Source organism: Brevefilum fermentans, from assembly GCF_900184705.1.
Taxonomy (GTDB): Bacteria; Chloroflexota; Anaerolineae; order Anaerolineales; family Anaerolineaceae; genus Brevifilum; species Brevifilum fermentans.
In genome coordinates, this window is record NZ_LT859958.1 from 115343 (window position 1) to 230685 (window position 115343).

Genomic DNA, 115343 nt, shown 5'->3' on the forward strand with positions numbered 1-115343 from the left:
TGACTTTCATCTTTTCAGACATGATTCTCTGCTCCTTGATCAGGTAAGTGTGTACATGGGAAGTCTATTGATTCCACTTTGGGTTTAACGGGAAAGAAGTGAAAGAAAAACGAACCTATGAGTGAAATTAGACCACAGACAATGAGTACCATCCGAATGTTGTCGGTGTAAGAAAGCGCAAAGACACCTAATAACGAAAAAGAAAAAATGCCAAGCTGATTGATTGTCGAATACACGCCCATTGCCAGGTGCTCCTGACCTGGAGGAAAGGCTTTTAACAAGCAATTGTTATGGCTCAAGCTGTATACCGGAGAAACAAGGCCAAAGATCAGGTTAATGAAGAGAATAGGCGTGAGGGAGGTAGAAAGCCCAATCAATAACGGATGTAATGGTGGAATATGAGCTGACCATTTCAAGGTTTGTGGTTCTCCAAAGCGTTTAACAATGATGCGTGCGACAATCCATCCAGCCAATAATCCCCAGAACATCAGCGAATTATACAGGCCAAACCAGGCATCTGAAGCATTCAGATGGTTGATGATGTAAATTATGGTGACGGGTGTTGCTGCCCATATTCCAAAATATTGCATAAACTGGTTTAAAACCACCCGGCCAAAATCTGACCGAAAATTTATCATCTTTAAAAAATTTTGTTTACCAATAAATTGCTGCTGTGTTTTTTTACTGGTAATGACACGTTCTCCTGTTTCAGGATCTCTGACATTATAAAAACAGATCAAACTGGCGAGGGAGATTAAAACCCCGATTGTAAAAACAAGCTGGTAATTGTTAGGAAATGGAAGGCGGTCGAGGACCAAGCCCGCTAAAGCAACAACAAGACCGGTAACCAAATTGCTAGAGAAATTTTTGGTCGAGAAAAATGAGGCTCTTTTGTCTTCAGAGATCACTTTCATGTAGAAAGGAAAGATTGTCAAGCTGTTGAGCAACTGAGGTATGGATGTTATAACAATTATTACCACGATCGCTGTCCCGATATGGCCCGTGTTTTTAAAGACAAAAGGCACCAGAACAATGGATAGGAACAACGCTCTTTGAGCGATAAGGCTGATGGGTATCCAGCGCTGGGGTCTGTGCGATTTTTGGAGAAAGTCACCAAAGGGAATTGCTAATAAAGCTACCAACAATGCAGGAAAGGATGATAAATAGCCGATTTCACTGTCCGAAGCACCCATACGAATTGCATAGACTGCTCCAAAACTGAAAACTGACGTATAAAAACCACTCCAAACGTGTTCAGAAACGAGGAAGAGCAGATTCCTGTGTCCTGTGTCTAATTGTTTGAATTTGAGCTTCATCTTCATGTTGAACGGTCTCGAAAACCTTATCCGCAAATAATTATTTTTTGTATTTGAGACGTATATCAGTATTCAAAAAAAATAGGAACGTAGAAAAAGTCAGCTATTCATATTTCCTCGGCGTAAAATTCACGGCATTGATTTGTAAAGCATTGACCGTCCAACTAAGGCTTGTCAACAATTGACTGGATGGAATCACATAATTCTTGGCTGAGAGTTATGGCTGCTACGTGTGCATTTTCTTCCAGTTGTTCAATACTGGTTACCCCGGGAATGACGGGTCCCATGCCTTCAAGCGTAAGCATATAAGCGAGAGCTAACTGGTTTACGGATAAACCCGCTCTTTCTGCAAGATGGAATAATTGTTTGGTTTTCTCTAAATTGTCCTTGAATGTTTTGTTTTCTAAAGAGTCTTCATCAAAAAGACGGTCACCAGGCCCAATGGAAGCAATGTCGAGATAGCGATTAGTTAACAATCCCCGAGCCAATGGGCTCCACGCAACATAGGATATTCCAGTTTGTTTTGCAAAATCCAACACACCGGTGTATTTCGGATCTTCTTTGTTTAAAATGTCATACTGATTTTGAACTGCTATTAATTGGCAACGGTTTGACAATGATTTGCTAACATTGAGATATTCTTTTAATTGATCCACAGTAAAATTCGAGACAGCAAAATAGCGAACGAGGTCTTGCCGGACAAGGTCTTCAATTGCGTTGAGCGACTCCTCGATTGGGGTTTCGGGATCGTGAGAGTGAAAATACATTAAATCGACATAATCAATCTCCATACGTTCTAATGAAGCATAAGTCGATTCAAGAATGTTCATCCGGGACAATCGGCAGTGGTTTGGTGTTCGCCCATCCATCGTACCGTAGAGCTTTGTTGCGATAACAATATTGCGCCGTTGATCGGGATTTAATCTGAGCCAATCCCCAATAACTCTTTCTGAGTTTCCAGAACTCGCATTATAACGATTTGCAGTATCCCAAAAGGTAACGCCTAATTCAACGGACCTATCAAATACTTTGAAAGCTGTATTTTGTGTCAAACGTGCGCCATCACCTGTTTCTGGATAACCAAATTTCCATGTGCCAAGGCCGACACGGGACACCTTGAGCCCTGACGTGCCCAATCTTTGATAGGGCATTCCGTTAAATTCATCCGTTGTGAACGGCAGATTGTACAAGGATGTATCTGGTGTCTTACGCATAGTTAAGCCTCCTTTGTGCCAAATGTATCAACAAACTCTTTGTTGGTAAAATCTCATAATCGCATCAGCCCGTCTGATTGGATCGTTGACTGCATAGTAAATAAAACATTCTCATATTGAATCTTTAAAAACGAGTTATGCCATAATAATTTTTGATTGGAAAAGGTATCTACTGAGCCAGTGTTGATTTCTGAAGTCTCGTGATTAATAAACATGCTGCCTCAGATAAGGTGAAAGATTTTTCAAAATCATCATCACCCAACATATTCTCAACTCTCTTTGTTTAACCGTCGCCTGCGAGAACACCAGCTTCCTGGTTGATGCGAGAACAATCTCATAGCACGGGTATTCAATGGTGTTCATCGCAGTTTTTCTTGTTTTAATCGAGTGCCAATGCAATTGATTGTTCCAGGATCTCCATTGCCAGGTCTATTTCTTCCTTTTTTATCACAAGGGGTGGAGCTATTCGGATGACATTGCCAAAAATACCAACTTTCCCAAGTAACAGACCACGTTCTGCAGCATTGAAAACGATTTTCCGGGTCAATTCTTTTGAAGGTGAAAACCCATCATCAGGTTCCACGATTTCCAGTCCTTGAACCAGTGCGCGACCGCGTACATCGCCAATACAAGGATATTTTTCTTGCAGTGAATGTAGTATTGGGGTTAGATAATTCCCCATTTCCAGGGAACGGTTACTTAAGTTTTCTTGCTCAATTGCAGTTAACACAGCCAGTGTTGCAGATGAACACAATGGGTTGCCTCCCCAAGTACTCGATAACTCGCCAGGGTCCATTGCCTCAAGAACTGGATCGGTACCTGCCAACGCGGAAACTGGCAGCCCGCTTCCTAAGCCTTTCCCCAAACATAACAAATCAGGTTTCACATCCTCCCACTCGATTGCATACATTCTCCCAGTGCGACCAAAGGATGATTGAACTTCGTCAACGATAAAAACCAGATCTCGTTCTCTTGTCCACTGCTCTAAGGCTTTCAGCCATCCATCTGGAGGAAAGATAAAACCAGCAGCGCCCTGATAAGGTTCAACCATAACAGCACCAAGGTTATTATTGGAATTACCCCTGAGGTGCTCATCCAAGACCTTTATGCAATAAAATCCGCAATCAGGACAAGTTTTTTCATATATACAGCGATAACAATAGGCATATGGTGCGCGTACACTGCCGGGCACCATCTCGCCAAATTTATTCCGAATATTTCTCATTCCACCAACACTCATCGCACCATAGGTGCGCCCATGAAATGCACCGTAAAAGGAAAGAATTTCAGTTTTTTGGGAATAGCGTCTGGCAACCCTGATTGCCGCTTCGGTCGCTTCTGAACCAGTTGTTAGATAAAAAACCCTGGTCAAGTGTGGGGGAAGGGTTTTAACCAAGCGTTCTGCAGCCTCAATTCTTTCCGGTGTTGGGAAAGAATATGTGTTCTGAAGTCGTTCAGCTTGCTTTTGTATAGCTTTTGTTAACCCTTTGTGGCTGTGCCCGAGGTTAGTTACTAATACACCAGAGGTAAAATCGATATAGGGATTTCCATCAACATCCCAAATCCATACCCCGTCTCCATGATCCCAAACAACGGGCGTCTGATCCAATGAACATGCAGGCTCAAATTTTTGCGCTTTTTGTAGAAGATCTTTAGATTTAGGCCCGGGGATATTACGAAATTTAAGTTTTTCCATGTCAGATTTCCTTTAAATACAGATTTTTATTTTCTCCAAACAATGTGCACTCGATGCCCTGCCGGATCCGTTTCTTGTAAAAATGCAATTTTTACGGCAGGCGATATCAGGGGTTCTTCAAGCTGAAATCCTTTATTGATCAGATCCTGATAAGCTTCTTCAAAATTCGCGACATTGATCGCAATATGAGCTGCAAGGTTGTATTCCACCCGAGAAATTTCAAGCCTTGAACCTTGCTTCCCCTCAAGAAAATAAGCCGTTTTCTCTTCACTGATCCTAAGATTAAAGACATCTTGATACCATTGGCTCATCGCATCTGCAGTTTGGCTGTCGGGAGGATAAAGGCAAAGGTGTTCAAAACCAAGATAATTGGATTGAGCGCGCGCTTGCCTGATCCATGTTAGGATATTGGCAGTTAGTTCAGCGATATTATTGAATTCTTTCTGTTTGACCCAATCTTTTCGAATTAAATTTGAGCCAATTCCTACTGCGGTGACTCCAGCATTAAACCAATTTTTAATGCTTTTTGCCGTTGCATCAACACCACCAGTCGGCATAAACCTGACCCAAGGCATAGGTCCCAGCACTGCTTTTACAAAATCTGGCCCACCAACCAGGTCACCTGGAAAGAGTTTAACAATTTCGACTCCGGCTTCTTCAGCAGCAGAAATTTCTGAAGCTGTGCCACAGCCCGGGCAATACGGAACTTTCAAGCGATTGCAAATTCTGGCAATTTCTGGATTAAATGTCGGCCCGACTATAAAATCGGCCCCAGCATTAATAAATAGGGACGCACTGTATGGGTCGATAATCGAACCGACACCCAATGTGATTTGCGGAGAGTTAGCCTTTAATCGCTCTGCTACTGTTGAAAAAACGCTGTATGCACGCTCGCCTCGATTAGTGAACTCCACAACCTTAGCGCCGCCTTCGAAACATGCCTGGATAATTTGCATGGATGTGTCAACATCTGGATTATAAAAAACAGGCACCAAGCCGGTATCAATAATCTTATTTAGCGTGTCCATGCGAAGTTGCTTCGGCATTTCTTATCCTTTTTTAATGGTCTGAATAATGCTCTATGAATGACTTGAAAATTTGCGCGCCCATTAGAACATCATCCAGTTTAATTTGTTCATCTCTCGCATGGGCATGGATTAATGACCCGGGACCGAAAACCACTGTAGGGATGTTTAATAAGTTATTGTAAAACCAGGCGTCGCACGAAGCGGTCATGGCTTTGATTTCAACAGATAAATCTAATCCCTTAAGCGCGCTTGTGAGAGATTGCACAACGGGAGCATCTATTGGGATCATATAGCCATCATTATTGAGCATGTTGAATTCAAGTTTAAAATTTTCACGAAGCCACTCATCACTATGAGTTGCCAGACTATTGCGAAGCCCATCTTGGATCTGTTTTTTATTCATATTTGGAAGAAAGCCCATTAAACCTTTTAATACAGCTTTATTCGGCACACTTGCCGGCCAAACGCCGGCATCAAATTGGCCTATAGTGAGTGGCATAGGGTCTTCATAAGTATCGAAGAGTGGGATTCCTCTGGATTCATTAAGTACTTTTTGGTGATATTGTTTCAGAGCTTGAATTGCTTGAAACGCTTTGTCTATGGCACTGATCCGGTTTTTTGTATTACCTGAATGCGATTCTCTGCCATAAACTTCAAGCGTAAACCAGACAGCGCCGCGAACAGCGGGATAAATAACGAAATCTGTTGCTTCAAGAACAATTGCTGCATCTGCTTCCACCCCCCTCCTCACCATGGCAAGAGTTCCATTACCACCATTTTCTTCTTCGACTACAAAATGAAAAATCAGGTTGCAATCGGGTTGGATGTTTTCTTCTTTCAAGAAGAGTGCTAACGCATATAATGACGCCAAAGGACCTTTGTCATCACAGGCTCCTCGCCCAAAGATGATCCCATCCTCGTATTTTGGTTTGAAGGGGTCGATTTGCCCCTCGTTAGGTGGAACGACATCCAGGTGCGCATTAAACACCACTGTTTTATCAGGATTCTTTCCGCGAATTACACATTCAACATTAAAACTATCCTTGTATGTAAAACCTGGAAGGGGAAAGGCATAATGCGGGTCTTCCATAATCGAATCATCGATGGGCAATAATTCTACTTGATCGACCAAGGGTTTAAAAGCTTGATAAACGTATTTTGCTGCTTCGCCTTCATTTCCGCGTGTAGAAGGAATCCTAATCAGATCCATTAAGAAGGTTCGAGTTAAATTTTCAATCGTTTCAGCGGTCATTTACAAACTGCTCCTATATATCGTGCAACAACATCATGGGATAATCAGCGTTTTGATTGCTTCCTGAGATTCGACAACTTCAAAGGCTCTTTCCCATTCGACCAATGGATATGAATGCGTGATTAAGGTTTTAACATCAATTTTTCCAGACGCAACTAAACCAATGGTGCGGTCCCAGCAGGTATAACCCGTGCTGAGATTAAAATATATGGTACAGCCCTTCCAGCCTGCCAGATCCCATGGAAAAGCTATTTCAGGTTTGCCTACAATGCCAATTTGGCAAATGCGGCCCAAGCGTCTTACCATCCCTACACTGGCTGCAATTGCGCGAGCTGATCCGCTTGCTTCAACAACAAGATCGGCACCTCTTCCATTAGTCATTTCCTCAATTGCCTTGATTCCGTCCTGTTCGTCTGCAATTATGAACCGATCAAACCCAAGTTTCTCAGCAACAGGTATGCGATATCTTTTATCAGAAGAGGTTCCCACCAATACAACTGTGCCTGCTCCACCAGCTCTTGCAGCCATTGCAGAAAGCAAGCCAATTGGGCCAGGGCCATTAACAACGACGAAGTCGTTGGGTTCAACTTTTGCTCTTTCCAAAACATCCTGAACTGCATTTGCGGCTGGTTCAATTAATGCGCCTTCTTCATAACTAATATTATCCGGTAGAGCATGAAGTAGATGCTCAGGGAAGGCCAGGTATTTTGCAAAAGCCCCATCTATTCCCCACCCAGGAGATCTTTTTTGAGCACAGATTTGGATATTTCCAGTTCGACACAACTCGCATTTTCCACAAGCCCGGGTATGCGGTTCGCCCACAACCCTGTCCCCCGGTTTGAACAGCGTAACTTCTTGTCCAATCTCGAGAATTTTTCCTGAAAATTCGTGACCCAAGATAACTGGAGGGTAGTAGGGAAAAAGGTCATGTTTGATATGAATATCCGTTCCACAAATACCAGCTGCCATTATCTCTATCAAGACCTCGTTAGGTTTAATAACAGGAATGCTTGTTTCCCGCAATTCAAGGTTGCCAACACCTTTGTGTGTCTTATACAAACCGATCATATTTTTTGACTTTGTATTCATCAGTTAACCATCCTATCGATAAATGAGGAAACTTCCTTATTGATTTGGTGAACAGGGGGTAGCCCTTGCTTGAATCGATCGACATCTTCCATAATTTTTTTGCGAATATTCCAACCCGCTTCTTCGGACAGCCAGGAAAGATGAGGCGTACAAAGTGCACGCTCATTGCTGAGTATAGGATGATCACGTGGGGGTGGTTCTTGCTCGTAAACATCAATGCCTGCCATCGCAAGCTGTCCATTTCGAAGGGCTTCATCGAGAGCAGTCAAATTAATGATTCCCCCTCGGGCAGTGTTTATCAGCACGGCAGTATTCTTCATCAACTTGAATTCGGCTTCATCAAACAAATGGTAGGTTTCTTCCCATTTTAAGGGGCAATGGATTGAGATGATATCGGATTCTCTTATTAATTGATCTAAAGGGATTGTCTGGATCCCTAATGCTGCTTTTCGTTGTGAACTGAGATAGGGATCAGTGACCAGAATATCCACATCAAACCCGCGTAACATTCTGATCAGTGTCGATCCAATTCGACCTGCACCAACGATTCCAATTGTTTTCCCGTTGATTGAATATACGGGCATTATTTCGTGAAACTTCCACTGTCCTACTTCAGAAGATTTCTTGAGGATATTAAATTGGTGCTGTATTTTTCGCTGGCAGGCGAACATCAACATCAAAGCCTGTTCAGCCACCTCAGTAACACAATAGTCCGGATAATACCCGACCATAATCTGACGTTGACTGGCCGCTTTGACATCAACATTATCATAGCCAATGCCATGACGGAGAATCAGTTTAGTGTTTGGCAGTTCGTTGATGACTTCCTCTGTGAACCGGGCCATATTGACAACAATCACTTCAGCATCTTTACAAGCGTTGACCAACTCAGAAGGACTTGCCGTTTTTAATTGATAGGCGTGAAAGTCAACACCCAGTGTTTTTGCCTGCTCTTCTTCCCATTGAAGGTCTGTTTCGATATAATCGGTGACGACCATTTTGATCGCAGTCATATTGTTACCCCTTTTTTATATTCGTCCGCCTGTCGCAAGGAGTTCTTTAACGCTGGCACCTTGGCGGATCAATTTGCGGGTCTCACTTTCTTTGTCGATCAATTCTTTTACTTTATAATATACGTCCACGACGATATCTTGAGGTATCACAACAACACCGCCAAAGTCACCCATGATGAAATCACCCGGATGAATGGTCACCTGGTTAATGGTAATGGGTTGTTGAACACTCTCGAGACGAGATCGGTTAAAATTTGCCTCTAAGGGGCAGGGAAATACAGAAAAGAGATTAAACCCACTTTTGTAGATGTAATACGGATCTCGGACGCCTCCATCGATGACTGCCCCAGAAATCCCTTTTTCTTCAGCGATAGTACACATTAATTCGCCCCAATAACCGGCATTAGGACATTTGCTGGTATCAATAACAGGCACCATGAATGGCTTCATTTCATTCACTATTCGAGAGGTTAACTCCTCATATTGATTATCATCAACGATGACCGGATCGTTAACCCAACGCATCGTCATAGCTGGGCCCGCAACCCGCATCTCTGGCGTTAACGGTCTGATATCTGGACCAAGCCATTGATTATGGAATTCAAAATCCGTGTCGAGGATATCGGTAATAGCTGCTGGATAAACTGCTTTATATCCTTCAACGAGTTCATGTAGTTCAGGGGTATTCATGTCATTATTCCTCAATTCTTTTTGTAATCTGAATGATGTTTTCTCTCAATAATCGGGTTTTCTGGTATTCAGACAATTGTGAATACAGAACCCTGCCTAAGCTATATCGGATGTCAATAAAGGGTATATCAGAGCTATAAACAACCTTATCATCACCTGCCTCATTGACCAATCTTTCGATCCAATGGCTGGTGATAAATGACCCACTGATATCAAGGTAAAGATTTGGGTATTTCTGAGCCAGGTGAATGGCACCTTCAAAACCTTCTGTAAGCGCTCCACTATGTACAATCAACACATTGACTTCCGGATGCCGTTCTGCGATTTCAGCAAACAGCTGGGGGTCATCATATGGAGAACCATGGTAGGTATGCGACAATACCATTATCTTGTGATCGGCAGCAAATTCCCACATGGGCTCATAATCTCGATCGAGAATGGACTTTAGATGTGTGTCTGGGGTGATTTTTATAGCAATGAAGCCTTCATCGAGGATATACCGTTTTAACTCGGGCTTGATATCCCGTGGATGATTGGGGTTGATGACCACGTGCCCTTTAAGCCTGGATGGATGTTTCCTAATAGCAGCCAGGGTCTCAAGGTTGCCTCGCTTCCAGTCACCTGATATCGCAAGATGTGATGAGATACAGGCAATTTCAACACCAGCAGAATCCATTGCTCGTAGCATTCCCTCCGAGTCGTTTTGAGGGATATGAAATTTAAAATATGGTCCCATGTGACCGTGGGCATCAATCACATGATAGGAATGCTTTGGCATTTGGCTTACTTCAGGAGCAACCATTTCAAAATTTCGTTGTTGATCATGCTGAGAAGTCTTGGCGTTTTGGAGCATTCTTTCCAGGTTAGAGCTGGCAATGTCTCGTTTTGCTTCTTCTGGAATGCCAGCATAAGTGAGCCTGGCGATGGCACCACCGGCTTCTACAAAAGGCATACTCGTTCCAAAGAGCAATCTCGCCGAGCCGAACCTTTGAACAATGTCTTCCACACCCTGGTGTGTTGCTAGGAAGGAAAGATCAAGGTAAAGGTTATCGCACTGTTGCATCAATTGAATCAAGCTTTGATAGGGTCTGTAACCAGTTCGGTTGATCACCAAAGAAATGTTTGGATAAGATTGGCAAATCTCTTTAATTGCAGAAAATCGGTTGGCATCGTAATCATATATGCCAACCTGCATAAAAACTTGATCTACATCTAAAAACACAATAATGCTGAGTTTGTTAAGCAAATCAAAGAAACCACCCGTCATCCATTGCTCCAAAGAGACAACATGATCCTTGGGGAATAGCCGGATTGCACGGATTTTGTTTTCGATAAGGGCTTTTTTCAGGCCTGTCAAACCACCATATACTTCAAGAGCTGGGCCCGGGGTTAATCCCCAACAGGCTTCGAGTTGCGGGTGCTCTCGAATCTCATCCATAAGCAATTTATTCCCATAATAGGGGTTGTGCTGCCAGGCTAAAGTATGATTTACCAGTGCAGCATGGATGTTTAGCTGTCCTAATTTGTTGACCAATGCATTGACATCAGAAAATGTCTCAGCACTTCCTGGCCAGGGGCCCAAGTAAACAGAGGAATCAAATAATTTCATGTTAATAATTCAAGACTTAACTTAAGTAAATCCTGGAGTTTGTCTCAACCGATTTTTGTATGGCGTCAAGAATACGGGTGACGGTAAGAGAACTTTCCAGTGTGACCAATGGCTCAAGGTTCTCATCCACACAGCGGATAAAGTGGTTTATCGACAAAGGAACGGCACCATGCACTTCGTCATTTTCAAAATGATACGCCAGAAGGTTGCGGGGATACTCATATTTGCTTGGGGTAGCAATTTCGATCTGTTCATACTTTCGATCCAAATGGATGACCTGGTTTTCGCACACAATCTGCACCCATGAATCAACCATCGTAGGAAAGGTGTTGGGATAGATCCAACAGGCTTCAAAGGTCGCCAGTGAACCGTCAGCAAATTTGACCTGCGCCTGAATGGCATCTGGAGTGTTGAATCCTCTTGCTTTTAACACTTTGAAAACTGCATTTGCGTAAACTTCTACAGGTTCAACACCAAAATACCAGCACACCAGGTCGATATCATGGGATGAGAGGAACCATGCCGGGGTAGTCTGGTTGACCCAACCGGCGATCATCTCAGTAGGAACTGAAATTATGTCGTTTTTACGTGTATAGGCCAATACAGGCCCCCCAGCTTCAGGCCGATTGATCAGGTCTTTTGCTTGCCTGTAAGCCGGAACCCAGCGATGGCTAAACTGCGCCATAACCTTGACTTCATTATCTTTTGCTGCTTTGATGATTTCCAGTGCATCCTGAACATTTGTTGCCAGGGGCTTTTCCACCAAAACATTGATTTTTTTGTTGGCTGCAGCTATTGTGGGCTGTGCGTGAGCAAAATCAGGTGTACACACCGAGACGATATCCAAATCGCATTCATCAAACATCTCATCAAATTGATCATAAGCAGATGGTATCTCAAACCTCTCAGCAAACGCCTGCGCTTTATTTTTATTAATATCCGCTACGGCAACCAATTCCGTTAGTGGGTTTAACCGATAAACTCTGGCGTGAATATCACCCATGATTCCCGCACCGATGATACCAACTCGATATTTACTCATATTAACCTCCTGCATATCATGCAATTAGATTTCTTAATGCGCAATAAAAGCATTGTAACATGGACTGTTCTTGGTGTCAACACAAAATAAACCTTAAATTTAGTCAAATTAATGCTGTTAAAAGTTAGTATACCAGCTAATTTCAAGATTTAAGTGTTACAATTGGACTGAAAAGTCATCATTCTTGGATATCCAATGAACATTAGTAAAAAAATCGATGGTATTATTTTCCTTGACAGCTATGCAATAGTATTGCATAATGGGGCTAAAATCAGGAATAATGGATTGACAAAGTGAATCAAATGAACCAAGAAAATAAACATTACAGCCGCAATGTCATCCAGTCTCTGGATCGTGGTTTGATCATCATGGAGTATCTCAGCCGTTCTCAAGATCATATGGGATTGCCTGAGTTGGCTCAGTTATTAGATGTTGACCCCAGCACGGTTTATCGTTTGTTGGGGACTTTGTTAAATCGTGGGTTCGTAGTTCAAGATCCTGTCTCGAAAAAATATACCCTTGGTCTTAAGGTTATAGAACTTAGCCGACGGGCGATAGATACCATACAAATCCGAGTGACCAGCAAATCGTATCTCCGAAAATTAGTTGATGAAACAGGGGAAAGTTCGAATTTGGCAATTTTTTCTGATAAGGCTGCAATTTGTATTGATCACAAAATGAGCCAATCGCCTTTGGCGGTCACCAATGAAATTGGCGAGTCCTTTATCTATCATGCAACGGCGATTGGGAAAGTTATATTGGCTTTTCAGCCTGAAGACATTCGGGAACAAATCCTTGCAAACTATACTTTTGAAAGATTTACACACAATACGATATCCAGTGTGGGGACGTTAAAAAACCAACTGGAATTGATAAGAAACTATTATTTTTCTGTAGATGATGAGGAGCGTTTTCTCGGAGTCCGCTGTATTGCAGCTCCGATTTTTGATTTCACGGAAAAATTGATTGCCGGTATTGGTATTACCGGTCCATCATCCCGATTATCTCTTGATCGTTTTCCCTCTCTAATTACTCAAGTTAAGAAAACGGGTTATGAGCTTTCGATAATGTCCGGATTTCCACAGCATAAAGCTTACCCAATCGTTGATTCTATCCACCAGGAGATTAGTTGATGAGCACTCTCTATTACTCTGAACAAGGGTTTGTGTCGCCTAATAATTGTGAGGAGATAAATTATTTCAGGCGGGCATTTAAATCAATCATATTACCCGAAACAAATACTCCTGCAGAGCTATTTATTCTTGCTCGGCCACATGATATGGGTGTCCCTCCTTTAAAAATATTGGTTAATGGGCAGCTGACACTTGAAATAAAGCCAGAGGGCAATGAACCGGCATTCCGCTGGTATAAGGTAACTATCCCGGAGTCAGATTTGCTTGCCGGGAGAAATTCATTTCAGATCTGGAGTGATGGTAGCGGAATGAATGCCTGGACGATAGCCTTTGATCAATCGATTGATGGATCACAAGAAAGTTATCTGAGCTTGGATGCTGGCAGCACTAAAACTTGGCGAAATAAGGGAAGAACCAATCAACAAGCGGGAGAATATGTGTTGCGGATTCGAATTGATGAAGGACAGGACCCTGAACCACCGCGATTCGCTTGGGAACCACCTGACCATCCCCGTTTAGCATATTTACGCAACCTGATTCCAGAAGAGATCAAATCTTCCGATTCTTTGATGACGAAAGTGCACCAGCTGTCTACCTGGGTAGCTTCTTCATTTGAATATCGTTCATCTGCATTAGCATCACTTTACACACCGTGGGATGCTGAAACAATTCTTGCTTGGGGTAAAACCCAAAAAGGACAGAATGGTCAGTTGCCCATAGTGATGTGTGTTCATTACGCAATCGTTTATATCACAGCTTGTCAGAGCTTAGGTATCAAATCTCGTCCCGCGGTTTTCACCGAAGATCTGGGAGGTTTTAATGGACATTTCGCTGCGGAGACCTGGATCCCTAATTTAAATAAATGGATATTTGTAGATCCCAATCTCGACGCGATATTTTACCAAAACGATGAACCAATGACTGTATCTGCGCTTAAGTCTTATGAGGACTGGAAACCATTTGTGCGGTTTGGTAAAGGATTTGATTACCAGAAAAAAAATCCGGCAATCGAAGAGTTTATGAATATTTACCTTAATGGGCGCTTTGCTAAGAAAAGGGCCATTTGGTCAAGAGCAGATTTTCTTGCTCATCCTGAATTAACACCTCCCGGTCACGGAAGCTTGGCTTATTGTGAAACAGATCTGATATGGCAGAACGATGCTTCGCTTGCAATGTTCCCTTACCATGTTGATCAATCATATTTTGATCAACCTTCTCGGGAATAAATTCTCTAACCCTTTTGTGGAATTATGTTATGAAACTTATTGTAGAAGAACCATCAGGAATTAGCAGGCACAATTGGCCTGTTACTCGCGGCATGCCTTTTAAAATGGGCAAATTGCACACCGCGGATTGTTTGGAGCTTATAAACAATTCTGGTCAGCGAATTCCTGTACAGACAAAAATACTTTCTTATTGGCCTGACAGATCAATAAAGTGGTTACAATCTTTCTTTCAAGTTGACCTACCAGCCCAAAGTGTTGATACATACACCCTGATCAATAATGATAAGCCTACTCTTCTGAACCATGATAATCCAATAAAAATAGTCGAAAATAATCGTTTATATGAAATAGATACCGGGTGTATCGTTGTTAATATTGACTTGCGATCGGGTTTTAGAGTTTTTGACCAGGTTAAGCGTGGAGACCGGACCATTGTCTCGGAAAATGGTTGTTGGGGATTTAACATAATCGATTCTCAGGGCATTCATTACAGTTCAACGCTGGGTCAGGTTAGCCACTTTATATGGGAAGAAACAGGGCCATTGCGTGCAGTTCTATTTGTGTCCGGCGATCATCGTAGTCAAGAAGGAACGCGTTTATTTACATATGAAGCAAGATTAACCTTTTACGCAGGTTTGAACTGGTGCGAGCTTGAATATACCTTTATTAATGATCATGATGATGACCATATAGCCCTTAAACAGGTGTCCTTTTCACTTTCTCCTAACTTTTCTGAAAACACCACAGGGCTTGTAGGTGCCTTTCAACAGAAATTTGAAAGTGATCAGCCATTCCTCATCCATGCGGATGAACCAGCCTCATCCTCATTTTTTACTGGAACTAAGATTTATGATTTTGATGGTACCTTGTTTGAGTTTGACCAACCAGGAGAAATGCTCAGACGTGTCGCCCATGGATGGATGGATATCAGCGATAAGACGCACGGCGTGATGATCTGTGTAAAAAACCTCACTTTGATGGCTCCTAAAGCGATCTCGTATGACACAAAAAAGATTGATGTGCAATTATGGCCATCACGCTCATCTTTGCTTAACCTGCCGCAAGGGATGGCGCGAACCCATCGCATGATGGTTTTATTTCACAATGAAACTGGCAGCAATGCGGAGGTCAACAAATTTGCAACAAGTTATGAAATTGACCTGTGTCCTTCGATAGCATTTGAAAATGACCCGATTAATTTGTTTGGCCCGGTATTTGACTATCGACCCAAAAAATTTCCGGAAATAAATATCCGATTACGTGATCAATTTAATTATTTTATATCGAGTAGCCTGGGAATGGGCTTCTTTAATTATGGTGACAGCGACCAGGATCTGGTCGGGCAAAGGGCTGGTTATCAATCAAATAATGAATATGACTTGCCGCTATCACTCGCCCTTCAATTCTTGCGCACAGGGGAGCAAGAATACTTTGACGCTTTGCATGCCACTGCTTTTCACATGATGGACATCGACTTTGTACACCATAGCTCTGGCAACCCGCTTGAAATCGGCGGTGTCCGGATTCATGGTATTAACCACATTCAACATAACTGCGAGGGAATGCCCGGTTTTACTGTCGCAACATCACACATGTGGACGGAGGGTTTGCTGGCATATTATCTGCTAACGGGGCATCCTACTGCTTTGGCTAGAGCAAAAAGCATTGGCAACTGTCTGTTGCGGATGATTGAAGCCGGATGGGCAATTCCTCCCTACAAGGTGGCATGGCATGGCGTTCGAGATAGTGCATGGCCAATTATTGCTTTTGCCGGGCTGTACGAGGTTACTGGTGAGCACTGCTGGATGGATGCGGTGATAAAGCTGGCTGATATTATTGTGGATACGCAACATGATGACGGCAGTTGGGACATGCAAATTGGTTGGTATAAAGCCACAAAAGTGCCTTTGCAAACTGGCATCGGCATGAATGGGTTGTGCAGAGCTCATGCAATCACCGGAGATGAACGTTACCTGAATTCAGCCGTCGCGGCTGGCAAAAAACTTAAAGAGAGCACTTTCCCCGAAGGAAATTTCCTTTATATTGATGCTCCAGGTTACCGGTGGAATTACACATCTACAGTTGTTTTGGAAAGTTTGGGTTATTTATGGAAACATACGGGAGATTTGACCTATTTGGAACTTGCACTCAGAAATGTGCAAGCCTGCCTTAACACCAAACAGGTGAATGGCACTGGTTTAGCTTATTCCTGGCGCTACTTGCTCCGTTACTTGTTCTGGGCAGAAGAAGCTCAGTTTTTAAAGGATGAGGTTTAATCAGTTAATAGGTTAACAGAGAAAGGAGAAGTTATATAAGCCAAAAGAAAATGCACAATAAAAAAATTGATCATAGTCATTTAGTAAGATAAAGGAGAACAAGATGTATCGGAATATGATGAAAGTTTTAGGCTTAATGATTGTTGCTGGCTTACTGCTATCAGCATGTGTGACAGCAGCCCCTGAACCTGAGAAAGTCGTGGAAAAGGTGGTTGAAACTGTTGTTGAAACTGTCGAAAAAGAGGTTATTAAAGAAGTTGAAGTTCCTGTTGAGGCAGAACCAGTCGAAAAAGCCGTTGTTGAGTTCGGTGGTTTCTATCCATCTGATTCAGCGTGGGGCAGAATGTATCGAATGCTTGGCTACCGGTTTGAAGCTGAAAATCCAGATTGCCAGTTCTTATATTCAGAATACCCCGGTGTAGCCGGTGCTGATGCGCTCAAGCTTCGTGCTCAGGAAGGGGATCCTGTTTCCATGGCCGGCGGTGGCATTGGCAGTGAAACGACCGCCGCTGAAATCAAATTACACTGGGAATCGGGCATGTTTTATGATTTAGCTGATGTGATGGCTGGACCAGCTTATGGTCAAGAGGGCGTCCCTTGGCTTGAAACCTTCACTGAAGGAGCACAAACCTTTATGGTCACCGAAGGCGGTCGTATTGGTACGATTCCTTATCAGCAAACCCAAATCGTTTTATGGATAAACCAAAACATTTATAGCGATTTAGGACTGACCGTTCCAACCACGTGGAGTGAACTCTTAGCCAATTGCGAAGTGTTAGCAAAAAATAACATTGCGTGTGTGGGTGGAGGCGGTTTCTCTGGCTACATTGGATATTGGTATGACATGATCCTCTTCCGGCTATTAGGAGCTGATAAATTCCTTGCCCTTTATCAAAATCTTGATCCTGAGATTCGCTGGGATAATACACCAGAAGTTCTTGTGGCAGCAGAAATGCTTGATGACCTGATTGTCAAAGGGTATACATCCGATGGTTTTGTTGGCGGTGATTTCACAGCAGAACAGGTTGCCTTCTTTACAGATCGATCAGCCCACTTATTTGTGGGTACATGGCTGGTCGGCGAGATGGCAGATTCAATTCCGGAAGGGTTTGAAATGTCTGTTGCGTATTTCCCGACCGTGGATGGTTATGAGGATGTTTCACCTTATGAGTCTGCTTTTGGTTTTCTGAATGGTTGGACAATCTATGGAGCACAGGATGAACATACCTTAGATTGTACTGTTCGCTACGCTAAACTGCTGACCTCAGCCGAGGTTATGGAAGAAATTACATCAGGTGATTACCTTGACTTCCAGACGACGATCATTGGTGGACAAGGCCCCAGTGGTGTCCCCGGAATTGGAGATTTACTAGCAGTTCAAAAACTCTGGTTCCCGGCAACCGGGGGCATTGGAGCGGCTGCTCCTGAAGCGCGATCAGCTTATTGGGAGAATCTTGAAACCTTTGCATCCGGCTTGATGACTGCTGAAGAATTCGCCCAACGGATGGCAGAAGATTGGGTAGAAATTTTTAGCCGAATTGAAAAATAACAATTAGTTGAATTCAGGGCGGGAATAGTTTTCATATTCCCGCCCTAACTTTTTAGAAGGTCTCATTATGCTACAAAAAGAGCTTAGAAAATTAATTTGGATATTTCTTGTTCCACCATTGATTGTTTGGGGAATAATAAATATTTACCCGATGGTTTCCTCATTTTACTGGGCATTGACTTCGTATGATGGCATTAATCCAGCCTCAGCAGTCTTCACTGGAATAGAAAATTACCAACGGATGGTTTCTGATGTTCGCTGGTTGGATTCCATTAAGAATACATTTGCCATCGCAATTGGTATGATCGTCACCATACTGCCGCTATCGTTGGTCTTCGCTTTCCTGATTACGATGACAAAAAAGGGGCAGAATGTATTAAAGGCCTTGGTTTATTTGCCATCCATCCTTCCAGTTGTGATTGTTTCCTTATTATGGGTTTTTATTTTAGACCCGACAGTCGGGATTTTTGGTTTTACACTTGATGCACTTAATTTAAGAGAATTTTTAAGAGCGACGTTCCATTTACGGACACTGCACCTTGTGGGCAACCCGAGCACTGCACGCTATGTTATCATTCTGATCACTTTATGGTCTGCATTGGGTTTTTATACATTGATATTTTTGGCTGGTTTATCGAGAATTCCTCAAGATCTTTATGACGCGGCTCGCATCGATGGCGCTGAAGGTTTATCGTTATTTCGTTATGTGACCTTCCCCCTGCTTTATCCAACAATCCAGACCGTTCTACTATTATTAATCATAAATGCACTGCAAAGTTTTACTTTCGTTTATGTGGTTACTGGCGGTTTCCCTGGACCAACCACACAAGTCATGGCTACCTATATCTACGGCAAAGGCTTTAAAGATTACCAATTTGGTTATGCGACAGCGCTGGGTACTGTCATGATGGTAATCGTACTTGCTTTTACGCTGTTATCAAGGCGTTTGACCAAACGTGAAGTGATTCAATACTAAAAAAGGTAAGCAATATGAGTCCATTAATTCCCTCAGAAAAGAAAAGCAAGTTTAATCTTAACAAGATAAAAAACTCTTTACGTAGTTTACCGGCATGGTTGGTCGTCGGACCCTTCTGCCTGTCTGCATTGTTGGCAATCTTGTGGGCATTAACCGTTTCATTAAGAACAAATCAAGATTTTTTCACACGCGGTGCCTTCGCAATTCAGATACCTCCATATATTAAAAATTATTTTTTGGCCTGGACCCAAATGAGGGTGGGGCGATATTTCTTAAACAGTGTTTTCTACAGTGTTGTGGGGACATTAGGCGCGATATTGCTTGCAGCAATGATATCTTATGTTTTATCACGTGTAGAATTCAAAATGGCTAAGCCGATCTATGTATTTTTCTTGTTTTTAATGATGTGGCCCGGTTGGGTGTCATTATTGCCTTCCTATATGTGGATGCGAGCCCTGGGATTAATCGACACTTACCTTGTGTTGTTTTTAGGATACTGGCTTGGTTCATTACCTTTCAATTGTTTCTTGTTATTTTCATTTTTCGAAACATTGCCAAAAGAGCTTGAAGAAGCCGCTTTGATAGATGGCGCCAATGCTTGGCAGATTTTCTGGAAAGTCATGTTCCCGTTGGCAAGACCTGGTGTGATCACCATTGGTATTTTCTCTTTCATCAACATCTGGAATGACTTCTTTTCACCCCTCATTTATTTGCGCAATCCCGATAAATATCCTTTAGCCCTTGGAATCCAATTGCTTTCGGTAAGCTCCACCTATGCAGCAGACCATCCCCGTTTGTTTGCAGGCATGTTAATATTCCTTGTTCCTATCCTGGTGATTTATTTCCTGATGAGAGACCGTATCACTGAGGGATTAACCGTTGGTGCAATCAAAGGGTAATTCAGGAAGCCGTTAATTAACATCAATAAATAATTGTTGACTAACACGAGGTAAAAATTAATGAAACCTATTTTTCAAGGTAGTGATCCGTATAAGCGCTGGTATGACTTGGTACCAGCAACGCTCAAGAGCCATGCACCGGAATGGGGGAAAATACCCCGGTCGGATTTTGACTCAGATGAATTGGTAAATTTATCTCGTGACGCCAGGGTTTTTGTAGATAGCTTTTATGGCACGATCAACACCCCTGATTTGGCTTTGCTTTATCCAATATTGAACCAGGTTGAAGTTAACGTCAAACAGGCTGGTGAAGGACAGGTGCAATTAAGGTTGGCTACGCATACACCTGGTTTCGATCATTTTTCCTGGAGGTTTGACAGCCTAAGTTGGCAATCAGGCTTGGATACAGCACTTTGCTGGACCCTTCATGAAGGTATTAATCGTTTTGAAGTACAAAGTGTTAATAAGGCTGGAAAGCAAGGCCGCATAACAAATTTAGAGATTCTGTTTTATGGCGCCGAAATAACTGAAATAAAACTTGACAATGGGCATGCTGATCCTCCTGGAACGCCTTTTTTATGGGAGGACTTCACTCATCCCACATTGGTCCGTTTACGTGAAAAATACAGTTTAGACGATATCATCAAATCAGGCGAGACAGACCTTGAAAGAGCGATTCTTCTACGGGATTGGGTTAAATCACTTTGGGATCACGACCAACCAATTTTCTCTCCCCCTTGGAATGCTGAATATATCCTCGATAAAGTCACTAAACACATCGAATATTTTTACTGTGTCCATTACTCTGTAGTGTATATGCAATTGTGTATGGCACTTGGCATTCCTGCACGACTGATCAATTTACATAGGGGCATATGCGATGCCCCCCTCGACGGGCGGGGCTATGGCAAAGAGACTAAAGAAGAAGCTCCTTGTGATGAACATGTATTAAATGAAGTCTGGTTGGATGACATTAGCAAATGGGCTGTGATCGATGTGGATTTCGATATCCATTATGAACAAGATGGCCAGCCATTGAATGCTTACGAAATCCATGAATTATTAATCACTGATCGGCTTGCGGATTTGCAGCCATGTGAGGGCCCCTTGGCTTACAAATTACGTAGCAGTGATGATTTCTACCAGTTAAAACTTCCGGTTTATTATACGCATTTCTGTATTTTCTGGAGGAATAACCATATAAGCGATAGTGAAGGTCCCACTCAGATTCTCCATTTCGTTGATGATAAAACGCCTCCGATGCTATGGTGGCAGGGAGAAGACCTGCGTCATCGACCTCAAATAATTGGACCAATTGGTATAAGCTGGCCATATTCACAGCAAACGCCAGTACTCAATGATATGAATGCAGCCAGCCACTGGGCATCTGCTGAGACCCCCGATCCACACTGGGTGGAGTTAGTATGGGAATCACCAAAGAAAATCAGTCATGTCCATTTGCTATGGGCAAAATGCTGGGGTAAATATTTTAATTCCAGGCATATTCTGATTCAGTCAAAACATAATGAAGAATGGCAAACTATTGCTGAGCACCATGCAGACAATGAAAGAGCGATGGATCTTATATCATTTTCACCGATCGAAACCGACTCGATACGCATTGTCCAACCTATAAACGGTGGTAGTCTGGAATATCCTCAGCGGCTCTGGTTAGCAGAGGTTGGTGTTAATTAGAGAGCACCTGTTACTCAGGCTTAGCCATGTAATCGATCTAAACGCTACATTTGCACATTCTGGAAATTAATAGGCCTGCCATCGGATAGAAAGCAGGATATATTAGGATATGAAACAACAAATCACATTTGCATTCGCTGCTGATCCTCATGTGGATTCTCTCCATACTAGGGATTGGTTAATCGAGGACCTGGGCAGGATCAGGGGTGTTGAATTTATCGTTATCGGCGGAGATCTCACCTGGTCTGGTAGCCTTCAAGAATTTAATTGGTACAAATCTGCAATAGAGACATCATTAGTGCCGGTTTATAGTGTGTTTGGCGGTCATGATGGTAATGAATTATTGTTTTCTGGTGCTGCTGATGCTATAGCAAATTACCGCAAGGCCCTTGGCAACCCATGGTATGCATTTGATGCTGGTCATGCCAGAGCAATGTGTACAATCCCACCCCTTGATTTTAATACACCTGGAGAGTTTGATTATTTAAAACCTGAACAATGGCAGATGCAAGAAAAGTGGTTAGCAGAAGAAATACAAAACCTTCCTGATGACAAACCCTTGCTTATGTTTCAGCATATGCCAACCACGCGGGATTGGCCCGCATATCTTGGTCTTAATCCATTGGCAGTATTCATGGGTCACTGGCATCTATTGAAGGTTTGGCGCCAGAATGGTACTTTATTTGCCTCAGTGCCACCTATTTCTGTTGCAGGGTATGGTGGTTTTCCGCGCGGTTATTTTCAATGCTCCTTAACTGGGCATGATTTAGAAATTCGCTTTAAAACATTGGATGAAAAACCTGCCCCTCATTTTTTTCTGGGTCAGAAGGATAATTCAGATAAAAGTGAGGTAAAAACCTCAGACTATGTGTGGGCGTTTGAAACTGGTGGGCACCACTTCTTAAACTCACCGGTATTGGTTGACAGGCGGGTTTATTTGGCTTATGTTCACGAGGATATTCAACACAGTACATTGATATGCATATCTGTTGATTCTGGTCAATGCATTTGGAAATCATTTATAAAGGGAGCCGTGTTCAGTACGCCTGTGGTGTCTTTAGACAAAGTACTGGTAATGACAGTAGATGGCACTCTGCGCGCCTTCAACCTGGAAGATGGAATACCCGTATGGACTGTGGCGGTGGACTCTAACGTTCACCGCTGGGCAATGGATGGGTTCTCAGTAAGTGATGAATTGGTTTTCCTTCGGACGACCGAGCATGTCGTGGCTATTCAGGTGAAGGATGGCGCAAATGTCTGGAAAACTTCTTTTAAACACCATGATTGGGTAGGATCGCGGGGGAAACCCCTGGCTTCAGCCACTTGTGTATTTGTACCAGCCGTACTTGGTAAAGGTGTAACCTGTTTCAACCGTATGAATGGCGAAGTGGTGTGGGAAACTGACGATCGTGATTGTCTTGAACGGTTGACCGGCGGTTTAGCGTTGGATCCATCAGAAGATAAATTATTCTGCGTAGCTTTTAATATTAAAGGAATTGAGACCCCAAAGACAACAGAAGAAGGTCGCTCTGGTTTTTCGTATGGCGGACTAATTGCGATAAACGCCAAAACAGGAGGAATCATTTGGCGTAATTTAATTAGCTCTCATAATTTTACCCACCCTGTTATCGCTGGCGAGTTAATTCTCCTGAGTGATACCGTCACTGGACGCTTAATAGCCGTTGATATTCATACAGGCGAAGAGCAATGGACGTTTAGAAGTGGCCCGCCGATTCAATGTGTGTCGGGGAATCGTCGGAATATGCCAGGGATTGCAGGTGCTCCTTCTGTTTTTGAAGACCAAGTGTATACAGGTGCTGCCGATGGAACCGTCTATGAACTGAAACTATCCGACGGCAAAGTTATTCGACAATTTTTTCTGGGTTCAGCAGTACATGCAACACCAGCAGTGAATCAACATTTGATTATTGTTCCAACAAGCAGTGGCACTGTGGTCGCGATCCATAGATAACCATCAAAGATGATTGATTCCCGATGAGACCCGAGCAAGATTTCAATGAGATGGAACAACGTAGATCTCATGTGACCTATGACGATCTATTGCAGGGTTTGTGGAAACTGGGCATTTCACCTGGCGATCATCTTGTGGTTCATTTGGCATTATCAAGTTTTGGTTATGTTGAAGGTGGGGTAAATACCCTTATTGACGTGCTTTTAAAAGTGATTGGAGAGGAAGGCACCTTATTAGCACCTTATTTTGTCAACTACAAAGATAGTGATGAACTATTTGATCTTAGTATTTTGCCTCCTCCAGTGACAGGTGCTTTGCCAGCGACATTGATCACCAGGTCTGGCGCCAGAATAAGTGCTCAGCCAAGCCATGCCGTCGTGGCGATAGGCGCGCTTTCTGAAGTTCTCACTCAAAATCAAATGTATAAAACGCCGGTTGGCATCGGCAGTCCTTTCGATAAATTAGCAAAAGCAAATGGAAAGGTGCTTTTATTGGGAGTTAACCAGAAAGCCAACACAATGATACATACCGGCGAAGCCTATGCTAATTTGCCCTTTTGGGGTAAGCCCAGGCCCGATTTGCCAGAGGGACGCTGGGTTAAACCATTGGGGGAGGAAAAGCGTTGGGTCAAATTGGTTGGTATTCCAGGTTGTAGTAGTGGTTTCGAAAAAATCACACCGTTTATTGAAGAACGCAACTTGATTCACTCAATCCGGATTGGTTCTGCCAATTGTCGGGTAATGAACGCCCAATCATTAATCCAGGCAGTGGTGGATTTCCTGAAAGAAGATCAACGGCGATTGTTTTGTGATCGCCCTTCATGTACATTTTGTAATTGGGCCTCCGAGTTTTTATAAACGGAGGCCCAAAAATATTTAAAAAGGATTAACCCCTTATGAAAATAGATGCACATGTTTTTATTGGCACAGGCAAACACCTTCAACTTTCTGTTGATGATTTATTACATCGCATGGACGATGCAGATGTTGGCATGGCAATTGTTAGCCCGGTCGACCATTACATTTCCGTAAACAATATACAAGGCAATGATTTGGTCATTAATGCGATTAAGACTCACCCCGATCGTTTGATAGGACGGGCAGTAGCGAACCCCTGGTATGGTGAAAAAGCCATCAAAGAATTAGAGCGAGCTTTTTCTGAAGGCTTAACGGGCTTAATGCTTCACGCACCTTATCAGGGGTTCAGATTATCGGATCACATCGTTGACCCCTTGCTCACTGTTGCTGAAAAATATCAGGCGCCGGTCTATGCACATACGGGAACTGCCGGCTTGGCAGAACCACTCCACGTTATCGAACTGGCAAGGCGGTTTCCAAAACTAAATTTCATTATGGGGCACTCCGGCTCAAGCGATTACAGTGAAGATGTTGTTTTCGCGAAGGAGTTCCTGGATAATGTCTGGCTGGAAACCTCTCGTAATGGCCCCGCTAATTTTAATATGTTTAAAATTCATGGGTTGACTCATCGAATCGTCTTTGGCAGCAGTGCACCTGAATATATCCCCAAAATCGAAATTGAAACCCTGTGTGATGTATTTACCGAAGCAGAAGATCAGACAAAGATATTGTCAGTGAATATTAGGGAAGCTTATCGCGGAAGGTTTATATCATGATTGTTGATGCCCACACCCATATCGGCCTTGAAATTCAAGGCTTCGTAGAAAATAAGAATATTTATGGTGTCAAGACGACATCGGAAGATCAATATTTAAAAGATTACAAAGCACTAGGTGTGCAAGCATGTTTTGTTTTTGCCTCTCATTCTTTCCGGCTTAATTCATTATGCCGGGCTGAAAATGAGGCGTTAGCGAAATTTAACCGTCAATATCCTGATCAGATTTATGCTTGGGGAACAGTCTCACCAGCCCTTGAAGAAAAGAAACTCCGTGAAGAAATTCGGTATGCAATTAAAGATTTAGGCCTGTACGGATTAAAATTTGTACCTATTTGTCAGGGGGTTTCGATAGCTAACCGGGGTTTTGACATCATCGCCGAGGAAGCGATTGACCTTGATGTCCCCGTGACGACACACGATGGTTCTCCAGAATATTGTTCTGCAATCCAGGTTGCTTATTATGCTCGAAAGTATCCTAAATTGCGAGTATTAAGTGCCCATGGTGGATTAAGAGAGTTATGGCCGGATTTCATCGATGCTGCAAAGGAGCTGCCAAACCTTTTCATCTGCCTCAGCGGTCCAACGCAATGGGGCATTCAATCACTATATGATGCCCTGGGGCCTGAGAAGTTGCTCTTTGGTAGTGATGGAGGGTGCGGACCTGCGTCAATCACTACCGCTTACTTGCGCCGGATTGATTTGATGGATGCACCTGAAGCGCATAAAAGAATGATCCTTGGCGAAAATGCTTTACGATTTATCAATAAAGAAATTTAATAACCGATGAAAACCTGTAAACTTGACGCCGATTTTAAGCAAGTCCTCGTTGACCATCTTTCTACGCCTATCGGCATTATAAGTCAAAGCAGCCCACGTGAGGGTGAAGAAGGCAATTTGCAACTATTAATTGTTGGCAGAATGACTCAAAATGGTTCGCGTGTGCATGCAACTCGGGTTCCTGGTTATTTTTCCCACCCGTTTTGCGATGATCCAGAACAAGATTATGAGAATCGACCATCTGTGATCGGTGAAATGGATATTTGTGTTGGTTTGCTGTAAGGAAATTATGACCGGGTGATTTTTACATTGATGATCTTTTTGGAAAAGAAGGGATGCAGGCTGCTCTCTTGAAAGGCATAGAACTCCAAACACCCGTTGAGCGGAAGGCTGTTCATGGTATTCTAGCTCAGGAAGTACCCGGATATATTACTATGATCGACGAGAAACTCGTTGTCTCGGAGGTGAAACGGGACCGTCAATGAGGAGGCATTGAGTCCAGTCGACAATTTGTTGATGACAAGGATTGCCATATGCTGAGAGAGGAAAAGTGAAAGAAAAGAAACAAAATCAGCGTTCTTACAGATTTTTTATCAAGGGATGGATGTTGCCTTGTTAAAATGGATGTTCTGCGCCTTTAGTACGATGTTTAAACAATTCTTAAATCACACCCGTTTCAATATTAACCAGATGTGTTAGAAGATATAAAGCATTATGTACAAAATAACAAGTAAGTGTTCTTCAATAATGCAAACTGATAACAACGGCGATTAATGACTATTGCATGGAGAGCTGAATTATTGTTTAACATCAGGAATACCATTAAAAATATGTTACGCCTTCCGCCTGAGCATAATGTCCATCCTCAGGTCAGGAAGGAATTCAAGAATAATTTTCTCTCGAATATGGTCTATATTGCCGTCTTTGATCTGGGAGAGAGCTTCATATCGACGAATACGATATTGCCAGTTTTTGTCAGCATGATCACCGAATCTGCGCTGATTGTGGGTATGGTGCCAGCTATAATCCGCTCCGGTTCTCTGATCCCGTCCTTTTTCTTGGCCCCTTATGTCAATGGTTTATCAAGAAAAATTCCTTTTGCGAAAACGACTGCTCGTATTTCTCATATATTGCCCTTCTACATATTAGCAGGAACGCCTTTTTTATTAATTTTTCTCCCGCCTGCGATTGTGGTCTGGATTTTTATGTTTGCTGTCTTGTTTCGGGGATTTTCAGTTGGTGTCTCAAATTTGCCCTGGTATGAGGCTATTGCGATCGTTATTCCTGGTCAGGTCAGAAGCCGATTCTTTGGTATCTCAGTTCTGGCTGCACAAGTTCTTGGGACAATCGGATCTGTTATCGCCGGGTTTATCCTGGCAAATCTTATTTTTCCCTTTAATTTTGGTGTTAACTTTTTGATCGGAGCCACTTTTATTAGTTTTTCGTTTTTTATGTTCAATAGAACAGTCGAACCTGAAGTGTTTGATGAACCCGACCCTCCACAACCTATCAGTAAAGAGAATAAATCCTTACTCGATTTTTCAAAAATAACCCTTGTGCTCCAGACTGATCATAATTTTCGAAAATTTATTGCAAGCAGATTATTATTCCAGCTCGGAAACATGCCAATTTATTATGTGGCAGTTTTTGGCATTAAAGAATTTAACCTGGGCAATGAATACGCTGCTGTTTTTTCCGTTATTTTAATCCTAAGCGGCATGGCTGGCAGCATATTATTATCCATGAAAGGAGACCAATTGGGTCCCCATGCAGTTCTTTTGTTAACGAGCTGGATTCGATTCTTGATGATTCTTGTGGCTTTACTGGCACCGACGATCGGATGGTATTACCTGGTGTTTGTATTTTTTGGGTTAGGTGAAGCAGCTATGAATATCAGTGAGCTGATTTTTGCAATGGAACTCGGTCCCGAGAGAGATCGGTCAATTTATATTGGGGTTTCGCGCAGTTTGCCGGGAATAAGTGTGTTGGCTTCCCCTGTCGTCGCTGGATTATTGGTCGATTCGATAGGGTATCGTATGATGTTCCTAGTCGCTTTAGTTTTATGTCTTATTGGGATTTTCATTCTGATGAGTGTTAAAGACACCAGAATAGTTTTAGGTCAATAATGTGCTTGATAAAAACGTTATCACCATTAAACGGAAAGCAAAGCAACAATGATGACAAATCGTAAACATCAGTTACCCCACGGAGACATGGATTATGAGCAAATTGTATTTTTCTGAACAGGGATACATTATTCCAACCCTGTGCGAAGAACTCACCACTTTTAGGCGGGCACGCAAAGTTCTTAACTTGCCAGCCACAAACCAAAACGCAAAATTATTCCTTCTCGCAAGGCCCTATCCTGGCACAGAATACCCCCTCAGAATTTCGGTTAACCAGGTGGAAATACAACCCTTATTATCGAAACATGCAAAGTCTTATATTTGGTTTGAAGTTCCTTTAGCCTCTAATCTTCTTAAGCAGGGTGAGAACATTTTTGAGTTTTGGAGCGACAGCACGGCTATGAATGCCTGGTCATTAGGACTTGAATCGGGCCATGCACACCCCAACAGTTTTATCAGTGATGATTGTGGCCAAAATTGGCGGGCAGAAAAAATGGGCTTCCAAAATGTTGTTTTGGGGGAATATGTTGTTCGGGTTAGGCTGGAAGAAGGTCAGGATCCCGACCCACCCCGGATGATTTGGGAAGATCTAACTTCGCCTCGAACTTTGAGCCTAAGAAAGCAATTGCCCGAACAAGCGATTCATGAGACAAATTTAATGAAACAGGTTCGTATCCTCACGGCATGGCTGAGCACATCCTGGCCGCATGTTGATACATATGTTTCCTCTTTGTATACCCCCTGGGATGCAGAGACGATCCTTGCTTGGGGAAAATATCAATTGGGGCATGACCAGAGAACACCCGTTACGATGTGCGTTCATTATGCAGTGGCATTTGTTTCATCCTGCATGGCTTTGCAGATTCCTGCCCGTTGTGTCATCGGTACGGACTCGATCAACGGTTTTGGCGGACATTTTTTGGCAGAAGTATGGTTCGAAGATTTCAATAAATGGGTTCTGGTTGATCCCAACCTTGATGTGATATTTGAAAAATCTGGCGTACCACTTTCACTCGATGAACTACGAGCCAGCGGAGATTCTGCTTTAGATCTGGCGGTTTGGGGACCTGGCACTCGTTACCAGAAGCGATTTCCTCATATTGAAGCCTTTATTAATAGTTCGCAAATACAAAGTACGCAATGGGCTGTTCACCGCAGTATTTGGCCTCGCACAGATTTTCTTACCCGCCCCGAGTTATCACCGCCCGCTCATGGGGCAACAGCATATAGTGAAATAAATCTCATTTGGGAAACGAAAGATCTGCATGAAGGTCTGGGGATGTTCCCATATTTCGCAGACAAAGAATATTTTAATAACAGGCCTGATTATTTGATGGTTTGATTGGAGCAACAAAATGAAAATTAAGCAATGCACCGCTTATAATCACAAGAATTGTGAAATAAGCCAAGAAAAATGGGCATCCTTTACTCGTCGAATGCAATCTGAAGATTGGCTTGTTGACGATACTTTAGTAAATGACTGGCATTCATTTGATTGTTTGCATTACAACAAGAATGATGGCCTGGTTTACGCAGGTCTGACCGCAATGAACGGTGATTTCTTTTACACTTTCAACCCTGAGAATGGTCATTTTGAATCGTTGAAATTCCCAAACACGGGTGATCGCTATGCCCATAAAATCCATTTTGGATTGCAGCAAGATTCTGCAGGCATTTTTTATGGAGGTGTTGCCACATTGAGCGATGTGGACATTTGGCCTAATGCACAGGGCGGACAGTTATTTCGATACAACCCGTCTAACAAGAAATATCAATTGTTAGGAATACCCATTCCCAATGACTATATTCAAGGTATAGTGCTTGATGAATGCAGAAACAGAATTTATGGGAATACATTTCCTGGTCGTAATCTTTTTTGTTTTGACATGGAAACAGGTAAAACTCGTATTCTGACAAATTTTGGTGCCACACTTTCAGAGGCTGTCATCATGGATACTTCAGGTGGGATTTGGCACAATTATCATCTGGCTCAATGGGCAAATCGGACCCCCTTATTGCGATATAGTCCTGAAACAGACTCGATAGAATTTCTTAACCTCGACCTTCCGGATGCGCAAAATCTTGGTAGAAGTACCATCGATTCATACGTCCGAACGGAAGATCAGAACGTTTATATTGGCGGAATTGATGGCTCTCTATCTATACTTTTGCCTGATGTCCCTTCGATCACTTATTTAGGAAGACCTGCGCCTGGAAAACGAATAAAAGGACTGGCAGAAGCGCCAAACGGGCTTATATTAGGCGTTGCGGGCTCGGAGTATAACACTGTTTTATTTTCATATCATCGTGATAAAAATTCTTTTGACATTCTTGGACCGGTACAAGACAGCCGGAATGGCAAACGTGCCTGGTTAGTTCACGATCTTTGTATGGTTGATGAAACCACGCTGGTCGCAGCCGAAACGGATAATCCTCACCGAGCAAGCAGTCTTTTTGTTTTGAGGTTGTCTGTTTAGGTTTGTTGGGTTGCTCATGAAAATTTTTCTCTTTTAGTCAGAGAAGGAAAACGCATAAGGAGATATGTAAATGGTTTTTGATGGCAAGATCTACTTCAACTATTCATTGGATTGTGAATTGCCACCGGAGCCCCCGTTTGGCGGACCCAAAACCTGGGAATTTGCTGAAGAATCAGTCACAGGATTCATTGAAGTTATGAATGATTGGGGTTTGCTTGATGGTGCTTCTCTATTTGTTTACCCGGATGTTGCCAGGAGGCAGTCGGCACTTTATCGGCAACTGGCAAATGAAGGTGTTGAAATTGCGTTACATCTCAATGGTATGCGTTATTCGAAAATGAAAACACCCGCCTGGTTAGGGTCTTTATCCTATGAAGATCAATATGAAGCCTTACGCATTGCCAAAGAAGATCTCGAAAATGTGATAGGAAAAGCCTGCCTGGGTTACCGCGCATGCTATACCAGTGCGAATGATGATACATTTCCTATCCTCGAAGCACTGGGGTTTTTATGGACAAGCACAACAGCCGTTGGGACTTACAAACCCGAAATATATGCCTGCTGGAAAGGAGGTTGGCCATTTCCACATTATGCTTCGCGGAAAAGCCGGCTCATTCCAGGAGATTTAAAGATCTATGAAATCCCAAAAACTCGAGGTCGCAGTGTGTTTTTCGAGAACAACCCTGACCGCCCATTAGATTTACGAGCGGAAACCAACCCAGCAATAATTGGTCCTGATGGTGAGAAATTCAGGATGGTGATTATGGAAAATCTTGAAGAAATGGAAAAATGTAACCAACCCATTCGAGTCATTATGAGCGGGAGCCATAATACCGGTCTCTTTGGCGACCGAAATAGTCTTTACTACAATAACTTACGGCTCTTTTGCCAAATCGCCAGGGATTGCTGTGAAGCATTGAGCTATGAATTTATTCCAAGTAGCTTCTTATCGGTTGCGTGTATTGCTCAAAAGCTGGATGTTTTTTAAACATATTTTTTCGAGGAAGTGAGCATGTTATTGCATCGGTTGGGAAAAGTGGACGTTGAACCTGCAGAGCCAGTTACTGTTGGATCGGTTGGTTAATGGATTTTTTCTGTTCAGTTGGAAGTTGTATGATCGATGAAAGTGGAGCGATAAAAGGCGATCAACGATGTGCCAGTGATTGGAAGGAACCCCAATTTGCAACGATGAGAGAATCGGGTAGCACAGCAGATTGGACAGGCAGCGACGCAAGACGATCCATGTATTTATTTTATATATAAGAAAAACAGGAACAATAAAACTTCACAAGAATATGAGTATGCCGCCTTCCGAAAATGGATTGCCTGTTTATAAGGCTGATGAGAAAATAACAACAGCAGAGAAATTAAGGAATCTTCCTTGGTATCTTGCGTTTGTCGCCTCAAACTCAGTGGCAATCAACTTAACATTCATTGGATCGATATTTGTTCTGTATCTTAATGAGCTGGGGTTTAACAAGACGTTATTAGGCGCCGTTCTTTCTTTGGTGCCATTTGTTAACATTTTCTCCATTTTTATTGCCGACAAAATTTCAGAAATCGGTGCTCGAAAAGCTTTTTTATCGAGTTTTGCAATTCGTTTTCTAATCTGGTTACCGATAATTCTTTCGCCCTGGGTCAGACAACAATTTGGTCAGGTAATGATGGCAATTTTGGTCATCGTCATCGTGTTTGTGTTTTCCTTTTTCCGAATGATTTCTTCAGTATCAATAATGCCTTGGAATCAGGAAATTATTCCCAAATCCATACGGGGGGTGTTCTCAGCCAAACAATTGGCGATATCCAATGCTATCAATATTCTTACAGTAGCATTGGCAGGTTTATATATCGCACGTTCAGAGGGTATTCAGCCTTTTAATATATTATTTGTCATTGGTGTGATTTTTGGCCTTATTTCAGCCTGGATTTGTACACGATTTCCTGGAGGGTCACCCAAACAAGGAATTGAAAAGCCATCCTCTATTGTTGAAAATTTTAGAATCCCTGTTAAAGATAAAAATTATATGAGGTTTGTCCATGGTATAGGATGGATAACTCTTGCGGAGTCACTGTTTTCATATGTGGCTTTATTCATGAATGAAGAAATTGGATTGAGCGCTGGGAACGTTGTGTTATTACAGACCGGAGTAATGGTAGGCGGTGTGTTAACGAGTTTTATCTGGGGTTGGGCTTCTGATCGCTATGGAAGTAAGCCAGTTTTGCAGATTAATATGGTTCTGACAGCAATTTTACCCATATTGTGGTTTATTACACCCTATCGATCAAATTTTAGTTTTATTGTCGCATTGGGGATTTCTTTAATTCAAGGAGCCTCTCAGATGGGACGTAATATTGGTGGAGCACGTCTACTCTATAATCGTTTGGTTCCGATTAAATTCAGCACTCCCTATTTTGCCCTGTACAACGCCAATTTAGGTTTGATGATGGGATTAAGTCAAGTATTTGGGGGCATACTATTGGATTCTTTGGACAATATCTCGGGGTCAATCAGACAATTCCCGATAAATTCCTATAGTATTCTATTTGGGCTGATATTAATTTTTTCGTTTATTGGAATTATGGTCATCATGACCGTAAAAAGTGAGGGTGAAGTTAGTGTGGGCGAGTTTGTCAGCTTATTCTTTAAGGGAAATCCTTTGCTTGCATTTGAATCGCTTATTGGTTACAGCCGACCTAAAAAGGAACGAGAAACTATTAACCTGACTGAGCGTTTGGGTAGAACCCAATCTTATTTGGTAATTGACGAATTGCTGTCGACATTAAAAGATCCCCGGTTTTTTGTGCGATATGAAGCAATTATCTCGATTGCCAGACATCATCCCCACCCAAAATTAACGGAAGCAATCATCGAGATTTTGAATGGCAATGATCCAGCTTTAAGTGTCATCAGCGCCTGGGCATTAGGACGCATAAAGGATCCCAAAGCTTTGGAAGCTTTGCGGCATTCCGCTGTTCATTCAGAGTATCGTTCCGTGCGTGCTCATTGTGTCAGGTCTTTAGGCGCTTTAGGAGATCGCGAATCCATACCCCTCATTTTGGCGTTATTTCAAAATGAAACAGATCGAGGATTATTACAAGCTTGCGCCTCTGCACTGGGGCATTTGGGTGAAGCCTCTGTTTTTGATGACCTCATCGATTTAATGCTCTCGAGTACCGTAAAGGAAAATCGGGATGAGTTACTATTAACACTGGCAAGGTTAATTGGAAACGAAGATGATTTTATCTTGATTCACAGACAGTTGACTGAAGATTTCTTCACCAATGCTTCTATCATCATACATGCTTTGCGGATTGGCACAGATACTGATCTTGATCCTTTATTAATTTCAACCTGTTCGTCCGAATTTGCAAAAGGAAATATGGAAAGTGCATCCCAGATGTTATTAGAAATCTCACACCGCTTATTTGAGGGAGCCGATAATGCATTATTAAATGCCTTGTTGCACAGGTTTTCAACCCATATCGAAGGAAACAATGAAAACCTGAGAAATTTATCATTGTTGATGATCTTTGCTGTTTTTAGCATTACTGAAAACAAGTAAATCTTAGCAGGTGTATTTTTTGATCGTGCTCCGTACACTTACTACAAAGGCTGTGCCTTTTTATCAATAGCCGCTGGATTTATACAGCCCATATGCGGATGGAACTTTATCAGCATGATCGGTTTGTTTTTACCACCAAAAAATATTCTATAAGCTGATTTTTCTTCGGGGGCAATTCCCCCAGGGTTATCATACCCGGGGGGATGGTTGGCATTCCATTGATTTACTGGGGTGAAAAAATGATGGGCCTGTTTCTATAAAGCGTATCCAGGACGGGTTAGCACTCACCATTCATCAACGCTCCTTGTGCCATTCTCAGCTTTTCTTCACCATTGAAATAAGTTTGACTATTTTAAATAATTAAGCAATAATATAAGTAAATCGTGTGAAGTATTGCTACTCCCATTAATGTCATATTCACAATCAAATCATTTCACTTTGGAGGACGCTATGAAAGCGTTAAAAATTGTTTTTGGTTTGTTGATCATCCTGGCGCTGATCAGCGCACCGGCGGTGATCGCCCAGGAGGGCGATTTCCCCTGGCGCGAGGCGCCACCCGAAGGCACCGTCTACGAGCCGTCTCCTGATTTTGATCCTTATCACCGGGTTGACGACAACCCGCCCATTGACGGCGACATCGAGCAGTTAATCGCTGAGAAACAGCAAGCGCTACTCGAAAGCGGCATCATGACTGAACTCCCTGAAATGGAGACCTTCACGCCTCCACCGCTTTCGCCGGAAGACATGGGTGGCATCGATGATGTTAAAGCGGACCCAGCCCTGCAGGAATCCTTATGGCCGGCAATCGAAGAGCAGAAGGAGGACGCCCCCCCCTCAGCAGACTCTCCGGAGGATGCAAGAGCGGTGAAAATGGTGGGGGCTCCCATTCCGATTGCCACAACGATTGATATCGATGAGTGGTGGCCGGCGGTGGCGCATGGCGGTGATCATTATCTGGTTGTCTACGTGAGACAGGGCAATATCTATGGAAAAGTTTATTCTAACACGGGCGAGTTAAAAAACACCATCACCATTGCTGATTGGGCAGCCGATTGTGAGTTTCCCTCCGTAGCCTATGAAGCAAAAAGCGGCCTGTTCGTGGTGGTCTATGAATATCATTTTTCATCCTCTGATTATGATGTTGTCATTCAGCTTGTCTCCCCGACGACTGGGAACATCGGGGATGCATATTGGGTCAGCAATAGTGTCTATCATGAATGGTACCCGGATGTGGCCTGCAAACACACCAACGGCACTTGCCTGATCGCCTTTCAGCATAACCAGGAGGGCCGAATCAAGGGTCGTTTCTATACCATTTCCAGCAGCGGGATAACTCACGGGAGCACCGTAAGAGACCTTTCGGATGCAACGGGCGCAAGTTTTCCTCACCTGGCCTGGGGCGTCGGGAGGGGCCTCTACATGGTCACTTATGATTGGTGGTCCGGTGTTAAGTATTCTGCCAGCTACACCAAGGTCTATGATCACCCGGTGGCCGGGGGCAACCAGTACGTTCATTTCGATTCCTACGTAGCCGCGACTTTCCCAAATGCCACGTTTAATAGCGATGTGACCTACGACCCCTGCACCGAGAAGTTTTTGGTCTCTTTCTACCACCTTTTTTCTTCTACCGATCGCGACCCGTGGGTTGTTGCCAAGCTTTCCACAACGAGTGCCGCGGGCTTTCCCCCGTTTACTATTGCCTATACGACTCAAAATGAGTATGAGGGCGGCATCAGCTTTGTGACCGACAGTCACCTGAAGCCCTTTTGTGGGTCCATGGACAATCTGGTTGTCACCTATATTAACGATTCGGTGGGAGTTAAGGCAGCAGAACTGCGCGGCAACAGCAGCACCACCAACCCGATCTATGTGCGGGACGCCACAAGCCTGCAGTTGATCGTAGATAAGAACTATGCGGTCTACAAGAATCAACGCACTGCCATATCAAGCGGATCGCAGAAGGGAGAGCTGTTCACCGCCTCTTCGGGGAAATGGGGTCCTCCATCACCTTGGACCGATCTTGATGTGGAAGGTCAAATTGTCGCAATTAGCGGGCGTGTATACATCCCGCTTTTACGGCGTTAAAAGGGCCAGGGAGTCGCGCCCAGCCGATCGTCGGCGACAGCAAATTTCGTTTGGTTAACAAGGTGTGCCCATCCCAGGGCACACCATCCATGCGGCTAACGCCCCGGCTTTCGCCCAGGAGATACGCTGACCAAAGCGGGGCAGGTTGTCGTAACCTGCCCCGGTGACCGACCGATGTTTTTAGGTTCAGCTAAAAAACGGTTGAAGCTACAGCCAGCCGCGCAGCTCCATCGCCTTAACCACTTTATCAATCGCCACCATGTAGGCGGCGTCGCGCATGTACACATCCTGCGCTTTGGACATATCGTACACCGAGGCGTAAGCCTGGGTCATTTTGTCATCCAATTTTTCCAGCACCTCGGTCTTGGTCCAGTAGAAGTTCATGTCATTCTGGACGCCCTCAAAGTACGAGGTGGTCACGCCTCCGGCGTTACACAGGAAGTCGGGGATCACAAAAATGCCGCGCGCTTTCAACACCTCATCTGCCTCAGGGGTGGTGGGACCGTTGGCGCCTTCAGCCAGGATCTTCACCCGGCTGTGGATCTTCTTGACTGATTCACCATTGACCTGTCCTTCCAGCGCCGCCGGGATGAGAACGTCCACCTCTTTGGCGATCCATTCATCGCCAGCTTCGATCGTATATCCGGCGCTTACCGCCTGGTCCTTGTTGATCGATCCATACTGATCGGTGATGCTCACTAAGAAATCCAGGTCGATGCCATCATCCTTGCAGACCGTATAAGAGGCGCGATCCTCACGATCCCAATAGCTGACACAGATCACCTTTCCGCCCAGTTGTTTGATAAAGCCTTCCGCCGCAAATTGAGCCACGTTGCCAAAGCCCTGGATCGCTGCCGTGGTCTTGGTCGGATCAATCTTGAGGTGCTTCATGGTTTCACGCACGGTGTAGATCACGCCGTAGCCTGTGGCTTCTCGCCGACCGAGGGAGCCGCCGCCGCCCACCGGCTTGCCGGTGATCACGCCCGGAGTGTACTGCCCGGTGATGGTCGAATATTCATCCATCATCCAGCCCATCATCTGCGCATTGGTGCCGACATCGGGCGCAGGAACGTCCTGCCGGGGTCCAATATTGCGCCAGATGCTGCGCACATACGCCCGGCACAGGCGCTCTTTTTCGTCCATGGACAGGGTTGCCGGGTCGACGACGATGCCGCCCTTGCCGCCGCCCAGGGGAATATCGGCAACGGCGCATTTCCAGGTCATCCACATGGCCAGGGCGCGCACGGTATCCGCGGTTTCACCCGGATGAAAGCGGATGCCGCCTTTCGCCGGTCCGCGGGCATCATTGTGCTGCACGCGATAGCCCTGAAACACGCGAATACTGCCATCGTCCATCTGCACCGGCAAGCGTAGATGATATTCTCGCAGCGGAAACCGCAGGATCTCCCTGACCTGCTGGTCGAGTCCCAAAAGGTCTGCAACCCGGTCAAATTGCTTCTGAGCCATGGTAAAAGCATTGGTATGTTCTGACATAATTTCTCCTATCAATTGATGTTTATTAAGTGTCTCTGATCAGTCTTTGCAGGCAGTCAACGCATCTGCGTGTTGGTCATGATTAATCATACATGGGCACCTCGAATGAAGACCCGCGCGAAATTTAGCTCAGTTGTCTCAGGGTTAAGAACATGCCTGCTCCGTCGAGTTCTGAATCGAATTTTACCATAACTGAGATTTGATTTTCCGTCAATATGCATGCTGTAAAGCCTTCCGGATGCCATTCATCATGGTTCCGCTATGCAGGCTTTCCGCTAAGGCGATCGCAAAGTCAAACACATCTGCCAGACCCATGATGATTCACACATTGTAGGTGGAAAATGGAACTCCAGGCGCAGAAAATGCGTCTATATGACGAAAGAAAGCAGAAGATTGATATTCAAATCGTTTTTGGAGGAAGAAATGTCTAAAAAATTAAATTTATTGTTCGTCAGCATCCTGATTTTGGGCGCACTGGCTGCCTGCTCGCCGAAAGCCCCGTTCACCAGCCCGGATAGTAGCCGCACACTTTCGGTCAACGGAATCGGTCGGGTCACCGTCGTCCCCAACATGGCAACGATCAACGTCGGCGTTCATTCCGAAGCGGAAGTCGTCACCGATGCCCTGGAGGCTAACAGCGCCCAGGCGAATGCCATTTCACAGGTTTTGCAAAAGATGGGAATTGAAGAAAAGGATATTCAAACCTCGAACTTCAATATCTATCCGAACGATCGCTGGAATCCCATGACCGGAGAGGTGGAAGGTCGCTACTTTGCGGTTGAAAACACCGTCAATGTGACCGTGCGCGATTTATCCACCCTGGGTGAGGTGCTCAACGCAGTTGTAGAGGCAGGCGCAAATTCGATCTACGGGATTAGCTTCAACGTTGACGATCGTTCAGCAGCGATTGCCGAGGCGCGCGATTTAGCGATTGCGGATGCAAAGGTTAAAGCCGAAGCGATTGCTGCCTCCGCCGGCGTCAAACTGGGCGAGATCATCAGCATCAGCGTCTATGAATCCAGCACGCCCATCGGTTTCTATGATGGTATGGGTGGGATGATGGCCGCAGAAATGGACGTCCCCATCGCTGCCGGCACGCTGAGCGTTGTAATGGAATGCAACGTCAGCTACGCCATCAAGTAAGTCGGGTTGCTAAAAACTCCACACAAATAGAGACATGCGTCTGGGCATGTCTCTTGTGGTTTAAGCGTTTTAAGTTTTCATAAAAACTGGTCCAATTTACTTCCTACTGAGTATACTACTTACCCTAATGGGATTTGTTTAAGTCGTCAACAAATTCTGGTTTAGGTTTTTTTAAAATAAAGCATTAAATTGGAGGTTTGAATGCAAATTGTAACCGACAGCGGCTATGACCTTTCACCGCAACAAGAAGAAGGCCTCCCGATTCATTCGCTGCCGCTTAAGCTCACCTTGAACAGCGTATCTTATCGCAGCGGGATTGACATCCAGCCGGAGGAGTTCTACTCGATGCTGGAAAATACCGACGATATGCCCACAACGTCAACCCCATCCCCGGGTGAATTTCTTGAACTCTACCAAAAAATTGCTGAAACCGATACGGACATCCTCTCCGTTCACATCTCATCGGGTCTGAGCGGTACACTTGGCGTGGCGCAGGTTGCAGCGAGCCAGCTACCACACCTCAATATTCAACTGGTCGATACCCGTACGCTTTCTGGTGAAATGGGCTGGCAGGTCGAAGCTGCCGGGCGGGGCGCCCTTGAAGGATGGTCGCTGGAGGCGGTATTACAGCGCCTGGCGCAGATCCGGGCAGCATCAGAGATCATCTTCACCCTGCCCAACCTCTCGTACCTGATCCACGGCGGGCGGATCAGCCACCTTAAGGGTTTGCTGGCTAACCTTCTGGGGATTAAACCCCTGATCGGGGTTGATAAAGCCGACGGCAAATATTATGAACGCGGCAAAGCCCGCACCTTCCAGCGCGCCATTCAAGCCATTCCCGCTTACATCGCCAGTAAATTTCCAGAAGGCACACACCTTCGCGCCCAGATCGGCCATGCGAACAATCCCGATGCCGCCAGCAAGCTGCGAGAAGCCACAGAAGCCCTTTTTAAATGTGATTGGCTGCCTGATTTCACAATCTCACCTGTTCTGGGCGCACATACCGGGCGAGGTTTGGTCGGCCTGGTCTTTGCGCCGTTGAGCAGCTTGCCCGCCTGAGAATCAGCATTAACCTGCGCCCAAATCAGGCACTAATGCCTGAATACAAACAAAATAAAACAACCCCGAGGGACAATCATACAGCTCCTCGGGGTTGCCGTGATATTAAGCGTGGCTTATGGCATGGGGTTATTATTCGCCCAATCATCACCGAGGATAAAAATAATATCAAAACCAACATCCACCTCGTCATTGTAGTGAATGTTGAGGGATGTTAACCCTGAAATTTCTGCCAGAAATTTTAATGCATAGGGCTTGCTGTTATACAGGAATATTTTGCTGAACACCGTATACTCAGCGTTGGTCTCTTCCACGACATTGATGCCCTGCTCACGCAGCCAAGCCGCAGTCTGAGCTGCCAGGCCGCCATACGAGGACCCATTGCGCACAGAAACCCGTGCACCTTCCTCAGCGATGATATCGCGCAGATCACCCTCTGCAACAGGACCAAAGACATCTCCATCACCAAAAAGCTCATCGCGCAATAAACGGATTTTATCGGGCATCGGTCTGAGAATATCGAGCCCATCTTCTGATACAGCCATGGTGGTATATTCATTGCTGATCATCCGCGATTTGATGTCCGCGCGGTCGATATCGAGAACGGACCAACCCAGTTTGATTACCTCGTTAACCGACAGGTTGGTGTGGATGCCGGCGGAGATATCGGCATAAATCTGCGGCGCTTTAGCCACCAGTTTGGGCATCATATCAAATTCAAGAATGCGGTCCCGTACAGCGATAATAAAAGCCTGCTGTCGTTTTGCCCGGCCAAAGTCGCCGGCTTCACCAGCCCGCGAGCGCACATAAGCCAGGGCATATTCGCCTGGCAATGTATAGATACCCGGTTCAATGGTAATGGTGTTATCCGGGCCGCGGCGGTCCAGCACCATGGGCTCGTCAAAGGTCAATTTGACACCGTCAATGTGGTCGATAAAATCCACAAACGCCTGAAAATCAATTTGAGCATAATATTGAATGGGTACCCCTAAAAGTTCTTCAACGGTTTTCATTGCCAAACCCGGACCACCGCCCGGTAAATTATAAACCTCCCCCAGGTAATACGCGGTGTTGATCTTGTGATAATCAAATCCAGGGATGGGCACCCACAGATCCCGGGGGATTGATAGCATGCCGGCCGTATCATTCAGGGGGTCAAAGGTCAATAAAATCATGGTATCGGTACGCGGGGTCTCTCCCGCTTCCCAATCCCGGTAGTCCAACCCCATTAAAAGAAGATTAATTCGACTGATTCCATCCCAGGGCTCTGGTGTGGGCAGGTTGGCAGAGGGGACATACCCGGACGACGTTTTATCTGAGGTTAAGCCTTCCTGATCCCCGTTCGTCAACTGTGCGTTTATGATCGGGTCACCAGGTAGTGAAAACGTCTGGTTGGTAGCCACGATGTGCCAGGCAAAACGAAAGCTGAAGAATGATCCGACCAGCCCCAGCACCACCAAGACGCCGAGAATAATCCGGGTCGTTCGGTCCTTAGGGAAATTACGGGCAATGTTTTTAAAGAAGGTTTTCAATTGACTCTTCGTGTGTAAAAAAATATTTCAAGCAACTGGCACTGAATTGCAACAAGCAACCCGGGTTCAGACATGATCAATGCAATCCAGGGAAAAATAAGCTACCCAAACTCCGCTATTTAATCGGTGGGGGAGGAATCGGCAGGTCAGCCTTGTCAGTCTCAATCCATTTATCGCCTTCGTCGATCAACATCACCGGGATATCCTCAACGATAGGATATTTTCGACCGCACTCCTGGCAAATCAGCCAGCATTCCTGAAAATATTCAAGCAATCCCTCACTGTTTTGAACACAACTTGGGCAGCGTAACATGTCGAGCAATTCTTGATTAACCATCGAGCCTCCAGTAATCCAGCATCAGGTGCGTTCCTGAGCGACAGATTTTATTTTAATCTATCTCATCTGATCCGTCTACCACTTCAGATTAAGCCGTTCAATCTGATTTTTGCTCCGGGATGCCTTCCGTGCCGGGTCCATATTCGAAGATCGCCTGCCAGGGCTCGAAATGTGTGTAGAAGGCATCGGAAAAATAAACCTGGTCGTGCAGATAAACGGTGCGGGTGACACTGACATTCGCGCCATCAGCAGCGTAATCAACCTGCTTGATCGTGCCTTTGGGCAGGTCGGGATTCTCGCGATAAAGGGGGTCTGGCGCTTTAACAATGTTTGTCGGCCCTGTGGTATGCCAGTCCACAGTGCGCCCGGTGTTGGTGGAATAAAATTTCCAGGTCAGTGAAGCGCTTCCCACATAAGTTTCCATCAAAAGCCAGTGATCCGTGTCATTGGTGAACTTAAGATCAACAAACGGCACATAAACGGTGGCATCCAAACCGGCTAAATTGGGGTCTCGAGCGCCGTTGCTCAACAGCTCATAATACCCAACCCGGTAGGAATGGGCATGGCGCTCGTTGATGGGAAAGCCGGCAAAAAAGGCCGCCCGGAAGAGAGTAGTGCTCACCTGGCAAATCCCGCCACCGATGCCCTGGATGGTCTGGTCCCCGTAGATTATGGGCGCTTCAGCATAGCCGTTATCCAGGCTGATATTGCCCAATGCCTCTGCCATAGAAAAGGTCTCCCAGGGTGCGATCAACAAGCCATGAAAGCGACTGGCGCCGGCGCGGATATTTTGCACGCGGGTGCTTCCCGAATCAAAGAAATAAGAGGTGTATGTCTGCACCTGCTCGACAATTCCCAGCTCTTCCCCGGTCATATCATCGGTCACTGGCGGCTTGAGGGTGGTGAAGGTTAATGGGACCTCATGTACACCGTTTAGCAGTTCCGCATTGATATTCTCAATCGTTGTTTCGATATCCAAATCTCGACCGATGACTGCGGGTTCCAGCACCTCTAACTGCCGCGTATCGTCGTTGAAGATAAAGCGTGCATTGACCGGGTTGACAAACAAGCCGGGCGCCAGGCTGCTGAGGTAAATGCGGAACAAGTCCTGATTAATCCCCACCTGATACAAGGTTTCGTCCCCGTCATCAACACGTAAAATGGTCAGCATCCCCGCCAGATCGCCGGGGGCAATCGACCAGGATTGGCTTTCATCTTCACCGGTAGCCGGCGCGGTCAGTACCAGGTGATCGCTGAGGATCTTGCGAGCCTGCTTTGCCGGGAGTTCAACATCCATGATCATCGGTTGTGTTTCATGCACAATCAGGTCGATCGGTGCATCTTCCATCTGCACAAGATGGGTCGCAACTTCTGACAGCGCTGCTGAAAGGTCAACTTCAAGCCCCACCTGGCCGCTGACCACGGACACATCGGTATTGTCTAAGCTCAGGGATGCTTCGACCACCGGGCGATCGATTTCTTCAGCAATGGATTGCAGCACCTGCAAAGCAACCCGCTCATCGTAAAGCGCAACAGGTGCAATTTGCACTCCGGTAAACCAGGCGCTGGCTTTCTCGATCAGGTTTGCGCCAAACCAGCCGCCGCGACCCACGTCAAACGCCTTTTCAGCACTGGATGAGGGGTCAACGCGATAACCCAGCTCAGCAGGCGTGAAGCGCCACTCCTGATCCTGGTAAGTGAACTGGAGCGTGCCCTGCTGCCTGAATTGGAGCGCATCGGCTAATTTTTCGTTGGTCTCTTCAAGGGTCATTCCGGATAAGTCAATATTTTGCACGTGCACACCCGGGTAAACCCGATCCGCATAGGCAACCTCGTAGCCCACCAATGCAGCGATGAGAGCCAGGCTAAAAATCACCCCGGCAATGGGCAATGCCCACAAAATGCGCAGCAGCGGTTGTTGGGATGGATTTGTTCGGTCATTGTTGTTGATCATGGTTTTCGATTGTACCGTATAGGTCTTAAAAATGTGTTAGAAAAAGGTTTTGCAAGGAGTAAGACGTTTGCAGATCGGTAAAGGTTCCTCAACCAGGCTCCCATCAGTATCAAGGATACTTTCTCGTTTATAATAAGACAAACCAGATTAAACAGGAAAGGCAGACCAAGTTATGACCCTTCAAATGGTTTTATTGATCATCATTATTCTGGCTGCGCTGGTTCTATTTTCGATTGAGTTCTTGCCCGCCGATGTCATCGCTTTGGGGTTGATGATGGCTTTGATCCTCACCGGCATCCTGCCCGCCAGAACTGCCTTCGCTGGCTTTGGCAGCGATACCTCCTTGATGATATTGGGGATATTGATTTTAACCGCGGCCCTGGTGCACACCGGCATCGTGCAGATTCTTTCACAGAAGATTATTCAGTCGGTCGGCGATGATAAAAAACGGCTGTTTTGGATCATCACCGGCTCTGCAGGGATTATTAGCTCATTTATATCCAACACAGCCGCAGCAGCCTTTTTCACCCCGATGACAATCGGATTATCAAGGCGCTTGAAAATCAACCCTTCGAAAATGTTAATGCCGATGGCTTTTGCAACCATCCTTGCCAGTTCGGTCACGCTGGTTGCTACATCGACCAATGTGGTCGTCAGCGGGCAATTAACTCAATATGGGCTACCTCCCCTGGGTATGTTCGAGATGACGGCTGTAGGCGTTCCCATTTTAATCGTTGGCTTACTGTACATGTACTTCATCGGACAGCACCTCATCCCGATTCGGGAAACCAAAAGTCAGGATCCGCAACAGGAGATCCTCTCATACCTATCAGAAATTAAAATCACCCCAGACTCCCCCTGGGCTGGTAAATCGCTACAGGAAATCGGTTTAGGCAAGGAATACGACCTGTATGCTCTGCGAATATTAAAAGAAACGGGCATCCACGTAGAACCGCGTTCATATACCATCCTCCATCCGGGTGATCGCGTATTGGTTGAGGGCAACAAAACCGACCTGATGACCTTACGCGAGAAGAACCTGGTGGCTTTTACCGGTGAATTTGACCCGCAATCCGATATTTCGAAGACCCTCTCCCTGGCGGAAGTGATCCTGCTTCCCGGGTCGCCATTGATCGGTCGCACGCTGCGAGGGCTTAATTTCAGGGATCGCTATGGGCTGCAGGTGCTGGGTATCAACCGCAAAGGCGAGACCATCCGCCGCCGGATCAGCCTGACCCGGTTGCAAGTTGGCGATCAACTGCTGCTTCAGGGCAACCCGGAAACGATCCGTGGATTGGGAAAGAATATCAGTTTCAGGGTGATCAGCGGCGAATTAGAATCCTTGCCTGAAACCAGAAAAGCACCCCTGGCGCTGGCCATTTTTGGAGGCGTGATTCTGCTGGTCTCGGTCAATGTGCTGACACTGACTGTGGGCGTTATGCTGGGCGCCTTAATTGCCTTTATTACCCGCTGCATCACCCCTGAGGAAGCCTACCGCCAGGTGAACTGGGGCGCATGGTTGCTGATTGCCTGTATGCTATCATTGGGCCGAGCCATGGAGGTAACCGGTCTGGCGACACTGCTGGCAGATCAGATTGTGGCACTGATCGGGGTGTCTCATCCGCTGCTGCTGCTATCGACGTTCTTTTTTCTGTCAATGCTATTAACCCAGCCCATGTCGAACCAAGCTGCTGCGGTCATTGTCACGCCGGTTGCCATGCAGGCTGCTGCAAATTTGAACCTCAATCCCCGCGCCTTTGCCATCATGATCGCCATTGGCGCCAGCAATTCCTTCATCACCCCCCTGGAGCCGGCGTGTTTGATGGTCTATGGACCGGGCAATTACCGATTTTTTGATTTTCTCAAAGTGGGCGCCATGCTCACCGTTTTGATCTTTGGGGTTGCAATTTTAATGGTGCCCTGGTTGTGGCCATTGTGACCGGGCAAATCAACTATGCTTAATAACCGAGATTTTTCAATAAGGCACCTGTGCGCGTGATAGCCCGCTCGGAAGCCCTTAATTGTCGGTCAGGTCCTGCCCTGTTCCTCCAGCTCAGCCAGCGTCGCACTGGAATGTGACAAAAGCGAGCGCAATTTGCTATAACGGATCGGTTCTGCTAAAAGGTCAGCCGGATTACCCAGCGGCTCCCGCCACGTAAACAAAAAAGCCCCGTTCACCGGTGGTGCGGGGCTATTTTTTGATTGATATCGACACGCTAACGGGCTGCCGGGCCGATGTATTTGGCTTTGCCAAAACCAAGGATCATCATAAAGATAAAATTAAAGAACACCAACCCCAATCCGAACCCGGTGCTCTTACCAAAGGAGCGAGCAAGATCAAAGCTGATTATGAAAATCGCAACCAGATTTACAATTGGGATCAACAGCAAAATCAGCCACCAACCGGGCCTCCCGACGATTTCCAACAGCACGAACAGGTTGTAAATGGGGACTATAGCCGCCCAGCCAGGCTTGCCTGCCTTGGTATAGACTTTCCACGTCGCTACCAGGATCAGAATACCCAGCACTAAGCCAATTAATCCGCCCAGCAACCCACCAATCGCTCCAACAACCGATGAGATTTGATCTTCCTGAGCCAGGACATCCAACAAATAAGGCAAAAACGGTAACATATTTCTTTTCCTTTCAATTGACTTTCTTTAATCAGTGTAATTCAGACAAATCTTATTATATTTGTAAACTATAAAAATGTCAATATTTTTGTAAATGTATCATGTTCCATTCGCGTGATCGAACACTCCGCCCCCTTGATTTCCTCAGCGGGTTTTACGAGGTTTCTCGGGCAAAACTGCCAGGATCGCACCAAGCGTCAACACCGCGGCACCAATCCACAGCCAGGACACCAGCGGGTTGTAATAGATGCTGAAGGCAGTCTGATCCTGCGATCCTGGCTGCCAATCGATCAAGATGGCATACAGGTCTGCCGCCAGATTGCTTTTCAATCCAGGGTGGGTGATTGCCAGTCCCATATTCGTAAAAATTTCCCGCCGTGGGTAAAGCACACCCCTTGGCTTTCCATCCCGACTGATGGACAACACCGCTTCTGTGATCAAACGCCCTTCATCTTCAGAATGTTCCAGCGATTCGAACTTGAAAACAAATCCACTCAGTTCGACCTGCTCACCGATGATCAGGCTTGTCTGGATTTCCTGTTGTAAGCCTTCAATCCCAATAATGCCAATGGTCATCAGGATAATGCCCAGGTGCACCAGTACACCACCATAGCGACGCAAATTACGCCTGACAGGCATCCACAGAGCCGAGATGATATGTCCTCCGTGGTTGCGTTGCGCCGCAATCACCTGCTGCAGGTAGTCTGCCAGCATGACCAGGATGCTAAAACCGACCAACCACAGGGAGAGCAGCACCACACCGTTTCGAACCTCTCCCAGCAGCCAGGTTAATAACGGCACAAGGACTGAAAGCAGCAGCACGAACCACACACGTTTTTTCAATCGTAACAGGTTCGTACCGCTCCATGCCGCCAATGGGCAAACCCCCACCAGGAGAACCAAAACAATGAATAGCGGACCGGTAATGCGCTTATACCAGGCAGGTCCAACCGTGATCTGCGTATTTGTGAGCAGTTCTGAAAGTAAAGGGTAAATCACACCCAGCAAACAGATCACCAAGATGCTTAACAGGACCAGGTTGGTAAATAAAACCAGGGTCTCTTTGTTAAAGCCAAATTCGGGTTCATACTCCGCTCGCAGATCCCTCCAGCGATAGGCCAGCAGCCCCAGGGAGACCAAAACCAGTACCGTCGTATAAATTAACATCGGCAGCCAAATTGAACCGCCGGCGAAAGTATGCACAGAAGAAAGCACCCCAGAGCGAGTAATAAAGGTGCCAAAGATCACCAGCACGAAGGTCAAAACCACCAGCGCATAATTCCAACGTTTGAAGCTGTCTCGCCGTTCCTGTAGAATTTGGGTATGCAGCAAAGCCGTTGCACTCAGCCAGGGAAGCAAAGCCGCAACTTCAACCGGATCCCAGCCCCAATACCCGCCCCAACCCAGCACGTCGTAAGCCCAGCGCATGCCAAGCACAAGTCCCAGGGAAAGAAAGATCCAGGTGATCAAGATCCACGGGCGGGCGATTTCAAGCCAGCGCCGATCATGCCTGCCCGCTGCCAGGGAGCCAATAGCCAATGCAAAGGGTATGATAAATCCAATAAAACCCAAATAAAGCACGGGAGGGTGCCAGATCATCCCCGGGTGGCGCAGCAAGGGATTCAATCCCTGTCCGTCTGCAGGGATCAGCAGCCATGCGCCCGAGGGCGGCAGTAATGACAGTATGCGACTGCCATCGGGCATGTGCCACAAGCGTTCGAAGGGCGACTCAAACAACACATTGATCATCAAAAAGAAGCCCAACGTAAAGAACACCACCACCAGCGCCCAGGCAAAAATGTCGTTCTCCTGGCGCCATTTCCGCAGCCCAAAGACGAGCGAAAACCCCGCCAGCAACCACGACCAGAACAGCAACGAGCCGCTTTGCCCGCCCCACAGGGCTGTTAATCGCATGTAGAGCGGCATATCACGGCTGGTCACGCTGTAGACATAGCCCAGCTCAAAATGCAAGCCGGCCAACATCAGGAGTAAAACGACCAGACTGATGGTGACCAGGGGGAAAATCAGCAGCAGAGCGCTGCGTGCATATTTAATCCAGGTCGGCTCTTTAAGGATCACCCCAAATAATGCTGCCATCAATCCAAATACAGCGAATAAAAAAGCCAGGGCCAGAGCCAGGTAGCCGAGTACAGACAGCATCATTTAACGCTCCACCGGGTCTGGCAACGCTTCTTCGTATTTGCTGGGGCATTTCAACAGGAGCTCTTCAGCGATGAACACCCCTTCAGGATTGAGGGCGCCGGTCAGGATCGCCTGCGCCTCATCCCTGAGCATATCCGGCGGTGAGCCCCGATAATAGACGGACAGGCGGGGGTTATTCGGGTCATTAACCGCCTGTTGCAAAACCTCGCTCAGACCGCTGTCGCCCTTGACCAGGTCTTTATCAGCAGGAATGTGCGCAATCACAAACCTCAGTTCACCCGTTTTGGCATCATAGGCAATGCTATCGCCAATCACGGCACCCGATACGCGCAGGTTCTGTCCCTGCAGATCGTCCTCTGCCTCCAGAACTTCCTTCACCGTCATAAAAAATTCGCTGGTTGCTTTTGTTGCACTGATCACCATTAAGATCACCGCAACGAGAAATAGCCCACCACCGATGATAAACTTGATTCGATTATTTTGTGATCCAGCAGAACCGGATTTCTTCATAATTTTGATCCTGTGTCATCGACAATCTGTAATTTAAGCTTTATCATTATATCGGATAGAGGCAGGAATGGCATAAAAGCGAAAAATGTTCAATCCTGACTGTGCCCGCCAGAGCTTGACCCTGATCGACTTTTTCCGTGATCGCTGTCCTATGGTATAGTATAAATATTCAAAATGATGTTAGGGAGAAGGTCAAATGTACATTGCGATTGAGGGCGTTATTGGTGTTGGTAAAACCACCCTGGCTCGGCTGATGCAACCTTATTTTGATGCCCGTTTACTACTCGAGATCTTTGAAGAGAATCCCTTTCTAAGCGATTTTTACAGCGATCGTGCACGCTACGCCTTCCAAACACAGATTTTCTTTCTGCTCAGCCGCTATCACCAACAACATAAGGGCGTCCGCGAAGCCCTGGCCAGCAATCCCTGGTTGCTCTCGGATTACACTTTTGAAAAGGATCGCCTGTTTGCAGAAGTCAACCTGCAAGGCGATGAGTTAAACATGTACTACAATGTCCACGACGCCCTGGCAGAAAAAATCATCAAGCCCGATCTCGTCGTTTATCTTCAGGCAGACACAGACGTGCTCATGCAGCGCATCGCTCAGCGCGATCGCCCCTATGAACGGCAGATGGAAATCGACTACATTCACACCCTCAACCTGACCTACGAAAAGCGCTTTGCCAACCATCCATCCCAAAATTGCCTGACCATCAACACCAATTACCTGGATTATGTCCGCAACCCGGACGACCTGGAGGCTGTCAACCAGCGCATCAGGCAGGCATTAAAGATGGCTCCATTCCAGGAAAGCTTGCCGATCGATCTGTAAATCCGGGGAGGCATCATGCGCATCACGAAAAATTTTCTTCATAAAGCAGCCCTTGATACCGTCAAACTGCGAACCCGCAGTGAGCCGGACCTGCATGCGGCCTATTTGACAGGGTCTTTGTTAAGTGATGACCCCCTGCTGGGCGGCACCACGGATATCGACCTTGTACTGGTACATAAATTCCTCGCCCCTGTGGCCCGCGAAACCCTGGCCCTGACGCCTGAGGTCTCCTTGGATATTCTGCATAAAACCACGTCGGATTTCGAACCGGCCCGCCAGCTTCGTCAAAATGCCCTGATCGGCTATCCCCTGACATTTTATCACATCATCCTTTATGACAGTGACCACTGGCTGGAATTTATCCAATCCACCGTGTCAGCTGAATTTCATCGTGCCGATCATGTCCTGGCTCGGGTAAATCCATTATTGCATTCGGCGCGCGAGATATGGCGCACATTAAATGAACAACCACCTGAAAAATACCTGGATTGGCTTGACCTTTATTTAGACGCCCTGTCCCTGTCCACAAATGCCCTTGCAGGCTTGATCGGTCCGCCGTTGACCACGCGGCGCTTCATGATAACCCTGGACCAGCGCTTGCAAGACCTCGGTACACCTGATATCTACGCAGCCTTGTTTGGCTTGTTAGGCTGTTCGGAAGAGATTGAGATCAAACACAAAGCCTGGATCGACGCTTTTGAGGGCGACCTGGCTTACCTGTCAAACACCACAGACGCGCCGCCTCACCTGGGGGCTTGCCGGCAGGCTTATTATGTGAGTTCCATCAAGTCCCTGGCTCATGGCAAAACCCCGGCTTACATGGTCTGGCCTCTGCTGCGAACCTGGCTGGATATCCATCTTTCTCTTTCTCAAACCTCCCCTGGATTTGATGTCTGGCATGATTTCTTAAAGACGTTGAACTTCAGCGAATCCGTATGTCAGGCCAAAAACAGGGCTCTGGATTCTTTCCTGGATCGCATTGAGATCTTAATCGAATCCTGGACAAACACCTACGGGTTTTAACCGATTAATTTAATTATTTTCCATCCGCTTCCATATCTTTAAAAAATCACGCCATTTTATCCCCAAAACTGTGGATAACTCCCCGAAAACTGTGGATAACTTGTGTGATATGTGGATAACTTGATCAAATTTTCAATAATAAAGCTGCGCTTCTCTGGATAAAAGGTGGATAAAAATCGCCAAATATGGTCAACCCTGCGACATGACTCAAATTACCTCGACTTTTTCAAGTTATTTCCACAACCTTTTGTGGAGAGATTCGTGCTGTGAGTCTTCGCATTATCATTTCAATACAGGGCATAGTTGGCGTTTTCATGCAGCACAATCCGCCGATTGCGGCAAAATAGAAGCCTTCAATAGACCTTATCCACATATCCACAGCCCCTACGACGACTACGAATTAAAGATTCTCTTAATTAAAGATGTGAATAACGATATTAATCACCTGCACAGCTTATGGTCAAACATATTCCTCAAATTGAGCATGATGTTTGATCATGAACTATACTTTTGATCGGATACAAGAAAACCGCGAGGACATCGATTATCATGACACGTGTAACACAAAACCTGCCGCATGGGATCAACATCGCAGAAGAAAGCCCCCGGGATATTGACGGCATATGCCATGTGAATCAAACCGCTTTTCAGAGTCATTATGAAGCAAACGTGGTTGTGCGCTTGAGATTGAATTGTGATGAAATTTGCTCTATGGTCGCTAAATTCGGGGAACAGGTCGTCGGACATATTTTATTCTCACCGGTGCATATCGTCCAGAATCATGGTCGATCGATCAAGGGCATGGGTTTGGGTCCCCTGGCGGTACTGCCCAATTATCAGGGTAAGGGCATTGGAATGAGCTTAAGCCAGGCGGGCATATTGCGTATGAAGCAGATAGGGTATCCCTTTGTGGTCGTTCTTGGTCACCCGGGGTATTACCTGCGTTTTGGATTCACCCCGGCCAGTGCATACAGCATTCGTTGTGCGTTTGAAAATATCCCTGATGAGGCGTTTATGATCTGTGTGTTTAATTCCGAGGTGATGCAGGGGGTGAAGGGTGTCGCCCACTATCGACCGGAATTTGATGAAAAATCATGAATAATTTTTACCGGTAACAATAAAAAACGCAGCGCTAAGCCCTTGACTTAATATACCGCTCGGTATATTATGATAAGCATGGATAATCGCCAACGATTGTTAGATTGTGCCCTGGAGTTGTTCAGCCTGCGCGGCTATGATGCGGTGGGCGTGCGCGAGGTGGTCGAAGCTGCGGGCGTCACCAAGCCGACGTTGTACCATTATTTTGATAGCAAGCGCGGCTTACTGGAGGCATTGTTGCAGCGGGAGGCTGGAAGGCTTTTAGCAGAAATCGTGCCATGTGCAGTTTACCAGGGCGACCTGGTTTTGACCCTTGAAAACATCCTCAGAGCTTACTTTTCCTTTGTACAGACCCACACGGAATGCTATCGAATGCAGTTGGGGATGTATTTTTCAGCTCCAGAGAGCGAGGGCAATCAGGCGATCCGCCCTTATGCTGCAATACAACACCAACTCCTTGAAGAAGTCTTCATCCAGGCGGCTGAAAACCACGGCAATTTGCGAGGGCGGCATGCCCGCTATGCTGCAGCCTATTTAGGGGTGGTCAATGCCGTGATCGGTCTGTATTTGAATGAGGAACTCCAATTGACGGACGAGCTTGTTTACCAGACGGTGCACCAGTTCATGCATGGCATCTTCAGCTAAACAAGCGATTATTTTTTTTGAACAATGTATACCTACCGGTAAATATAGTGAATGAGGTTTTAATCATGAACGAACACGCTTGGTACCAAAACGCAATTTTCTATCATCTCTACCCGCTCGGGTTAGTGGGCGCCCCCGAGAAGCATCACATTGGCGCAGCCGTTGAACTGCGATTGAACCAGCTCTACCCCTGGATTGGACACGCGCAATCGCTTGGCACCAATGCGCTTTTTCTTGGGCCGCTGTTTGAATCATCCACCCACGGATACGACACACGGGATTATTACCAGGTTGATCGAAGGTTAGGCGATAACCCCTCTTTTGCCCGATTTTCAGAAGCCGTTCACCAGCGTGGTATGCGGCTGGTGCTGGATGCTGTATTTCACCATGTCGGGCGTGAGTTCTGGGCTTTTCGTGATGTTTTAGAAAAGGGTGAAAACTCTCCTTACGTGGATTGGTTTGCCAACATCCGTTTTGGCGAAACCAGCCCCTTTGGGGATCCCTTCAGTTATGAGTCCTGGCAGGGACACTATGCCCTGGTAAAGCTGAACCTCGCCAACCCGCATGTGAGGGCGCATCTCTTTGACGCAGTGAGGCTGTGGATGGATGAGTTCAACATCGACGGGCTCAGGCTGGACGCTGCGGATTGTATCGATTTCGAGTTTTTACGCGCCTTGCGAGAGGTTGTTAAAGCCCGCAGGGAAGACTTCTGGTTGATGGGTGAAGTGGTGCATGGCAACTACAGTGAATGGGTCAATCCTGTCACCCTGGATTCGGTTACCAATTATGCCAGTTATAAAGGTCTATTCTCCAGCTTGAAGGATAAGAATTACTTTGAAATCGCGCACACACTGGATAACCAGTTTGGCACACAGGGACGCTATAAAGGATTATATCTGTATAATTTTGTTGATAATCACGATGTGGACCGTGTGACCAGCAAGTTGTTGGACGATCGCCTGTTATATCCACTTTACCTGTTGCTGTATACCATGCCGGGCATCCCTTCAATTTATTATGGCAGTGAGTGGGGCCTGCAGGGTGTAAAAGGAAAGCACACCGATGCGCCGCTGCGTCCGAAACTCGATCTTGACACCCTGAATAACAATCCCAGGCTGCCAGACCTGCCCGGGGTATTGCGCACCCTGGGCGATATTCGCCAGGGTTCAGGGGCAATCAGGCACGGTGATTTCAGACTTGTGTTTGTCGACCATCAGCAATTCGCGTTTACCCGACGAAGTGATGATGAAATGGTCCTGGTCATCCTGAATAGCGATGGGAGGGACGTTCAACTCAATCTTCACATCCCTGGCAACAACGGCCAATTGATTGACCTGTTGAATCCTGGACAAACCTTTACCGCTGTTGAGGGAAACCTGCAGGTATCCATTCCACCAACCTGGGGGAGGATATTGAAAGCTGCCCGTTAACTCAAGTGCGAAGCAGGGCAGGTACGAACAGGCCTGTTCAACGACTCGTGAAGTAATATCTATATAATAGATTATTTTGATTATTTTATAAATCAGCGATCCCGCATGCTGTGTGGAAAACGCCCGCCTTTTTCAAGCACTTCTTCACCGGTTTGTTGGTCAAGATAACGGTGATAGGGTATCACGGAAATTGATAAGTCCCTCTCCTGAACCCAGAGAGCCAGATGGCGCAGTTCGTTGAGAGCCTTTTGAACGGCAAGTCCTTCTTCGACGCCAAAGCGGTAAGTGAAAAACCCGGGGTTAACCTCGAGATAAGCCAAAATTGTGCTCCAGGCAGCAATCAGCGGTTCCAAAGCCTTGCGCTCCTGGACGTCCTTAATCGCATGGATGGGTAACCGCAGGTTGCGCACCAGTATATCAAGGATAACGGGGTAAAACATTAAGCGCGCATACGCCGAGCCGTGTTTGATTTGCATATCTTCGGGCAGGGGAACCGGAGTACCACTCCTGGCGGAATGAATCTGAACCTCTAACGAAAATACTTCATTTAACTTTGTGTGCCTTAACTGCGCATCACTCTGAGGAACCAGCGACCTGATCTGGTCCAGCAACTGGGTCGATGAACGCTCAAGAATCGCTTTAAGGGACGCTTGACCCGGTTCCAGGGTGACCGGGGCGATCGGATCACCGACATTCATCACCAATTTGGGACGTTTGAGCTTAATCGCTTTCTGCAAGCCATCTAAGATGCCGCCAAACCCAATCGGAATGATGGGCGCATGGGCACGGTAGCTGAGCCAGGATGCACCCAGCTGGGCTTGCATCTGACCGGCATCCCAGATGCCTCCTTCTGGAAAGATCCCTAAAATCCCGCCCTGCTCCAGGACGCTGACCGCAGTATTTAATGCCTGCCGATCCAGGTTTCCCCGGTTGACGGGAATCAGGTCATAGGCTTTCACGATGAAGGCGTAATTTCTGTCAAAAGGAATATCGCCAGTTCCGAGAAATTCAACGTTTCCCGGAGTATAAGCAGCCAGCATGACCACTTCCAGAATCGCGGCGTGATTGCCCGCCAAGAGCACAGGGCCTTTTTTGGGCAGTTTTTCTCTGCCATGGATTTCCACATCGGCAAACAGCGTTAAGAGCGCCTTTCCCAGGGAGGTCATCGTTTTCCTGATCAACACCTTTCGGGGATAGCGAATGGTTTGGGCTGATGGTTTATTTTGTTTGTTGTGCATGTTCTGATTCTATCTCGTTTTGACCTTAACAATACGGCTGTGTCGCCTCAGACCGGGTTAAGTCAACCCTTCGCCTGGGCAATGGGGACAATGATAACCGATCAGCGAAAAAATTTGAGTCGCTCTTGGTCCAGTTGCTCAACTGTGGGCAAGACCTCAACGCGGGCAAATCTCACAGTATAATAACTGCGCCAGAAGAGGATCTGATCAAGTTCTTTTAGAAAAATTAGACAGAGAAGTGAAAGACAGTAATGGATTTTTCAAAACTCAGCTATCGTAGTTTTGTTGGGAAACTGGCCAGGTTGCCCTTGCGACTGATACCCAAGAAGGCTGTACTGCCCATCTTGCAGGGACAATTGCGGGGGAAAAAATGGGTGGTGGGCGCTGGTAATCACAGTTACTGGCTGGGCAGCTATGAAATGCACAAGCGGCAGGCTTTTGAGCGAGAGGTCAAACCAGGCATGGTGGTCTTTGATGTCGGCGCCAATGTGGGTTTTTACAGCCTGCTGGCGGCGTATTTGGCGGGAGAGGGGGGCAAGGTCTACGCCTTTGAACCGTCGGAGCGCAATGTGAAATTTATCCGCCAGCACGCAGCGCTGAACAAAATCGAAACGATTGTGGTTATTGAAGCAGCAGTGGCGGAGCAAAACGGCGAAGCCCTGTTTGACCCGGGCACCAGCATTGCCACCGGTCATCTTTCAGCGACGGGGACCGTACGGGTGAAGCAGGTCAGCCTGGATAAACTGTTCGCTGCAGGCGAAATTCAACCGCCAGACGCCATGAAAGTGGATGTGGAGGGGGCAGAATATGCCGTCCTTAAAGGAGCAAAAAGAATAATTCAAGATTTCCGGCCCCTCATATTCTTAGATACCCACGGGCGCGACGCCCATGAATCTGCGCTGGAATTTTTAACAGGCTATGGGTATCAATTCGAAATTCTCGATGGAAAGCCTTTGCCACAAGCCAAAGAATTGATTGCAAGACCTCCAGCAGGATAATTTCAACGAGCTGACAATAAATAATTGGATTTTTGACAGTTTACCGGGTTAAGCCGGGCTGTGCGGGCATCAGAACGTCACCCCGCCCGTCACACGGACCAGTCCGGGTTGACCTGGTGCACCATCAACCGTGATGCGCCCGGGAAAGAAATGATGGATCACCTGTGCATTGGTGAGGAGGTGTGCGGTCACCCTGTTGGTGCGGAAGACCGAATTGCCAGGGCTCAGTAAGAGGGGCAGCAGGAGTTGATCGGCCAGGAAATGATCCACACACCCGTCCTGCTCTAAAAACGCGAGTAATTGGTCAACAGCTTCATTGGCGACCTGCTCGGCGGGCTTGCCCGGCGCACCCAGCGCGCTGTAACACGCACTTCCACCGTCGGCGAAATCCGCCTGCAGCAGGAGGAATGTACCTTTGCCAGGCGAAGGCAGATGCTGCGTTGTTATTTTTGTATCCTGGCATACCGGGTACAGGCGACGTAGCGCCTGGTGTTTTTGCCGTTTGGCAACCGCATCGCTGAGATTTGCAACGCCAGAAACGCCTCGAATGCGTGTCAACGCGCCGCGCGACACGCAGGTAAAGAGGTGCAGTTCGCGAGCAGGTAAGATCTTTACCCGGGCTTCACCGCCGCCGCGCGGATAGAAACCAGCACAACTCAGGACCAGTTCAGCGCGAAAACCCAGTTTGACCATTATTGGCAGCCACTGGGCAGTCAGGTAATGGAAGATGGGACTCCAGGTCACATGGGTTCCGCCGGTGAGGATGAGGGAAGATGTCCCGCCGGCAAAACTTAAGGGCAGGAAAACGGTCTGCAGCAAGAGCGTCAGCGCCCCTGCTGTGGGAATTTCAAAGCGGTAACGTCCAGGGCGCACTTTTTGGGGGATCAGGGTTAATGCGCTGCTGTTGAGGTCCGCACCGGTCACCTCAGCCCCGGTCAGTTTGGCGATTGCCCTGACAGCAGCCAGGTGCTGCGGACGTAACCCGGGCTGGCTGCGGTTAGCCCGAATCTGCTCGATGCGCACCGGCGTCCCGGTCAGGGCTGATAAACTCAGGCTAGTGCGCAGGACCTGCCCGCCGCCTTCTCCGATTGCGCCGTTAATTTCAATCATCTGCTGACTCGCCGGTGTATTTTCCTGAATGAATCTTACCATGGGATGTTTCACGTGAAACATTGGGCTTTAATGCATTCGGCTGAAGGTGAGCGTGAGGGGGCGTTTCAGGGGCGTAACCGGTTCAATTTGAAGTATAGTAGTAGTATTGTTTCACGTGAAACAGGATGGGCTCCCTGTTGGGTCAGCTCGCATCAGACCCGGTGGGAGAGCCCGGAGATGGCATGTCGTACAATATCATCATCATTAATCGCTGGCCTTTGAAGTCACCCGGATTCACACAGGTGTTGCTGGCTGAGCTGCAAACGGTGGATTTTGAGAGCCTGTGCCGGCAATATGGATTGGATCCCGCATTGATCGGCCCGACACTGGCACAACTCTCGGTTGAGGCATCGATCGGCGCACCTGTGCCTTTCTTTTTGTTGCGTTACCACGACAAACGTCATCCGCCGATTGTCATCAGCGAGTGGGAAATCGCCGGTTTAACGCAGCAATGTATTCAGGAAGATAAATCGCCCGCAAATTGGCCCGATTGCGTGTTGGAATTGATCGCGACTTCGCAGGCGGTGTACAGCGTGGCTCTACAAGACGAACAATTAACGGATCTGGGCCTCTTACTGGCATATGAGGTTGCGCGTTGGATCGCACACCAGGGATCAGGGATTGTGTTGGGTCTCGATGGTGCCTGGTACCGCCTCAACGAACACCAGGCATTTATCCCGCTCCAGTTGAAGGATGGGTCAACAGGATATTCTGGATGACCGGGCGAAACGGGAACCCGGGTTAGAGATGACCCCACAGCCAGCCTCACTCGTAAAAAAAAAGCGCCTGTGAAACAGGCGCTTTTGCGTGCATGTTCTGTCTACGTTAGTTGATGTGCATGGGCATAATGATGTGCTTGAAATGGTCATCGCCTTGGGGTCGGATCAAAGCCGGCGTGGTGGCAGCGTTGGTCTCTAACCAGACATTATCCGTCTTGATGACTTCCAGCACTTCACGCAAGTAGCGCACGTTAAAAGCCACCAGCAAGGGAGTGCCGTCCACCGATGCATCCACTAGGATTTCGGAAGACCCGGTTTGTTCAGACTGGGCGGATAGCTCCAATGTTCCGGGGCTGGCTTCACCGGCTTCAGGGATGAGGTTCAGGCGGGCCACATTCGTGCCTTCTCGGGCGATGATTTCAGTCTGTTTGCAGGCTTTAAGCAACCCGCTGGTTGAAAGCAGGGTATGGGTTTTGAAACTGGGCGGGACAATGGCTCGATAATCCGGGAAAGAGCCTTCGATCAGTTGCGAGACCAGTTCCAGGTTCTGCATATGGAAGATCACCTGTCCACGCTCTGCAGGGAAGGTCATGATCAGGGTGTCTTCTGATGCGCTGCTAACAATGCGCGATAGCTCAATCAGGGCTCGAGCGGGGATGATGGCTTCGATAGGGTGCGAAACCGGGTTGGGAATGTCGTCCTCTCGGATTGAAATGCGGAATCCATCCGTTGCTGCCATGGTGATATGGTCCCCATCTAATTTCAGCAACACGCCGGTTAACACCGGGCGTGCTTCTTCCACGGATGCCGCAAAGGCGACCTGGTGAACCATCTCCCTGAAGTTGGTGACATTCAGCGGGACAGCCTGTTCAAGATCAGGTTCTGGAATGGGCGGGAACTCTTCAGCATCAATGCCTTTGATATTGGTTTCCGAAGTGCCGCAGCGGACATTCAGGGTTTGTGTGCTGCGATCCAGGGTCATAACCACCTTTTCATTGGGCAAATTGCTGACCAGGTCTGTAAACGTACGTGAGGGGACGGTGATGGCGCCTTCGCCCTCGATCCGCGCTCCAATCCAACTGGTGATTCCGAGTTCGAGATTGGTCGCAGAAAGGCGCAGTCGCCCTTCATCCGTCTTGATAAGGATGTTCGCGAGGACGGGTAAGGTACTCCTGGGGGAAACCGCTCTCGAGACCATGTTAACACTGTGTGCAAGTTGGGTTTGATTGACGTGAACTTTCATCGGGGGCGCACCTCTCCTGTATCCTAATCAGTTTGGATTGTATCCATAGAAGTATACTTCGAAGACGGTTTTTTTTCCAGTAATTTGATGGCGTGTTTTCCTGTGCCGGGCAGGCTTGTTGACAGTCCCGAGGGCGTGAAGTAAGCTTATTTCTGTCCGGGTGGGACCGGCGCGGCGGAGCCCAGTGAACCCCGTCAGGTCCGAGAGGAAGCAGCGGTAAGCCGGTTACTCCGGGTGCCGCCGGCAAACCTGCCCGGGCATTGAATTTAATGGCTCTTGTACACCGGGTCAATCCATGATATAACCCCTATTATGAGTGAACAAACACCTCCCATATGTGATTATGAAGGATCCGACTACCAGCAATCCTTTTGGGATTTTGGCGGTCGCGCCTATGAAGATGCCGTTGAAGCGCTTGCATTGCGCCGATTGTTGCCGGCTGGAGGGGATTTTATGCTTGAATTAGGCGCTGGTGCAGGACGAAACACCCGGCGCTATCTCCACTATCAACGCGTGGCGCTGGTGGATTATTCGCGCACACAGCTCTTACAGGCACAGGCGCACCTGGGCGAATCGGATCGTTACCTCTTTGTTGCAGCGGATGTATACCGCCTGCCCTTTGTGGATGGACGGTTTGATGGCGCCACGATGATCCGCACCTTGCACCACATGGCTGAGCCTGCCCTGGCGCTTTCCCAGGTCTACCGGGCGATGGCGCCGGGCGGGGTTTTTATCCTTGAATTTGCCAATAAACACAACCTCAAAGCCATCCTGCGCTATATGTTAGGCAGGCAGGCGTGGAGCCCCTTTACGCAGGACCCGATCGAATTTGCTGCGCTTAATTTTGATTTTCACCCCAAAGCAATCTGGCGTGATTTGCGGGCTGCCGGTTTTACCGTTGAAAAAATCCTGACGGTCTCCCATTTTCGGGTCAACGCGCTCAAACGATTAATTCCCCTGCGGATCCTGGTGGGACTGGACGGACTTTTGCAGCCAACGGGGCGCCTGTGGCAGGTGACTCCCAGCGTTTTTGTGCGCGCACATTCAGATGCAGCATGCCAGGGCGCTGCGGGCGAAGTGATTTTCAAATGTCCTTTATGCCACGCCGCTATCCCAGGCATGGGGTACGATCTGATTTGTGATGCATGTGGCGCCTTATGGCCTTATCAGGACGGCATCTACGATTTTCGCATCAAAGCCGATTAACAACAATCAGCCCCCGGTAGCACCGGGTCGGGCTTATCGAGATTGCACGTGCAGCAATGCTGGTTTTGTCTATGGTTAGAATTTTTACGGGTTGTTCTCCCAAATCGCGATGACTTTATCAGCATACGCATAGCCCATATCCATAGGACCGTAGCGGAACAGGGCTTCTCGCAAAGAACCGGTTTTCGTGTACAGGTTCGCCAGCATTTGCGACCCATAAGCTACGTTGAATTCAGGGTCCTGTAATTCGGTAATGGTCGGACGGCTGGCGAAACAGGGCCCATTAATACACATGAACTCGGCAGCCAGCCCGTCGCGCGGCATGACCTGCATTAACCCCACAGCGCCGCTGCTGGAATAGGCCAGGTGGTCACCGCCACTTTCCTGCAGCATGACCGCTGCGATCAACCCGGCAGGCAGCCCGGTAAGATCGGCATTGACTTCGATAAGCTGGCACCATTGCAGGAGTCGGTCAGGGTAGCTGTCTGGCAAAGAACAGGGGATTTCATCGACTTGAGGTGCCGACAAGGGCTGGTCTTCATGAAGCAGCGCACTTTCGTTACCTGCAGACTGAGCCACGGCTGAGGCAGTCAGAGTTGGCGCCAGGAGGGTCTGGGGCGGCATCGGTGCTGTCGCTACAGTTCCGATCCAGATCACGATCATACAGCCGACAATCACGGCTGGGAAAACGATAATACGGCGCATCATAAACCTGCTTTCTACGATAACAGAACATGAGTTCGATCAGTATCTCATAGAATAGCACAAATGTTCTATTTGTCAAGGGTAAATTATGGAATTGTGGAAAATCTTAAGCTGCTCGATAAATTAAACTCAAGAACGTTTTTTGGGCATTAATGGTTTGACCGGAATAGCGAAGTTGTTGGTCCAAACTGACTTTAATCCCGCTTTGGTCCGTACCAGTGGCAAAATACGATTGAATCATTAATACGGTTTGCCACTGGTGTGGACCAGGTAGAAAGTCCTGATATCACCCCCCGGGGGCGGAAGACGGTTCTACGATTATGGATCAGAGGGCTTCAAGGTCAAACGGCACACCAACGACCTGCCCTGCTGAGACAAGGGATTCCACGATCTCACTTAATAGCGGCACGCCGTGCTCCCGATAATTTTTCTCGTTTTCGAATTCTTTTTCCCCGTGAATGTAAATGCGATCCTGTCCAGGAATTTTGGGTGTCGCTTTTAACATGCGGATATAGTCATCCATGTCGGCTTTGAATGCATCTACCGGTCGGAAGTTCTCAATTTTTATCGCTGCAAAGAAGTGACCGACATCCGCAGTGCTTTTTTTCCCAGGATGACCGACGTGATTGCCATAAGCAGCACCGGATAAAACCCCGGAAAGCAGATCCACCAGCAGGGACAGTCCATATCCCTTGTACCCGCGCAATTCAGCCGGACCGCCCAGCGGCAATAATGCCCCGCCCTGTAGAACTTCTTCAGGGGCTTGAGTCAGCTCGCCTTGTGCGTTGATGCCCCAGCCAGCCGGAATGGGCTGTCCCGATTTTTGGTGCACCGTAATGCGCCCAATGCTGACGATGCTGGTCGCCATATCCAGGACATAGGGCATTTCTGCGCCTGCGGGGATGGCTACTGCAATCGGGTTGGTACCCAAGACCGCGGTTCGCCCAAAGGTGGGCGCGACCAGTGGCTGGGAATTGGTCAGGCTGATGCCAATCATATCTTCTGGCAGAGCCATCATGGCGTAATAAGCGGCGATTCCGTAGTGGTTGCTGTTGCGCACGGTTGTGATTGCCAGTCCGGCCTGGTCCGCCAGTTCAATGCAGCGTGACATGGCTCGATATGCCACCACCTGGCCAAGCCCGTTACCGCCGTCTAACGCGAGGGTTGCCGGGCTTTCCTGAATCACCTGAACCGAGGAGGTCGGGTCGATCGCGCCTTTCATCAGACGGTCGCCATAGTAACTGTGCAATCTGATGACGCCATGCGAGTTGATCCCTCGCAGGTCCGCAGAGACGAGCACATCCGCAGCAATGCGAGCATCGATTTCCGGCACATTCAGTGCAATAAAAAACCGGGAAACATAATCTTTCAGGGCTTCGACGGGGTAAATCAAGGTTTCAGACATGTTTTTCTCCTCAGGGTCAAAATCACCGATGATTATAATCCACGTTATCCCACAAAGGGTTATCGATTGTGCAGACGGTTGGCTTCAACGGAAAATCTGACCCTAAAGAGCAGGTTATTTCGATAAAAGCACGTTCTTTCAGTCTGTCCTTCAACGCGAACTCGGGTTATTATTATATTGATGTGAGAAGGAACACCGCAGGGTTACAGGCTTTATTCTGCGTGTTACAATTAGTAGAAAGGAGAAGAAAATGAATAAACCTAAAATCATAGCCCATCGGGGAGCAAGCGGGCATGCACCTGAAAACACGATGGCAGCCTTTCGGTTAGCGATGGAACAACATGCGGACGGCATTGAACTCGACGTGATGCTATCCAAGGATGGTCATGTTGTGGTTATTCATGATGCCACGGTTAACCGCACCACGAATGGTACTGGCAGAGTCAGCGCGCTGACCCTTGCAGAACTGCAAACGCTGGATGCTGGAAATGGCGAACACATCCCGACCCTGGAAGAGGTTTTGGAAACCTTCGGGGATCAATGGGTGATCAATGTCGAATTAAAGAACCACATTGCACCCTTTGACAGGCTGCCGGTCGTGGTCGCCGAGATGGTCAAACGTATGGGATTAACGGATTCGGTGGTCCTCTCTTCCTTCATGCCTCTCAAATTCGCCCGAATCCGCCGGCATTGCCCGAATGTAAAACTGGGATTACTGACCCTGCCCCGACATGCAAAGTCGAAGCTTTGGCGTTTATTTCAATATGACGCCCTTCATCCTTATTTTGAGGACATTGATGCTGACCTGGTGGCAGCAGAAAAGGCGCACAATCGACAGATCAGCACCTACACCGTGGACGATCCCGACGATATTCGCCGACTGGCTGCCTTGGGTGTCGACAGCATTATCACCAACCTGCCACTAGAAGCTCGCGCCGCCTTGGAGACTGCTGAGTGACAAGACTCTGGCGCTCATTTCGCTGTTTGATGGTTTTATTTTATCTCCTGGCTACGCCGGGAGTTATGTTCGCGCATGCACGGGAAACCTCAAAAGCAGAAGCATTACTTCAAACCATGAGCGCAGAGGAAAAAGTCAGCCAGATTTTCCTGGTCACCTTTGAAGGCAATCAGGTTGACGAGGATTCTAAGATATTTCAGTTGCTTTCGAAGTATCAAATTGGCGGCGTGGTTTTGCGCGCGGACAAAAACAATTTCTCAGAAGAAGAGACGACCGCCTCACTGCGAGAATTAACGCGAAGTTTACAGGAAATTGTGTGGGAAGCCTCCTCACAGGTGGTCAATATCGAAGATACGGGGCACACACAGGGCTTCACTTATGTTCCATTATTGATCGGGGTTCAACAGTTGGGCAATGGATACCCGGGCGATCAGATTTTATTCGGCGTGGAGCAACTGCCCTCACACCTGGCAATTGGCGCCAGTTGGGACCTGAGCCTGGCAAACCAGGTTGGTGAAATTCTGGGCAACCAGTTGAGTTCGTTGGGGATCAATTTATATTTGGGTCCCAATTTAGATGTGATTGAAACGGTTAATAACGAGGCAGCCAGCTCGCTGGGGGTCAATGCCTTTGGCGGGAACCCCTTTTGGGTGGGAGAAATGGGAAAAGCCTTCGTCAGCGGTTTGCATACGGGCAGTAATAACCGCATGCTGGTTGTGGCTCAGAATTTTCCGGGTACGGGGAATTCAGATCGATCTCCGGACCGGGAAGTATCGACCGTTCGAAAATCACTGGGCCAGTTGACACAGGTGGAACTGGTGCCGTATTTCTCCGTTACGACGCCATCATTCGGGTCTCCTGGATGCGTGGACGCCATGATGATTTCGCACAACCGCTATCAGGGCTTCCAGGGGAACATCCGGGCGAGCACCCGACCGATCAGTTTTGATTCAAATGCGATTCAACAGGTCTTTTCCTTGCCTGAATTTGCCTCCTGGCGTGAAGCTGGCGGGTTGCTCATCAGCGAAAACCTCGGCAGCGGTGCCATCAGGCGTTTCTTTGATCCAAACGATGTGAATTTTGATGCTCGGCAGGTGGCGCGCAATGCTTTCCTGGCGGGTAATGACGTCCTTTACATAAACAATCTCATTTCCACAGGTGACCCCGACCCATATACAACCCTTATTTCGACGATTGATTCTTTTGTCCAGAAATACCGCGAAGACTCAGCCTTTGCCAGGAGGGTGGACGTTTCGGTGTTACGTATTTTGGAAGCCAAAAGTAAAATTTACCCTAATTTTGCCTTTCCCCGCATGTCGAATGAAGTTGTTGAAGCACACAGCGCAGCCCAGGAGACCACTTTTGATGTCGCGCAGGCAGCAGTGACCTTGCTCAGTCCCAGCGCACAAGAACTGGACACGCTTCTCCCTGACCCGCCGTTGTGGTACGAACGCATGATGATTTTTACCGACGTTCGCACGATTTCCTGCTGTGATGGTTGTCCTTCAACGACGGCGATTGGCACCCATGCGCTGGCTAACGCCCTGGTTAATCTTTATGGACCTCAGGCAGGCGGGCAAATCCTTCAAAACCGGATCAACTCATATTCTTTCACGCAACTGACCGAGTTTTTGGATAACCTTGAAACGGACATGGCAGAGCTGATCGAATCAAATCTTAAATCTGCGGACTGGCTGATTTTCAACACCCTTAATGTATCGGAGAATATTCCATCCTCGGCTGCGTTGCGGCGTATCCTGGCTGAACGCCCCGAGTTATTATCAGAGAAAAAAGTGATCGTTTTTGCCCTGGATTCACCGATCTATCTGGATGCCACTGAGATTTCCAAGGTCACGGCTTATTATGGCCTGTTTAGCAAGGCGCCTGCTTTTTTGGATGTGGCAGCACGAGTCTTGATGCAGGAGTACGCCCCGTCAGGAGCCCTGCCCATATCATTGAATGCAGTCGGTTATGATCTGAGCATCGTCACAGCGCCCAATCCAAACCAGGTGATCCGCCTGGAGCTGGTCATGCCCGTGGAAGCAGAGCAAGCGCCTGCCACCAGCGTTGAAGCGGAAGAGGATGTCGGTGAACCAGGAGTAGAAGGGGATATTATCTTTGATATAACCCCGACGCCCGCGCCGACGCCGCTGCCGAGCTTTAAGGTGGGCGATTTGATCACCATTCGCACCTCACCAATTCTGGACCACAATCAAAACATTGTGCCTGATGGCACCCGGGTACGTTTCGACTTTCGCATCTCAGGTGAGCCTGATATCACCCAGCAGTTCGAATCCACTACCCAGGGTGGTGTGGCGTTTTTTAATTACCGGATTGAATCTGCTGGGGGCATGGATGTTATCGCTTCAAGTGGTTTGGCGACCCGGTCAGAGACATTGCAAATCAACATTTCTCCCGAAGGGGTCATGTCATTTTTTGCGTTTACGCCGACGCCATTGGTTTCCCCAACACCAGAGCCCACGCCAACGGCAACGATCACGCCTACCCTACAGCCCACGCCCACCAGCACCCCCGAACCCCTTCCCGCCAGCTATCCCTCCCTGGGCGATTGGGCTTTTGGTGTTCTGGTGATGGGGATTGGCAGCGCCCTGACATTTATGATCGGCTTGTTGTGGTGGGGTTCATCACGGTGGGGCTTGCGTTCTGCTTTATGTGCGCTGATCGGTGGTCTGGGCGCTTATACCTATCTCAACCTGGGCATCAGTGGCGTTAAGGATTGGATCCAGCAATCCGGGACCCTGTATGTGATTGAGATTGTGGTTGCGGGGCTATTAATCGGATGGATTGCGGCTTTGATCTGGTGGATGGGGACTGAAGGGCGCTATCCAAAGCGAAATCGCCGCTAAACCCTGGCATGATGAGCTTCTTTTATTGTTGCGGTAGGGGGGACTTTGACGTTAAAAATTCCGGATCAAGGTGAGCAATAAACTGATCACCATTAAACTTCCCGCCAGGTAAAGCAGAGCCATTTCCGGTTTTTGTACCAGTTTGGGTTGCAGGCGATCACGACGATAGGTTTTGGACGCGGGGGCATCTTCCACAAACAGGGCTTTGACAAAGGCATCAATATCATTTGGACGATCCTCCGGGTGCAATTGCAGCGCCCAATGAATGGCCCGTTCGGTGCGGACACTGATATTGGAGTTGATCGTCCTGGCGCGCGGCAGGGCGTCCGGGTTCAGAAACCGCTCGCGAACGTTAAGGGGAGGTTCGTTGGTCAGCAAGTGGTAAAGCGTCCCGCCAAAGGCAAAAATATCGCTGCGAGCGTCGGTGTGTCCTGAATCGCCGCCGTATTGTTCCAGGGGTGTATACAGGGCAGTGCCCTGTCCCTGGAGGATGGTGATGGTTACTTCGCCGGGCGCCAACATCTTCACCAGGCCAAAATCCACCAGTTTGAGCAGCCCGTTGGGAGTGAGTTTGAGATTGCTGGGTTTGATGTCGCGGTGCACAATCGGTGGGTCCTGGGTGTGCAGGTATTTGAGCGCATCAGCGATTTGGCTGGCCCAGTCGAGAACGTCTTCTTCGGGTAAAAAGGTCTGTTTTTGGCGGGCTTCAATCATCAACTGGCGCAGGTCTTTGCCCGGAACATAATCCATCACCAGGTAATCGCGCTCGCCAATCGAAAAGAAATCCGAGACCTTCGGCAGGTTGGGGTGATCCAGACGTGCCAAAACCGTTGCTTCGCGCTGAAATTGATCGCGTGCTTCGTTGAGCATCTCCTCGGGAAAAGCCAGGTCGTATTCAACCTCTTTAACGGCACACAGGCGGCCTTCCAGACGCTGATCTTCAGCCAGGTAGATACACCCCATTCCGCCCTGGCCGATGATCTGTTTAATCTGATAGCGGTCGTGTAATACCGTACCAGCCTTGATAGGGACTGGCATCGTCTTAAACCTCAACTGAACACTTCCCAACCCAACGCGTGTGGGTCTTCTCTCCTCATAGTATTGCCGGACTTATTTTCGGCGTTTAGCCGGCTTTCGCCCATCCAGCGGGAAAAAGCGGCGTGCTGGATAAGCGCATTCAATGAATATTTTACCCGGATTGAGTTTGAATTGTAAGCGCTCATATTGATTAAGCCCTGGTTAGAAGCGATGTTTGACCAGACGATCCGACCACCACCCTCCGATATCAAGCCTCAATGGGATCATCATTCAGGGTAAAATTGGGGTATGCAATCCTATGTTGAGGTGTTGATCAACCTCCCCAAGATCTCTGGCACATACCATTATCACTTACCCCCTGATTTGGTGGGTTCAGTTAAGCCCGGGTCACTGGTGATCGTGCCCTTTGGACCACAACGGGTTCAAGGGATTATTGTAAAGCATATTGACGTCCCCGAAGTGGCTGAAACCCGCCCGGTCGAAGACCTGGTGGAAGGTCTGCCGCCGTTAACATCCACACAGCTTGCACTGGCATACTGGCTGGCGGATGAGACCCTGGCGCCCCTTGGGGCTTGTATTGAGCTGATGCTGCCGCCTGGTTTAACTCAGCGCGCGGATACCCTGGTGCGCTTGATCTCAGCAGGAGAAATCGATCTCGCGGCTTTTTCACCGCTTGAAAAGCGGCTGATTCGTTTACTGCAAAAGCGCGGCGACTTGCGCGGCCGGCAAATCGACGCTTTCATCCCCAAGATTGAATGGCGCGGGGTAGCCCGAAGGCTGGTGCGCAAAGGGGTGCTATCGATGCGCGCCATTCTGCCCGAACCGCGCATCCGCCCCAAAACCGTACGGAAGGTCATGTTGACCAGGGACCCCGCTGACATCGACCAGGCGGGGCAGTCCTTCAGTCGATTTGCACAGGTGCACGCCCGTCGAGAGGCTGTGCTACGTTTTCTTGCGTCTGAAGCCAAACTGGTGGAATCCAAACAGGTCTATGCCCAAACCGGGGCGAACAACGCGGACCTTAAAACTCTGGAGCGCATGGGTTGGATCGAATTCGTTGAAGACCAGGTCTGGCGTGACCCATTGGAAGATCTGCCCTTTATTCCTGCTTTGCTGCCGGAACTGACCCATGACCAGGATGCAGCCTGGGAAATCATTCGCTCTGGGCTGGATCAAGCCCGCCAGGGGCGAACGCCGCAGCCCTTCCTTCTGCACGGCGTAACAGGCTCGGGAAAAACCGAAATCTACCTGCGCGCGGTCCGTGAAACCCTGGCAGCGGGCAAAGGCGCCATCATCCTCGTCCCTGAAATTTCCCTTACGCCCCAGACCGTGCAGCGGTTTTCAGCGCGCTTTCCGGGCAAAGTCGGGGTGATTCACTCTCAGCTTTCTGCTGGTGAGCGCTATGACACCTGGCTGCGTGTGCGCATGGGTGAACTGCCGGTAATTATTGGTCCGCGCAGCGCCTTGTTCGTTCCTATGCCAAATATCGGGTTAATTGTGGTTGACGAATGTGATCAGGATTCCTACGACCAGCAGGATCGATCCCCCTATTATCGCGGGGTTCCTACGGCAGTAGCCTGTGCACGGCTGTCGGGTGCGCCGATCATCCTGGGATCAGCAACGCCACAGATCACCCAGTTTTACCAGGCGGTTCACGGTAACTGGAAATATATCGAATTGCCAAAACGGATCCTGGCGCATCGTGAATCCATCGAGCGCCATGTCCGCCGCCTTGGGATCGATCTCACATTGACGGCAGGAGAGGGCCAAACAGCGGATTTGGGTCTGCCGCGAGTGACCATTGTGGACATGCGCACAGAGCTCAAGGACGGAAATCGCACCATTTTTAGCCGGGATTTGCAAGGCGCTATTCAGGATGTGCTTGCTTCACATCAGCAGGCGATTTTATTTCTCAATCGGCGCGGCTCCGCCTCCTATGTGTTCTGCCGCGAATGTGGCTATGTGGTTAGCTGCCCCAGGGATGATAAGCCGTTAACGTACCATCGCTCCTTAGATGGACTGCTGTGCCATACCTGTGGATATCAGCGCCAGGTACCCAAACGCTGCCCAGTCTGCGGCAGCCGACAGATTCGGCAACTGGGCACAGGGACTGAAAAGGTTGAACAGCAGGTGAAAGAATTCTTTCCTGGCGCCCGCACCCTGCGCTGGGATGCTGAAACCACCCAAACGAAGGGCGCCCATGAGCGTATTCTGTCACAGTTTACCCATCAAAAGGCGGATATCCTCATCGGCACACAGATGCTGGCGAAGGGACTGGATTTACCCCTGGTCACCCTGGTTGGGGTCATTTTGGCTGAGGTGGGGCTAAACTTACCCGATTACCGTTCCACTGAACGCACCTTTCAGCTTCTGACCCAGGTCGCCGGGCGCGCCGGGCGCAGCCCTTTGGGTGGGCGGGTGATTATCCAGACCTATCAGCCAGAGCATTACGCCATACAAACCGCGGCAAAACATGATTACGCCGCATTCTATCAGCAGGAAATTGACTACAGGCGCCAGTTACGCTACCCACCGTTTACACGCCTGGTCAGATTGGAATACCGCCACCAGGACCCCCATATCGCAGAAGAAGCCGCCCTGTCGCTGGCGGGGAAACTGCAGGGCTGGATTGCCGAAGGCGGGCAGCCTGTGTCGCTGATCGGACCGGTGCCCTGTTTCTTCACGCGGCTGCATGGACGCTACCGCTGGCAGATCATCCTGCGCGGCCCTGACCCTAAGGAGCTCTTGCGCAACCGGCTGCCTGCGGATTGGATCATTGAGGTCGACCCGCCCAGTTTGTTGTAAAGTCGCAATCGGCAAGAAATCAGGTGACAGCATTGGCGACCTCACGTTATAATAGAATTGATTTTATGAGTCCTTTTCAGGAGCATGCTTGTGCAGCATCTGAAGTATGCATTTCGTTTCATTAATGCTTGTTTTGCACTGACGCTGAAACATCGTCGGCTGCGAAGTCCACTTTTCCACCTATGGATGGGCGGGATGGCACTGATCATCCTGTGGTTGGTTGCGTTGTTGATCGTAGTTGCGTTTTTCGGCACCCGACCGCTTGGATTGGTGTTGATTGGCGTGTTGATCAGCTTGCTTTTATTTTGTTTACTGGCCTGGGGAGAGATCACCGCATTAGAGACTTGCCTGATCTTTGACGATTTGACCTGGATGGATCAGGGATTACCGGGTTCTTCGCAAGGGAAACAGGACTATGCTCGCTGGTACGAGGTCCTCTTATGGGTCTTTCTCCAGCCGGGCTTTTGGATTATTCGTCTGTTTAACCAGGCTTTCCGTCCCCAACACGTAGAAAAATCAGACTGGCTGTCAGCCGCATACCTGATGCTGCCGATAATGACCCTGGAATCCTTCAGATTGAGGGAAGCGATTGACCGCATCAAACAACTGGTCGCGAATCGCTTAATCCGTTTTCGCCATGACCTGGTTGCCGTTCGTCCGCTGTCGACGGTGGTGCAGGGCTTGTTTATCCTGCTGGGCGCAGGAGTTGGCTTATGGGTTGGGTTAAAGATCGCTGATTTTAAAACAGCCCGGCTTCTTAGCCGATTAATTGCGGTTGCAGTTGGAACTTTGATCGCCGGCGTTCTAACCTTATTGGGGACGAGCTTTAGCAGTTTTAATCGAGCCTGTTATTACACCACGCTCTATCAATGGATTTTGAGTGTGGAAAATGCTCGTATGATGGGTGATCCTAGCCACAGCCCACCGCCAGAGATTTTAAGCCAGGTGATGAAAACGAGAAGGCCAAACCCGAAGGAAAAATAATCATGCCGCAAAGAAAGGAATTGTATACCTGGAATGATGTTGATCAATTGATTGATCACCTGGTGCCCCAATTTACGATCACCTTTCAGGCGATGATCCTCATCTCTCGAGGAGGTATTATCCCGGGCGGATTGCTGGCAGAGGCGATGGATGTTCAAAAAATTTATATCGCATCGGTGGATTTCCCCCTCGAACTTGAGGAATTGCGCCGCTCACGTTTACTGGCTTGGCCAAAATTCCTGATGTTTCCAGAAGACGAACTGCTGGTTGGCGAACGCATCCTGATTGTAGATGATGTTTGGGGGTCCGGTCGCACGATCACCTCGGTAAAAAATCGGGTGTCTGCTGCCGGCGGTTTCCCTTACACCTGTGTATTGCATTTCAACCCTTACCGCAACCTGTTTGGCACCAATCGGCCCGATTTCTATGCTGCCACCACGGATGCCTTTATTGTTTATCCCTGGGAAATTGATCGCGATCTAAACAACAGTATGCTGCGTGACCTTTAGCTGGAAGACTGGTCTTTTGGTAAAAAATTGAAATCAGAGCCGTTTAATCAGCCATAATGCTGAAGCCTTGATTGAAAAATTCATATACAAAATCACCGGGTTGCTTTGTTCTGATGTGGAGGTTGTCTGATGGATCGAAAAATTCGCTGGTATGACTATATCACCATCAATATCTATTATTTTGCTTTGACCGCGCGCTCGCAGACGCTGGCGTTGATCGTTCCGCTAATTTTGGTCAAGTTTGTCGATGAATCCGTTAAAGGCGCTGCCCTGGGGAATATTCGCCTGTGGGGGCTGATGACTGCGGTGCTGATCCAGGCGCTGATCGGCATGATTTCTGACCACAGCACGTCTCGCTTCGGGCGGCGGCGGCCGTTTATCTTGATTGGCGCAATAACCGAAGTGCTGGTGTTTGTTCTCATCGGTGTAATTGCCGCCACCATGGAAGGGATGACGGGCTACTGGCTTTTATTTGCTGCTTATATCCTGTCGATGCTGTCTGCCAATACCGGGCACGGCGCTTTGCAGGGCTTGATCCCGGATATCGTTCCCGAGGAAAAGCACGGCATCTTCTCCGGGGTAAAGGCGGTGTTTGAGCTGCCGGCGCCGATGATTTTTGTGTCCTTTGTGATCACCAAACAGGTCGGTAATGGAAATTACTGGCCTGCGCTCATCACCCTCAGCGCTGTGGTGCTGGCATGCGCCGCGCTGACCATGTTTGCGCCGGAAAAACCGGTTAAACAACCGGTTTCAAAAATGAATTGGGAGCCTGTCGTGCGCCTGGCAGCCATGACGGGCGCCTTTACGCTTGTCATCCTCGGCTCGGGCGCATTGGTGAACGCGGTCAACCGGCTGGCCGCGCGATTGGCAGAGACATCAGCGTTGATCGCAACCGCAACAATTGCTGTGCTCGGCATGGTCCTTGCGGTGGTGCTCGGTGTGTGGGGCAGCGTGCGCATCAGCCTGGGCAAGCAGAACTCACAGGTGGATAAATCCTTCACCTGGTGGGTGATTAATCGCCTGTCCTTCCTGGTCGGCACCACGAACCTTTCCGTGTTTGCGGTTTTTTACCTTCAGGAACGCTTTGCCTCCCTTCAGGGCGCTTCGATTGAGGGCATGTTTGGGCAGTTGATGCTGTTTGTCGGGCTGGCGATTTTTGTCTCCAGCATTCCGGCGGGCTGGCTGAGCGATAAGATCGGCAAGAAACCCGTGTGCGCGATTTCCGGCGCGCTGGCTTTGCTGGGCACCATTATCATCATCGTTTCACCCTCCAGTACCATGCTGTACATCGGCGGCGGGTTGATCGGCCTGGCGACGGGACTGTTTTATTCCGCCAGTTGGGCGCTGGGGACGGGATTGGTCCCCAAACAAGAAGCTGGGCGTTACCTCGGCATTCACAACCTGGCCGGGGCGGGTGCCGGCGCCATTGGCGCGTACATTGGCGGTCCCATTGGAGATGGGATTGGCTTCACCGCCCTGATGGGCATCTTCGGGCTGCTGTTCCTGATTTCAACCCTGGCGTTGTTTGGGATTAAGGAAACGGTGAATGGTGAGTAGTGAATAGGAATCAGGAATCAGGAATCAGGAAGCAGGAAGCGGGAGCGGTGAAAAGCGAATCAGGCATAATAACCACCAGTTAACAGTGTTTCACCTTCTAGCCATGAGCTACCAACTACCAGCTACCACCCCCTTTCACCTTTGAGCTTTCAGCTTTCAACTACCCACTACTAACTACCAGCTACCAGCCAGCAACCCCTTTCAGCTATGAACCACCCTACACTATCGCCATTCTCCGGGCGCTGAAGCTCTCTCGCCAGCAGCATCTGTCATTGCGAGGGACGACTGCGTAGCGTGCCCAAGCGCAGCGAAGGGTAAGCAATCTCATCCTGTAATAGGAGACTGCTTCGCAAGCTCGCAGTGACATAATTGAGTTCTCAGTGACATAATTGCGAGGAACGACTGCGCAGCGTGCTCAAGCGCAGCGAAGGGTAAGCAATCTTGCAGCATCTGATATTGCGAATCCTGTCATTGCGAGGAACGAAGCAATCTCATCTCGAAAATATGAGACTGCTTCGCAAGCTCGCAGTGACACAATAGCGAGGAACGACTGCGTAGCGTGCCCAAGCGCAGCGAAGGGTAAGCAATCTCATCCCGAAAATATGAGACTGCTTCACAAGCTCGCAGTGACATAATCGAGTTTTCAGTGACATAATCGTGAGGAACGACTGCGAAGCGTGCTCAAGCGCAGCGAAGGGTAAGCAATCTTGCAGCATCTGATATTGCGAATCCTGTCATTGCGAGGAACGAAGCAATCTCATCTCGAAAATGTGAGACTGCTTCGCAAGCTCGCAGTGACATAATTGCGAGGAACGCAACAATCTCGAAGTAACAAAATTATTTCCCTGCTTCCTGCTCCCTGCCACCATCCCCTTCAGCTATGAGCCACCAGCCACCATCGCCATTCTCGGGGCGCTGAAGTTCTCCCGCCAGGGGCATCAGGTTGGCTGCCCTGCACAGGTGTGGACCGTTGTGTGGATAAACTCAATCAATGGTGGAAAACCTGTGGATAACCCGCTGAATTGTGTTAAAAAGCTGGGGATAAATACTGAGAGCCAGGTCCGCCACGCCTGGCTCTCATTTGGAGGAGAAAAAAATGTTCTCAAAACCCTTGTGCCTTCAGTATAGCGAAATACAAACCGCGCTGCTTGACGCCTACCCTACAATTCTCCTATAATTACCCCACGCACGTCATCTATAAGCTGACAAAACGCAACAATTGCACCTTGATCGCCTTATATGTTATGATTTGAGAAAGCACAAAGCTTATCAGGAGCAGGGTTTATGACCGAACAGGATTTCACCTTTGAAGAACAGGTTAACGGGCTGATCGAACAGATCAGCGCCTATATTGAGCATTATCACGGGGGTTCAGTTGAATTAGATCGCATCGAAGGCAGGACGGTTTTTGTACGCCTTGGCGGCGCCTGTGAAGATTGTCCCCTGTCTCCAGCCACGCTGCAGGGCTGGGTGGCGGGCACATTGCGCCAGTTTTTCCCCGACATCGTGGTCGAAGAAACGACAAGCTGCTGAGCGCTCACTGAAGGAAAAAACTAAGCCTGCAAAAAAAGGGGAATGATCGCGCAGGTTTCACCGCGCCGATGATCACCTGGAGGCTTTTCCAGGCTGAGCGCCTGGAACCCCGGAGTGAATTTCTTTTTGCACCGTGCGGTAGAGCGTATCACTGCGCAGTTCATCCAGGGTGTAGCAGGTGGCTTGGAGATGATCTGCCAGGGCATGCGCCAATCCCTGGTCGAAAGCTTCGTGCTCCATGTTGATCACCACAGAGCGCAGGTCTTCGTTGGCAATTTGTTCAGCCAGCAGATGGGCTTCTTTTTCCGGCGAGCCGCTGCCCAGCGCGACGTTGCCGGCGCCGTCGGTCAGGATAATCAGCAGAGGGTAAACATCGGGGTGCAGTATTTTCTCGCGTTTTAGCACCTCATAAGCCATTTGTAAGCCGGCGCTCAGGGGCGTTTTCCCGCCCACAGGGATGTCCGCCAGGGCTTGTTGTGCCAGCAAAACCGAGTTGGTTGGCGGCAGTACCAGGGTGGCGCGGTCCTTCTGAAACACGATCAACCCCACCCGGTCACGGCGCTGGTAGGCGTCGGTCAGCAGCGAGAGGATGGCGCCCTTGGTGGCAGCCATGCGCTCCGCCACAGCCATAGACCAGGAGGCATCCACCAGGAATAAAATCAGGTTTGCCGTCCTTCGAACCCGCACCTTGCGTTGATAGTCCTCCCGCCGAACGGAAAAAGCCACCTCATTATTTTTGCCCTCCTCACGCGCTTTTTGAAACGGGGCAGCGGCGCGCAGCGTGGCGTCAAAAGCCAGGTCATCGGCTTTGCCGTTGGCAGGGCGGGCCTGGATATAGCGTCCGCGCTTGCGGTCGGTTTGAGTCTGAGAGCGGCGCCCGCTCTGCTTGCGCATAATTTCATCCAGGGGGGTGTCCAGGCGGCGCGGCGCAAAGGTCTCGCCGGGTTTAACCGATTTCCCACCTTCCCACCAGTGGGCGGTATTGTCGCTGAAGATATCCTGTCGGGCAGGCGCTACGGGCTTGGATCCAACGGGTTCTTCGCTAATTTCGAGATGGGGGGAGAGAGGCTTTTTTTTTGACTGGTTTGGGATTCATCACCCCGGTCTTGCTGATCCACAGGGGCGCCTTCAGAAGCAGAGCCCACCAATTCTTCGATATGCTCCTGTAATTGGGTGATGCCCATCTCTGAATGCCTGAAGGGACCGGCTTTAACGCGGTGCGGAAGCGCCAGCTCGGCAGCCAGGGCAATATCATAGGGGTTGATGGCGTCCCGACCTTCAAATGCGGCATGGGCGCGCGAGGCTTTGAGGATCACCAGGTCCGCCCGGTGTCCGTCAACCTGCATTTTGGCTGTCAGGTCAGCGATGACCAGCAAGTCGCGGCTGGTATAACCCACCTTGTCCAGCATTTGCCTGGCTCTGGCGATTTTCTCTGAAAGCTCCTGTTCCCTGGGGAGCCATTTCTGGCGGAAGGCTTCCGGGTCAGCCTCAAACGCCAGGTTGCGCTCCATGATCTGCACGCGCTGTCGGGGATCGAGGATGCCGCGAATTTCAACGGAGAGGGCAAACCGGTCCAGCAGTTGCGGGCGCAAATCGCCTTCTTCGGGGTTCATCGTGCCCACCAGGATAAAGCGCGCCGGGTGAGCAAAGGAGATGCCTTCGCGTTCGACGATGTTCATCCCCATCGCCGCTGAATCGAGCAAAACGTCCACCACATGGTCGTCCAGCAGGTTGACCTCGTCAATGTACAGCAAGCCGCGATTGGCAGCCGCTAAAACGCCGGGTTCAAAGTGGCGCTCACCCTTTTGGATCGCTTTTTCGATATCCAGGGTACCCACCACCCGGTCTTCCGTGGCTGAGATCGGCAGGTTGATGAAGGGTGTTTGCCGGGTCTCAACGGGCAAACCGTTTTCATCGGCTTCGAAACGCTCCCGGCATTCTGTGCACCAGCTGATCGGTTTTTGGGGGTCACATCCAAACCGGCAGTTCTGCACCACCTGAACCGGGGGCAATAAGGCAGCCAAGGCTCGCGCCGCAGTTGATTTTCCGGTGCCGCGCTCGCCGCGGATCAAAACACCGCCGATGCGAGTGTCGATCGCATTTAATATCAATGCCCGGCTCATGCGTTGCTGACCCACGATTGCTGTAAAGGGATAAATCGTTCGCATTTCTGTACACTTCTGTTCGTTATCAATTTGCTCATACAGTTTACCACTTCTAAGGTTAAATCACCATCATTCAGGCACAATCCACAGCGATCATGGGTCAATGCGGAGCGAATTTTTGGCAAATCTGCGCCTGAAGACGGTTTTGCGCTACAATAAGGGCATGCACTGGCAAATACACGGTCATGATTGGGCGGTAGAGCTGCTCAGAAAGCATGTCTCTGGCAATAAATTGCGGCATGCTTACCTGTTCACCGGGCCTGAGGGCGTGGGACGGCAAACGCTGGCCATCCGTTTTGCCCAAGCCATTAATTGTGACAACCCGCCGGAGCCGGGCGATTATTGCGGTGACTGCCGCGCCTGCCGCCAGCTTGCCTCGCTGACTCACCCTGATTTAAGCCTGCTCCAACCCGAAGAGGGCCATAAGGACATCCTGATTGACCAGGTGCGCACCCTGCAGCGAGCGCTGGCGCTGTCGCCATATTCTGCCGCTTACCGGATTGCCCTGCTGCCCGACTTTCAGCGCGCCACAACACAGGCAGCCAATGCGCTTCTTAAAACCCTTGAAGAACCCCCCGGACGGGTGATTTTACTGCTGACCGCGCTTACGCCGGAGGGCCTTTTACCCACGATTACCTCCCGCTGCGAGGTGATCCGCTTGAGACCGGCAGCGATTGATGAAACTCGAGCCTATTTACAAACCCATCACAGCCTGGATGACGATCAGGCGCGTTTGCTGGCGCATATTTCAGGCGGGCGGATTGGTGCAGCCATCCGATTGACTGAAGACCCATCAACGCTGGTCAATCGCAGGGCACACCTGGAAACTTTGTTGCAATTGCTGGACGCGCCGCGTTATGAACGTTTTAAGCGCATCGGGTCTTTTCTTCAGGCGCTGGACAAACCCCGCCACAAAATCGGCGAGGTTTTATCGATCTGGCTTTCATTTTGGCGCGACGTCTTTTTGCGAGCCTCCAGCGAATCACTGCCCCCGGTCAACCTGGACCTGTTGACCCAGATTGACCAGGTGGCGTTGCAGGTGCCTGCGAAAAAAGCCCGCGAGCTGATCCTTGCCCATGAACAGGCGCTTCAACACCTGGATGCCAACGTCAATCTTCAGCTATTGCTGGAAACCCTGATGCTTCAGTTGCCCAGGCTGACTGTTTCGCATGAAACCGCCTTTGTGGACGATGGGGACGGTGATTAACCTGTTAATTGGGATCCACCCGGAAAATCTCCAGTTCTGAAAACCGGACGGTCATGGCGGAACTGCTGACCGTCCTGGCATACACCCCCAGGTTGCCTTGGCGATGGCTGGCAATTCGCTGCTCAAATTGAAAAGCGTCATTAATGTACAGATGAAACATCCCCCGGGAGACCCACAGCCCCAGCCGGTTGGAAGATGGTGCGCCAGGCTGGATTCCCGGACCCGTTACCCAATTCTGTAAAACCGTTGTCACCCCCTCCTGGATCACCTCCAGGCGTACCTGCCCTGCGCAATCCACCAGCAGACGGTAGAAATCGCCCTCCGATTGCTGCCAGAAAATCACGCCAATCTGGTCTTTGGGTTCACACAGGGATGGTTGAACGGTGATTTCCAGGTAAAAATTCTCTGGCAGGTTGTGCTCACTGCGGCTGGTCAGGCTGGTTTCCGCCCTGGCGATGGCCAGGGTCAGGTTCTGTGTGCCGAAGGCGATATTGCCGGCGGGGCTTTGCCGGGTTTCCCACAGTCTTTCATCAGAAAAATCATCGCTTATCAGAAGATCTGAAATCCCTGTGCGTGTATCTTCAAAGGGGGGCTGTATCGTGGGGCTGGAAAAGGCGGGCAGGGTGGGTGTGGCTGTTCTGGGAAACCAATCAATGGTCGGGGTGGGGGTTTCCGTTTGGGTTGGTGTTTCCGTCTGGGTGGGGGTGAGGGTGGGCTCAGGTGGGACCAGGTTACAAGCGGGCAGGCTGATGAAGCTGATCGCCAGCAACAGGGCACCAGAAATTAAAAAAATAGCCCGAAGAATTGGTTTCTTTGTTTGCATTTGAGATCATCATTATATAACTTAACCAGGTTTTGACCAACCGCAGGGAACTCTGGCTTTAATTCTCACAGGTGTTATAATTTTTATCTGGAAAGATAACATTGATTAAAAAACCCTGGTTTTTACTGTTAATATTCCTGTTTGTGAGCCTGGGATCGGGATTGCTCCTGGCGCCCCGGGGTGCCCAGGCGCGTGATCTGGCGCAAGCCGCTTACCATACCCCCACGCCCAATGCTCAAGGACAGATCTTCTATACCGTCCAGGAAGGCGATAATTGTACGCGCATTTTTTTACTGACCGGCGTCACAATTGACGACCTGGTGATCTTAAATTCACTGACCGCGGCTTGTGAGATCTACCCGGGAATGCAGTTGCTGCTGGCACAGGTTGACCCGGTCACGCCCGCGCCTGTGGAGATACAGCCCCTGCCCGTTCCCGGCTTGCCCACAAGCACGCCCTTTGAGGGCTTTGGCCAGATTTGTGTGGCTCTGTTTGAGGATCTGGATGGCAATCAAAGGCGTTCTATCAACGAGTTTTTCCTGGGCGGGGGTGTGGTCAGCGTCAACAATCGCATTGGCACCTTTTCCCGAACCCTGGAAACCGTCGGCGGCAACCCGGACCTGGTCAACCCGGTGTGTTTTGACGAGGTACCGGAGGGGGAATATAACCTGAGTATGGGCATTCCGGATGGGTATAACCCGACCACCAGCATGAATTACTCGATCGAGGTGATCGCTGGCGATGTCATCGTGGTGGATTTCGGTGCGCAACCCAGTACCCAGATGGCTGAGATAGAAGTCCCGGTGAGCCAGCAGCGCTCGCCCCTGTTGCTGGTAATGGGGCTATTTTTGCTGGCTGGCGGCGCGGGTTTAGCCTACTTCTTCCTGCGCGCAAAAATGAAAGCCTGATCAACCTGAGTGGCGCTGTTCTTTCCACACATCCCCCTGATTGTGATAGCCATTAGCCTCCCAAAAACCCAGGCGGTCTTCCTTCATGAATTCCAGCCCGCGCAGCCATTTGGCACCCTTCCACAGGTAGACATCTTTCAAATCCCTTCGGTCGGGGATAGCGCCGATCACCCCCCGCAGCGGGTAGCCATGTTCCGGTGTCAGGGGCTCCCCTGCGAAATGAGTCGCCAGTAAAAAGTTTTCTCCCAGGAACACGTCCAGCGGCAGGTTGGTTGTATAACCGAAATCGGCATGTTGCATCACAAAGCGGGCACCAGGCGTAAGCCTGATCAATCCCTGCTCTACCAGGGCTTTCGGAGAGATGCCCTCCCACTCTGTATCCAATTTGCTCCAGGTGGTCACGCAATGCAGGTCCAGCCGAATTTTCACCCGTGGAAGCTCTAAAATTTGATCCCAGGTCCACACGATGGGCGCTTCAACAGCGCCCCAGATGCGAAAGTCCCAGGTGGCGGGATTGAAAGTTGGGATGCGCCCATAATGCAGGGCGGGAAACCCGTCGGTAAGTTTTTGCCCCGGCGGCAGGCGTTGTGCTTCGGATGCGCTGCTGGTCATGGTATGGGCGGCAGCTCAGGGGTAGACGAATTGCTCACCGGGGGCGAGCACGCGGGCATGGGCATCGGTTTCGGCGTGAACGCGTTCTGCCCACGCGTGAGGGTCCTGGGCGATTAATCCCCAGGTGCTGTAGTGGATTGGGATCACGTACTCCGGTGTGAGCAGTTTCACCGCCCGGAGCGCGTCATCCGGACCCATGGTGTAATTGTCACCGATGGGAATCACGGCCAGGGTCACCCCTTCCTCGCCGATCAAGCGCATATCACCGAATAAACCGGTGTCTCCGGCCATGTAGATCTTTTCGCCAGCGTGGGTGGTTAGTAAGAACCCGGCCGGGTTCCCGCCATAGCTGCCGTCAGGCAGTGCCGATCCGTGCAGCGCCAGGGTCAGTTTGAGATACCCAAAGGGATGCTGAAACCCGCCGCCGAGGTGCTGAGGATGGACTTTGATGCCCTGTTTCTGCAGCCAGTTGCAAATTTCAAAATTGGCAATCACCGTTGCGCCAGTGCGTGTGGCTATTTCGATGGCATCGCCGAGATGGTCGCCATGACCGTGGGTCACCAGGATGTAGTCTGCAGCGACAGTTGCAGGGTTCATGCTGGTTGCCGGGTTGTCGCTGAGGTAAGGGTCGATCAGCAACTGAAAGCCATCGGTTTCCAGCGCCAGGGCGGCATGCCCGATGTAGGTTAGTTTAAAAGCCATGGTTTACTCCTTTTTTTGTGCAGGGCGCTTCTCGTTAATTATACAGGACATCTCCCCGCTTTAAAAGCCCGATCCTGACTTCATTGTTCTGCAAGCATTGCTGGAGGGTGCGATCCACTGAAATTAATCGGCTGATAAAAAGGCTTAAATCCCAGCACGTTGAAAGAACCCTGTTGACGATTAAGACAGTAAAATATATCCTGTTATTTTTGAACGCGATTAATCTAAGGAGATACGATTGAAACAGAACCCCGGAAAATATTATGGACTGTCCACGTTATTGACCCACTACACCGAAGCGGATCATGTCGAGAACGCACATCTCTCGCCAATCTTTCAAAATTCGGTGTTTGTGTTTAATGATACAGAGTCCGGCGCTGCCATTGCGGCAGGTCAGGCACCTGGCTATTATTATTCGCGCCTTAACAACCCCAATCATCAGCAATTGGCTACAAAGCTGGCAGCGCTGGAAGCCTGGGACCTGATCCAGCACAACCCGGATGCAGACCCCCATACCCTGGCCGGCGGATTGGTGTATGCCTCGGGGATGGCTGCAGCAACAGCGGCAGTTTTAGCTTGCGTACAGGCAGGGGATAGCCTGCTGACCCAGGTATCCTTATACGACGGTACTTATCAGTTGTTTAAGAAAATCCTGCCCAAATACGGAATTGATGTGTTCTGGGTGACCGATAACACCCCCGCTGGTTGGGAAACGGCTTTTAAAACGCACCCGCAGGCAAAACTGGCTTATCTCGAAACGCCGGCTAACCCCAGCTTGCGTCTGACAGACATCGAGGCTGTCGCAGACCTGGCGCATCAGCATGGCGCACGCGTGGCAGTGGACAACACCTTCGCCACACCCTACTGCCAGCGTCCCTTGACCCTGGGTGCTGACCTGGTGGTGCATTCCACCACCAAGTTCCTTTCGGGGCATGGTCAGTTAATTGGCGGCGCGGTACTGACCACCGATCTGGACTTGCTGCGAGGAGAGCTTCTTACGAATTACAAGCTGATGGGACCCACGCCGAGCCCCATGGATACCTGGCTGGCGAATATCGGCTTAAAGACTTTTGATCTGCGCATGGAACGACAATGCAGCAATGCCATGCAGGTGGCGCAAGCGCTGGAAAATCACCCCGAGGTGGAACGGGTTTATTATCCCGGGCTCGCCAGCCACCCGGATTATTCCCTGGTGCAAAAACAGATGATGGAATACGGGGGCATGATCTCCTTCGAGTTAAAGGGCGGACTGGAGGCTGGAAAGCGCATGATGAACCGGGTAAAAATCGCCACACTGGCAGTCAGCCTGGGCAATGTTGATACCCTCATCCAGCACCCGGCCAGCATGACTCACCGCAACACCCCGCGCGAGGAGCGGTTAGCCGCCGGGATCAGCGATGGGCTGGTACGCCTTTCAGTGGGGATTGAGGACCCAGCCGACCTGGTCCGCGATCTGCTGGAGGCGATTTAGGGGAGCGGCTGCAAATTATTCGCTGGGGGTTGATTAAAAAGGCAACCTCTTGAGTTGGGGCTGAGCTTCAGTCTGCATGACTTAAAGGAAAGCCCCAATCAATACTGACCGCGGGTTTATGGGGAAACCTGGAGACGGTTTGTTCTAATACGTATAGATACTGCCCCCGATGAACTCGCGAATGACCGAGTTCTCGGGGACGATGGAATCATCTTCAATGGATTCCAACGACTGCATCAGGCGATGAATTCGGCTGGTGCGTTCGAATGCGTCCCGACGTAAAGGATCATCGGCGTAGGTTTCCGTCCAGTGGGCAAAACCATTAAACAGCTTGGTTTTATACAAGGGGATCTCGTAGGGCATGGCGCTGTTGACGATGTAATCCGCGGTGGCTACATAGGGGATGATATTGCGCAGCTCGCTGGAGCGGACATAATGCCAGTGCAGCAGGGTCTTGTCCGGGTCATACGATCGGTGAGAGGCATCCCGCAGCATGCGGCGCATCAGGCGAATATCCGTCCAGCGCACGTAATGACCGTCCGTGTCTTTGAGCTGCAGTAGCGGTTCTAAATACAGGCGGAACTTCTTCTCCGCCGGGATGTCAGCGGTCATCGCCGGAAAGAGACCGTGCAAACTGTCAATCAGGATAACTTCATCCGGCGCCAGTTTCATAGAGGTCTGTTCCAGGGAGCGGGTGCCGGTCTTGAAATTATAGAAGGGGATTTTTACTTCCTCACCTTCAAACAGTCGAGCCAGGTGCTCATTGATCAACGCCAGGTCCAGCGCTTGCGGCGTTTCGAAATCGTAATCCCCGAATTCGTCTACGGGATGCATGGCCAGATCGTAAAAATAGTTATCCACGTTGAGAGTTACCAGGCGCATGCCCAAGCGCGCCAGGCGTTCCTCCAATTTGATGGTGGTGGTGGTTTTTCCCGAGGAGGAAGGCCCGGCGATGATCACCATCCGCAGTTCATGTTTGCGATCGGCGATCAGATGGGCAGCATGTTCAATGTTCTCATGGTAAAAGGCTTCTGAGGCGCCCACAATTTCGGAAAGCTCTCCCCGGCGGATGCGCTCGTTGAGGCTCTCAACGGTGTGGAGATTGTGTTCTACTGCCCAATCCAGGGTGCGCCACAACTTATGCCAGGGGATATTGCTCGAGGGCTCAACCCGGCGCTCAGCGCGTTGTTCACGCAGCTTGGCCCGCTCTGCCCGGTAGAGGATATAAGCCTTGGCGACCCTGGCATGCCCCTCTTCGATGAGAACTTTTTCAACAATATCCTGGATCTGTTCAACGGTGGGAATTTCACCTTCAGGGGTTTGTTCTTCGAGGAGGCGGCACACCTTGTTGGCCAGCGCTTCGGAGGTATGCTTATCCCGCCCGCCGACGGCGACTGCAGCTCGGTAGATCGCATTGGTGATGCGTTGGGGCGTGAATTCAACAATCGAACCATCTCTTTTGACAACCGAAGTAAATTTTGACATATCCGCTCCCTTGGAAAAGTGTTCTGTAAATTTTCCGGGCGGGGTGAACCCGGTGCTCAACTTATCATTAATTATAACCATGTTCGAAAACAATGCATCAACGCCCGGTGGTTCCACGCTGTTGCGAGTGGATTGTTGACATCCCACGCTGAGCTGTGCTATTCTGGAGCCAGAGCAGCCATTCATCTCTCAGGTTTTTAAAAAAGAGAACTCTGCCTGAGGCTGCTTGACCTGCCTCGCAAATTGTTGGTTGGTGTTAAGCAAGGAAAAGGAGAACATTATGAAAAAACCCAATCGGATCGTTTTAATTTGTGTGCTGGCATTGATCCTGGCTGCCCTGGCATGCCAGTTTCCGGGACGTGTAGAGCTGACAGCAACGCTCAGCACCCAGCCTCCCCTGGAGGAAACGACTGAGCCTCCCCTTGAGGAAACGGCTGTTCCTCCCCTGGAGGAGACGGCTGAACCATCCCCCACAGAAACGATTGTTGAAACCGAAACCCACACTCCCACAACCTCCCCAACGGTTGCCCCTACTGAGACGGAAGTGCCGCCTTTAGCCACGCCGTTCTTCACCAACCCGATCATTTATACGATTGCGATGTTCACGCCCACTCGCGGCTGGGCTGTAACCCGGGATCAGAACCACCTGTTGGTCACAGAAGATGGAGGGCATTCTTGGCTGGAGGTCACCCCCGCTGCTTTGGGCACCCTGCCGCCAGGATCCAGTAGCTTTGGTATCCAGCCTTTCTTCATGAACCAGGATATCGCCTGGCTGATAGCCAATACCGCCGGCAGTGCCAACCTTTTCCACACCCGGGATGGCGGACAGACCTGGATGACCCTATCGCCGCCCTTTGAAAACGCCGTCCTGACGTTTCTTGATCAGAATCTGGGTTATGCGCTGGTGAGCCTGGACGTTGGCGCCGGGTCTCATTACGTGGCGATTTTCCGAACATTGAACAGCGGGGAGACCTGGACGATGGTTTTCACCCACGAGCCGGGCACGACCCAATCGCTACCCCATGGCGGCATGAAGAAGGGCATCGTCTTCCATGGTGTCGATAACGGTTGGATCTGGGGCGTTATTCCAGCAGATGATGAGTTTTACCTGTTTAAGACGGCTGATGGAGGGGCGACCTGGGCTCAAGTAACGGATATCAGTCTTCCATGGGTCACTGGGGGCAATATACTGGATATCAGTGGGCTGTTTTTTGTAAATCCAAACACAGCTTTCATGCTGGTCAGAGCCTATTTACCCGATGGCGACATCCAGCTCTTGATTTACCGCAGCACCGATTACGGTCAGACGTGGGCGTTCCAGAACGCGATGCAGGATAGCCAGGCTATGGACTTTATCAGCCCCGATGAGGGCTGGATTGCGTCAGATACCACGTTGTATCACAGTGTCGATGGCGGAATTACCTGGTCAGCAATGGCTACCAGCGGAATCTCAGCCGGGGAAGTCCTCCTTAAGGTTGATTTTGTCGACAGCTTGCATGGTTGGGTGGTGTCCATACCGGATGAAATGACCTGGGAGCCGTTGAAGTTGTATCGCACCATCGATGGAGGCGCCAGCTGGGAGTTATTGCTACCCTGATCAACAGGGCGATTATTGGCTCACCTCAACAGACTCAGTATTAATTAGCTTCTGGTGGAGGGTTGCTCAAAGGGGGTTGGTTTGCGCAGCTCCGTACCGCAGTTGCTGCAATAGTTTTCCCCGACCCTGGTGCGCATGCCGCATTCGTGGCAGAAGAAGGTCTGTCTTTCGGGGTTGATTTTTATCTCTTCCTGGGAAATACGCGTAGAATTATCGACTTCTTTCTTCCTGAACCTGATATAAAACGAACCAACAATCAGCGCAATGGCCACACTTAACATCAGAACCCATGCGAGCACATAGATCGGCGAGGGGGTTCTGCCCTGTACGGTTTCGTCAATTGGATTGGCGGGCAAAACAGATAGCGCAGGATAAGCCACCGCGCCGCTGCCCTTGTGATATTCAATGTTAAGCGAAAATAGTTCGCCCGCGGCGATTTTCCCAAAATTAGCCATAAATATGGGGCTTTCGTCAAATTCATTGCCAATTTTTCTTAAGGGTGGCTGGCTGATGATGTTGCTTGCATCCAGGGGTTGGCGGACATTAATCAGCAATTGCGCCACCGTGTACATGGAGAGCCATCTGAATTCGTAGGTCCTCTGGTTATGAAATCTGACCAGGTTTGGGTCCTGATACTCGATGTGAAGGCGGCGATGGATTGCGGTGAAGCGCAAATCTTTCCAGCTTCCAAAAGGCGCTTCCCGGAAGCTTAATTCGATCGGTCGGTCTTCCGGCGAGAAGTTAATCACCGTGAGCACTTCCGCATCTGCCGGGATTTCAAAGATGAGCTCCTGGGGAAGGGGAAATGATTCATCCAGGTTGATCTCGTAGATCACCAGAACCGTTGGCTGGATATACTCTGGCAGTAACGAGACGCTGACCGAATTGAGCTGGAGATCCGGTTGGACCAGGGCATAGCCAGCCTGGAACGACAACCCGGTCAGAATTGTCATAATGATGAGGAGACTGAACCTTTGCAGACGTTTCACAGATTGCTGATCCCAATGGTGCCGATGCCTTTTTAAAATGATACCATGTAAACCTTTTCCCGGTGATTTCAGTGAAGCTTTGAAGATGTTTATATATTTCTGAGATTTAGAGGGTAAATTGCGCATCAATCTCTTCGCCCGGGTGAGATTAACTCAATTTTGTGAAGGTATAATGCAAACCCTGGCATTTATTACATGATTAAAGAAAGTGAGACCATGGCAAAAACAACCATTTCATGCCCGCAGTGCAAGCAGCCCATTGTGGCAGAGATTACCCGAATATTTGATGCTGCTGAGGATCCGCAGGCGAAACAAATCCTGCTTTCCGGAGCGTACAACCTGGTGCAATGTCCCCATTGTGGTTACCGCGGACAGGCACCCACGCCGCTGGTTTACCATGACCCTGACAAAGAGCTGCTGTTAACTTTCTTCCCACCCGAGTTGAATGTCCCCGTCAACCAGCAACAACAGATGATCGGTCCCCTGATTAATCAGGTGATGGAAAAGCAGCCGCCGGAAAAACGCAAAGCTTATTTCCTCAATCCCGAGACGATGCTCACCCGCCAGCGTTTGGCTGAGCGCATATTGGAGGAGGATGGGGTCACACCTGAAATGCTCAAAGAGCAGCAAGATCGGTTAAGCTTTCTGCAGCGCTTGGCGGGCGTCACCGTCGAGGCTCGCCCTGAGGTCATCCGCCAGGAAGAAGAACTGGTTGATGAACAATTATTGCTGATTTTACAGCGCCTGATCCAGAGTGCTGCTGCAGCAGGAGAAGAAGAGAGCGCCAAGGTGCTGGTTGAACTTCAACAGCAAATTTTGGAAAACACCGAATTCGGACAGAAAATACTCCACCAGGCCCAGGAACAGCAAGCTGCCATGGATGCCCTGGAACAGGCCAGCAAAGCGGGTTTGACGCGCGAGGCTTTGCTGGATTTGATCATTGACGCAGCCGAAAGTGAAATCCGGTTGGTCACCCTGGTCAGCATGGCGCGCAGCGGTCTGGACTACAGCTTTTTCCAATTGCTGACAGATCGGATGCAGCATGCTTCCGGGGAGCAACAGGCCCAACTGATGGCATTGCGTGACAAACTGCTGGAAATGACCCACGAAATCGACCAGGCCATCAAGGAGCAGGAAGATCTTGCCGGTCAGCTTCTGGATAAAATTCTTGCCGAGGAAAACATTGAAGAAGCCACCCTGCAGGCACTACCCGGCATCAATGAGGTCTTCCTGGAAGTATTGCGCGCGCGCATCCAGGCTGCCCGCAAAGCGGATGACCAGGAGCAGCTTAAGAAACTCCAGCAGGTCGCCGGAGCCATTCAAAAGGTGAGTGCACCGGGTGCCAATATTGAATTGATCGAAGCGCTGATCCAGGCAAAAGATGTTGATGCTATCCGTGCCGTCCTTGAAGAAAATGCCGAAGAAATCACGGATGAATTTTCACAATTCCTGTACAGTCTGCTCAGCCAGACGCAGGCCCAGGAGGGACGCCAGGATATGGTTGAGAAATTGCAGCAGGTTTATCGCCAGGTTTTGCGCTTTACGATGAAAAGGAATTTGGAAAAAGCGGACTGAGTGCGGTCAGGACCGCACCAGCGGGGGATTGTCGAGACGCAATCCATGGCCGCGCACGGTGACAATATACTCCCAACCGGGATCTATTTCCGCCATGCGGTCACGCAACCGGCGCACAAGCGCATCCAGGGCTTGTTCTGTGACCCCTTCAGCAGAGCAACCCCACACCGCTTCGACGAGCTCCGTACGGGGGACGACCTCTCCCGTTTGAGAATATAAAACCTGCAGTAAATTAAATTGTGCTGCCGATAAGGGCGGATCGAGCTCGATTTCCAATACCCACACGCGGCGTGCGCCAGCATCAACCCTGAGACGCCGCTTCTGCATTTCGAGCGGCAGGCTCTCAAGGGGCAGGGTTGCATCTGAGCTGAGGTAGATGAAGTGCTGCGCCAGGGAAATTTGGATTTCATCGCCGTCTTCAAGCGGTTGGGGTTCCTGAAGCAGGACGCCGTTCAGGTAGGTGCCGTTTTTACTGTTAAGGTCTTCTATCACAACGCCATTCTGGGGGTCGGGTGATATCCGGCTGTGATGGCGAGAGACCTGGCGCAAGGGGATGACGATATCACAATCTTTTTCGCGGCCCAGGGTCAGGGGGGCTTTGATTTTCCAACGCCTTCCTTCCAACGGGCCCGTCTGGGCGATCAATAAGGGGTATTCCTGATTATTTTCCATCTTCACCAACCAATGCTTATTGCCAACCTGCTTGACTGTGCCTTCAGATCTGTCGTGATCGATGAGCACAGTGGAATATAATTATATTACACAAGCTGCGTTGATGGTTGGGGTTGTGTCAGGCTGTGCAAGGTGTAATATGGTGGTCTCAAGCATTTGGTTGGGAGAGCAGAGTAAAAAATGGCGCAAACCCCTTCTGTTTGCTGAAAAACAGGCTCATTCAGCCGAATTATCCAATTTCACAGCCATTCCTGGTGAAATCTGGCTGACAGCAGTGAAAATATTTAATTGGTAACACAATTAATTAATTAATGGAGATTTAATATGGGCGACGATCAATTTAGCGTTCGGATAGCAGGTCTGGATGATCTTGGGATGATTCGGCATCATGAACTGCCCCGCGATAAAATCGCACAAAAAATCAGTCAGGGGGAGATCGTCCTCCTGTTGCATCGGGATCAATTGATCGGATCTCTGTGGATGAACTATTTGTGGGACTGTGTCCCGTTTATCGACCTGATCATCATTGACGCTGCTTACCGAAAACTCGGCTTGAGCCATATCTTGTTGGGATTCGTTGAAGAACACTTCAGGAAACAGGGCTATACCATTTTATACAGCTCCTCCCAGTTGGATGAGCCGGCAGCACAGACCTGGCACAGGCATATGGGCTTTGAAGAATGTGGCATGATCAACGGTCTTAACCCGGGCGGAATTGGAGAGGTGTTTTTTAGAAAACCCCTGTGACCTTGTGGAGCAGTATTAACATTCCATAATAAAGGCTGCATACATTTTCCTTTTAGGGCAAAGTTAGGTAGAATCACGATAGACCTTGAAAAATAAACTGATTGCGCACGTTTGTTGTTGTTTGGTTTTTGAAGTTGCGGAGGTCTACAACTTCCCCCTGGATCCGACTTTGCTATCATCACTTGACAATCCAGGCGTGTTGTTAATAAGATAAAAAAATTGCCAAGGAGGTTATCTGTGGCTGGTATTGAAAATTTTTCACCCAAAGCACGCCAGGTGCTCAGCATGGCTCAAAAACATGCCGAGCGTTTGCAAAAACCGCAAATCAGCACGGAGCACCTGTTAATTGCCTTAATTGAACTGGAAGGCAGCGTTGCAAGCCGGGTTTTACGCGAGCTCGGGCTGGAAACAGACCGGGTTTCTGCGCTGGTTGAAAAAGAGCTTGGGATTGGCGATCACACCGGGTCGATCTCTCTTTCAGCGGGGCTGCAGCAAGTCATGCCCTTTGCCATTGAAGAAGCCCGCAAAAAAGGGCAAAAATTCGTTGGAACTGAACATCTTTTGATTGGATTGACCCGCCTGAACGATTGCGAGGCGATGAACATCCTCAGGAAATTCGGCCTCTCCGGCGAACAGATTCGCCGCCAGACGGATCGGGTGCTGCGAGAATCGCAATCCGAAACGCCGCCCGCACTGGCCGGGCACCCGAGGGGGCGCCGGCAGAAGGCGGATAAAAAAGAGGACCCTGAGAAGACTCCCCTGGTCGATCAACTGGCTACCGACCTGACGTCGCTGGCTGAGCAAAATAAGCTCGACCCGGTCATCGGGAGGCAAAAGGAAATTGAGCGCGTCATCCAGATTCTGGCGCGGCGCACAAAAAACAACCCCGCATTGATCGGTGAACCCGGCGTGGGAAAAACTGCCATCGTGGAAGGCCTGGCGCAGCGCATCGTTGTTGGCGATGTGCCGGCACCTTTACTGGACAAGCGCTTGCTGCAGCTGGATGTGGGTTCGCTTGTGGCAGGCACGATGTACCGCGGCCAGTTTGAGGAGCGCCTCAAACGCGTGATTGACGAGCTCAAATCCTCCGAAGCAATCCTGTTCATCGATGAAGTGCACATGCTCGTGGGAGCTGGCTCTGCCGGTTCCTCCGTGGATGCAGCCAATATCCTCAAACCCGCACTTTCACGGGGTGAGTTGCAGGTGATCGGGGCGACCACCTTCAATGAGTATCGTAAAAATATCGAAAGCGATGCTGCCCTCGAACGTCGATTCCAGCCCATTGTTGTCTCAGAGCCGACGGTGGAGGAGACGGTTGAAATCCTGCGTGGCATCCGCTCCGCTTATGAAGAGCATCACCGCTTGCGGATTGATGACGAGGCGCTCGAACAGGCTGCCAGGCTGACCGCCCGGTACGTGACCGATCGTTTTTTGCCCGATAAAGCCATCGATTTAATCGATGAATCCGCTTCGCGGGTGCGCATGTACAAAAGTCCGGCGGCAGTCAACGCTAAGGAAATTGTCACCAACTTGCGCGAACTGCGTAAAGCGATTGAAGACGCTAAAGAAGAAGAAGCTTATGACACGGTTGAAGAGCTGCAGAAACAGCTTGAGGACCTGGAAGCTCAACTGGAGGATTTGCGTACGGTTTGGGATCGCTCCACCAGCCCGCGGGTGACGACCGAAGATATCGCCGAGGTGATTTCGATGTGGACCGGTGTACCCTTGATGCAACTGGAGACCGAGGAATCGGCTCGCTTGCTGAACATGGAATCTGAACTTGCCGGGCACATCATCGGGCAGGATGAAGCCATTGAAACCCTGTCAAAGGCCATTCGCCGTGCTCGGGCGGGCTTGAAGGATCCTGCCCGCCCGGTGGGCTCTTTTGTCTTCATGGGCCCTACGGGTGTGGGTAAAACCGAGCTCACCAAGGCGCTGGCAAAATTCATGTTTGGCAGCGAAGATGCGCTTATCCAGCTGGATATGTCCGAGTTCATGGAGCGCCACAGCGTCAGCCGTTTGGTGGGTGCACCTCCTGGATATGTGGGCTACGAAGACGCCGGACAGCTCACCGAAGCGATCCGCCGACGGCCTTACTCGATTGTCGTGTTTGATGAAATCGAGAAGGCGCATACCGAAGCGCACAATATGCTCCTGCAAATTATGGAAGAGGGGCACCTTTCCGACGCACGCGGTCAAAAAGTAGACTTCCGCAATGCCATCATCATTATGACCACCAATATTGGGGCAGATGTGATCCGGCGCCAGTCGAACCTGGGTTTTGCGCTGAGTGTCGATGAAGAGCAGCAGGAAGCGCAAGCCTATGATGAAATGCATAAAAAGCTGATGGAAGCCCTCAAGCGCACCTTCCGACCCGAGTTCATCAACCGGCTGGATAGCGTGGTCGTCTTCCGGATGCTCAACAAGGCGGATATCCGCGAGATCGTCCAGTTGGAGCTGGATAAGGTCAACCAGCGTCTGGAGGAGAACCACATCCACCTGCGCGCGACGGATGAAGCGCTGGAATTTTTAGCCGGGGAAGGGTATAGCCCTGAGATGGGTGCCCGTCCACTCCGACGGGTGATCCAGCGTAAGATCGAAGATCGCCTCTCGGACGCCTTGCTAGCCAAGGAGTTTGAGGACGGTCAGAACATCCTGATTGACATCCAGGTGACCCAGCAGGATGGAGCTCCGGTGACAGACATTGTCCTGCTGCACGACCCTGAGGGCGAGCAAGAACCCGATTTAGCTGCGGTGGAAATCTAACCCATGGCTAAAACCAGGACGCGTTACGTCTGCCAGGAATGTGGACGGGCTTTTCCGAAAGCCTTTGGACGTTGCCCCCAATGTGGGGCCTGGGATCGGATGGTTGAAGAAATCGTAGAAGAGACAAAGACCGCTGCAGGCCATGCCAGCATACATCGCCTGGGCGGTCTTTCTACGCCCAGGCGTCTCAGCGAGATTGAAAGCGAAACGGAAGATCGCATCCATGTGCCATTGAACGAGTTCGCACGGGTCTTGGGGGGCGGGGTGGTTCCGGGCTCAATCGTCCTGGTGGGCGGAGACCCCGGAATTGGAAAATCGACCCTGTTACTGCAGATGACCATGCAAATGGCATCTCAAAACCGGGTTTTGTACGTCTCGGGCGAAGAATCGGAACGGCAGATCAAAATGCGGGCAGCCCGGCTTTTACAGGATGGGGGTGGGTCGGCAGGCAGTCTACCAGAAGAGCTTTATCTGGTGACAGAGACCAACCTGGACGCGATCCTGGAGCACGTTCAGGTCGTCAACCCGCGCTTGCTGGTGATCGACTCGATTCAGACGGTGTACCGTCCTGAGATGGAATCCAGTGCGGGATCGATTTCCCAGGTACGTGAAAGCGCCTCTCGCCTGCGAGAACTTGCCAAGACTTCTGGTATAGCAGTTTTTCTCATCGGGCACGTCACCAAAGAAGGCGTCATTGCCGGACCGCGCGTGCTGGAACATATTGTCGATACTGTCTTATACCTGGAGGGCGACCGCTTCCAGACTTACCGTTTGCTGCGTTCGGTGAAAAACCGCTTTGGCGCAACCTCGGAAGTGGGCGTGTTTGAAATGCAGGAGCGGGGGATGATTGAAGTTGCCAACCCATCAGAAGCTTTCCTGGCAGAGCGCATGGTCAACGCCCCCGGCTCGGCGATTGCTGTGACCATGGAAGGTACCCGGCCCTTGCTGGTAGAAATCCAGGGACTCACCAGTCACACGCCTTTTGGCAATCCTCGCCGGACGCCCAACGGGATTGATTATAATCGCCTGCTGCTGATCACCGCGGTACTGACGCGGCGCCTTAACCTGGGACTGGCAGAGCAGGATATCTTTGTCAACGTGGTTGGCGGTCTGCGCATTGACGAACCGGCAGCAGACCTGGCGGTGGCAGCGGCGATTGCCTCTTCACTGTGCGATCAACCGATCCGGGCTGACCTGGTGTTGATCGGTGAGCTGGGCCTTTCAGGCGAGCTGCGCATGGTGGGCCAGATGCAAGCCCGGTTAAAAGAAGCGTCCAGCCTGGGCTTTAAAGGGGCGATTGTGCCTCGCCGCTTGCATCAAAAGGAACCCTGGCCCTCAGGCATCGAAGTCCAGGAAGCACGGTCCCTGGCTGAGGCGCTGAAACTGGCTTTAATGCAGTAATTACCGGGCCATTTGCTTTTTAAAATCAACCGTTATAATGGAATACAGTGCCTTCCGGACGGCGCCGATGTCGGAACATGAACAACCATAGACACAGGATAACCTTATGAGCCATTCTCTGCTTAATTTTTCTCCAATCTCCCGCACACGCCGCAATCACGGCCTGGAACATGCCACTTTGCACGTCCTCAGCAGGCGTTTTCCCCGCCTGAGCCTGGCAGGGATCTCTTCGCCGCGCGGCTTCATCATCCTGGGGGATGTCACCTCAGAGGATGTGGCGGAAGCAGCCATTGAGGCATTAAAACGCTTGCGTGCTGGCGAATCGAACCTGGCTTTGCATCCCAATTGTGGCACCAATTTTGCCATCCCCGGTGCCTTTGCCGGGCTGGCGGGATGGCTGGCTACCCTGGGATCTGATAAGTCATTCAAATCGAAGCTGGAACGCCTTCCGCTGGCGCTGGCGCTGGCAACAGTCGCCCTCTCGCTGACCTTTCCACTGGGACCGATCATTCAGAAACGCTTCACCACCTCCGGCGACCCCCAGGGACTGGAGTTGGAGCGTGTTGAGACCTGCATCCGGGCTGGCATCAGGGTGCATCACGTTACCACCCGCGGTTGAGATCAATCATGACCAGGGAAAAGCCGATCGTCTACGTCTTGCGCGGGGATGACCATCAGGCGATCAAAACCCATCTTGCAAACTTTTATGCCAACCTGGGCGACGCCAGCCTGGCAGAGATGAACACCACTCGCCTGGACGGTAAGACCGCTGGTCTCAGTGAATTGCTTTCTGCGGCGATGGCGCTGCCATTCCTGACTGAACGCCGGTTGGTGATCCTTGAGGATGCCCTGCACGCCTATTCGGGACGCGGTAAACAGGAGTTGCGAGAGAAATTTATCGATCTTTTGGAGGGCTTGCCAGCTTCAACTGCGTTGGTATTGATCGTAGCGGACCGTCAAAAATATTCATCTCGTACAGGTACAACCTGGGAAACGCTCAACAACGCTCACTGGTTCATCAAATGGGCGCAAACGGCCGGCGGACGGGCGATGATCATCGATTGCCCCCTGCCTTCCGAGGCAAATATGCCAGCCTGGATCAGCAAAAAAGCGCTTGAATTGGGCGGAGAGTTCACCCGGGAGGCAGCAGGCGTATTACGGGACTTCATCGGTAACAACACACAGGGCGCAGTGCAGGAAATTAATAAATTACTGGCTTATGTCAATTATGAACGCCCGGTGACGGTCAGCGATGTTGAGAATTTATCAATCCGCGATCGTCAGAGCGATATTTTTGCCTTGGTTGATGCGCTCGGGAACCGTCAGGGAGAAAAAGCGGTGGAATTGCTGCATAACCTGCTGGAAGAGATGGATTTCATGCCTCTGTTCGGGATGGTCGTCCGGCAGTTCCGGTTGCTCATCCAGGCTCGGGAAATCCTGGATTTGGGGGGCGGAGAAGGAAATATCACTGAAACACTGGGCGTACATCCTTTTGTGGCAAAAAAAATCCATGCCCAGGCACAGCAGTTTGACCTGCGCTCCCTGGAAGAGATCTATCACCACCTGCTGAAGATTGATCTGGATGAAAAAACCGGCGGTATGCCCGGCGCGATTGCCCTGGACGTGCTGATCGCCCGCCTGGCAGGTTGAGGGTGAAAGGTCAAATCATTTGCCGCCTACCAGCTATCACCGACCCCTTTCAGCTTTGAGCTTTGAACGATCATCCATTCACCATTGACCAGAATAAAAAAGCTGCCCCATTAAAAATGAGGCAGCTCCTTATTCGCTACGGTTAGGGCGATATAGGATAAAATTCCCCTATTTCCTACTCACCACTCACTTTTACAGCCTGATATTTTGCTCCCATTTGCAGGGCGTCTTTGTTGGCCTGCAAAAGCTTCTGATGCCGTGCAGGCAGCTGTTCTGCCAGGGCAGTTTCGATGGCTTCCAGTGGCAGGATATCCAAATTGCCCAGCAGCGCACCCAGCATGACCATGTTGACCGCGCGCTTGCTACCCGCCTCATCGGCAATCTCATTGGCTGGCAGGCTGACCACGTTAATATCCTTGCGCTCGACCTCGCGGTTGACCATGGAGGCATTCACCACCAACACCCCGCCCGGTTTGACCAGCTTCTCATATTTATCCAGTGAAGGCAAGTTCATAGCCAGCACTGCAGACGGGTTTTTAACAAAGGGTGACCCAATCTCCTCGTCAGAGACGACCACCGTGCAGTTGGCGGTCCCACCGCGCATTTCCGGTCCATAGGAGGGAATCCACGTGACATCTTTGCCTTCATCCATCGCGGCATACGCCAGCAACAAACCGGCAAACAGTACGCCTTGCCCGCCAAACCCGGCAATAATGACTTCTTGTTGCATCCCTGTATCCTCCTTATACCTTCAGCTCGGCTACCGCCGGCGAGACCTTATAATCACCCAACGGGTAGTAGGGCAGCATGCGTTCTTCAACCCAATCACGCGCTTCAGCCGGCGATAGACGCCAGTTGGTGGGGCAGGTTGAGAGCAATTCCACCAGTGCGAACCCCAACTTGTGCTTTTGCGTTTCAAAAGCCGTGCGGATCGCCTTTTTCGCCCGGCGCACCTCGCGGACGTTGTGCAGGCTGCGGCGCACGACATAAGCGGCGCCCTCCAGTGTGGCCAGCAGTTCAGCCGTTTGGATGGGGTGACCCTGGCGAGCAGTGTCTCGCCCGGTGGGCGACGAAGTCGTCACCTGCCCGGGAAGGGTGGTGGGCGCCATCTGACCGCCAGTCATACCGTAGTTGGTATTGTTAATGAAGATCACGGTCAGTAATTCGCCGCGCGAAGCTGCACCCACAATTTCGCCCATGCCGATGGAGGCCAGGTCGCCATCGCCCTGGTAGGTGAATACGATCCGCTCAGGCAGCAAGCGTTTGATGCCGGTAGCCATGGCCGGGGCACGTCCATGCGCTGCTTCAACAAAATCAAAACTGAAATAATTGTACGCAAAAACTGAACAACCCACAGAGGCGACGCCGATCGTATTCCCCACCTCGCCCATCTCATCCAGCACTTCTGCCACCAGACGGTGTGCCGTGCCGTGAGTACAGCCGGGGCAATAATGGGTCACACGTGGATCAAATGCTTCGGGGCGTTGATAAACAATTTGGGCTGGAATATCCGTCATAACTGTCATCATTTTCTCCTTATTCAAGAACCTTTTCCATGCGAGCCAACCAGCGATCGCGCGGGTGTCCCTCAGTCGTCAATGGGCTGGCTGCCAGGTGCTCAATCTCGGTCAGCACCTCATCGGGGTAGGGCACCACACCGCCCATACGGCCGAAAAATTCAACGGGCTTACGGCCGCGCACCACCAACCGCACATCTTCCAGCATCTGACCAGCGTTCATTTCAACCACCAAGAAGCCCTGTACCTGTTCCGCCAATTCATCCAAAATCGCGTTGGGGAAGGGCGCCAGGGTGATCGGTCGCACCAGTCCAACTTTGATCCCTTTTTCGCGCGCCGTCCGCACCGCTGAAAGCGAAACCCTTCCAGCAGTGCCAAAGCCAACCACAACAAACTCGGCATCATCCAGGTAATAGCCCTTATAGCGCACTTCTTTAGCTTCAATTTCCTGCCAGCGGGTCATCAAGCGATAATTCAAGCGTTCCTGGTCAGGCGGGTCGAGGTTAATCGAGGTCAGGATACGTTTTTCGCCTCCATCGGTGCCGCGTACAGCCCAATCGGGGATTTCTGTTTTAAGCGGCTGCATGGGCGGGATCTCGGCGGGTTCCATCATCTGTCCCAGGCTACCATCCAGCAAGATGCACACCAGCGAGCGATATTTCTCCGCCAGGTCGAAGGCTAAACCGGTCAGATCCACCGCTTCTTGCACGCTGGCCGGAGCGAGGACGATCACATGATAATCGCCGTGCCCGCCGCCGTGGACGATCTGGTTATAGTCACTCTGGGAAGGGGCGATATTGCCCAAGCCCGGACCGCCGCGCACCACATCCACAAATACAACAGGTACTTCGGTGCCGGCAATATAGGATAAACCCTCCATCATCAGGCTGACGCCCGGGCTCGATGAGGATGTCATCACGCGCTTACCGGTGCAGGCAGCCCCATAGACCATGTTGATGGCGCCCAGTTCACTCTCGGCCTGGACGAAGACGCGTCCCAACTCGGGCATTCGCAAAGAAAGATGTTCCAGCAACTCCGTCTGCGGTGTGATTGGATAGCCAAAATAAGCTTCAAGGCCCGCTCGCAGCGCAGCTTCAGCTACTGCAGTATTCCCCTTAATCAGTTCTTTTGCCATTTTATGCCTCCGTCCTCTGTCGTTCGTAACGGTAAACATTGATTGCAGCATCGGGGCAAGAAACTGCGCAAATACCGCAACCTGTACAGGCATCCGGGTTAACCATATAAGCCGGGTGATATCCCTTGGAAGTCAGGCGGGTCATATCCAGCGCCAGCACATCAAAAGGGCAATCGGTTACGCACAACTCGCACGCCTTACAATACAATTCGTTTACTTCAATATATCCCTTTGCGGGCATTAACAAACCTCCTTTTTCACTATTCTGGTTTTTGTTCAGTTTAATAAGGTCAGGTTATTCTCAGAACCTTCGGCTTAAGTATACACTAATTCAGGGTGGGCATACTCTCCAGAGCTCAATGCTCATCACAAATTCCAGGTGATATTAATCCTTAATTAAATATCATGGGCAAACTGATTCGGTAGAATAGCGCCTCCAAATCCCGGACTAGGATTGGGTTCTGCCCCTGCAAATAATCCACCAGGGCAGCACCTCCGGCATAAAAGCTCACCCGGCTGAAGGGCGGGTTGCGACCGCCGAAATTCTCCTGTAAACCCAGCCCAATTCGCAAACGATTCTCAACCCAGCGCGCAAAGCCCTCCTTCCACTCCTGCCAGACCATGTACTCAAAATCGTGCCGACCCAGGCAGCTATATAATGCCCCACGCACAGCTAAGATATCTCCTGCCTCTCCTCTGGAAAGGGCTTCCAGAAACTCCTGGTAATAGCGAGTAAAAGTTCCCCATTGGTAAGGGAAAGGGTGCTGGATCTCCCACATAAAATCGCCTTTTTCCTGGGCTTGCAGGGCGATCCCCAGCTTGTTTTTCAGGGTTCGCTCGCAGGTTTCAAACTGGTAGCCGTGTACAAATTCGTGCAGGATGGTTACGTAGCCTTCCAGCGTGTCGAACACCTCCGGGGTGACCACGCAGGCAATCCGCCCGCCATAAACTTCCAGGGGGAAAGCCGCCCGTACCCCCTTGGGGATCGGCATCGGAATGGGCTCTTTTTTTATAAACCGGTAGCCCGTTGAATCTTCAACCCGGTCGTAGATGAAAAATTCATCCCCAACCACAATGGCGATGGGGTATAGGCGTGCCAATGCCGGGTTGAACCCTGCCACCTGCCGGTGAATGGTCAGCAGTTCATTGATGCTTTTCAGGTAAGTCTCGATGGGTTGTTCCTTTCCAAACGCGCCTGACAGCAGGGATGGATCCGCTGTGGTTCTAATTGTAATCGGTTCCTTTTATTTTAATCGTGCTGGGCTGAAATCCATGCGCAGATCGGGTCAAAGGGGCGCTTGATGGTAAAATCTAAACAAAACCTGCAACCTACAGGAGAGATACCATGCCTGAAGCCGTAATTATCGATGCCCTGCGCACCCCCATCGGCAACCTGGGCGGCGCCCTTGCCTCCATCCGTCCGGATGATTTGGCTGCGCTGACCATCCAGGCCATTGTCGAACGCAACAACCTCGATCCCTCCCTGATCGAAGAGGTCTATCTGGGCTGCGCCAACCAGGCCGGCGAAGACAACCGCAATGTCGCCCGGATGGCTGCTCTGCTGGCTGGACTGCCCGTGAGCGTGCCCGCGGTAACGGTCAACCGCCTGTGTGCCTCGGGGCTGACCGCGCTCAACATGGCCGCTCGCGCCATCCGTGCCGGGGATGGAGCGGTCTTCATCGTCGGAGGCGTGGAGAGCATGAGCCGCGCGCCCTATGCTCTGCCCAAGCCGGAACAATTGGTTGGCAACCTGACCGCTTACGATACGTCCCTGGGTTGGCGCTTTACCAATCCCCGGCTGGAGTCGACCCATGGCGCCGAGCCGATGGGCGTTACCGCCGAAAACATCGCCGAGATGACCGGCATCACCCGCCAGGCGCAGGATGAGTTTGCCCTGATCAGCCACCAGCGCGCGGTCGCAGCGATCGACACGGGCAAGTTTGCCGAGGAGAGCCTGCCAGTTCCCATCCCGCAGCGCAAGGGTGATCCGATACTTTTCACCACAGATGAGCGCCCCCGCCGCGATACCTCACTGGAATCCCTCAGCCGTCTCAAGCCAGCCTTCAAGAAAGACGGCACGGTGACTGCGGGAAACAGCTCCGGGTTGAACGATGGTGCTGCCGCCCTGCTGGTCATGCGAGAAGACACCGCCGCCAAGCTGGGTTACACGCCGATGGCACGCGTGGTCAGCATGGCTTCTGCCGGCGTTGCGCCGCGCATTATGGGCACCGGTCCCATACCGGCTACGCAAAAAGCCCTGCAGCGAGCGGGATTAACCATCAATGACATTCACCTGGCTGAGGTCAACGAAGCCTTTGCCGTGCAGGTTCTTGCTGTGTTGCAAGGGCTGGGTTTATCCCATGCGATGACTAACGTCAACGGTGGCGCGGTTGCCCTGGGGCACCCGCTGGGCTGCTCGGGCGCGCGCATCATGGTCACATTGCTGCATGAAATGCGCCGCAGGGCAGCCTTTAGCCCCAGGACCTTTTACGGGCTGGCGACGCTGTGTGTGGGCGTGGGGCAGGGAGAAGCCACCATCGTCGAATGGCTCGGCTGAACCCTGGCGAAGGTCTCAGCTTTCCTCAACATCCCCCAGTGCGCGGGCAATCAACTCCTGGATGCGCCCCACCATACTGACCGGATCGGGGTGTAGTCCCTCCACCAGCAGGGCGTTCTCAAAAATCTGCTCAGCCGCAAGGTCAAATTTGGGATCGGCGGGTCGTAGCGCGGACAGCCTGGCGATGATGGGATGTTTCGGGTTCAATTCCAGCACCTTTTTGGGCAGCTCAAAGTCCTTATCCATCATTTGATACACCCGCTGAACGGATTGGTCGGGCGCTCCCTCAGGGTCCACCAGCCGTGCTGGCGACGCCGATAGTCGCGTGGAGACGCGCACCGCACTGACCCGCTCGCCCAAAAGCGACTTGAAGCGCACGATCAAATCTGCCAGGGCTGCCTGGTCGAGCACGGGCTCGGCGTCATCCTCACGGGTCTCCTTTTCGATTTGGGGCGGTTCGGCTGCAGCCACATTGACCAGCGGGTGCTCCTGGAAGGCTTTTAACTGCATGAGCATAAAGGGGTCCACCTGGTCAGCCAGTACCAGCACTTCAATCCCCGCCGAGCGGAAGGCGTCCATGTGTGGACTGTAGCGCACCGCACTGGCGTCTTCGCCCAGGAAATAGTAAATCTCCTTTTGCCCAGGCTTAGCCCGAGCCAGGACATCCTCCAATGAAGACCAGCCGCTCGGGTCCCTGTCAGTATGGAAGCGCAGCAGGGGAAACAGCTTCTCCGGTTCATCCTGTTCGATAGCCACACCTTCTTTAATAAAGCCGCCGTAGGTTTCCCAAAACTTGAGGTACTGATCGGGGTCGGTTCTGCCCAGGTCGGTGAGGGTCTCCAGCACCTTGCCGGTCACCAGCCGCTTGAGACGCGCCATCACATTGCTGGACTGCACCATCTCACGCGAGACGTTCAGGGGCAGGTCTTCAGAATCAACCACGCCCTGCACAAAACCAAGGTAAAGGGGCAAGAGATCGATGCTGAAATCCTGGATGAGCACCTTGCGGGCATACAGTTTGAGACCGGGCTCTTTGCGGGGCGAGAAGACCAGGTTGCGCGGGTCGGCGGGGATGTACAGCAGGGCATACATCTGCACCGGAGCGTCAACGACCATGTGCGCGTGCACCAACGGATCGCTGAAATCGAGGGTGAGTTGCTTGTAAAACTCGCTGTAAGCGTCACTTTCCACCGTGCGCGGTGATTGACGCCACAATGCCGTCTGACGGTTGACAGGCGCGTCTTCGTCATTGATATAGATCGGATACTGGATGAAATCAGAGTGGCGTTTGATCACCTGGCGCAGGCGGGTTTCATCAAGGAACTCCCTGGCATCCTCTTTGAGGGTGATGCGCACCTCGGTGCCGCGTTTGTCACGGTCACCGGGGGCGAGGGTGTAGGTGTCTTCTCCAGCAGCCTGCCAGGCAGCGGATTGGGCGTCCTGTCGATAAGAGCGCGAAACCACCCGGATCGAATCGGCGACCATGAAGGCTGCGTAAAAACCCACACCAAATTGACCGATGATCTCGGTCAGGCTCGCCTGGCTGGTTTGAGCAGCTTCCACAAAGGCTCTGGCGCCGGAATGGGCGATCGTGCCCAGGTTTTCAATCAGCTCATCGTGCGTCATCCCGATGCCGGTATCCTCTACGATTAGAATCCCGGCGTCCTTATCGGCGCGGATGCGAATCTCGGTTGGGAGATCCGGGTCGTGCACATCGCGATCCGTGAGCATGATGAAGTCGAGCCGCGCCAGGGCATCGGAGGCATTCGAGATCAATTCGCGCAGGAAGATCTCCCGTTCGGTGTACAGGGAATGGATGAGGATGTTCAATAATTGCTGGGTTTCGGCTTTGAAGGGGATTGGCTGGTTTTTAGCAGGTTTGGATACTTCTGGCATGGTTAAAAACGCCCTTTCAGTTTATTTGTTCAGTGACACTAAATATAATCGGGGTGAATAAGAAATATATAAGAGCGTGGTGGGTATTAGGGGTTTGACGCCCTTCGATTGCGCTGTCACCGCCCCCGGTCAACCCCGGGTCTCACTTACGCGAACAAATCCTCGCGTTCGAATTTTTCATCCAGTTTGGACATACCATACGAAGCCAACGCTCCCAGGGCAAACAGGAGCGCGCTCAGGGCGATCTCCCAGCCTACTACCCCTTTTGGGATGATGGCGATGGTGGAACCGATCACCACGCCAAGGATCAGGTGGTACATCAGCGCATAGAATTTCTTGAACAGCCAGGCGATCAATTTAGCCAGGGCGAACACAGCGATCAAGCCTCCCAGCGCCAGAGGAATAATCACACCCAGATCAAGTGTCGCTATTCCGGCAGCCATGGGATGATACAGTCCAAAATACATCAGGAAGTTGGAAGGGCTGAGGCCCGGCACAACGATGCCCAACCCGATTAATGCGCCACTCAGCATCCAGTTGAGAAAAGAGGGCGAAAGCTGCACCCAGTTTTCATTCTCCATCCAGACCATTAAGAACACGGTGCCAACCGAAATGCCGGCTAACAGCGCCCAATGCCACCAGGACCGCCCTTGTTTTCCAGAGGTCTTATACAACGAGGGAAAAGTGCCGGCAATGAAACCAATGAACAACCAGGTGAACAACGCTGGATAATGTTTGAAAGCCAGATCAACAGCGGCTGAGAAAGCCACCGTGCCGATTATCCCGCCAATGCCGACAGGAAGAAAAAAGAGGAAATTTTGCAGGAATTTATGCCTGAAATTCCCTAAAAAGCGGATCAGAGGCTCATAGATGCCAAACACAACCGCCAGTACGCCACCGGAAAGCCCCGGGGTGATAAACCCGATCCCCACCATGATGCCTTTGAGCAGGCGGATTACCCAGTCAACCACCGGGTTGGTTTTCTTTGTGAATTCACTGGTCGACATGATTATGGCTCACTTTTCAATGTTGATTTAAAAAAACGCCCATCAATCTTACCCGTTTCCCAATTTAAGGCAAAGGAGCGCCACACAAACAGGAGGCAGGACGGTCAGAATTGAGTTGAACGCAGCGCCTAATAATCGCGCATCAGCATCAGGATACGGGCAAAATGTTTGGCTGCTTTCGCGTACAAGTCCAGGCTGATCGATTCGTTGGGTGCGTGTGCCCGGGAATCGGCGTCGTTGGCGCCGTTAGAGATAATTGGCACCCCCAGGTATTCCTGGAACATGAAATTCGGGCCCGAACCGCCGATCATCGGGTTGATGCGGGTGGGTTTGTCATAAACGTCTTCTGCCGCCCGCACAGCCAGACCCACCGCCGGGTGGTCGGGGTCAGTTTTGGCGCCCGGGTTGCCGCCCAGGTAGACGATTTCGATATCGGAAAATCCATGCGCGTCGAGGTGTTCTCGAAGCTGTGCGAGCACCTGCTGAGGTCGCTGGTCGGGTACCAGGCGAAAATCCACCTTGGCGCTGGCTTCGGCTGGCAGCACGGTCTTGGAGCCTTCGCCCTGGTAGCCGGAATTCAGCCCGCAAATCGTGCAGGTCGGCTGATAGACGGCTTGAATGGCGAGTTCCAGCGGGTCATCCACGCCTTTCAAAAAGCCCTCTAAACCGTAAACTTCGCGGTAATGGGCGCGCATATCCGGTAATTGAGCGAGCAATTCTTTTTCGCGCGGCGTAGGTGGGATCACTGAATCGTAAAATCCCGGCAAAAGGATGTTCTCATACGGGTCTTTGAGGGTGCTCAGTGCCCACACCAGGCGCCAGGCTGCATTCGGGAAGATCGAGCCACCGGTGCCTGAATGTACATCCCGGATCGCTGTGCGCACTCGCAGCTCAACATAGCAGATGCCCCGCAATCCCAGCATCTGGATGGGTGCGTTTTCATGGTCAACACCGCCCACCTCCCACACGCACACATCGCCAGCCAGCAAGTCTTTGTTAGCCTTCACAAAGGGTTCCAGGTTAACGCTGCCAATCTCTTCTTCGCCCTCAACGATGAATTTAACGTTGCAGGGAAGTTCACCTTCACGGTCCAGGATGGCATCAATGGCATGCAGGCGGGCGGTAAAGTTGCCCTTATTATCAGAAACGCCGCGCGCATACAGACGTCCATCACGCAAGGTCGGCTCAAAAGGCGGTGAATCCCATAATTCCAGGGGCTCGGCTGGTTGGACATCATAGTGATTGTAGGAAATCAGGGTGGCATCGCCCTGCCCTTTCCGCTCGCCAAACACCACCGGCGATCCGCCTGTGGGCATAATCGACACGGAAAAGCCGCGCGCTTTCAAGGCACCTGCGACCAGTTCGGCGCACTCCTCAATGCCCAGGTTCTGGGCTGCCACACTGGGTTGGGCCAGAAGGCGCGAAAGCTCGTCAACGCTTTCACCCAAATGTGTTTCAATATATTGATCGATAGCTTGAATGTTTATGGTTCATCTCCTATGTGTCTAAATCAACTTTTATCGCAAAATCCTTCCATCAAAATACCCCCTTCAACATCCCGATCAGCCAGTCGCCCGCATAGGCAAACATCATCATTTTTAAGACCTTGCCAATCAAACAGTAAATCAGGAATTTGGTGACCGGCATCTTCAACATCCCAGATAGCATGCCTGCCATGTCAAATAAGGGGTTGGGAATGAAAGCTAAAATCAAAATGGTGATGTCGCCGTATCGACGCATCCAGTTGACCACCTGGTCGTAGTGGGCGGAGTTTTCCACCAGGGGTTGCCCGCTGAAACCTGCCAAATAACCCGAAAGCTCGCCCAGGGCTGCACCGGTACCTGCCGCAATTGAGACCCAAAATGGGTTAAACACGGCTCCCATGGCAGTGGTGAAGAGCACACCTGGTACGGGGACCAGGATGGTGGCATTGGCCAGAAGCGAAAACAAAAAGATGCCCGGGTATCCAAACGCTTGCAACTCCTGAATTCGTTCACGTTGGATGAAAAGAAACGCCGTCAGCGCGATAACAAACAGCAGGACGACTGCACGGATGATGTTGAGCGTACGCTTGGGAAGACGTTCTACCAGGGGTAAACGTTTGGGAGGCAATTCCTCTTCAGGCGAGGAGAGATGGTCATTTTCCATCGACAGGTAAGTGTCCTTCCAACAGAGACTGCAAACGCGCGATGACCATGTCCAACGCAACCACGTTAAAACCACCCTCCGGGATGATGATGTCGGCGTAGCGTTTTGATGCGTCAACAAATTCAAGATGCATGGGGCGCACTGTGCGCAGATACTGGTCGACCACCGATTGCAGGGTGCGACCCCGTTCCTGGATATCCCTCAACAGACGCCGAATCAGGCGGATATCTGCGTCTGTGTCCACAAAGATCTTCATATCAAACAGGTCCCGCAGTTCCTTTTCAACAAAGATCAGGATGCCTTCCACCAGGATGACGGGCTTTGGCGACACGTGAACCGTCTCCGTTTTGCGGCTGTGGGTGCTGAAATCATAAACTGGCATCTCAATCGCCTGGCCGCGTAATAATTGTTGGATATGCCGCACCATCAGGTCGGTTTCCAGTGAATCGGGATGATCATAATTGACCTTGGCGCGCTCCTCGGGAGTCAGGTGTTTCTGATCTCGATAGTAGGCATCGTGCGCCAGGAAGGCGATACTACCCATACCCATGCGTTTACGGATCAAATCTGCCAGCGTGGTTTTCCCTGACCCGGTACCCCCGCCAATGCCCACAACCATGGTGTTTTTGCTTTTCGATTCAGTCATCATGTTACGATTATAATCGCAATTCAGGTATAATCGGTTTTAGAATTTGTTCATTTGGAGGTTAAATGCGAGCAAAACTGATTGATGGCAAAGCCATCGCTGAAGCCCTGCGCGAAGAAGTTAAACAAAAGGTGGCAGAACGGGTTAAAAAGGGTTTGCCCGCTCCTGGCCTGGCAACGGTGCTTGTGGGAGAGAACCCGGCTTCCCAGGTGTATGTGCGTATGAAGCACAAGGCTTGCCAGGAAGCCAATATCATCTCGACCGGCAATGTGTTGCCTGCCAACGCCAGCCAGGCTGAAGTAGAAGACCTGGTGCACAAGTTGAATGCCGATGCCAACATTCACGGCATCCTGGTGCAGTTACCCCTGCCGGCAGGTCTGGATGAGGAGCGTGTGCTCAACACGATCAGCCTGCAAAAGGATGTGGACGGCTTTCACCCGATTAATATCGGTCGCCTGGCGCAAAAAGGGCGGGAACCGCTCTTTATTCCAGCTACTCCGGCTGGCGTGATGTATTTACTGGAGGATAGCGGCGTTGAGCTTTCGGGCGCCAACGCCGTTGTTTTAGGGCGTTCGAACATCGTTGGCATGCCGGTGGCTTTGCTGCTGGTCAAGGCGAATGCTACCGTGACCATCTGCCACTCGCGCACCAAGGAAATCCCAGCGCTGATTCGCGAAGCTGATGTGCTGGTGGCTGCGGTGGGCATCCCCGAATTTGTGCGCGGTGACTGGGTTAAGCCCGGTGCCGTCGTGATCGACGTGGGCGTCAATCGCATCGAAGACGAGACCCGTAAAAGCGGTTATCGACTGGTGGGCGACGTGGCCTTCGATGAGGTCGCTGAAGTCGCCGGTGCGATCACCCCGGTGCCTGGCGGTGTGGGCCCGATGACCATCGCCATGCTGTTGCACAACACGCTGCGCGCGGCTCGCCTGGCAGACGGCAACGGAATGGCAAACGCCGCGTAGCGCATCATTGAGCGGTTTTCAAGCAATTGGCGCTCGGCGGCGATTGAAGCACACCGATTATTGCTGGTCACTCACAATCTGCCCGTGAACTTTAATATTCCAGCAAGATCGTCACCGGGCCGACGTTGACCAACGCTACATCCATGTGTGCGCCGAAAACGCCGGTTTGAGTGGGAATCCCCCTGGCTGATAGTTGCTCGGCACAAGCCTCCACCAGGGGTTCGGCGATCTCGGGCTTAGCCGCGTCAATAAACGATGGACGCCGCCCTCGGCGGGTATCGGCATACAGCGTAAATTGCGAAACGACGATTGCCTCTCCGTCCACATCCAGAGCGGAAAGGTTCATTTTTCCCTCATCATCTTCAAAGATGCGCAGATGCGCGATTTTTTCGGTCATTTGTTCCACGGTCGCCAGGGTGTCTTCCGGCGCCACTCCCAGCAGGATCACCAAGCCCTTTCCGATCTCAGCGACAACCTGCCCGTCGACGGTGACCCGACCCTGCGACACGCGTTGGATGACGGCTTTCATAGGCTTCTCCTGGTTGACGAATTTACCATTATCATGCCGATTATAGCATCAATGGCATACCACGATGCCCGCTCAGCCATTCTTAATCACTCCTTATTCGCATGGACTATAATCAACACATGCCACATTCACTGAAGAACTTCGAGCTGGTCTGGATCGACCAGCCTCAGCATCTGCGCCACGCCGCTGAAGAACTGGCTTCCCAGCAGATCCTGGCGATTGACACCGAATCCAACAGCCTGTACGCTTACCAGGAGCAGGTCTGCCTGGTGCAAATTTCCACCCGACTAAAAGATTACCTGATTGACGCCCGCGCGCTGCCCGATCTATCCCCCCTGGCAGAAATTTTTAACTCCGACCGTATCCTGAAGGTGTTCCACGCCGCCGAGTATGACCTGATCTGCCTGTTTCGCGACTATGGCTTCAGGTTCAATTTTATATTTGACACCATGCTCGCAGCGCGCATCCTTGGGTTTCAGCATGTCGGTCTGGGAGCACTGCTGGAAAAATATTTCGGTGTCCAGATGAATAAAAAATACCAGCGTGCGGATTGGGGCAAACGCCCCTTGAAACCTGAGATGCTGGAATACGCCCGCCAGGACAGCCATTACCTGATCGCCCTCCAGGAGCAATTACGCGCCGAATTGGTTGCCGCTGACCTGCTTGACCTGGCAGTGGAAGATTTTACACGCCTGACCATCGGAATTGAAGATACGACGGAAACCTGTGCCGACGATTTTTGGAAAATCCACGGGGCGCGTGACCTCAGCCCCGAAAAAGCTGCCGTGCTAAAAGCGCTATACAATTTTCGCGAATCGGTTGCTAAAGCCCAGAATAAACCCTCATTTAAAGTTCTCAGCAATCAGACGCTGATTGAATTAGCCACAGCCTGCCCCAAACACCAGGCTGACTTGCTGGAACGATCCACACTGCACGAAAGACAGGTCAGGCGTTATGGGCCGGGATTGCTGGTCGCTGTGCAGGAAGGTCTGCAGGCACAGCCTGAGCACCCACCCAATCACGTCCGGCCGCGTAACTCTGTGCTCAACCGCATGGAGATTTTGCAGGAATGGCGCAAGGAAACCGGTAAAGCGCTGGGCGTGCCCTCCGATGTCGTCATGCCCCGTGACGTTCTCTGCCGGATCGCCCGCGCAAATCCAAGGGATCTTTCAACGTTGAAGGCGCAGATGTTTGATGTGCCTTACCGGTTTAACCGTTTTGGTCAGGACATGCTCAGCGTTATCACCCGTGAAGGACTTGAGGATTGAGGCTTTCTCTGCATGGCGCTGACCTCACCATCACCGGCTCGAAGCACCTGCTGGAAAAAGTTTAAGTCCATAAGATTTTCACCAACGTCCATCTCATAAGTGACTATTCCCCGTTGAATTTCGAGTATAATGGATGCCTGCCCGTTGGAGAGGTGCCAGAGTGGTTTATTGGGGCGGTCTCGAAAACCGTTGTAGCCTTGCGGCTACCGAGGGTTCGAATCCCTCCCTCTCCGTTATCGGCAATATTCAGGGCGGCGCACGAGGGAAAAGCACGGGTATTAAGCATGGGTTGTCCTCCCCCTTTGAATGTTGGTCAATTGTCAATCGTGGAAGATGATTAAGCGCCATTTTTATTTTGGGTAACCATCATCGTAAAGGCTGTATTTCTATTGAGGCACTGTGCTCAATCATAAACGGTTGGGGTAACCCGATCAGGCAGTAGCGATTCAGAGTTCTTCTATGGGCACGTAGCGCCTATTTTGACCGATGTGGTATATTTAGACGCTGGCACAATGATCATTCGAATCAGAAAGCAACCGGCAAACGCGGAGAAAAGCACCCCTGCAGGACGGGCGTAGAACCGTCACTGCAGGGATCCATTTAAAAAGGAATTTGATAATGACCGAGATTGTGAGAGAAAAACCTGTGAAATTCAACCTGCCCAGGCGCATCAAGGGCCTGGGAGATTTAGCTTACAACCTGTGGTGGGTATGGCAACCGGAGGTGCAACGCTTATTTAAAATGATGGATGCCCTGTTGTGGGAGGATTCTTATCATAACCCGGTGGTCTTCTTGCGCGATATAGAACGCGCCCGCCTGGATGCCATGATCAATGACCGCTATTTTTTGGATCGATACGACCGTGTCATGCGGGATTTTGATCGGTATATGAAAGAGAACGACACCTGGTTTTCGACCACCTATCCGGCTTTACACGAAGAAATGGTTGCTTATTTTTCATTTGAGTTTGGATTGCATGAATCCCTGATGGTCTATGCTGGCGGTCTGGGCATACTTTCCGGCGATCATCTGAAAGAAGCCAGCGACCTGGGCATTCCCCTGGTGGCCGTGGGTTTTTTGTATACATACGGGTACTTTTCTCAGCGGATTAGCGAAGACGGCTGGCAGGAAGCCGAAAACGTCCCGATCGATTTTAATGCCTTGCCCCTGGTTCATTTACTGGATGATGCGGGTAAGCCGATCAAAATCGCAATTGACCTGCCGGGGCGGAAGGTTTACGCGCAAATCTATGAGCTGAATATCGGGCGGGTCAAGCTGTTTTTACTGAATACCAACCTGGGTGACAACAGCCCTGTCGATCGTCAATTGACCGACAAGCTTTACATCAGCGATCTTGAGCTGCGCATCTCCCAGGAGATCCTTCTGGGCATGGGCGGCGTTAGCGCACTGAGGGCATTGGGATATGCGCCAACAGCCTGGCACATGAACGAAGGGCACTCTGCCTTCCTGACCCTGGAACGAGCTCTGGAATACATCCGTAAGGGCATGAACTTTTCTGAAGCGACCGAATTGATTAATAAAACCAATATCTTCACCACCCATACCCCTGTACCCGCTGGCAATGATGAGTTCCCGCTGTGGCTGATGGATAAATATTTCTCTCATGTTTGGCCTGACCTGGGTCTTTCCCGGGATGCGTTTCTTGATCTCGCCAAAATCGAACAACCCTGGGGCGGAGAGGCCTTCAGTATGCCCGTTTTGGCTTTAAAGCTCTCGGATTTTCGCAATGGCGTTTCAGAGTTGCACGGTCAGGTGACCCGCGGTATGTGGAAATTCCTCTGGCCGGATAAAAAAGAGCAGGATGTCCCCATTGGGCACATCACCAACGGCATCCACACGAAAACCTGGTTGGCTCGCCGGATGGGTGTTCTTTTTTCACATTATATGGGTGCAGATTGGGCTGAGCATATCTGTGATATCGATTTTTGGGCAAAGGTTGAAAATATCCCTGACGATGAATTATGGGCGGTTCACAAACACCTGAAGCGCAGGTTGGTGGCATATATTATCGATCGCAGCCGGAGAAAATGGGCCAGTAATAAGGTGCACCCGGTTCAAACCCTGGCCAGCGGCGTTTTGTTGGACCCCTATGCCTTGACCATTGGATTCGCCCGCCGATTTGCCACCTATAAACGGGCTAATCTGATCTTCAGTGATTACGAACGGCTGTTGAAAATCGTGAACAATCCCCGCATGCCAGTGCAATTTGTCTTTGCTGGCAAAGCCCATCCCGCAGACGAGCCCGGGAAGCTGAGAATCCAGGAGGTCTATCGAGCGGTGAAAGATGCCCGTTTTGGCGGACGGCTGGCTTTTCTTGAGGATTATGATATGAATGTCGCTCGCCACCTGGTACAGGGCGTGGATGTGTGGTTGAATACGCCACGCCGACCTCGTGAGGCTTCAGGGACTTCAGGCATGAAAGCTGGCTTGAACGGTGTGTTGAATTTTTCCATCCTGGATGGCTGGTGGCGTGAGGGCTATAACGGGCATAACGGCTGGGCAATCGGTCAGGACAAGACCCTGTTTGAAGACCAGGCCGCCCAGGACGAAGCTGACGCGCTCAGCCTGTATGAAACCCTTGAAAACGAGATCATCCCGCTGTATTACGAACAACGCTCAGCGGATAATCTTCCATCGGAGTGGATTGCCTGGATGAAGGAAAGCATCCGTTCCCTGGGCGGACAATTCAGCATGTGCCGCATGGTCACCGAATATATGACAAAAATGTACGAACCGGCGATTAAAAACGGTATTGATGAACGAAAAGGAGTGTAATGGAAGCAATGATTGATATTTTGCTTTCACCGTCCGCCTGGTTATTTGCCCTGGGCATTTTCCTGGCGCGCATGGTCAATATTGCGATGGATACCCTGCGCATTATGTTCACCATGCGCCAAAAAAGCGGGATAGCATGGGTTTTGGGTTTTATCGAATCGACAATTTACATTTTATTGATCGGTTCGGTGCTGACAAATATCGGGAATCCCCTGAATATCATCGGTTATTCGGCAGGGTTTGCGACGGGGAATGTGCTGGGCATGGCAATTGAAAAACGCCTGGCTCTGGGTTATATGCATTTCAATATCATCAGTCGCCATCACAGCACTGAGATTGCAGATGCACTGCGCAACGCCGGCTTTGGCGTGACAGAAATCCCCGCCAGGGGGCGAGAGAGCAACTTTATGCTGGTCGATTGCCGGGTCAGGCGTAAACAATCCAAAGACGTGGAAAACCTGGTGCTTGAAATCGACCCGGAGGCTTTCATCACTGCCGAAGAAATTGTTCCTCGGGGCAGCGGGATCTGGCGCGCCTGATCGTCAAAGTGCAAAAAGGCTGCTGTCTAACTGACGGCAGCATTTTATTTAAATACAACCGCCATCGAGAGCAGGTTGTTGTATACTATTAAGAGCACTTGAAAAACAGGAGGAACCATGCCCGGAAGGAACAAAGATTTTTACCTGGGAAAGACCTATGACCTGGAAACGAAGGCTCTACAGGAGCAGCAGGTCTTCTATGACCCGGACGACCTGACCACTCACGCTGTCATCACCGGTATGACCGGGTCGGGAAAGACTGGGCTGGGCGTGATCATGCTCGAGGAAGCTGCGTTGCAGGGCATCCCGGCCATTGTGATCGATCCTAAAGGCGATCTGACGAATTTATTATTGCATTTTCCTGACCTTTTACCTGAGGATTTTCAGCCCTGGGTCGACCAGGACGCGGCCCGCCGTGAGGGGATCAGCGTGGAAGAAGCGGCAGAAAAAGCAGCAACCCTGTGGAAAAACGGCCTGGCTTCATCTGGGCTGGGCAAGCCCGACCTGGAAGCCCTGCGCGATGCGGTTGAATATGCCGTTTATACGCCGGGGTCCGATGCTGGTCTGCCGGTCAGTATTCTGGCATCCTTTTCTGCCCCGGATATCCCCTGGGAGGGCAATCGCGAGATCCTGCGCGAGAGAATCTCCAGTACGGTCACTGCGCTCCTGGGTTTGATCGGTATGCGCAATATCGACCCCGTCCAATCCAAGGAGCACATCCTGCTTTCGAATATATTTGAAGAAGCCTGGAAAGCGGGCAAAGACCTTGACCTGGCTACCCTGATCACCCACGTGCAATCACCGCCCTTTGATAAGCTGGGTGTTTTTTCACTGGATCAGTTCTACCCGCAAAAGGATCGCTTCAGCCTGGCAATGCAGTTAAACAACTTCCTGGCGGCGCCCAGCTTTCACACCTGGCTGGAGGGACAGCCGCTGGACATCGGGCAGATTTTGTGGTCGCCTTCGGGTAAACCGCGCCACAGTGTGTTCTACCTGGCGCATTTAGATGACCAGGAGCGCATGTTCTTTGTTACCTTACTGTACACCGCTATTGAAAGTTGGATGCGCACACAAAAAGGTTCCAGTAGCTTGCGAGTGATGGTGTATTTTGATGAGATTCACGGTTACCTGCCGCCTGTTAGCAACCCGCCCAGCAAAACCATCATCCTCAGGCTGCTCAAACAGGCGCGCGCCTTTGGAGTCGGGCTGGTGTTGGCTACCCAAAACCCGGTCGACGTGGATTATAAGGGGCTATCAAACGCCGGCACCTGGATGATCGGACGCTTGCAAACGGACCAGGATAAAGCGCGGCTGCTGGACGGGCTGGAAGGCGCTGCGCCGGGCGTCGATCGACGCTCCTTTGACCGTATGATCTCACTGCTGGGCAAGCGGGTGTTTTTGTTGCACAACGTACATGATTCAAGGCCAAATATATTCCATACCCGTTGGGCGATGAACTATCTGCCAGGGCCGCTGACTCGCACACAAATCCCGGCTGTTAACGCCCTGGTTAAAGCAACAGAACGTGCTGCGGAAAGACCGGCTGCTGGTGTGCTATCGTCCACATCTGAGGAATCTCCGGCTGGTCTGGGCCGCGATGTGGCACCCGTGTTGCCAGGTTCTGTGCCGACTTTTTATTACCCGGACAACCGGGGGATTTCAGATGCTCAGCAGGAAGTCGGCAGCCAGATTAAGGGAGATATCCCGCGGCCACAATACTTCTACCGTCCGGAGTTGGTGGGGCAGGCGCGCGCCGTGTACCTGGCGCGCAAATACAATATCAGTGAAGAGGTGACATTTACCGTCCGGATCGATAAAATGCAGCGCCGAGGATTGGTGCGCTGGGAGAATTACACGGTGCAACCCCTTGATTTGCGAATGCTTGAGGATCGCCCGCTACCCGATGCAACTTTTGATACCCTTGAGAACTTATCGATTGTGGATGCCCGGCTGCTCAAAGACCTGGAAAACGATTTTATAGACTGGATTTATCGCACCCAGACTTTGAAGCTTCGCTTGAATGAGGCTCTGGGGGTAGTGGCTGAGCCGGGGGATTCTGAAGAAACCTTCCGCCGCAAATGCGAAAATGCCATGCAAGAGAAGCTTCAGGCTGAAGTGGACGCCCTGACGAAAAAACATGCAAGCCAGCTAAAAACCCTGGAAGATAAGCTCTCCAGAGAGGAAAGCCGCCTGGATAATTACAAATCGCAGCTCGGTCACCGCAGGTTGGAAGAGGCGGGCAAACTGGCGGAGACTGTTTTAGGACTGGCAAGGGGTCGCAGTCGCAGCGTCAGTTCGTCGCTGACCAAACGGCGTATGACCAGCCAGGCTAAAGCCAATGTGGAAAAAAGCGAGTTGGAAATAAAGAATATCACCCGCGATATCGAGCGCATCAAATCAGAGCAAAAGGATGAGCTGGCCAAAGTCGAGCAAAAATGGGCTGAAACCCTCGAGAAAGTCGT

General features: G+C 50.0%; 95 protein-coding genes, 1 tRNA gene and 1 other RNA gene (2 of these 97 running past the window's edge). 54 read left to right on the plus strand and 43 right to left on the minus strand.

Annotation, left to right across the window (positions count from 1 at the left end; translation table 11 throughout):
- The 11 genes from CFX1CAM_RS00505 to CFX1CAM_RS00555 all read right to left on the minus strand — a co-directional run.
- On the minus strand, positions 1-22 hold the start of the coding sequence (locus CFX1CAM_RS00505; RefSeq protein ID WP_087861124.1) for an NHL repeat-containing protein. It extends 1118 nt beyond the left edge of the window; 22 of the gene's 1140 nt are visible here — the first part of the coding sequence; its start codon is at positions 20-22; its stop codon lies beyond the left edge, outside the window.
- Entirely contained in the window at positions 15-1322 is a 1308-nt protein-coding gene (locus CFX1CAM_RS00510; protein WP_087861125.1) for an MFS transporter, read from the minus strand. The genes CFX1CAM_RS00505 and CFX1CAM_RS00510 overlap by 8 nt, the downstream gene beginning before the upstream one ends.
- Positions 1323-1480: 158 nt before the next feature.
- Entirely contained in the window at positions 1481-2530 is a 1050-nt protein-coding gene (locus CFX1CAM_RS00515) for an aldo/keto reductase (protein WP_087861126.1), read from the minus strand.
- 379 nt (positions 2531-2909) lie between these two features.
- Positions 2910-4226: an aspartate aminotransferase family protein gene (locus CFX1CAM_RS00520; protein ID WP_087861127.1), complete on the minus strand. Its 1317-nt coding sequence runs from the start codon at positions 4224-4226 to the stop codon at positions 2910-2912.
- A gap of 26 nt (positions 4227-4252) precedes the next feature.
- Entirely contained in the window at positions 4253-5272 is a 1020-nt protein-coding gene (locus CFX1CAM_RS00525; protein ID WP_087861128.1) for a bifunctional 4-hydroxy-2-oxoglutarate aldolase/2-dehydro-3-deoxy-phosphogluconate aldolase, read from the minus strand.
- Between the two features lie 13 nt (positions 5273-5285).
- Positions 5286-6506, minus strand: a complete 1221-nt coding sequence (locus CFX1CAM_RS00530; protein ID WP_087861129.1) for a M20 family metallopeptidase — start codon at positions 6504-6506, stop codon at positions 5286-5288.
- Positions 6507-6539: 33 nt separating this feature from the next.
- Positions 6540-7595, minus strand: a complete 1056-nt coding sequence (locus CFX1CAM_RS00535; protein ID WP_087861130.1) for a zinc-dependent alcohol dehydrogenase — start codon at positions 7593-7595, stop codon at positions 6540-6542.
- On the minus strand, positions 7595-8608 hold the full coding sequence (locus CFX1CAM_RS00540; protein ID WP_087861131.1) for a C-terminal binding protein: 1014 nt from the start codon (positions 8606-8608) through the stop codon (positions 7595-7597). The genes CFX1CAM_RS00535 and CFX1CAM_RS00540 overlap by 1 nt, the downstream gene beginning before the upstream one ends.
- 15 nt (positions 8609-8623) lie before the next feature.
- Positions 8624-9298 (minus strand): RraA family protein, encoded by a 675-nt coding sequence (locus CFX1CAM_RS00545; protein ID WP_087861132.1) that lies wholly within the window; start codon positions 9296-9298, stop codon positions 8624-8626.
- A 4-nt stretch (positions 9299-9302) separates the two neighbouring features.
- Entirely contained in the window at positions 9303-10907 is a 1605-nt protein-coding gene (locus CFX1CAM_RS00550; protein WP_087861133.1) for an amidohydrolase family protein, read from the minus strand.
- A gap of 16 nt (positions 10908-10923) precedes the next feature.
- Positions 10924-11949 (minus strand): Gfo/Idh/MocA family protein, encoded by a 1026-nt coding sequence (locus CFX1CAM_RS00555; RefSeq protein WP_197687138.1) that lies wholly within the window; start codon positions 11947-11949, stop codon positions 10924-10926.
- Positions 11950-12251: 302 nt separating this feature from the next.
- Between CFX1CAM_RS00555 and CFX1CAM_RS00560 the strand changes: the two genes are divergently transcribed.
- From CFX1CAM_RS00560 to CFX1CAM_RS00645, 18 genes are all read left to right on the plus strand, one after another.
- Positions 12252-13082, plus strand: coding sequence for an IclR family transcriptional regulator (locus CFX1CAM_RS00560; protein WP_087861135.1), 831 nt, complete (start codon positions 12252-12254; stop codon positions 13080-13082).
- Positions 13082-14308 carry a transglutaminase-like domain-containing protein gene (locus tag CFX1CAM_RS00565; protein ID WP_087861136.1) on the plus strand — a complete coding sequence of 409 codons (1227 nt, stop codon included), beginning with the start codon at positions 13082-13084 and terminating at the stop codon, positions 14306-14308. The genes CFX1CAM_RS00560 and CFX1CAM_RS00565 overlap by 1 nt, the downstream gene beginning before the upstream one ends.
- A gap of 29 nt (positions 14309-14337) precedes the next feature.
- A complete protein-coding gene (locus CFX1CAM_RS00570; protein ID WP_157891617.1) occupies positions 14338-16584 on the plus strand; it encodes an exo-rhamnogalacturonan lyase family protein in 2247 nt (748 codons plus the stop codon).
- A gap of 103 nt (positions 16585-16687) precedes the next feature.
- Positions 16688-18133, plus strand: coding sequence for an ABC transporter substrate-binding protein (locus CFX1CAM_RS00575; RefSeq protein ID WP_087861138.1), 1446 nt, complete (start codon positions 16688-16690; stop codon positions 18131-18133).
- Positions 18134-18200: 67 nt separating this feature from the next.
- A complete protein-coding gene (locus CFX1CAM_RS00580) occupies positions 18201-19109 on the plus strand; it encodes a carbohydrate ABC transporter permease (RefSeq protein WP_087861139.1) in 909 nt (302 codons plus the stop codon).
- 140 nt (positions 19110-19249) lie between these two features.
- Positions 19250-20008 (plus strand): carbohydrate ABC transporter permease, encoded by a 759-nt coding sequence (locus CFX1CAM_RS11270; protein WP_231940991.1) that lies wholly within the window; start codon positions 19250-19252, stop codon positions 20006-20008.
- Positions 20009-20068: 60 nt separating this feature from the next.
- Complete coding sequence (locus CFX1CAM_RS00590) at positions 20069-21703, plus strand: discoidin domain-containing protein (RefSeq protein ID WP_087861141.1); 1635 nt, start codon at positions 20069-20071, stop codon at positions 21701-21703.
- A gap of 109 nt (positions 21704-21812) precedes the next feature.
- Complete coding sequence (locus CFX1CAM_RS00595) at positions 21813-23675, plus strand: outer membrane protein assembly factor BamB family protein (RefSeq protein ID WP_087861142.1); 1863 nt, start codon at positions 21813-21815, stop codon at positions 23673-23675.
- 98 nt (positions 23676-23773) lie between these two features.
- Positions 23774-24532, plus strand: coding sequence for an AAC(3) family N-acetyltransferase (locus tag CFX1CAM_RS00600; protein ID WP_157891619.1), 759 nt, complete (start codon positions 23774-23776; stop codon positions 24530-24532).
- Positions 24533-24570: 38 nt separating this feature from the next.
- Positions 24571-25308, plus strand: coding sequence for an amidohydrolase family protein (locus CFX1CAM_RS00605; protein WP_087861144.1), 738 nt, complete (start codon positions 24571-24573; stop codon positions 25306-25308).
- Complete coding sequence (locus CFX1CAM_RS00610) at positions 25305-26087, plus strand: amidohydrolase family protein (protein ID WP_087861145.1); 783 nt, start codon at positions 25305-25307, stop codon at positions 26085-26087. Before CFX1CAM_RS00605 ends, CFX1CAM_RS00610 begins: the two co-directional genes overlap by 4 nt.
- Positions 26088-26093: 6 nt before the next feature.
- Entirely contained in the window at positions 26094-26369 is a 276-nt protein-coding gene (locus CFX1CAM_RS00615; RefSeq protein ID WP_087861146.1) for an LSm family protein, read from the plus strand.
- 491 nt (positions 26370-26860) lie between these two features.
- Positions 26861-28213, plus strand: a complete 1353-nt coding sequence (locus tag CFX1CAM_RS00620) for an MFS transporter (RefSeq protein ID WP_087861147.1) — start codon at positions 26861-26863, stop codon at positions 28211-28213.
- 94 nt (positions 28214-28307) lie between these two features.
- Positions 28308-29555 (plus strand): transglutaminase-like domain-containing protein, encoded by a 1248-nt coding sequence (locus tag CFX1CAM_RS00625; protein WP_087861148.1) that lies wholly within the window; start codon positions 28308-28310, stop codon positions 29553-29555.
- A gap of 13 nt (positions 29556-29568) precedes the next feature.
- Complete coding sequence (locus CFX1CAM_RS00630) at positions 29569-30690, plus strand: ligand-binding sensor domain-containing protein (RefSeq protein WP_087861149.1); 1122 nt, start codon at positions 29569-29571, stop codon at positions 30688-30690.
- A 70-nt stretch (positions 30691-30760) separates the two neighbouring features.
- Positions 30761-31678, plus strand: coding sequence for a polysaccharide deacetylase family protein (locus CFX1CAM_RS00635; RefSeq protein ID WP_087861150.1), 918 nt, complete (start codon positions 30761-30763; stop codon positions 31676-31678).
- 313 nt (positions 31679-31991) lie between these two features.
- A complete protein-coding gene (locus tag CFX1CAM_RS00640) occupies positions 31992-34253 on the plus strand; it encodes an MFS transporter (protein WP_162287638.1) in 2262 nt (753 codons plus the stop codon).
- A gap of 450 nt (positions 34254-34703) precedes the next feature.
- Positions 34704-36338: a hypothetical protein gene (locus CFX1CAM_RS00645; protein ID WP_087861152.1), complete on the plus strand. Its 1635-nt coding sequence runs from the start codon at positions 34704-34706 to the stop codon at positions 36336-36338.
- Between the two features lie 207 nt (positions 36339-36545).
- Here the strand turns inward: CFX1CAM_RS00645 and CFX1CAM_RS00650 are convergent, their stop codons facing one another.
- A complete protein-coding gene (locus CFX1CAM_RS00650) occupies positions 36546-37832 on the minus strand; it encodes a Glu/Leu/Phe/Val family dehydrogenase (RefSeq protein ID WP_087861153.1) in 1287 nt (428 codons plus the stop codon).
- A 423-nt stretch (positions 37833-38255) separates the two neighbouring features.
- Between CFX1CAM_RS00650 and CFX1CAM_RS00655 the strand changes: the two genes are divergently transcribed.
- On the plus strand, positions 38256-38975 hold the full coding sequence (locus CFX1CAM_RS00655; protein WP_157891622.1) for an SIMPL domain-containing protein: 720 nt from the start codon (positions 38256-38258) through the stop codon (positions 38973-38975).
- Between the two features lie 201 nt (positions 38976-39176).
- Positions 39177-40034, plus strand: a complete 858-nt coding sequence (locus CFX1CAM_RS00660) for a DegV family protein (RefSeq protein WP_087861155.1) — start codon at positions 39177-39179, stop codon at positions 40032-40034.
- A 116-nt stretch (positions 40035-40150) separates the two neighbouring features.
- On the opposite strand, the gene CFX1CAM_RS00665 is transcribed toward CFX1CAM_RS00660, so the two are convergent.
- The 3 genes from CFX1CAM_RS00665 to CFX1CAM_RS00675 all read right to left on the minus strand — a co-directional run bounded on the left by CFX1CAM_RS00665 (position 40151) and on the right by CFX1CAM_RS00675 (position 43857).
- Entirely contained in the window at positions 40151-41566 is a 1416-nt protein-coding gene (locus CFX1CAM_RS00665; RefSeq protein WP_087861156.1) for an LCP family protein, read from the minus strand.
- A 115-nt stretch (positions 41567-41681) separates the two neighbouring features.
- Positions 41682-41903, minus strand: coding sequence for a Trm112 family protein (locus tag CFX1CAM_RS00670; protein ID WP_087861157.1), 222 nt, complete (start codon positions 41901-41903; stop codon positions 41682-41684).
- A gap of 97 nt (positions 41904-42000) precedes the next feature.
- Positions 42001-43857, minus strand: coding sequence for a VanW family protein (locus tag CFX1CAM_RS00675; RefSeq protein ID WP_087861158.1), 1857 nt, complete (start codon positions 43855-43857; stop codon positions 42001-42003).
- 172 nt (positions 43858-44029) lie between these two features.
- On the opposite strand from CFX1CAM_RS00675, the gene CFX1CAM_RS00680 reads away from it, so the two are divergent.
- Positions 44030-45796: an SLC13 family permease gene (locus CFX1CAM_RS00680; protein WP_087861159.1), complete on the plus strand. Its 1767-nt coding sequence runs from the start codon at positions 44030-44032 to the stop codon at positions 45794-45796.
- A gap of 277 nt (positions 45797-46073) precedes the next feature.
- On the opposite strand, the gene CFX1CAM_RS00685 is transcribed toward CFX1CAM_RS00680, so the two are convergent.
- The 3 genes from CFX1CAM_RS00685 to CFX1CAM_RS00695 form a co-directional block, all read right to left on the minus strand.
- Positions 46074-46490, minus strand: coding sequence for a DUF5684 domain-containing protein (locus CFX1CAM_RS00685; protein ID WP_197687139.1), 417 nt, complete (start codon positions 46488-46490; stop codon positions 46074-46076).
- Between the two features lie 144 nt (positions 46491-46634).
- Positions 46635-48653, minus strand: a complete 2019-nt coding sequence (locus CFX1CAM_RS00690) for a heme lyase CcmF/NrfE family subunit (protein ID WP_087861160.1) — start codon at positions 48651-48653, stop codon at positions 46635-46637.
- Entirely contained in the window at positions 48654-49163 is a 510-nt protein-coding gene (locus tag CFX1CAM_RS00695) for a cytochrome c maturation protein CcmE (protein ID WP_087861161.1), read from the minus strand.
- Between the two features lie 196 nt (positions 49164-49359).
- Here CFX1CAM_RS00695 and CFX1CAM_RS00700 point away from each other — a divergent pair, with 196 nt between their 5' ends.
- The 5 genes from CFX1CAM_RS00700 to CFX1CAM_RS00720 all read left to right on the plus strand — a co-directional run bounded on the left by CFX1CAM_RS00700 (position 49360) and on the right by CFX1CAM_RS00720 (position 54191).
- On the plus strand, positions 49360-49995 hold the full coding sequence (locus tag CFX1CAM_RS00700; RefSeq protein WP_087861162.1) for a deoxynucleoside kinase: 636 nt from the start codon (positions 49360-49362) through the stop codon (positions 49993-49995).
- Positions 49996-50010: 15 nt separating this feature from the next.
- On the plus strand, positions 50011-51018 hold the full coding sequence (locus CFX1CAM_RS00705; protein ID WP_087861163.1) for a hypothetical protein: 1008 nt from the start codon (positions 50011-50013) through the stop codon (positions 51016-51018).
- 549 nt (positions 51019-51567) lie between these two features.
- A complete protein-coding gene (locus tag CFX1CAM_RS00710; protein WP_087861164.1) occupies positions 51568-52116 on the plus strand; it encodes a GNAT family N-acetyltransferase in 549 nt (182 codons plus the stop codon).
- A gap of 78 nt (positions 52117-52194) precedes the next feature.
- Positions 52195-52761, plus strand: a complete 567-nt coding sequence (locus CFX1CAM_RS00715; protein ID WP_087861165.1) for a TetR/AcrR family transcriptional regulator — start codon at positions 52195-52197, stop codon at positions 52759-52761.
- Positions 52762-52826: 65 nt separating this feature from the next.
- A complete protein-coding gene (locus CFX1CAM_RS00720) occupies positions 52827-54191 on the plus strand; it encodes an alpha-amylase family glycosyl hydrolase (RefSeq protein ID WP_087861166.1) in 1365 nt (454 codons plus the stop codon).
- A 92-nt stretch (positions 54192-54283) separates the two neighbouring features.
- On the opposite strand, the gene CFX1CAM_RS00725 is transcribed toward CFX1CAM_RS00720, so the two are convergent.
- Positions 54284-55429, minus strand: coding sequence for a lysophospholipid acyltransferase family protein (locus CFX1CAM_RS00725; protein WP_087861167.1), 1146 nt, complete (start codon positions 55427-55429; stop codon positions 54284-54286).
- Positions 55430-55680: 251 nt separating this feature from the next.
- Between CFX1CAM_RS00725 and CFX1CAM_RS00730 the strand changes: the two genes are divergently transcribed.
- On the plus strand, positions 55681-56427 hold the full coding sequence (locus CFX1CAM_RS00730) for an FkbM family methyltransferase (protein ID WP_087861168.1): 747 nt from the start codon (positions 55681-55683) through the stop codon (positions 56425-56427).
- Between the two features lie 69 nt (positions 56428-56496).
- Here the strand turns inward: CFX1CAM_RS00730 and rtcA are convergent, their stop codons facing one another.
- Positions 56497-57579, minus strand: a complete 1083-nt coding sequence (gene rtcA / locus CFX1CAM_RS00735) for an RNA 3'-terminal phosphate cyclase (protein ID WP_197687141.1) — start codon at positions 57577-57579, stop codon at positions 56497-56499.
- 182 nt (positions 57580-57761) lie between these two features.
- Here rtcA and CFX1CAM_RS00740 point away from each other — a divergent pair, with 182 nt between their 5' ends.
- Entirely contained in the window at positions 57762-58298 is a 537-nt protein-coding gene (locus CFX1CAM_RS00740) for a hypothetical protein (RefSeq protein WP_157891623.1), read from the plus strand.
- A 106-nt stretch (positions 58299-58404) separates the two neighbouring features.
- Here CFX1CAM_RS00740 and dnaN read toward each other — a convergent pair whose 3' ends face one another.
- Entirely contained in the window at positions 58405-59541 is a 1137-nt protein-coding gene (dnaN, locus tag CFX1CAM_RS00745) for a DNA polymerase III subunit beta (protein ID WP_087861171.1), read from the minus strand.
- Positions 59542-59699: 158 nt separating this feature from the next.
- Between dnaN and ffs the strand changes: the two genes are divergently transcribed.
- Both ffs and CFX1CAM_RS00755 read left to right on the plus strand, forming a co-directional pair.
- Positions 59700-59799, plus strand: an RNA gene (ffs, locus tag CFX1CAM_RS00750) — signal recognition particle sRNA small type.
- Positions 59800-59853: 54 nt separating this feature from the next.
- Positions 59854-60747: a class I SAM-dependent methyltransferase gene (locus CFX1CAM_RS00755; RefSeq protein ID WP_087861172.1), complete on the plus strand. Its 894-nt coding sequence runs from the start codon at positions 59854-59856 to the stop codon at positions 60745-60747.
- A gap of 84 nt (positions 60748-60831) precedes the next feature.
- Here CFX1CAM_RS00755 and CFX1CAM_RS00760 read toward each other — a convergent pair whose 3' ends face one another.
- Together CFX1CAM_RS00760 and CFX1CAM_RS00765 are read right to left on the minus strand one after the other, a co-directional pair.
- Positions 60832-61455, minus strand: coding sequence for a transglycosylase SLT domain-containing protein (locus CFX1CAM_RS00760; protein ID WP_087861173.1), 624 nt, complete (start codon positions 61453-61455; stop codon positions 60832-60834).
- Between the two features lie 322 nt (positions 61456-61777).
- The gene (locus CFX1CAM_RS00765; RefSeq protein ID WP_087861174.1) at positions 61778-62857 is read right to left on the minus strand and encodes an Ldh family oxidoreductase; all 1080 of its coding nucleotides are present in this window, start codon (positions 62855-62857) and stop codon (positions 61778-61780) included.
- 250 nt (positions 62858-63107) lie between these two features.
- Here CFX1CAM_RS00765 and CFX1CAM_RS00770 point away from each other — a divergent pair, with 250 nt between their 5' ends.
- Positions 63108-63815 carry a glycerophosphodiester phosphodiesterase gene (locus CFX1CAM_RS00770; RefSeq protein ID WP_087861175.1) on the plus strand — a complete coding sequence of 236 codons (708 nt, stop codon included), beginning with the start codon at positions 63108-63110 and terminating at the stop codon, positions 63813-63815.
- The gene (locus CFX1CAM_RS00775; RefSeq protein WP_087861176.1) at positions 63812-66682 is read left to right on the plus strand and encodes a glycoside hydrolase family 3 N-terminal domain-containing protein; all 2871 of its coding nucleotides are present in this window, start codon (positions 63812-63814) and stop codon (positions 66680-66682) included. Before CFX1CAM_RS00770 ends, CFX1CAM_RS00775 begins: the two co-directional genes overlap by 4 nt.
- 51 nt (positions 66683-66733) lie before the next feature.
- On the opposite strand, the gene CFX1CAM_RS00780 is transcribed toward CFX1CAM_RS00775, so the two are convergent.
- Positions 66734-67720, minus strand: a complete 987-nt coding sequence (locus tag CFX1CAM_RS00780) for a serine/threonine protein kinase (RefSeq protein ID WP_087861177.1) — start codon at positions 67718-67720, stop codon at positions 66734-66736.
- A gap of 288 nt (positions 67721-68008) precedes the next feature.
- Between CFX1CAM_RS00780 and priA the strand changes: the two genes are divergently transcribed.
- From priA to CFX1CAM_RS00805, 5 genes are all read left to right on the plus strand, one after another.
- Complete coding sequence (gene priA / locus CFX1CAM_RS00785) at positions 68009-70525, plus strand: replication restart helicase PriA (RefSeq protein ID WP_087861178.1); 2517 nt, start codon at positions 68009-68011, stop codon at positions 70523-70525.
- A 90-nt stretch (positions 70526-70615) separates the two neighbouring features.
- Complete coding sequence (locus tag CFX1CAM_RS00790) at positions 70616-71509, plus strand: hypothetical protein (protein ID WP_157891625.1); 894 nt, start codon at positions 70616-70618, stop codon at positions 71507-71509.
- Positions 71510-71511: 2 nt separating this feature from the next.
- Positions 71512-72018 (plus strand): phosphoribosyltransferase, encoded by a 507-nt coding sequence (locus CFX1CAM_RS00795; protein ID WP_087861180.1) that lies wholly within the window; start codon positions 71512-71514, stop codon positions 72016-72018.
- A 129-nt stretch (positions 72019-72147) separates the two neighbouring features.
- The gene (locus tag CFX1CAM_RS00800) at positions 72148-73575 is read left to right on the plus strand and encodes an MFS transporter (protein ID WP_087861181.1); all 1428 of its coding nucleotides are present in this window, start codon (positions 72148-72150) and stop codon (positions 73573-73575) included.
- A 1284-nt stretch (positions 73576-74859) separates the two neighbouring features.
- Positions 74860-75108, plus strand: coding sequence for a NifU family protein (locus tag CFX1CAM_RS00805; RefSeq protein ID WP_087861182.1), 249 nt, complete (start codon positions 74860-74862; stop codon positions 75106-75108).
- A gap of 72 nt (positions 75109-75180) precedes the next feature.
- On the opposite strand, the gene CFX1CAM_RS00810 is transcribed toward CFX1CAM_RS00805, so the two are convergent.
- Positions 75181-76002: a vWA domain-containing protein gene (locus CFX1CAM_RS00810; RefSeq protein WP_087861183.1), complete on the minus strand. Its 822-nt coding sequence runs from the start codon at positions 76000-76002 to the stop codon at positions 75181-75183.
- 119 nt (positions 76003-76121) lie between these two features.
- Positions 76122-77276: an ATP-binding protein gene (locus CFX1CAM_RS00815; RefSeq protein WP_087861184.1), complete on the minus strand. Its 1155-nt coding sequence runs from the start codon at positions 77274-77276 to the stop codon at positions 76122-76124.
- A gap of 115 nt (positions 77277-77391) precedes the next feature.
- Between CFX1CAM_RS00815 and holB the strand changes: the two genes are divergently transcribed.
- Positions 77392-78480: a DNA polymerase III subunit delta' gene (gene holB, locus CFX1CAM_RS00820; RefSeq protein ID WP_157891626.1), complete on the plus strand. Its 1089-nt coding sequence runs from the start codon at positions 77392-77394 to the stop codon at positions 78478-78480.
- A gap of 4 nt (positions 78481-78484) precedes the next feature.
- Here holB and CFX1CAM_RS00825 read toward each other — a convergent pair whose 3' ends face one another.
- Positions 78485-79303: a hypothetical protein gene (locus CFX1CAM_RS00825; protein WP_087861186.1), complete on the minus strand. Its 819-nt coding sequence runs from the start codon at positions 79301-79303 to the stop codon at positions 78485-78487.
- Between the two features lie 101 nt (positions 79304-79404).
- On the opposite strand from CFX1CAM_RS00825, the gene CFX1CAM_RS00830 reads away from it, so the two are divergent.
- Positions 79405-80211, plus strand: coding sequence for a LysM peptidoglycan-binding domain-containing protein (locus tag CFX1CAM_RS00830; protein ID WP_087861187.1), 807 nt, complete (start codon positions 79405-79407; stop codon positions 80209-80211).
- Here the strand turns inward: CFX1CAM_RS00830 and CFX1CAM_RS00835 are convergent, their stop codons facing one another.
- Complete coding sequence (locus CFX1CAM_RS00835; protein ID WP_087861188.1) at positions 80212-80823, minus strand: sulfite oxidase-like oxidoreductase; 612 nt, start codon at positions 80821-80823, stop codon at positions 80212-80214. It lies immediately after the preceding gene.
- 15 nt (positions 80824-80838) lie between these two features.
- Positions 80839-81525 (minus strand): metal-dependent hydrolase, encoded by a 687-nt coding sequence (locus tag CFX1CAM_RS00840; RefSeq protein WP_087861189.1) that lies wholly within the window; start codon positions 81523-81525, stop codon positions 80839-80841.
- A gap of 238 nt (positions 81526-81763) precedes the next feature.
- Between CFX1CAM_RS00840 and CFX1CAM_RS00845 the strand changes: the two genes are divergently transcribed.
- Positions 81764-82996: a trans-sulfuration enzyme family protein gene (locus CFX1CAM_RS00845; protein ID WP_087861190.1), complete on the plus strand. Its 1233-nt coding sequence runs from the start codon at positions 81764-81766 to the stop codon at positions 82994-82996.
- 144 nt (positions 82997-83140) lie between these two features.
- Here the strand turns inward: CFX1CAM_RS00845 and CFX1CAM_RS00850 are convergent, their stop codons facing one another.
- Positions 83141-84481: a uridine kinase family protein gene (locus CFX1CAM_RS00850; RefSeq protein ID WP_087863199.1), complete on the minus strand. Its 1341-nt coding sequence runs from the start codon at positions 84479-84481 to the stop codon at positions 83141-83143.
- Positions 84482-84761: 280 nt separating this feature from the next.
- Here CFX1CAM_RS00850 and CFX1CAM_RS00855 point away from each other — a divergent pair, with 280 nt between their 5' ends.
- On the plus strand, positions 84762-86078 hold the full coding sequence (locus CFX1CAM_RS00855; RefSeq protein WP_087861191.1) for a YCF48-related protein: 1317 nt from the start codon (positions 84762-84764) through the stop codon (positions 86076-86078).
- 44 nt (positions 86079-86122) lie between these two features.
- Here CFX1CAM_RS00855 and CFX1CAM_RS00860 read toward each other — a convergent pair whose 3' ends face one another.
- On the minus strand, positions 86123-87067 hold the full coding sequence (locus tag CFX1CAM_RS00860; protein WP_157891627.1) for a zinc ribbon domain-containing protein: 945 nt from the start codon (positions 87065-87067) through the stop codon (positions 86123-86125).
- 216 nt (positions 87068-87283) lie between these two features.
- On the opposite strand from CFX1CAM_RS00860, the gene CFX1CAM_RS00865 reads away from it, so the two are divergent.
- Positions 87284-88642, plus strand: a complete 1359-nt coding sequence (locus CFX1CAM_RS00865) for a CpXC domain-containing protein (protein WP_157891628.1) — start codon at positions 87284-87286, stop codon at positions 88640-88642.
- A 6-nt stretch (positions 88643-88648) separates the two neighbouring features.
- Here CFX1CAM_RS00865 and CFX1CAM_RS00870 read toward each other — a convergent pair whose 3' ends face one another.
- Complete coding sequence (locus CFX1CAM_RS00870) at positions 88649-89314, minus strand: FHA domain-containing protein (protein ID WP_087861194.1); 666 nt, start codon at positions 89312-89314, stop codon at positions 88649-88651.
- A gap of 324 nt (positions 89315-89638) precedes the next feature.
- On the opposite strand from CFX1CAM_RS00870, the gene CFX1CAM_RS00875 reads away from it, so the two are divergent.
- From CFX1CAM_RS00875 to holA, 5 genes are all read left to right on the plus strand, one after another.
- Entirely contained in the window at positions 89639-90061 is a 423-nt protein-coding gene (locus tag CFX1CAM_RS00875; RefSeq protein ID WP_087861195.1) for a GNAT family N-acetyltransferase, read from the plus strand.
- 285 nt (positions 90062-90346) lie between these two features.
- The gene (locus CFX1CAM_RS00880) at positions 90347-92827 is read left to right on the plus strand and encodes an ATP-dependent Clp protease ATP-binding subunit (protein WP_173745462.1); all 2481 of its coding nucleotides are present in this window, start codon (positions 90347-90349) and stop codon (positions 92825-92827) included.
- A 3-nt stretch (positions 92828-92830) separates the two neighbouring features.
- Positions 92831-94228 carry a DNA repair protein RadA gene (gene radA, locus CFX1CAM_RS00885; RefSeq protein ID WP_087861197.1) on the plus strand — a complete coding sequence of 466 codons (1398 nt, stop codon included), beginning with the start codon at positions 92831-92833 and terminating at the stop codon, positions 94226-94228.
- Positions 94229-94334: 106 nt separating this feature from the next.
- Entirely contained in the window at positions 94335-94847 is a 513-nt protein-coding gene (locus CFX1CAM_RS00890) for a DUF6391 domain-containing protein (RefSeq protein ID WP_087861198.1), read from the plus strand.
- A gap of 8 nt (positions 94848-94855) precedes the next feature.
- Positions 94856-95878 (plus strand): DNA polymerase III subunit delta, encoded by a 1023-nt coding sequence (holA, locus tag CFX1CAM_RS00895; protein ID WP_087861199.1) that lies wholly within the window; start codon positions 94856-94858, stop codon positions 95876-95878.
- Positions 95879-96053: 175 nt separating this feature from the next.
- Here the strand turns inward: holA and CFX1CAM_RS00900 are convergent, their stop codons facing one another.
- From CFX1CAM_RS00900 to CFX1CAM_RS00920, 5 genes are all read right to left on the minus strand, one after another.
- On the minus strand, positions 96054-96608 hold the full coding sequence (locus CFX1CAM_RS00900; RefSeq protein ID WP_087861200.1) for a 2-oxoacid:acceptor oxidoreductase family protein: 555 nt from the start codon (positions 96606-96608) through the stop codon (positions 96054-96056).
- A 13-nt stretch (positions 96609-96621) separates the two neighbouring features.
- Positions 96622-97404 (minus strand): thiamine pyrophosphate-dependent enzyme, encoded by a 783-nt coding sequence (locus CFX1CAM_RS00905; protein WP_197687142.1) that lies wholly within the window; start codon positions 97402-97404, stop codon positions 96622-96624.
- 10 nt (positions 97405-97414) lie between these two features.
- The gene (vorB, locus tag CFX1CAM_RS00910; RefSeq protein WP_087861201.1) at positions 97415-98530 is read right to left on the minus strand and encodes a 3-methyl-2-oxobutanoate dehydrogenase subunit VorB; all 1116 of its coding nucleotides are present in this window, start codon (positions 98528-98530) and stop codon (positions 97415-97417) included.
- 1 nt (position 98531) lies between these two features.
- On the minus strand, positions 98532-98771 hold the full coding sequence (locus tag CFX1CAM_RS00915; protein ID WP_087861202.1) for a 4Fe-4S dicluster domain-containing protein: 240 nt from the start codon (positions 98769-98771) through the stop codon (positions 98532-98534).
- Positions 98772-98922: 151 nt separating this feature from the next.
- Positions 98923-99630: a hypothetical protein gene (locus CFX1CAM_RS00920; protein ID WP_157891629.1), complete on the minus strand. Its 708-nt coding sequence runs from the start codon at positions 99628-99630 to the stop codon at positions 98923-98925.
- A 245-nt stretch (positions 99631-99875) separates the two neighbouring features.
- Between CFX1CAM_RS00920 and CFX1CAM_RS00925 the strand changes: the two genes are divergently transcribed.
- Positions 99876-101087 (plus strand): thiolase family protein, encoded by a 1212-nt coding sequence (locus CFX1CAM_RS00925; protein WP_087861204.1) that lies wholly within the window; start codon positions 99876-99878, stop codon positions 101085-101087.
- Between the two features lie 15 nt (positions 101088-101102).
- Here CFX1CAM_RS00925 and htpG read toward each other — a convergent pair whose 3' ends face one another.
- The 5 genes from htpG to udk all read right to left on the minus strand — a co-directional run bounded on the left by htpG (position 101103) and on the right by udk (position 106784).
- Positions 101103-102983 carry a molecular chaperone HtpG gene (gene htpG / locus CFX1CAM_RS00930; protein WP_087861205.1) on the minus strand — a complete coding sequence of 627 codons (1881 nt, stop codon included), beginning with the start codon at positions 102981-102983 and terminating at the stop codon, positions 101103-101105.
- A gap of 146 nt (positions 102984-103129) precedes the next feature.
- Positions 103130-103990 (minus strand): DUF368 domain-containing protein, encoded by an 861-nt coding sequence (locus CFX1CAM_RS00935; protein ID WP_087861206.1) that lies wholly within the window; start codon positions 103988-103990, stop codon positions 103130-103132.
- Between the two features lie 128 nt (positions 103991-104118).
- On the minus strand, positions 104119-105438 hold the full coding sequence (locus tag CFX1CAM_RS00940; protein WP_231940993.1) for a M20/M25/M40 family metallo-hydrolase: 1320 nt from the start codon (positions 105436-105438) through the stop codon (positions 104119-104121).
- Between the two features lie 88 nt (positions 105439-105526).
- Entirely contained in the window at positions 105527-106138 is a 612-nt protein-coding gene (locus tag CFX1CAM_RS00945) for a TVP38/TMEM64 family protein (RefSeq protein WP_087861208.1), read from the minus strand.
- Complete coding sequence (udk, locus tag CFX1CAM_RS00950) at positions 106128-106784, minus strand: uridine kinase (RefSeq protein ID WP_087863201.1); 657 nt, start codon at positions 106782-106784, stop codon at positions 106128-106130. The genes CFX1CAM_RS00945 and udk overlap by 11 nt, the downstream gene beginning before the upstream one ends.
- A gap of 65 nt (positions 106785-106849) precedes the next feature.
- Here udk and folD point away from each other — a divergent pair, with 65 nt between their 5' ends.
- Entirely contained in the window at positions 106850-107749 is a 900-nt protein-coding gene (gene folD, locus CFX1CAM_RS00955; protein ID WP_087861209.1) for a bifunctional methylenetetrahydrofolate dehydrogenase/methenyltetrahydrofolate cyclohydrolase FolD, read from the plus strand.
- 91 nt (positions 107750-107840) lie between these two features.
- Here the strand turns inward: folD and dtd are convergent, their stop codons facing one another.
- Positions 107841-108278 (minus strand): D-aminoacyl-tRNA deacylase, encoded by a 438-nt coding sequence (dtd, locus tag CFX1CAM_RS00960; protein WP_087861210.1) that lies wholly within the window; start codon positions 108276-108278, stop codon positions 107841-107843.
- Between the two features lie 119 nt (positions 108279-108397).
- Between dtd and CFX1CAM_RS00965 the strand changes: the two genes are divergently transcribed.
- From CFX1CAM_RS00965 to CFX1CAM_RS00985, 5 genes are all read left to right on the plus strand, one after another.
- Positions 108398-109546, plus strand: coding sequence for a ribonuclease D (locus tag CFX1CAM_RS00965; protein WP_162287639.1), 1149 nt, complete (start codon positions 108398-108400; stop codon positions 109544-109546).
- A gap of 146 nt (positions 109547-109692) precedes the next feature.
- Positions 109693-109779: transfer RNA gene (locus tag CFX1CAM_RS00970), tRNA-Ser, on the plus strand.
- A 385-nt stretch (positions 109780-110164) separates the two neighbouring features.
- Positions 110165-112342 (plus strand): alpha-glucan family phosphorylase, encoded by a 2178-nt coding sequence (gene glgP, locus CFX1CAM_RS00975; RefSeq protein ID WP_087861212.1) that lies wholly within the window; start codon positions 110165-110167, stop codon positions 112340-112342.
- On the plus strand, positions 112342-112881 hold the full coding sequence (locus tag CFX1CAM_RS00980; RefSeq protein WP_087861213.1) for a DUF2179 domain-containing protein: 540 nt from the start codon (positions 112342-112344) through the stop codon (positions 112879-112881). The genes glgP and CFX1CAM_RS00980 overlap by 1 nt, the downstream gene beginning before the upstream one ends.
- Positions 112882-112998: 117 nt before the next feature.
- A protein-coding gene (locus CFX1CAM_RS00985; RefSeq protein WP_087861214.1) for an ATP-binding protein crosses the window boundary here: on the plus strand, positions 112999-115343 show its 5' portion. 130 nt of this gene lie beyond the right edge of the window; 2345 of the gene's 2475 nt are visible here — the first part of the coding sequence; it begins with the start codon at positions 112999-113001; its stop codon lies off the right edge, out of view.

Excerpts from the sequence above, each read along its gene's own strand:
- CFX1CAM_RS00925 (WP_087861204.1), top strand. The coding sequence starts at position 99,876 with ATGCCTGAAGCCGTAATTATCGATGCCCTGCGCACCCCCATCGGCAAC.
- vorB (WP_087861201.1), bottom strand. The coding sequence starts at position 98,530 with ATGGCAAAAGAACTGATTAAGGGGAATACTGCAGTAGCTGAAGCTGCG.
- CFX1CAM_RS00900 (WP_087861200.1), bottom strand. The coding sequence starts at position 96,608 with ATGCAACAAGAAGTCATTATTGCCGGGTTTGGCGGGCAAGGCGTACTG.
- CFX1CAM_RS00570 (WP_157891617.1), top strand. The coding sequence starts at position 14,338 with ATGAAACTTATTGTAGAAGAACCATCAGGAATTAGCAGGCACAATTGG.
- CFX1CAM_RS00525 (WP_087861128.1), bottom strand. The coding sequence starts at position 5,272 with ATGCCGAAGCAACTTCGCATGGACACGCTAAATAAGATTATTGATACC.
- CFX1CAM_RS00695 (WP_087861161.1), bottom strand. The coding sequence starts at position 49,163 with ATGAAGAAATCCGGTTCTGCTGGATCACAAAATAATCGAATCAAGTTT.
- glgP (WP_087861212.1), top strand. The coding sequence starts at position 110,165 with ATGACCGAGATTGTGAGAGAAAAACCTGTGAAATTCAACCTGCCCAGG.
- CFX1CAM_RS00630 (WP_087861149.1), top strand. The coding sequence starts at position 29,569 with ATGAAAATTAAGCAATGCACCGCTTATAATCACAAGAATTGTGAAATA.
- CFX1CAM_RS00795 (WP_087861180.1), top strand. The coding sequence starts at position 71,512 with ATGCCGCAAAGAAAGGAATTGTATACCTGGAATGATGTTGATCAATTG.
- CFX1CAM_RS00550 (WP_087861133.1), bottom strand. The coding sequence starts at position 10,907 with ATGAAATTATTTGATTCCTCTGTTTACTTGGGCCCCTGGCCAGGAAGT.
- CFX1CAM_RS00780 (WP_087861177.1), bottom strand. The coding sequence starts at position 67,720 with ATGCCAGTCCCTATCAAGGCTGGTACGGTATTACACGACCGCTATCAG.
- CFX1CAM_RS00770 (WP_087861175.1), top strand. The coding sequence starts at position 63,108 with ATGAATAAACCTAAAATCATAGCCCATCGGGGAGCAAGCGGGCATGCA.
- CFX1CAM_RS00610 (WP_087861145.1), top strand. The coding sequence starts at position 25,305 with ATGATTGTTGATGCCCACACCCATATCGGCCTTGAAATTCAAGGCTTC.
- CFX1CAM_RS00560 (WP_087861135.1), top strand. The coding sequence starts at position 12,252 with ATGAACCAAGAAAATAAACATTACAGCCGCAATGTCATCCAGTCTCTG.
- udk (WP_087863201.1), bottom strand. The coding sequence starts at position 106,784 with ATGACTGAATCGAAAAGCAAAAACACCATGGTTGTGGGCATTGGCGGG.
- CFX1CAM_RS00555 (WP_197687138.1), bottom strand. The coding sequence starts at position 11,949 with ATGAGTAAATATCGAGTTGGTATCATCGGTGCGGGAATCATGGGTGAT.
- CFX1CAM_RS00705 (WP_087861163.1), top strand. The coding sequence starts at position 50,011 with ATGCGCATCACGAAAAATTTTCTTCATAAAGCAGCCCTTGATACCGTC.
- CFX1CAM_RS00515 (WP_087861126.1), bottom strand. The coding sequence starts at position 2,530 with ATGCGTAAGACACCAGATACATCCTTGTACAATCTGCCGTTCACAACG.
- CFX1CAM_RS00670 (WP_087861157.1), bottom strand. The coding sequence starts at position 41,903 with ATGGTTAATCAAGAATTGCTCGACATGTTACGCTGCCCAAGTTGTGTT.
- CFX1CAM_RS00730 (WP_087861168.1), top strand. The coding sequence starts at position 55,681 with ATGGATTTTTCAAAACTCAGCTATCGTAGTTTTGTTGGGAAACTGGCC.
- CFX1CAM_RS00880 (WP_173745462.1), top strand. The coding sequence starts at position 90,347 with ATGGCTCAAAAACATGCCGAGCGTTTGCAAAAACCGCAAATCAGCACG.
- CFX1CAM_RS00965 (WP_162287639.1), top strand. The coding sequence starts at position 108,398 with ATGCCACATTCACTGAAGAACTTCGAGCTGGTCTGGATCGACCAGCCT.
- CFX1CAM_RS00870 (WP_087861194.1), bottom strand. The coding sequence starts at position 89,314 with ATGGAAAATAATCAGGAATACCCCTTATTGATCGCCCAGACGGGCCCG.
- folD (WP_087861209.1), top strand. The coding sequence starts at position 106,850 with ATGCGAGCAAAACTGATTGATGGCAAAGCCATCGCTGAAGCCCTGCGC.
- CFX1CAM_RS00815 (WP_087861184.1), bottom strand. The coding sequence starts at position 77,276 with ATGCGAACGATTTATCCCTTTACAGCAATCGTGGGTCAGCAACGCATG.
- CFX1CAM_RS00800 (WP_087861181.1), top strand. The coding sequence starts at position 72,148 with ATGGATCGAAAAATTCGCTGGTATGACTATATCACCATCAATATCTAT.
- CFX1CAM_RS00620 (WP_087861147.1), top strand. The coding sequence starts at position 26,861 with ATGACTATTGCATGGAGAGCTGAATTATTGTTTAACATCAGGAATACC.
- CFX1CAM_RS00540 (WP_087861131.1), bottom strand. The coding sequence starts at position 8,608 with ATGACTGCGATCAAAATGGTCGTCACCGATTATATCGAAACAGACCTT.
- htpG (WP_087861205.1), bottom strand. The coding sequence starts at position 102,983 with ATGCCAGAAGTATCCAAACCTGCTAAAAACCAGCCAATCCCCTTCAAA.
- CFX1CAM_RS00720 (WP_087861166.1), top strand. The coding sequence starts at position 52,827 with ATGAACGAACACGCTTGGTACCAAAACGCAATTTTCTATCATCTCTAC.
- CFX1CAM_RS00760 (WP_087861173.1), bottom strand. The coding sequence starts at position 61,455 with ATGATGCGCCGTATTATCGTTTTCCCAGCCGTGATTGTCGGCTGTATG.
- CFX1CAM_RS00810 (WP_087861183.1), bottom strand. The coding sequence starts at position 76,002 with ATGCGCAAGCAGAGCGGGCGCCGCTCTCAGACTCAAACCGACCGCAAG.
- CFX1CAM_RS00645 (WP_087861152.1), top strand. The coding sequence starts at position 34,704 with ATGAAAGCGTTAAAAATTGTTTTTGGTTTGTTGATCATCCTGGCGCTG.
- CFX1CAM_RS00935 (WP_087861206.1), bottom strand. The coding sequence starts at position 103,990 with ATGTCGACCAGTGAATTCACAAAGAAAACCAACCCGGTGGTTGACTGG.
- CFX1CAM_RS00680 (WP_087861159.1), top strand. The coding sequence starts at position 44,030 with ATGACCCTTCAAATGGTTTTATTGATCATCATTATTCTGGCTGCGCTG.
- CFX1CAM_RS00565 (WP_087861136.1), top strand. The coding sequence starts at position 13,082 with ATGAGCACTCTCTATTACTCTGAACAAGGGTTTGTGTCGCCTAATAAT.
- holA (WP_087861199.1), top strand. The coding sequence starts at position 94,856 with ATGACCAGGGAAAAGCCGATCGTCTACGTCTTGCGCGGGGATGACCAT.
- CFX1CAM_RS00655 (WP_157891622.1), top strand. The coding sequence starts at position 38,256 with ATGTCTAAAAAATTAAATTTATTGTTCGTCAGCATCCTGATTTTGGGC.
- CFX1CAM_RS00740 (WP_157891623.1), top strand. The coding sequence starts at position 57,762 with ATGTCGTACAATATCATCATCATTAATCGCTGGCCTTTGAAGTCACCC.
- CFX1CAM_RS00520 (WP_087861127.1), bottom strand. The coding sequence starts at position 4,226 with ATGGAAAAACTTAAATTTCGTAATATCCCCGGGCCTAAATCTAAAGAT.
- CFX1CAM_RS00875 (WP_087861195.1), top strand. The coding sequence starts at position 89,639 with ATGGGCGACGATCAATTTAGCGTTCGGATAGCAGGTCTGGATGATCTT.
- CFX1CAM_RS00625 (WP_087861148.1), top strand. The coding sequence starts at position 28,308 with ATGAGCAAATTGTATTTTTCTGAACAGGGATACATTATTCCAACCCTG.
- CFX1CAM_RS00590 (WP_087861141.1), top strand. The coding sequence starts at position 20,069 with ATGAAACCTATTTTTCAAGGTAGTGATCCGTATAAGCGCTGGTATGAC.
- dnaN (WP_087861171.1), bottom strand. The coding sequence starts at position 59,541 with ATGAAAGTTCACGTCAATCAAACCCAACTTGCACACAGTGTTAACATG.
- CFX1CAM_RS00725 (WP_087861167.1), bottom strand. The coding sequence starts at position 55,429 with ATGCACAACAAACAAAATAAACCATCAGCCCAAACCATTCGCTATCCC.
- CFX1CAM_RS00580 (WP_087861139.1), top strand. The coding sequence starts at position 18,201 with ATGCTACAAAAAGAGCTTAGAAAATTAATTTGGATATTTCTTGTTCCA.
- CFX1CAM_RS00835 (WP_087861188.1), bottom strand. The coding sequence starts at position 80,823 with ATGACCAGCAGCGCATCCGAAGCACAACGCCTGCCGCCGGGGCAAAAA.
- CFX1CAM_RS00675 (WP_087861158.1), bottom strand. The coding sequence starts at position 43,857 with ATGATCAACAACAATGACCGAACAAATCCATCCCAACAACCGCTGCTG.
- CFX1CAM_RS00660 (WP_087861155.1), top strand. The coding sequence starts at position 39,177 with ATGCAAATTGTAACCGACAGCGGCTATGACCTTTCACCGCAACAAGAA.
- CFX1CAM_RS00840 (WP_087861189.1), bottom strand. The coding sequence starts at position 81,525 with ATGGCTTTTAAACTAACCTACATCGGGCATGCCGCCCTGGCGCTGGAA.
- CFX1CAM_RS00945 (WP_087861208.1), bottom strand. The coding sequence starts at position 106,138 with ATGGAAAATGACCATCTCTCCTCGCCTGAAGAGGAATTGCCTCCCAAA.
- priA (WP_087861178.1), top strand. The coding sequence starts at position 68,009 with ATGCAATCCTATGTTGAGGTGTTGATCAACCTCCCCAAGATCTCTGGC.
- CFX1CAM_RS00510 (WP_087861125.1), bottom strand. The coding sequence starts at position 1,322 with ATGAAGATGAAGCTCAAATTCAAACAATTAGACACAGGACACAGGAAT.
- CFX1CAM_RS00855 (WP_087861191.1), top strand. The coding sequence starts at position 84,762 with ATGAAAAAACCCAATCGGATCGTTTTAATTTGTGTGCTGGCATTGATC.
- radA (WP_087861197.1), top strand. The coding sequence starts at position 92,831 with ATGGCTAAAACCAGGACGCGTTACGTCTGCCAGGAATGTGGACGGGCT.
- CFX1CAM_RS00535 (WP_087861130.1), bottom strand. The coding sequence starts at position 7,595 with ATGAATACAAAGTCAAAAAATATGATCGGTTTGTATAAGACACACAAA.
- CFX1CAM_RS00700 (WP_087861162.1), top strand. The coding sequence starts at position 49,360 with ATGTACATTGCGATTGAGGGCGTTATTGGTGTTGGTAAAACCACCCTG.
- CFX1CAM_RS00765 (WP_087861174.1), bottom strand. The coding sequence starts at position 62,857 with ATGTCTGAAACCTTGATTTACCCCGTCGAAGCCCTGAAAGATTATGTT.
- CFX1CAM_RS00850 (WP_087863199.1), bottom strand. The coding sequence starts at position 84,481 with ATGTCAAAATTTACTTCGGTTGTCAAAAGAGATGGTTCGATTGTTGAA.
- CFX1CAM_RS00615 (WP_087861146.1), top strand. The coding sequence starts at position 26,094 with ATGAAAACCTGTAAACTTGACGCCGATTTTAAGCAAGTCCTCGTTGAC.
- CFX1CAM_RS00640 (WP_162287638.1), top strand. The coding sequence starts at position 31,992 with ATGCCGCCTTCCGAAAATGGATTGCCTGTTTATAAGGCTGATGAGAAA.
- CFX1CAM_RS00650 (WP_087861153.1), bottom strand. The coding sequence starts at position 37,832 with ATGTCAGAACATACCAATGCTTTTACCATGGCTCAGAAGCAATTTGAC.
- CFX1CAM_RS00690 (WP_087861160.1), bottom strand. The coding sequence starts at position 48,653 with ATGATGCTGTCTGTACTCGGCTACCTGGCTCTGGCCCTGGCTTTTTTA.
- CFX1CAM_RS00575 (WP_087861138.1), top strand. The coding sequence starts at position 16,688 with ATGTATCGGAATATGATGAAAGTTTTAGGCTTAATGATTGTTGCTGGC.
- CFX1CAM_RS00635 (WP_087861150.1), top strand. The coding sequence starts at position 30,761 with ATGGTTTTTGATGGCAAGATCTACTTCAACTATTCATTGGATTGTGAA.
- CFX1CAM_RS00545 (WP_087861132.1), bottom strand. The coding sequence starts at position 9,298 with ATGAATACCCCTGAACTACATGAACTCGTTGAAGGATATAAAGCAGTT.
- CFX1CAM_RS00865 (WP_157891628.1), top strand. The coding sequence starts at position 87,284 with ATGGCAAAAACAACCATTTCATGCCCGCAGTGCAAGCAGCCCATTGTG.
- CFX1CAM_RS00595 (WP_087861142.1), top strand. The coding sequence starts at position 21,813 with ATGAAACAACAAATCACATTTGCATTCGCTGCTGATCCTCATGTGGAT.
- rtcA (WP_197687141.1), bottom strand. The coding sequence starts at position 57,579 with ATGGTAAGATTCATTCAGGAAAATACACCGGCGAGTCAGCAGATGATT.
- CFX1CAM_RS00980 (WP_087861213.1), top strand. The coding sequence starts at position 112,342 with ATGGAAGCAATGATTGATATTTTGCTTTCACCGTCCGCCTGGTTATTT.
- CFX1CAM_RS00685 (WP_197687139.1), bottom strand. The coding sequence starts at position 46,490 with ATGTTACCGTTTTTGCCTTATTTGTTGGATGTCCTGGCTCAGGAAGAT.
- CFX1CAM_RS00825 (WP_087861186.1), bottom strand. The coding sequence starts at position 79,303 with ATGCAAACAAAGAAACCAATTCTTCGGGCTATTTTTTTAATTTCTGGT.
- CFX1CAM_RS00890 (WP_087861198.1), top strand. The coding sequence starts at position 94,335 with ATGAGCCATTCTCTGCTTAATTTTTCTCCAATCTCCCGCACACGCCGC.
- CFX1CAM_RS00755 (WP_087861172.1), top strand. The coding sequence starts at position 59,854 with ATGAGTGAACAAACACCTCCCATATGTGATTATGAAGGATCCGACTAC.
- CFX1CAM_RS00905 (WP_197687142.1), bottom strand. The coding sequence starts at position 97,404 with ATGACAGTTATGACGGATATTCCAGCCCAAATTGTTTATCAACGCCCC.
- CFX1CAM_RS00915 (WP_087861202.1), bottom strand. The coding sequence starts at position 98,771 with ATGCCCGCAAAGGGATATATTGAAGTAAACGAATTGTATTGTAAGGCG.
- CFX1CAM_RS00805 (WP_087861182.1), top strand. The coding sequence starts at position 74,860 with ATGACCGAACAGGATTTCACCTTTGAAGAACAGGTTAACGGGCTGATC.
- CFX1CAM_RS00530 (WP_087861129.1), bottom strand. The coding sequence starts at position 6,506 with ATGACCGCTGAAACGATTGAAAATTTAACTCGAACCTTCTTAATGGAT.
- CFX1CAM_RS00715 (WP_087861165.1), top strand. The coding sequence starts at position 52,195 with ATGGATAATCGCCAACGATTGTTAGATTGTGCCCTGGAGTTGTTCAGC.
- dtd (WP_087861210.1), bottom strand. The coding sequence starts at position 108,278 with ATGAAAGCCGTCATCCAACGCGTGTCGCAGGGTCGGGTCACCGTCGAC.
- CFX1CAM_RS00710 (WP_087861164.1), top strand. The coding sequence starts at position 51,568 with ATGACACGTGTAACACAAAACCTGCCGCATGGGATCAACATCGCAGAA.
- CFX1CAM_RS00605 (WP_087861144.1), top strand. The coding sequence starts at position 24,571 with ATGAAAATAGATGCACATGTTTTTATTGGCACAGGCAAACACCTTCAA.